Origin of the sequence: Enterobacter sp. BWH64 (assembly GCF_001037645.1) — a bacterium.
Taxonomy (GTDB): domain Bacteria; phylum Pseudomonadota; class Gammaproteobacteria; order Enterobacterales; family Enterobacteriaceae; genus Enterobacter; species Enterobacter hormaechei_C.
Window position 1 is genome coordinate 348,826 of sequence record NZ_KQ089922.1, and the last position, 115,343, is coordinate 464,168.

The 115,343-nt window shown below is 56.2% G+C and carries 100 protein-coding genes, 1 tRNA gene and 3 rRNA genes (1 of these 104 running past the window's edge); 52 read left to right on the forward strand and 52 right to left on the reverse strand.

Annotation, left to right across the window (positions count from 1 at the left end; translation table 11 throughout):
• From SK50_RS24075 to rrf, 4 genes are all read left to right on the forward strand, one after another.
• Positions 1-1,159: ribosomal RNA gene (locus SK50_RS24075) — 16S ribosomal RNA — on the forward strand; it begins 1,027 nt to the left of the window's first position.
• An 84-nt stretch (positions 1,160-1,243) separates the two neighbouring features.
• Positions 1,244-1,319 (forward strand) — tRNA-Glu (locus SK50_RS01685).
• 182 nt (positions 1,320-1,501) lie between these two features.
• A 23S ribosomal RNA gene (locus SK50_RS01690) occupies positions 1,502-4,406 on the forward strand.
• Positions 4,407-4,479: 73 nt separating this feature from the next.
• Positions 4,480-4,595, forward strand: a 5S ribosomal RNA gene (gene rrf / locus SK50_RS01695).
• The 16S, 23S and 5S rRNA genes sit together here with 1 tRNA gene alongside, the layout of an rRNA operon.
• A 99-nt stretch (positions 4,596-4,694) precedes the next feature.
• On the opposite strand, the gene mobB is transcribed toward rrf, so the two are convergent.
• Positions 4,695-5,198, reverse strand: a complete 504-nt coding sequence (gene mobB / locus SK50_RS01700; RefSeq protein WP_017694039.1) for a molybdopterin-guanine dinucleotide biosynthesis protein MobB — start codon at positions 5,196-5,198, stop codon at positions 4,695-4,697.
• Positions 5,195-5,779 (reverse strand): molybdenum cofactor guanylyltransferase MobA, encoded by a 585-nt coding sequence (mobA, locus tag SK50_RS01705; protein WP_032672242.1) that lies wholly within the window; start codon positions 5,777-5,779, stop codon positions 5,195-5,197. Before mobA ends, mobB begins: the two co-directional genes overlap by 4 nt.
• A gap of 68 nt (positions 5,780-5,847) precedes the next feature.
• Between mobA and SK50_RS01710 the strand changes: the two genes are divergently transcribed.
• From SK50_RS01710 to dsbA, 3 genes are all read left to right on the forward strand, one after another.
• On the forward strand, positions 5,848-6,117 hold the full coding sequence (locus SK50_RS01710) for a YihD family protein (protein WP_003861904.1): 270 nt from the start codon (positions 5,848-5,850) through the stop codon (positions 6,115-6,117).
• Between the two features lie 75 nt (positions 6,118-6,192).
• The gene (locus SK50_RS01715; protein ID WP_023295647.1) at positions 6,193-7,179 is read left to right on the forward strand and encodes a serine/threonine protein kinase; all 987 of its coding nucleotides are present in this window, start codon (positions 6,193-6,195) and stop codon (positions 7,177-7,179) included.
• A 27-nt stretch (positions 7,180-7,206) separates the two neighbouring features.
• Positions 7,207-7,830, forward strand: coding sequence for a thiol:disulfide interchange protein DsbA (gene dsbA, locus SK50_RS01720; RefSeq protein WP_003861908.1), 624 nt, complete (start codon positions 7,207-7,209; stop codon positions 7,828-7,830).
• A 22-nt stretch (positions 7,831-7,852) separates the two neighbouring features.
• On the opposite strand, the gene SK50_RS01725 is transcribed toward dsbA, so the two are convergent.
• A complete protein-coding gene (locus SK50_RS01725; RefSeq protein WP_032620765.1) occupies positions 7,853-8,761 on the reverse strand; it encodes an acyltransferase in 909 nt (302 codons plus the stop codon).
• Between the two features lie 439 nt (positions 8,762-9,200).
• Here SK50_RS01725 and polA point away from each other — a divergent pair, with 439 nt between their 5' ends.
• Complete coding sequence (gene polA / locus SK50_RS01730; RefSeq protein WP_017694041.1) at positions 9,201-11,993, forward strand: DNA polymerase I; 2,793 nt, start codon at positions 9,201-9,203, stop codon at positions 11,991-11,993.
• Positions 11,994-12,305: 312 nt separating this feature from the next.
• Here polA and yihA read toward each other — a convergent pair whose 3' ends face one another.
• Positions 12,306-12,935: a ribosome biogenesis GTP-binding protein YihA/YsxC gene (yihA, locus tag SK50_RS01735; protein WP_003861913.1), complete on the reverse strand. Its 630-nt coding sequence runs from the start codon at positions 12,933-12,935 to the stop codon at positions 12,306-12,308.
• Between the two features lie 579 nt (positions 12,936-13,514).
• On the opposite strand from yihA, the gene yihI reads away from it, so the two are divergent.
• Together yihI and hemN are read left to right on the forward strand one after the other, a co-directional pair.
• Positions 13,515-14,030, forward strand: coding sequence for a Der GTPase-activating protein YihI (gene yihI / locus SK50_RS01740; RefSeq protein WP_015569898.1), 516 nt, complete (start codon positions 13,515-13,517; stop codon positions 14,028-14,030).
• 188 nt (positions 14,031-14,218) lie between these two features.
• Complete coding sequence (gene hemN / locus SK50_RS01745; RefSeq protein WP_017694042.1) at positions 14,219-15,592, forward strand: oxygen-independent coproporphyrinogen III oxidase; 1,374 nt, start codon at positions 14,219-14,221, stop codon at positions 15,590-15,592.
• A 100-nt stretch (positions 15,593-15,692) separates the two neighbouring features.
• Here the strand turns inward: hemN and SK50_RS23775 are convergent, their stop codons facing one another.
• The 4 genes from SK50_RS23775 to glnA form a co-directional block, all read right to left on the reverse strand.
• Positions 15,693-15,803 (reverse strand): YshB family small membrane protein, encoded by a 111-nt coding sequence (locus SK50_RS23775; protein ID WP_017382667.1) that lies wholly within the window; start codon positions 15,801-15,803, stop codon positions 15,693-15,695.
• 110 nt (positions 15,804-15,913) lie between these two features.
• On the reverse strand, positions 15,914-17,326 hold the full coding sequence (gene glnG / locus SK50_RS01755; protein ID WP_003861919.1) for a nitrogen regulation protein NR(I): 1,413 nt from the start codon (positions 17,324-17,326) through the stop codon (positions 15,914-15,916).
• 11 nt (positions 17,327-17,337) lie between these two features.
• A complete protein-coding gene (gene glnL / locus SK50_RS01760) occupies positions 17,338-18,387 on the reverse strand; it encodes a nitrogen regulation protein NR(II) (protein WP_003861923.1) in 1,050 nt (349 codons plus the stop codon).
• A gap of 167 nt (positions 18,388-18,554) precedes the next feature.
• Positions 18,555-19,964 carry a glutamate--ammonia ligase gene (glnA, locus tag SK50_RS01765; RefSeq protein ID WP_003861925.1) on the reverse strand — a complete coding sequence of 470 codons (1,410 nt, stop codon included), beginning with the start codon at positions 19,962-19,964 and terminating at the stop codon, positions 18,555-18,557.
• Positions 19,965-20,341: 377 nt separating this feature from the next.
• On the opposite strand from glnA, the gene typA reads away from it, so the two are divergent.
• Positions 20,342-22,165, forward strand: a complete 1,824-nt coding sequence (typA, locus tag SK50_RS01770) for a ribosome-dependent GTPase TypA (protein WP_006808726.1) — start codon at positions 20,342-20,344, stop codon at positions 22,163-22,165.
• 80 nt (positions 22,166-22,245) lie between these two features.
• Here typA and ompL read toward each other — a convergent pair whose 3' ends face one another.
• The 7 genes from ompL to yihU form a co-directional block, all read right to left on the reverse strand.
• Positions 22,246-22,932 carry a porin OmpL gene (gene ompL / locus SK50_RS01775; RefSeq protein WP_003861929.1) on the reverse strand — a complete coding sequence of 229 codons (687 nt, stop codon included), beginning with the start codon at positions 22,930-22,932 and terminating at the stop codon, positions 22,246-22,248.
• Positions 22,933-23,006: 74 nt separating this feature from the next.
• The gene (locus tag SK50_RS01780) at positions 23,007-24,431 is read right to left on the reverse strand and encodes an MFS transporter (RefSeq protein ID WP_017382668.1); all 1,425 of its coding nucleotides are present in this window, start codon (positions 24,429-24,431) and stop codon (positions 23,007-23,009) included.
• Positions 24,432-24,474: 43 nt separating this feature from the next.
• Positions 24,475-25,857, reverse strand: a complete 1,383-nt coding sequence (locus tag SK50_RS01785) for an MFS transporter (RefSeq protein ID WP_045344662.1) — start codon at positions 25,855-25,857, stop codon at positions 24,475-24,477.
• 45 nt (positions 25,858-25,902) lie between these two features.
• Complete coding sequence (locus SK50_RS01790) at positions 25,903-27,927, reverse strand: alpha-glucosidase (RefSeq protein ID WP_045344663.1); 2,025 nt, start codon at positions 27,925-27,927, stop codon at positions 25,903-25,905.
• 16 nt (positions 27,928-27,943) lie between these two features.
• Positions 27,944-29,185: a sulfoquinovose isomerase gene (gene yihS, locus SK50_RS01795; RefSeq protein WP_017382670.1), complete on the reverse strand. Its 1,242-nt coding sequence runs from the start codon at positions 29,183-29,185 to the stop codon at positions 27,944-27,946.
• A gap of 14 nt (positions 29,186-29,199) precedes the next feature.
• On the reverse strand, positions 29,200-30,075 hold the full coding sequence (gene yihT / locus SK50_RS01800; RefSeq protein WP_045344664.1) for a sulfofructosephosphate aldolase: 876 nt from the start codon (positions 30,073-30,075) through the stop codon (positions 29,200-29,202).
• A gap of 17 nt (positions 30,076-30,092) precedes the next feature.
• Complete coding sequence (gene yihU, locus SK50_RS01805) at positions 30,093-30,983, reverse strand: sulfolactaldehyde 3-reductase (RefSeq protein WP_023295641.1); 891 nt, start codon at positions 30,981-30,983, stop codon at positions 30,093-30,095.
• A 155-nt stretch (positions 30,984-31,138) separates the two neighbouring features.
• Here yihU and SK50_RS01810 point away from each other — a divergent pair, with 155 nt between their 5' ends.
• The 6 genes from SK50_RS01810 (at position 31,139) to fabY (ending at position 35,883) form a co-directional block, all read left to right on the forward strand.
• Positions 31,139-32,035, forward strand: coding sequence for a sugar kinase (locus tag SK50_RS01810; protein WP_045344665.1), 897 nt, complete (start codon positions 31,139-31,141; stop codon positions 32,033-32,035).
• A 34-nt stretch (positions 32,036-32,069) separates the two neighbouring features.
• Complete coding sequence (locus SK50_RS01815; protein ID WP_045344666.1) at positions 32,070-32,870, forward strand: DeoR/GlpR family DNA-binding transcription regulator; 801 nt, start codon at positions 32,070-32,072, stop codon at positions 32,868-32,870.
• A gap of 118 nt (positions 32,871-32,988) precedes the next feature.
• On the forward strand, positions 32,989-33,588 hold the full coding sequence (yihX, locus tag SK50_RS01820; RefSeq protein WP_017694048.1) for a glucose-1-phosphatase: 600 nt from the start codon (positions 32,989-32,991) through the stop codon (positions 33,586-33,588).
• Complete coding sequence (locus SK50_RS01825; RefSeq protein WP_003861949.1) at positions 33,582-34,463, forward strand: virulence factor BrkB family protein; 882 nt, start codon at positions 33,582-33,584, stop codon at positions 34,461-34,463. The genes yihX and SK50_RS01825 overlap by 7 nt, the downstream gene beginning before the upstream one ends.
• A complete protein-coding gene (dtd, locus tag SK50_RS01830; protein ID WP_015569909.1) occupies positions 34,460-34,897 on the forward strand; it encodes a D-aminoacyl-tRNA deacylase in 438 nt (145 codons plus the stop codon). The genes SK50_RS01825 and dtd overlap by 4 nt, the downstream gene beginning before the upstream one ends.
• A 44-nt stretch (positions 34,898-34,941) precedes the next feature.
• The gene (gene fabY / locus SK50_RS01835) at positions 34,942-35,883 is read left to right on the forward strand and encodes a fatty acid biosynthesis protein FabY (RefSeq protein ID WP_015569910.1); all 942 of its coding nucleotides are present in this window, start codon (positions 34,942-34,944) and stop codon (positions 35,881-35,883) included.
• A gap of 8 nt (positions 35,884-35,891) precedes the next feature.
• Here the strand turns inward: fabY and SK50_RS01840 are convergent, their stop codons facing one another.
• Complete coding sequence (locus SK50_RS01840; protein WP_015569911.1) at positions 35,892-36,812, reverse strand: alpha/beta hydrolase; 921 nt, start codon at positions 36,810-36,812, stop codon at positions 35,892-35,894.
• A 198-nt stretch (positions 36,813-37,010) separates the two neighbouring features.
• Here SK50_RS01840 and SK50_RS01845 point away from each other — a divergent pair, with 198 nt between their 5' ends.
• Both SK50_RS01845 and SK50_RS01850 read left to right on the forward strand, forming a co-directional pair.
• Positions 37,011-37,253, forward strand: coding sequence for a ribbon-helix-helix domain-containing protein (locus tag SK50_RS01845; protein ID WP_015569912.1), 243 nt, complete (start codon positions 37,011-37,013; stop codon positions 37,251-37,253).
• 2 nt (positions 37,254-37,255) lie between these two features.
• Positions 37,256-37,627 (forward strand): PIN domain-containing protein, encoded by a 372-nt coding sequence (locus SK50_RS01850; RefSeq protein WP_015569913.1) that lies wholly within the window; start codon positions 37,256-37,258, stop codon positions 37,625-37,627.
• 39 nt (positions 37,628-37,666) lie between these two features.
• On the opposite strand, the gene fdhE is transcribed toward SK50_RS01850, so the two are convergent.
• Genes fdhE through fdnG form a run of 4 tightly spaced genes read right to left on the reverse strand, consistent with a single transcriptional unit; the run spans position 37,667 to position 43,190 of the window.
• Positions 37,667-38,596, reverse strand: coding sequence for a formate dehydrogenase accessory protein FdhE (gene fdhE, locus SK50_RS01855; RefSeq protein ID WP_003861956.1), 930 nt, complete (start codon positions 38,594-38,596; stop codon positions 37,667-37,669).
• Positions 38,593-39,228: a formate dehydrogenase cytochrome b556 subunit gene (fdoI, locus tag SK50_RS01860; RefSeq protein ID WP_048229047.1), complete on the reverse strand. Its 636-nt coding sequence runs from the start codon at positions 39,226-39,228 to the stop codon at positions 38,593-38,595. Before fdoI ends, fdhE begins: the two co-directional genes overlap by 4 nt.
• Positions 39,225-40,127, reverse strand: coding sequence for a formate dehydrogenase subunit beta (fdxH, locus tag SK50_RS01865; RefSeq protein WP_014072386.1), 903 nt, complete (start codon positions 40,125-40,127; stop codon positions 39,225-39,227). Before fdxH ends, fdoI begins: the two co-directional genes overlap by 4 nt.
• A gap of 12 nt (positions 40,128-40,139) precedes the next feature.
• The gene (gene fdnG / locus SK50_RS01870) at positions 40,140-43,190 is read right to left on the reverse strand and encodes a formate dehydrogenase-N subunit alpha (RefSeq protein ID WP_085929672.1); all 3,051 of its coding nucleotides are present in this window, start codon (positions 43,188-43,190) and stop codon (positions 40,140-40,142) included.
• Between the two features lie 371 nt (positions 43,191-43,561).
• On the opposite strand from fdnG, the gene fdhD reads away from it, so the two are divergent.
• The 6 genes from fdhD (at position 43,562) to SK50_RS01905 (ending at position 49,729) form a co-directional block, all read left to right on the forward strand.
• Entirely contained in the window at positions 43,562-44,398 is an 837-nt protein-coding gene (gene fdhD / locus SK50_RS01880) for a formate dehydrogenase accessory sulfurtransferase FdhD (protein ID WP_048229049.1), read from the forward strand.
• Positions 44,399-44,512: 114 nt separating this feature from the next.
• The gene (locus SK50_RS01885) at positions 44,513-44,725 is read left to right on the forward strand and encodes a YdgH/BhsA/McbA family protein (protein ID WP_015569916.1); all 213 of its coding nucleotides are present in this window, start codon (positions 44,513-44,515) and stop codon (positions 44,723-44,725) included.
• Positions 44,726-45,211: 486 nt separating this feature from the next.
• Positions 45,212-45,925 (forward strand): DUF1120 domain-containing protein, encoded by a 714-nt coding sequence (locus tag SK50_RS01890; RefSeq protein ID WP_015569917.1) that lies wholly within the window; start codon positions 45,212-45,214, stop codon positions 45,923-45,925.
• A gap of 77 nt (positions 45,926-46,002) precedes the next feature.
• The gene (locus tag SK50_RS01895; protein WP_017382678.1) at positions 46,003-46,689 is read left to right on the forward strand and encodes a fimbria/pilus chaperone family protein; all 687 of its coding nucleotides are present in this window, start codon (positions 46,003-46,005) and stop codon (positions 46,687-46,689) included.
• A 26-nt stretch (positions 46,690-46,715) separates the two neighbouring features.
• Positions 46,716-49,139: a fimbrial biogenesis usher protein gene (locus SK50_RS01900; protein ID WP_048229052.1), complete on the forward strand. Its 2,424-nt coding sequence runs from the start codon at positions 46,716-46,718 to the stop codon at positions 49,137-49,139.
• Positions 49,130-49,729 (forward strand): DUF1120 domain-containing protein, encoded by a 600-nt coding sequence (locus SK50_RS01905; RefSeq protein WP_032649890.1) that lies wholly within the window; start codon positions 49,130-49,132, stop codon positions 49,727-49,729. Before SK50_RS01900 ends, SK50_RS01905 begins: the two co-directional genes overlap by 10 nt.
• Before the next feature lie 42 nt (positions 49,730-49,771).
• Here the strand turns inward: SK50_RS01905 and SK50_RS01910 are convergent, their stop codons facing one another.
• Both SK50_RS01910 and SK50_RS01915 read right to left on the reverse strand, forming a co-directional pair.
• Positions 49,772-50,095: an AzlD domain-containing protein gene (locus tag SK50_RS01910; protein ID WP_015569921.1), complete on the reverse strand. Its 324-nt coding sequence runs from the start codon at positions 50,093-50,095 to the stop codon at positions 49,772-49,774.
• On the reverse strand, positions 50,095-50,754 hold the full coding sequence (locus SK50_RS01915; protein ID WP_015569922.1) for an AzlC family ABC transporter permease: 660 nt from the start codon (positions 50,752-50,754) through the stop codon (positions 50,095-50,097). Before SK50_RS01915 ends, SK50_RS01910 begins: the two co-directional genes overlap by 1 nt.
• A 103-nt stretch (positions 50,755-50,857) precedes the next feature.
• Here SK50_RS01915 and SK50_RS01920 point away from each other — a divergent pair, with 103 nt between their 5' ends.
• The 4 genes from SK50_RS01920 (at position 50,858) to SK50_RS01935 (ending at position 55,970) form a co-directional block, all read left to right on the forward strand.
• The gene (locus SK50_RS01920; protein WP_003861973.1) at positions 50,858-51,406 is read left to right on the forward strand and encodes a helix-turn-helix domain-containing protein; all 549 of its coding nucleotides are present in this window, start codon (positions 50,858-50,860) and stop codon (positions 51,404-51,406) included.
• A 17-nt stretch (positions 51,407-51,423) separates the two neighbouring features.
• Positions 51,424-52,419, forward strand: a complete 996-nt coding sequence (locus tag SK50_RS01925; RefSeq protein WP_003861974.1) for a LacI family DNA-binding transcriptional regulator — start codon at positions 51,424-51,426, stop codon at positions 52,417-52,419.
• 105 nt (positions 52,420-52,524) lie between these two features.
• Complete coding sequence (locus tag SK50_RS01930) at positions 52,525-54,648, forward strand: alpha-galactosidase (protein ID WP_045344667.1); 2,124 nt, start codon at positions 52,525-52,527, stop codon at positions 54,646-54,648.
• A gap of 44 nt (positions 54,649-54,692) precedes the next feature.
• On the forward strand, positions 54,693-55,970 hold the full coding sequence (locus tag SK50_RS01935; RefSeq protein WP_015569924.1) for an MFS transporter: 1,278 nt from the start codon (positions 54,693-54,695) through the stop codon (positions 55,968-55,970).
• Here the strand turns inward: SK50_RS01935 and rhaM are convergent.
• From rhaM to rhaB, 9 genes are all read right to left on the reverse strand, one after another.
• Positions 55,958-56,272, reverse strand: a complete 315-nt coding sequence (gene rhaM / locus SK50_RS01940) for an L-rhamnose mutarotase (protein ID WP_045344668.1) — start codon at positions 56,270-56,272, stop codon at positions 55,958-55,960. The two genes, SK50_RS01935 and rhaM, sit on opposite strands and share 13 nt — an antisense overlap.
• A complete protein-coding gene (gene fucO / locus SK50_RS01945) occupies positions 56,269-57,417 on the reverse strand; it encodes a lactaldehyde reductase (RefSeq protein ID WP_003861980.1) in 1,149 nt (382 codons plus the stop codon). Before fucO ends, rhaM begins: the two co-directional genes overlap by 4 nt.
• A gap of 97 nt (positions 57,418-57,514) precedes the next feature.
• Complete coding sequence (locus tag SK50_RS01950; protein WP_015569926.1) at positions 57,515-58,519, reverse strand: ABC transporter permease; 1,005 nt, start codon at positions 58,517-58,519, stop codon at positions 57,515-57,517.
• Positions 58,516-59,520 carry an ABC transporter permease gene (locus tag SK50_RS01955; protein ID WP_045344669.1) on the reverse strand — a complete coding sequence of 335 codons (1,005 nt, stop codon included), beginning with the start codon at positions 59,518-59,520 and terminating at the stop codon, positions 58,516-58,518. Before SK50_RS01955 ends, SK50_RS01950 begins: the two co-directional genes overlap by 4 nt.
• Positions 59,520-61,022 (reverse strand): sugar ABC transporter ATP-binding protein, encoded by a 1,503-nt coding sequence (locus tag SK50_RS01960; RefSeq protein ID WP_032649877.1) that lies wholly within the window; start codon positions 61,020-61,022, stop codon positions 59,520-59,522. Before SK50_RS01960 ends, SK50_RS01955 begins: the two co-directional genes overlap by 1 nt.
• Before the next feature lie 99 nt (positions 61,023-61,121).
• Positions 61,122-62,108 carry a rhamnose ABC transporter substrate-binding protein gene (gene rhaS / locus SK50_RS01965; RefSeq protein ID WP_017694056.1) on the reverse strand — a complete coding sequence of 329 codons (987 nt, stop codon included), beginning with the start codon at positions 62,106-62,108 and terminating at the stop codon, positions 61,122-61,124.
• 82 nt (positions 62,109-62,190) lie between these two features.
• Positions 62,191-63,021 (reverse strand): rhamnulose-1-phosphate aldolase, encoded by an 831-nt coding sequence (rhaD, locus tag SK50_RS01970; RefSeq protein ID WP_015569930.1) that lies wholly within the window; start codon positions 63,019-63,021, stop codon positions 62,191-62,193.
• 96 nt (positions 63,022-63,117) lie between these two features.
• A complete protein-coding gene (rhaA, locus tag SK50_RS01975) occupies positions 63,118-64,377 on the reverse strand; it encodes an L-rhamnose isomerase (RefSeq protein ID WP_048229055.1) in 1,260 nt (419 codons plus the stop codon).
• The gene (rhaB, locus tag SK50_RS01980) at positions 64,374-65,843 is read right to left on the reverse strand and encodes a rhamnulokinase (RefSeq protein ID WP_017694057.1); all 1,470 of its coding nucleotides are present in this window, start codon (positions 65,841-65,843) and stop codon (positions 64,374-64,376) included. The genes rhaA and rhaB overlap by 4 nt, the downstream gene beginning before the upstream one ends.
• Before the next feature lie 301 nt (positions 65,844-66,144).
• On the opposite strand from rhaB, the gene rhaS (SK50_RS01990) reads away from it, so the two are divergent.
• A complete protein-coding gene (rhaS, locus tag SK50_RS01990; protein WP_015569934.1) occupies positions 66,145-66,981 on the forward strand; it encodes an HTH-type transcriptional activator RhaS in 837 nt (278 codons plus the stop codon).
• Between the two features lie 73 nt (positions 66,982-67,054).
• Complete coding sequence (gene rhaR, locus SK50_RS01995; protein ID WP_017382695.1) at positions 67,055-67,903, forward strand: HTH-type transcriptional activator RhaR; 849 nt, start codon at positions 67,055-67,057, stop codon at positions 67,901-67,903.
• On the opposite strand, the gene rhaT is transcribed toward rhaR, so the two are convergent.
• Entirely contained in the window at positions 67,904-68,938 is a 1,035-nt protein-coding gene (rhaT, locus tag SK50_RS02000; protein WP_017694058.1) for an L-rhamnose/proton symporter RhaT, read from the reverse strand. It lies immediately after the preceding gene.
• Between the two features lie 288 nt (positions 68,939-69,226).
• Here rhaT and sodA point away from each other — a divergent pair, with 288 nt between their 5' ends.
• Together sodA and yiiM are read left to right on the forward strand one after the other, a co-directional pair.
• Positions 69,227-69,847: a superoxide dismutase [Mn] gene (sodA, locus tag SK50_RS02005; RefSeq protein ID WP_003861999.1), complete on the forward strand. Its 621-nt coding sequence runs from the start codon at positions 69,227-69,229 to the stop codon at positions 69,845-69,847.
• Between the two features lie 66 nt (positions 69,848-69,913).
• A complete protein-coding gene (gene yiiM / locus SK50_RS02010; RefSeq protein WP_017382697.1) occupies positions 69,914-70,597 on the forward strand; it encodes a 6-hydroxyaminopurine reductase in 684 nt (227 codons plus the stop codon).
• 43 nt (positions 70,598-70,640) lie between these two features.
• Here the strand turns inward: yiiM and cpxA are convergent, their stop codons facing one another.
• The gene (gene cpxA, locus SK50_RS02015) at positions 70,641-72,014 is read right to left on the reverse strand and encodes an envelope stress sensor histidine kinase CpxA (protein ID WP_015569937.1); all 1,374 of its coding nucleotides are present in this window, start codon (positions 72,012-72,014) and stop codon (positions 70,641-70,643) included.
• The gene (gene cpxR, locus SK50_RS02020) at positions 72,011-72,709 is read right to left on the reverse strand and encodes an envelope stress response regulator transcription factor CpxR (RefSeq protein ID WP_003862004.1); all 699 of its coding nucleotides are present in this window, start codon (positions 72,707-72,709) and stop codon (positions 72,011-72,013) included. Before cpxR ends, cpxA begins: the two co-directional genes overlap by 4 nt.
• Positions 72,710-72,859: 150 nt before the next feature.
• Here cpxR and cpxP point away from each other — a divergent pair, with 150 nt between their 5' ends.
• The 6 genes from cpxP (at position 72,860) to SK50_RS02050 (ending at position 78,989) form a co-directional block, all read left to right on the forward strand.
• A complete protein-coding gene (cpxP, locus tag SK50_RS02025; RefSeq protein WP_003862006.1) occupies positions 72,860-73,366 on the forward strand; it encodes a cell-envelope stress modulator CpxP in 507 nt (168 codons plus the stop codon).
• A 153-nt stretch (positions 73,367-73,519) separates the two neighbouring features.
• Positions 73,520-74,404, forward strand: a complete 885-nt coding sequence (gene fieF, locus SK50_RS02030; protein WP_017382698.1) for a CDF family cation-efflux transporter FieF — start codon at positions 73,520-73,522, stop codon at positions 74,402-74,404.
• Between the two features lie 184 nt (positions 74,405-74,588).
• Positions 74,589-75,551, forward strand: a complete 963-nt coding sequence (pfkA, locus tag SK50_RS02035; RefSeq protein ID WP_003862009.1) for a 6-phosphofructokinase — start codon at positions 74,589-74,591, stop codon at positions 75,549-75,551.
• Between the two features lie 215 nt (positions 75,552-75,766).
• The gene (locus SK50_RS02040; protein ID WP_045344670.1) at positions 75,767-76,756 is read left to right on the forward strand and encodes a sulfate ABC transporter substrate-binding protein; all 990 of its coding nucleotides are present in this window, start codon (positions 75,767-75,769) and stop codon (positions 76,754-76,756) included.
• A gap of 111 nt (positions 76,757-76,867) precedes the next feature.
• Positions 76,868-77,611, forward strand: a complete 744-nt coding sequence (locus tag SK50_RS02045) for a CDP-diacylglycerol diphosphatase (RefSeq protein WP_048229942.1) — start codon at positions 76,868-76,870, stop codon at positions 77,609-77,611.
• Between the two features lie 73 nt (positions 77,612-77,684).
• On the forward strand, positions 77,685-78,989 hold the full coding sequence (locus SK50_RS02050) for an SLC13 family permease (protein WP_023304636.1): 1,305 nt from the start codon (positions 77,685-77,687) through the stop codon (positions 78,987-78,989).
• Between the two features lie 36 nt (positions 78,990-79,025).
• On the opposite strand, the gene tpiA is transcribed toward SK50_RS02050, so the two are convergent.
• Together tpiA and SK50_RS02060 are read right to left on the reverse strand one after the other, a co-directional pair.
• Complete coding sequence (tpiA, locus tag SK50_RS02055) at positions 79,026-79,793, reverse strand: triose-phosphate isomerase (protein WP_003862019.1); 768 nt, start codon at positions 79,791-79,793, stop codon at positions 79,026-79,028.
• Between the two features lie 111 nt (positions 79,794-79,904).
• On the reverse strand, positions 79,905-80,501 hold the full coding sequence (locus tag SK50_RS02060) for a DUF1454 family protein (protein ID WP_017383094.1): 597 nt from the start codon (positions 80,499-80,501) through the stop codon (positions 79,905-79,907).
• A 112-nt stretch (positions 80,502-80,613) separates the two neighbouring features.
• On the opposite strand from SK50_RS02060, the gene SK50_RS02065 reads away from it, so the two are divergent.
• Positions 80,614-81,033 (forward strand): DUF805 domain-containing protein, encoded by a 420-nt coding sequence (locus tag SK50_RS02065; RefSeq protein WP_006808672.1) that lies wholly within the window; start codon positions 80,614-80,616, stop codon positions 81,031-81,033.
• Here SK50_RS02065 and fpr read toward each other — a convergent pair whose 3' ends face one another.
• From fpr to SK50_RS02085, 4 genes are all read right to left on the reverse strand, one after another.
• The gene (gene fpr, locus SK50_RS02070; RefSeq protein WP_003862024.1) at positions 81,034-81,780 is read right to left on the reverse strand and encodes a ferredoxin--NADP(+) reductase; all 747 of its coding nucleotides are present in this window, start codon (positions 81,778-81,780) and stop codon (positions 81,034-81,036) included.
• Positions 81,781-81,876: 96 nt separating this feature from the next.
• Complete coding sequence (gene glpX, locus SK50_RS02075) at positions 81,877-82,887, reverse strand: class II fructose-bisphosphatase (protein WP_017383096.1); 1,011 nt, start codon at positions 82,885-82,887, stop codon at positions 81,877-81,879.
• A 122-nt stretch (positions 82,888-83,009) separates the two neighbouring features.
• A complete protein-coding gene (glpK, locus tag SK50_RS02080) occupies positions 83,010-84,518 on the reverse strand; it encodes a glycerol kinase GlpK (RefSeq protein ID WP_006808669.1) in 1,509 nt (502 codons plus the stop codon).
• A 21-nt stretch (positions 84,519-84,539) separates the two neighbouring features.
• The gene (locus tag SK50_RS02085; RefSeq protein WP_015569943.1) at positions 84,540-85,385 is read right to left on the reverse strand and encodes an MIP/aquaporin family protein; all 846 of its coding nucleotides are present in this window, start codon (positions 85,383-85,385) and stop codon (positions 84,540-84,542) included.
• Between the two features lie 399 nt (positions 85,386-85,784).
• On the opposite strand from SK50_RS02085, the gene zapB reads away from it, so the two are divergent.
• The gene (zapB, locus tag SK50_RS02090) at positions 85,785-86,024 is read left to right on the forward strand and encodes a septal ring assembly protein ZapB (RefSeq protein ID WP_003862031.1); all 240 of its coding nucleotides are present in this window, start codon (positions 85,785-85,787) and stop codon (positions 86,022-86,024) included.
• 585 nt (positions 86,025-86,609) lie between these two features.
• On the opposite strand, the gene rraA is transcribed toward zapB, so the two are convergent.
• The 7 genes from rraA to priA form a co-directional block, all read right to left on the reverse strand.
• The gene (gene rraA, locus SK50_RS02100) at positions 86,610-87,095 is read right to left on the reverse strand and encodes a ribonuclease E activity regulator RraA (protein WP_015569946.1); all 486 of its coding nucleotides are present in this window, start codon (positions 87,093-87,095) and stop codon (positions 86,610-86,612) included.
• 92 nt (positions 87,096-87,187) lie between these two features.
• Positions 87,188-88,114: a 1,4-dihydroxy-2-naphthoate polyprenyltransferase gene (gene menA / locus SK50_RS02105; protein ID WP_101731550.1), complete on the reverse strand. Its 927-nt coding sequence runs from the start codon at positions 88,112-88,114 to the stop codon at positions 87,188-87,190.
• 62 nt (positions 88,115-88,176) lie between these two features.
• Entirely contained in the window at positions 88,177-89,508 is a 1,332-nt protein-coding gene (gene hslU / locus SK50_RS02110) for an HslU--HslV peptidase ATPase subunit (protein WP_045344672.1), read from the reverse strand.
• Positions 89,509-89,517: 9 nt separating this feature from the next.
• Positions 89,518-90,048 (reverse strand): ATP-dependent protease subunit HslV, encoded by a 531-nt coding sequence (gene hslV / locus SK50_RS02115; RefSeq protein ID WP_003862036.1) that lies wholly within the window; start codon positions 90,046-90,048, stop codon positions 89,518-89,520.
• A gap of 94 nt (positions 90,049-90,142) precedes the next feature.
• A complete protein-coding gene (gene ftsN / locus SK50_RS02120; protein WP_017383099.1) occupies positions 90,143-91,111 on the reverse strand; it encodes a cell division protein FtsN in 969 nt (322 codons plus the stop codon).
• Between the two features lie 92 nt (positions 91,112-91,203).
• Entirely contained in the window at positions 91,204-92,229 is a 1,026-nt protein-coding gene (gene cytR, locus SK50_RS02125) for a DNA-binding transcriptional regulator CytR (RefSeq protein ID WP_032651968.1), read from the reverse strand.
• A gap of 119 nt (positions 92,230-92,348) precedes the next feature.
• Positions 92,349-94,544: a primosomal protein N' gene (gene priA, locus SK50_RS02130; RefSeq protein WP_015569950.1), complete on the reverse strand. Its 2,196-nt coding sequence runs from the start codon at positions 94,542-94,544 to the stop codon at positions 92,349-92,351.
• A gap of 200 nt (positions 94,545-94,744) precedes the next feature.
• Here priA and rpmE point away from each other — a divergent pair, with 200 nt between their 5' ends.
• Positions 94,745-94,957 carry a 50S ribosomal protein L31 gene (gene rpmE / locus SK50_RS02135; RefSeq protein ID WP_003862040.1) on the forward strand — a complete coding sequence of 71 codons (213 nt, stop codon included), beginning with the start codon at positions 94,745-94,747 and terminating at the stop codon, positions 94,955-94,957.
• A 48-nt stretch (positions 94,958-95,005) separates the two neighbouring features.
• Here the strand turns inward: rpmE and metJ are convergent, their stop codons facing one another.
• Entirely contained in the window at positions 95,006-95,323 is a 318-nt protein-coding gene (gene metJ, locus SK50_RS02140; RefSeq protein WP_006179183.1) for a met regulon transcriptional regulator MetJ, read from the reverse strand.
• Between the two features lie 275 nt (positions 95,324-95,598).
• Here metJ and metB point away from each other — a divergent pair, with 275 nt between their 5' ends.
• The 4 genes from metB (at position 95,599) to katG (ending at position 102,636) form a co-directional block, all read left to right on the forward strand.
• The gene (gene metB / locus SK50_RS02145) at positions 95,599-96,759 is read left to right on the forward strand and encodes a cystathionine gamma-synthase (RefSeq protein ID WP_015569951.1); all 1,161 of its coding nucleotides are present in this window, start codon (positions 95,599-95,601) and stop codon (positions 96,757-96,759) included.
• A gap of 2 nt (positions 96,760-96,761) precedes the next feature.
• Complete coding sequence (locus SK50_RS02150; RefSeq protein ID WP_017383103.1) at positions 96,762-99,194, forward strand: bifunctional aspartate kinase/homoserine dehydrogenase II; 2,433 nt, start codon at positions 96,762-96,764, stop codon at positions 99,192-99,194.
• Between the two features lie 226 nt (positions 99,195-99,420).
• Complete coding sequence (metF, locus tag SK50_RS02155) at positions 99,421-100,311, forward strand: methylenetetrahydrofolate reductase (protein ID WP_003862045.1); 891 nt, start codon at positions 99,421-99,423, stop codon at positions 100,309-100,311.
• 144 nt (positions 100,312-100,455) lie between these two features.
• On the forward strand, positions 100,456-102,636 hold the full coding sequence (gene katG / locus SK50_RS02160) for a catalase/peroxidase HPI (RefSeq protein ID WP_045344673.1): 2,181 nt from the start codon (positions 100,456-100,458) through the stop codon (positions 102,634-102,636).
• A 91-nt stretch (positions 102,637-102,727) separates the two neighbouring features.
• Here katG and SK50_RS02165 read toward each other — a convergent pair whose 3' ends face one another.
• The 3 genes from SK50_RS02165 to argE form a co-directional block, all read right to left on the reverse strand.
• Positions 102,728-103,831, reverse strand: coding sequence for a bifunctional L-1,2-propanediol dehydrogenase/glycerol dehydrogenase (locus SK50_RS02165; protein WP_045344674.1), 1,104 nt, complete (start codon positions 103,829-103,831; stop codon positions 102,728-102,730).
• 206 nt (positions 103,832-104,037) lie between these two features.
• A complete protein-coding gene (gene ppc, locus SK50_RS02175) occupies positions 104,038-106,689 on the reverse strand; it encodes a phosphoenolpyruvate carboxylase (RefSeq protein ID WP_017383108.1) in 2,652 nt (883 codons plus the stop codon).
• Between the two features lie 271 nt (positions 106,690-106,960).
• A complete protein-coding gene (gene argE, locus SK50_RS02180) occupies positions 106,961-108,112 on the reverse strand; it encodes an acetylornithine deacetylase (RefSeq protein WP_048229058.1) in 1,152 nt (383 codons plus the stop codon).
• Between the two features lie 88 nt (positions 108,113-108,200).
• Between argE and argC the strand changes: the two genes are divergently transcribed.
• From argC to oxyR, 4 genes are all read left to right on the forward strand, one after another.
• On the forward strand, positions 108,201-109,205 hold the full coding sequence (gene argC / locus SK50_RS02185; protein ID WP_045344675.1) for an N-acetyl-gamma-glutamyl-phosphate reductase: 1,005 nt from the start codon (positions 108,201-108,203) through the stop codon (positions 109,203-109,205).
• A gap of 6 nt (positions 109,206-109,211) precedes the next feature.
• The gene (argB, locus tag SK50_RS02190) at positions 109,212-109,988 is read left to right on the forward strand and encodes an acetylglutamate kinase (protein WP_101731551.1); all 777 of its coding nucleotides are present in this window, start codon (positions 109,212-109,214) and stop codon (positions 109,986-109,988) included.
• Positions 109,989-110,093: 105 nt separating this feature from the next.
• Positions 110,094-111,467: an argininosuccinate lyase gene (gene argH, locus SK50_RS02195; RefSeq protein ID WP_045344677.1), complete on the forward strand. Its 1,374-nt coding sequence runs from the start codon at positions 110,094-110,096 to the stop codon at positions 111,465-111,467.
• 315 nt (positions 111,468-111,782) lie between these two features.
• Positions 111,783-112,700, forward strand: a complete 918-nt coding sequence (gene oxyR, locus SK50_RS02200) for a DNA-binding transcriptional regulator OxyR (RefSeq protein ID WP_003862055.1) — start codon at positions 111,783-111,785, stop codon at positions 112,698-112,700.
• Here the strand turns inward: oxyR and sthA are convergent.
• The gene (gene sthA, locus SK50_RS02205) at positions 112,683-114,083 is read right to left on the reverse strand and encodes a Si-specific NAD(P)(+) transhydrogenase (protein ID WP_003862057.1); all 1,401 of its coding nucleotides are present in this window, start codon (positions 114,081-114,083) and stop codon (positions 112,683-112,685) included. The genes oxyR and sthA overlap by 18 nt on opposite strands.
• Before the next feature lie 196 nt (positions 114,084-114,279).
• On the opposite strand from sthA, the gene fabR reads away from it, so the two are divergent.
• Positions 114,280-114,918 (forward strand): HTH-type transcriptional repressor FabR, encoded by a 639-nt coding sequence (fabR, locus tag SK50_RS02210; RefSeq protein ID WP_003862059.1) that lies wholly within the window; start codon positions 114,280-114,282, stop codon positions 114,916-114,918.
• Positions 114,919-114,927: 9 nt separating this feature from the next.
• Positions 114,928-115,287, forward strand: coding sequence for a YijD family membrane protein (locus tag SK50_RS02215; RefSeq protein ID WP_017383113.1), 360 nt, complete (start codon positions 114,928-114,930; stop codon positions 115,285-115,287).
• Positions 115,288-115,343 lie beyond the last annotated feature (56 nt).

The following is a 115,343-nucleotide window of genomic DNA, read 5'->3' on the forward strand; positions in this document are numbered from 1 at the left end:
GCCTGATGCAGCCATGCCGCGTGTATGAAGAAGGCCTTCGGGTTGTAAAGTACTTTCAGCGGGGAGGAAGGCGATAAGGTTAATAACCTTGTCGATTGACGTTACCCGCAGAAGAAGCACCGGCTAACTCCGTGCCAGCAGCCGCGGTAATACGGAGGGTGCAAGCGTTAATCGGAATTACTGGGCGTAAAGCGCACGCAGGCGGTCTGTCAAGTCGGATGTGAAATCCCCGGGCTCAACCTGGGAACTGCATTCGAAACTGGCAGGCTAGAGTCTTGTAGAGGGGGGTAGAATTCCAGGTGTAGCGGTGAAATGCGTAGAGATCTGGAGGAATACCGGTGGCGAAGGCGGCCCCCTGGACAAAGACTGACGCTCAGGTGCGAAAGCGTGGGGAGCAAACAGGATTAGATACCCTGGTAGTCCACGCCGTAAACGATGTCGACTTGGAGGTTGTGCCCTTGAGGCGTGGCTTCCGGAGCTAACGCGTTAAGTCGACCGCCTGGGGAGTACGGCCGCAAGGTTAAAACTCAAATGAATTGACGGGGGCCCGCACAAGCGGTGGAGCATGTGGTTTAATTCGATGCAACGCGAAGAACCTTACCTACTCTTGACATCCAGAGAACTTTCCAGAGATGGATTGGTGCCTTCGGGAACTCTGAGACAGGTGCTGCATGGCTGTCGTCAGCTCGTGTTGTGAAATGTTGGGTTAAGTCCCGCAACGAGCGCAACCCTTATCCTTTGTTGCCAGCGGTTAGGCCGGGAACTCAAAGGAGACTGCCAGTGATAAACTGGAGGAAGGTGGGGATGACGTCAAGTCATCATGGCCCTTACGAGTAGGGCTACACACGTGCTACAATGGCGCATACAAAGAGAAGCGACCTCGCGAGAGCAAGCGGACCTCATAAAGTGCGTCGTAGTCCGGATTGGAGTCTGCAACTCGACTCCATGAAGTCGGAATCGCTAGTAATCGTGGATCAGAATGCCACGGTGAATACGTTCCCGGGCCTTGTACACACCGCCCGTCACACCATGGGAGTGGGTTGCAAAAGAAGTAGGTAGCTTAACCTTCGGGAGGGCGCTTACCACTTTGTGATTCATGACTGGGGTGAAGTCGTAACAAGGTAACCGTAGGGGAACCTGCGGTTGGATCACCTCCTTACCTTAAAGAACCTGCCTTTGCAGTGCTCACACAGATTGTCTGATGAAAAGTAAATAGCAAGGCGTCTTGCGATTGAGACTGTACGTCCCCTTCGTCTAGAGGCCCAGGACACCGCCCTTTCACGGCGGTAACAGGGGTTCGAATCCCCTAGGGGACGCCACTTGCTGGTTCGTGAGTGAAAGTCACCTGCCGTCATATCTCAAAACTGACTTGCGAGTCATGTTTGAGATATTTGCTCTTTAAAAATCTGGATCAAGCTGAAAATTGAAACGACACACAGCTCATGTGTGTTCGAGTCTCTCAAATTTTCGCAATCAGAAGTGAAACATCTTCGGGTTGTGAGGTTAAGCGACTAAGCGTACACGGTGGATGCCCTGGCAGTCAGAGGCGATGAAGGACGTGCTAATCTGCGAAAAGCGCCGGCGAGGTGATATGAACCTTTGACCCGGCGATGTCCGAATGGGGAAACCCAGTGCAATTCGTTGCACTATCGTTAACTGAATACATAGGTTAACGAGGCGAACCGGGGGAACTGAAACATCTAAGTACCCCGAGGAAAAGAAATCAACCGAGATTCCCCCAGTAGCGGCGAGCGAACGGGGAGCAGCCCGGAGTCTGAATCAGCTTGTGTGTTAGTGGAACGGTCTGGAAAGTCCGACGGTACAGGGTGATAGTCCCGTACACGAAAGCACACATGCTGTGAACTCGAAGAGTAGGGCGGGACACGTGGTATCCTGTCTGAATATGGGGGGACCATCCTCCAAGGCTAAATACTCCTGACTGACCGATAGTGAACCAGTACCGTGAGGGAAAGGCGAAAAGAACCCCGGCGAGGGGAGTGAAAAAGAACCTGAAACCGTGTACGTACAAGCAGTGGGAGCCTCTTTATGGGGTGACTGCGTACCTTTTGTATAATGGGTCAGCGACTTATATTCTGTAGCAAGGTTAACCGTATAGGGGAGCCGAAGGGAAACCGAGTCTTAACTGGGCGTTAAGTTGCAGGGTATAGACCCGAAACCCGGTGATCTAGCCATGGGCAGGTTGAAGGTTGGGTAACACTAACTGGAGGACCGAACCGACTAATGTTGAAAAATTAGCGGATGACCTGTGGCTGGGGGTGAAAGGCCAATCAAACCGGGAGATAGCTGGTTCTCCCCGAAAGCTATTTAGGTAGCGCCTCGTGAACTCATCTTCGGGGGTAGAGCACTGTTTCGGCTAGGGGGCCATCCCGGCTTACCAACCCGATGCAAACTACGAATACCGAAGAATGTTATCACGGGAGACACACGGCGGGTGCTAACGTCCGTCGTGAAGAGGGAAACAACCCAGACCGCCAGCTAAGGTCCCAAAGTCATGGTTAAGTGGGAAACGATGTGGGAAGGCACAGACAGCCAGGATGTTGGCTTAGAAGCAGCCATCATTTAAAGAAAGCGTAATAGCTCACTGGTCGAGTCGGCCTGCGCGGAAGATGTAACGGGGCTAAACCATGCACCGAAGCTGCGGCAGCGACACTATGTGTTGTTGGGTAGGGGAGCGTTCTGTAAGCCGTTGAAGGTGTGCTGTGAGGCATGCTGGAGGTATCAGAAGTGCGAATGCTGACATAAGTAACGATAAAGCGGGTGAAAAGCCCGCTCGCCGGAAGACCAAGGGTTCCTGTCCAACGTTAATCGGGGCAGGGTGAGTCGACCCCTAAGGCGAGGCCGAAAGGCGTAGTCGATGGGAAACAGGTTAATATTCCTGTACTTGGTGTTACTGCGAAGGGGGGACGGAGAAGGCTATGTCAGCCGGGCGACGGTTGTCCCGGTTTAAGCATGTAGGCGGAGGTTCCAGGTAAATCCGGTACCTTGTTAACGCTGAGGTGTGATGACGAGGCACTACGGTGCTGAAGTGATAAATGCCCTGCTTCCAGGAAAAGCCTCTAAGCATCAGGTAACACGAAATCGTACCCCAAACCGACACAGGTGGTCAGGTAGAGAATACCAAGGCGCTTGAGAGAACTCGGGTGAAGGAACTAGGCAAAATGGTGCCGTAACTTCGGGAGAAGGCACGCTGATGTGTAGGTGAAGCCCCTGCGGGCGGAGCTGAAATCAGTCGAAGATACCAGCTGGCTGCAACTGTTTATTAAAAACACAGCACTGTGCAAACACGAAAGTGGACGTATACGGTGTGACGCCTGCCCGGTGCCGGAAGGTTAATTGATGGGGTTAGCGGCAACGCGAAGCTCTTGATCGAAGCCCCGGTAAACGGCGGCCGTAACTATAACGGTCCTAAGGTAGCGAAATTCCTTGTCGGGTAAGTTCCGACCTGCACGAATGGCGTAATGATGGCCAGGCTGTCTCCACCCGAGACTCAGTGAAATTGAACTCGCTGTGAAGATGCAGTGTACCCGCGGCAAGACGGAAAGACCCCGTGAACCTTTACTATAGCTTGACACTGAACACTGGTCCTTGATGTGTAGGATAGGTGGGAGGCTTTGAAGCGTGGACGCCAGTCTGCGTGGAGCCAACCTTGAAATACCACCCTTTAATGGCTGGTGTTCTAACGTAGACCCGTAATCCGGGTTGCGGACAGTGTCTGGTGGGTAGTTTGACTGGGGCGGTCTCCTCCCAAAGAGTAACGGAGGAGCACGAAGGTTGGCTAATCCTGGTCGGACATCAGGAGGTTAGTGCAATGGCATAAGCCAGCTTGACTGCGAGCGTGACGGCGCGAGCAGGTGCGAAAGCAGGTCATAGTGATCCGGTGGTTCTGAATGGAAGGGCCATCGCTCAACGGATAAAAGGTACTCCGGGGATAACAGGCTGATACCGCCCAAGAGTTCATATCGACGGCGGTGTTTGGCACCTCGATGTCGGCTCATCACATCCTGGGGCTGAAGTAGGTCCCAAGGGTATGGCTGTTCGCCATTTAAAGTGGTACGCGAGCTGGGTTTAGAACGTCGTGAGACAGTTCGGTCCCTATCTGCCGTGGGCGCTGGAGAATTGAGGGGGGCTGCTCCTAGTACGAGAGGACCGGAGTGGACGCATCACTGGTGTTCGGGTTGTCATGCCAATGGCACTGCCCGGTAGCTAAATGCGGAAGAGATAAGTGCTGAAAGCATCTAAGCACGAAACTTGCCCCGAGATGAGTTCTCCCTGAGACTTTAAGTCTCCTGAAGGAACGTTGAAGACGACGACGTTGATAGGTCGGGTGTGTAAGCGCAGCGATGCGTTGAGCTAACCGATACTAATGAACCGTGAGGCTTAACCTTACAACGCCGAAGGTGTTTTGGCGAAGAGACAGACAATCAAATTTCAGCTTTGATACAGATTAAACAGAATTTGCCTGGCGGCTGTAGCGCGGTGGTCCCACCTGACCCCATGCCGAACTCAGAAGTGAAACGCCGTAGCGCCGATGGTAGTGTGGGGTCTCCCCATGTGAGAGTAGGGAACTGCCAGGCATCAAACAAGTGAAGAGGCCATCCGGAAGGATGGCCTTTTTGCGTTTGTTTGCTGAAAAACGGCAGGCCGGGCAAGGCGAAGCCGCCACCCGGCAGATCTCAGACTGCACACCACGCCAAAATAAACGCTGCAATCCCCTCCACATTATTCAAATCCAGAACCGGTACTTCCAGCGACAACGCAACGTCACTGGCCACGGCAATCACATGCTCATCCAGCATTAGTTCGCTAACATCATGCCCGGCGCCGTTTCTGAACAGCAAGATCTTAGGCACGGCCTCATGCTTAAACCCCTCAACCAGCACCAGATCCAGCGTGGAGTGATCCATCCGGCTGACAAGATAAGCGAGATCCAGCGGTGCTTCATCCGGTGTTTCTGTCATTAACGCCCAGCGCTGGTTACTCGCCACCATCGTTTGTGCAGCGCCAGCCTTACGCAGCTCATAGCTATCTTTCCCCGGCTTATCGACATCCATGTTATGGTGCGTATGCTTAATCAATCCGGGACGAATGCCTTTGGCGCAAAGTGCAGGTATTAGTTTTTTTAGCAGCGTAGTCTTCCCGGTGCCACTCCAGGCAGAGATCGCTAATACGGGTATCATTTCTTCTCCTGCATTATCTGCAAATCTTCCGTCGTGTTTACATTCACAAACGCCGATTTCATGTCGCTGAAATCAACGGAATGCCCTCCGGACTGACGCATAAATACCATAACGCGTCGCTCTCCTGCGGCCAGGTAATCTTCCAGCGCGGATATTAACGAGCGATTAATCAATGCGATCGCTGGATGGTCGCGTTCACCGTCGTGTACCCAGACGACGGGAGCACCACCGCGCCGCTGCACCAGACGTTCAACCAGGCAGGACGGGATGAAGGGCGTATCACATGAACAAAAGAGAAACCACTCTCCATGCGACTGCTGCATAACGGAAAGCATTCCCGCCAGCGGACCGGGGTAGTCCACCAGGTTATCCTGATAAACCGGATACCCGCTGCGCTGATAAATATCAACATGTCGGTTAGCGCTGATCGCCATCGAGGACACCTGATCTGCAAGCGTATCAGCAACATGCTGCCATAATGGTGTGTTGTTCAGGAGCTGAAGCCCCTTATCCTTTCCGCCCATTCGCGTTGCCCTGCCCCCGGCCAGAACAACTCCGATGATTTCCTGGCATTGATTCACGAATATCGCCTCTTTTATTGTGGGATTGACCCTGCTAACGTGTCTCTCTAAATGAAAGGAGCACTACCATGAAATGTAAACGTCTTAATGAAGTCATTGAGCTTCTCCAGCCGGCCTGGCAAAAAGAGCCAGAGCTGAATCTGATGCAATTTTTACAGAAACTGGCGAAAGAGTCAGGTTTTGATGGCGAACTGGCAGACCTTTCTGACGACATCCTGATCTACCACCTGAAAATGCGTGACTCGGCTAAAGATGCTGTTATTCCTGGCATTCAGAAAGATTATGAAGAGGATTTTAAAACCGCATTACTGCGTGCCCGAGGCGTAATTAAAGAGTAAAAGCTTGTAAGCGGAGCCACCGAAATCGCCACAAGATGATATCCTGAATCATTCGTATAATTTCCGGATGATCGGATGAACGACCAGGCTTTTACTTTCCAGACACTACACCCGGATACCATTATGGATGCGCTGTTCGAACAGGGTATTCGGGTGGATTCCGGGTTAACCCCTTTAAACAGCTACGAAAACCGTGTCTACCAATTTCAGGACGAAGAGCGCCAGCGCTTTGTCGTAAAGTTTTACCGTCCACAGCGCTGGTCCGCAGAACAAATTCAGGAAGAGCATCAGTTTGCCCACGATCTGCTGGATGACGATGTTCCCGTTGCGGCACCCATTAAATTCAATAACCAAACGCTGCTGACCCATCAGGGCTTTTACTACGCGGTATTTCCGAGCCTGGGCGGAAGACAGTTTGAGGCAGATAATATCGATCAGATGGAATGGGTTGCCCGCTATCTGGGGCGCATTCATCAGACGGGACGTAAAAAACCGTTTGTTGCCCGTCCGACGATTGGTGTTCAGGAATATCTTATTGAGCCGCGACAGGTATTCGAAACATCGGCGCTGATCCCGAATGCGCTAAAGGATAATTTCCTCACGGCGACCGATAAGCTTATTGATGCTGTAAAAGCCTGCTGGCGGGATGATATTACTACTCTGCGCCTGCACGGTGACTGCCACGCCGGGAATATTCTCTGGCGCGATGGCCCACTATTTGTCGATCTTGATGACGCACGTATGGGACCCGCGGTGCAGGATCTGTGGATGCTGCTCAACGGTGATAAAGCCGAGCAGCGCATGCAGCTTGAGACCATAATTGAAGCTTATGAAGAATTTAGCCCCTTTAATTCAGACGAAATTGCCTTGATAGAACCTTTACGTGCGATGCGATTTGTTTATTATCTCGCGTGGTTAATCAGGCGTTGGGAAGACCCGGCTTTTCCCCGAAATTTCCCCTGGCTTACCGGGGAGGATTACTGGCGCAACCAGATATCCACATTTACCGCGCAGGTTAAGGTTCTACAGGAACCCCCTTTGCAATTAACGCCGATGTATTAATTGGACACACCCAGGAGAGAGTTAATCATGAAAAAAATTTGGCTGGCGCTGGCTGGTATGATTCTGGCATTTAGCGCAACTGCTGCGCAGTTTACCGACGGCAAGCAGTACATTACGCTGGACAAGCCTGTTGCTGGCGAGCCTCAGGTGTTGGAGTTCTTCTCCTTCTACTGCCCGCACTGCTACGAGTTTGAGCAGGTACTTCATGTTTCTGACAACGTGAAGAAAAAGCTGCCGGAAGGCACCAAAATGACGAAATACCACGTTGAGTTCCTTGGCCCACTGGGTAAAGATCTGACTCAGGCATGGGCGGTCGCGATTGCGCTGGGTGTGGAAGATAAGATCACCGCGCCTATGTTTGAAGCCGTACAGAAAACCCAGACCGTACAAACTACGGCAGATATCCGTAAAGTGTTCGTGGATGCCGGTGTTAAAGGTGAAGACTACGACGCTGCCTGGAACAGTTTCGTGGTGAAATCTCTCGTGGCACAGCAGGAAAAAGCTGCCGCTGACTTCCAGTTGCAGGGCGTGCCGGCGATGTATGTTAACGGCAAATACCAGGTGAATATGCGTGGTATGGACACGACCAGCATGGATATCTTCGTACAACAGTACGCTGATACCGTGAAATACCTGGTTGAGAAAAAGTAACAAACATAAAGAAAAACGCCGGTCACTGACCGGCGTTTTTGTATGAAGATTTAATCTTAGCTATCTGCTCGTCTTTCTCTTTCCAGAGTGTATTAAGCCAAAGCTGGAAACGACGTTTGAAGTTTTTATCGTTGACATAATCCCCGTGCAGTTCAGTGTTGACGGGCATCAGATCAACGCGGACAACGATACGCGTCAGCCTGCCGCTGAGCATATCGTAGAACGGCGTCCTGTCATTTTCCGGATAGCAGAGCGTTACGTTCAACAATTTATCGAACTGCTCACCCAGCACGTTGAGCGCCATTGCGATGCCCGCAGCCTTTGGCGGCAACAGGTTCTGATAAGGAGAACGAGTCTGCTGGCGCTTCTCTTCGGTAAAGCGTGATCCTTCGACGAAGTTAACAATGGTGGTGGGATGCGCGCGAAACTTCTCGCAAGAACGGCGCGTGGTTTCCACGTCCTTACCGCGGCGTTCCGGATGACGAATTAAATAGCTGCGTGAATAGCGTTTCATAAACGGCATATCCAGCGCCCAGCAGGCCAGTCCAATGAAAGGCACCCAGGCCAGCTGCTGTTTCAGAAAGTATTTGTTCATCGGAATGTGTTTGCGAAACAGTACGCACAATACAACGATGTCGGCCCAGCTGTGGTGATTGCAGATCAGCAGATACCAGTTCTTTTTGTTCAGCTTCTCCAGCCCCTGAACATCCCACTTCAGCCAGGGGTTCAGATGCAGCAGGATCGCCAGCCCTTCACACCAGCAGTACATCATAAAATTACAAAAAGCAGACACCGCGCGCCATACCGGAGGGACAGGCAGCAGAAGTTTAATTATTCCGGCAACGATGATTGGCACAGAACAGGCGATGGTAACCAGAATAGTTAAAATGACGCTTAACCATAATGTTATCGCTGCGAGTATTCTCGACATAATGAATTTATTCAGATAGTTAGCTGTAATTGAGCAGCCGGCTATCCGGTGCTGGGCGCCGATCTTATCAGAAATTCGCTCAGACCAGGGCGGTTTCACACCAGGAGGCTGCGGCTTTTCCTGCCAGGCAGCGAATTTTTGCATATAGACAGAGTGCTTAAGTCTTATATCCACATAGACTAAATAAACATCAGTGAAGCGCAATCTTAAGTGATCTTATGGCAATGCTTTGATTTTATTAGATAAATAAGTTTTCAGTATCACTTTTATAAAGCTGTTATTCACCTGTATTAAAAATATGCACAAACTTATCCACAGTTTTGTTTTGCGAGCGATCTTCCCGATCGCAAAATCTTTTTCTGTATAAAGCGCTAAAACCTGATGTTTTCATCCTTCTGTGGCATCCTTTACCCATAAATTCATAAAAGGCACGGACATTATGGTTCAGATCCCAGAAAACCCACTTATACTCGTCGATGGCTCTTCTTACCTGTATCGGGCGTATCATGCGTTTCCTCCTCTGACCAACAGCGCAGGGGAACCTACCGGCGCAATGTACGGCGTGCTGAATATGCTTCGCAGCCTGATTCTGCAATACCACCCAACCCATGCGGCCGTGGTGTTTGATGCAAAGGGTAAAACCTTCCGCGATGAATTATTTGAGCACTACAAATCTCACCGTCCCCCCATGCCTGACGATCTGCGTGCGCAAATTGAACCGTTGCACGCTATGGTGAAAGCGATGGGGCTGCCACTGCTGGCGGTCTCAGGCGTTGAAGCTGATGACGTAATTGGTACCCTGGCGCGCGAAGCGGAAAAAGCAGGCCGCCCGGTTCTGATCAGTACCGGTGATAAAGACATGGCGCAGCTGGTAACGCCCGGGATCACGCTGATCAACACCATGACAAACACCATTCTTGGCCCGGAAGAAGTGGTCGCCAAATATGGCGTGCCGCCAGAGCTCATTATTGATTTCCTCGCCCTGATGGGCGATTCCTCGGATAACATTCCTGGCGTACCGGGCGTAGGCGAAAAAACAGCTCAGGCGCTGCTGCAAGGGCTGGGCGGGCTGGATACGCTGTATGCAGAACCCGACAAAATTGCCGGTCTTACCTTCCGTGGCGCAAAAACCATGGCCGGAAAGCTCGCCGATAACAAAGAGGTGGCTTATCTCTCCTATCAGTTGGCCACCATCAAAACTGACGTAGAGCTGGAGCTTACCTGCGAGCAGCTGGAAGTGCAGGAACCCGCCGCCGACGAACTGCTTGGCCTGTTCAGAAAATACGAATTTAAACGCTGGACCGCGGATGTTGAAGCCGGGAAATGGCTTCAGGCGAAAGGGGCTAAACCTGCGGCGAAGCCGAAAGAGACCATCGTTGTCAATGCCGAAGAGCAGGCAGAAGAAGAGGCGGTAGCGCTCTCCTTCGACAACTATGAAACCATCCTTGAAGAGTCACGGCTCATCGCCTGGATTGAAAAGCTGAAAAAAGCGCCAGTATTTGCTTTCGATACCGAAACGGACAGCCTTGATAACATTACGGCTAATATGGTGGGCCTGTCATTCGCAACGGAGCCGGGGATTGCAGCCTATGTTCCGGTGGCTCACGACTATCTGGATGCGCCGGAGCAAATCTCCCGCGAGCGCGCCTTAGAACTGCTGAAGCCGATTCTGGAAGACGAGAAAGTGCTGAAGGTTGGGCAAAACCTGAAGTACGACCGCGGTATTCTGCAAAACTACGGCATTGAGCTGCGTGGTATCGCTTTTGACACCATGCTGGAATCTTACATTCTGGACAGCGTGGCGGGCCGCCATGATATGGATTCCTTATCCGATCGTTGGCTGAAACACAAAACCATCACCTTTGAAGAAATTGCCGGTAAGGGCAAAAATCAGCTGACCTTTAACCAGATCGCGCTGGAAGAAGCAGGCCGCTACGCCGCGGAAGACGCTGACGTCACGCTACAGCTGCATCTCAAAATGTGGCCGAAATTGCAGAAGCACGAAGGGCCGCTGAATGTGTTCCAGAACATTGAGATGCCGCTGGTGCCTGTGCTGTCCCGTATTGAGCGCAATGGCGTTAAAATCGACCCAACGGTGCTGCATAACCACTCTGGTGAGCTGGCGCAGCGCCTGACCGAGCTTGAACAGAAAGCGCATGAGCTTGCTGGCGAGGCATTTAACCTGTCTTCACCGAAACAGCTGCAAACCATCCTGTTTGAAAAACAGGGTATCAAGCCGCTGAAGAAAACCCCGGGTGGCGCCCCTTCAACGTCTGAAGAGGTGCTGGAAGAGCTGGCGCTGGACTATCCGCTGCCAAAAGTTATTCTGCAATACCGTGGTCTGGCTAAGCTGAAATCGACCTATACCGACAAACTGCCGTTGATGATCAACCCGAAAACGGGCCGCGTGCACACCTCCTATCACCAGGCTGTGGCGGCGACCGGGCGACTTTCGTCAACCGATCCTAACCTTCAGAACATTCCGGTGCGTAATGAAGAGGGCCGCCGTATTCGCCAGGCTTTCATTGCGCCAGAGGATTATCTGATTGTCTCCGCGGACTACTCGCAAATCGAACTGCGTATTATGGCGCACCTGTCACGCGACAAAGGCCTGCTGACGGCCTTTGCCGAAGGGAAGGACATCCACCGGGCAACCGCTGCCGAAGTGTTTGGGCTGCCGCTGGAGAGCGTGACAAACGAGCAGCGTCGTAGTGCAAAAGCGATCAACTTCGGTCTGATTTACGGCATGAGTGCCTTTGGTCTTTCACGCCAGCTCAATATCCCGCGTAAAGAGTCGCAGAAGTATATGGATCTCTACTTCGAGCGGTATCCGGGCGTGCTGGAATATATGGAACGTACCCGCGCACAGGCGAAAGAGAAAGGCTACGTTGAAACGCTGGATGGCCGTCGTCTCTACCTTCCGGACATCAAATCCAGCAACGCCGCGCGCCGGGCTGGTGCTGAACGTGCTGCGATCAACGCCCCCATGCAGGGCACTGCGGCGGACATCATTAAACGCGCGATGATCGCCGTCGATGCCTGGCTCGAAAAAGAGAAACCGCGCGTGAAAATGATCATGCAGGTACACGATGAACTGGTCTTTGAAGTTCATAAAGACGATCTGGAGATGGTCTCTCAGAAGATCCATGAACTGATGGAAAACAGCATGAAGCTGGACGTTCCGTTGCTGGTGGAAGTGGGTAGCGGCGAAAACTGGGATCAGGCTCACTAAGGGTTATCGGTATAACGCGCGTTTTATGTAAGTAAGCAACATAAGTACGCGCGTTTTGTGACGATCATTAGAATTCCCTATGTAAAGAATGAAAAAAAACTACAAAAAGTGCTTTGTCCAGCGATAAAAAAAGAGTAGAGTTAACGACGTAGGGTACAGAGGTAAGATGTTCTATCTTTCAGACCTTTTACTTCACGTAATCGGATTTGGCTGAATATTTTAGCCGCCCCAGTCAGTAATGACTGGGGCGTTTTTTATTGCGGCAAAGAAAGTTTCAGGCGAAAAAAAGCGCGGTCATCGCCGCGCCTGTTGTTACTCTGCTTCCGCTTCAGTCGCCGGTTCCAGATCGTTAAACCAGCTGTCGAGCTTCTGTCGCAGTTTATCCACGCCCTGCTTTTTCAGCGAGGAGAACGGTTCAACCTGTACATCGCCGTTGAATGCCAGCACCGCTTCACGAACCTTGTTCACCTGCGCCTTGCGCGCGCCGCTCGCCAGCTTATCTGCTTTTGTCAGCAGCACCAGCACCGCAATATCGCTTGCCACCGCCCAGTCAATCATCTGCTGGTCGAGATCTTTTAGCGGATGACGAATATCCATCAGCACCACCAGACCTTTCAGACACATGCGTTTTTCCAGGTATTCACCCAGCGCACGCTGCCATTTGATCTTCATCTCTTCCGGTACCTGCGCGTAACCGTAGCCCGGTAAATCGACCAGGCGTTTGCCTTCAGCCACTTCAAACAGGTTAATCAGCTGAGTACGGCCAGGTGTTTTTGAGGTACGCGCCAGGTTTTTCTGATTGGTGAGCGTATTCAGGGCACTGGATTTTCCCGCATTGGAGCGGCCAGCAAATGCCACTTCAATCCCTGTGTCTGAGGGCAGGTGGCGAATATCGGGCGCACTGGTGACAAAATGCGTCTGTTGGTAGTTCCAGGTAGTCACGTGGTCGTCTCCAAAAATCGTAATCTGCGGGGATTATACCTGAATGCGGGCAAAAGGCTTTTCCCTTCGTCATTGACATGTAAGTGAAAGCCCTACGGAATGTAAGAGATCTGCCCTTAAGCGTATGAGAAATTTAAGAGAAATCGCAGGCGCTAAAAAACTCAAAATATTAAAATTCAAAGAGTTATTAATGAGTAATTATCTGAAAATCCGGTTTTGTACCTTTTCATAGCTTGTTAGTTTAAGGGAACAAGGTAAAGTGTGTGCCAGGGCGAGGATGCCAACAGGATAACGACTTAAGGATAAGGGTCAGGAGCGCCAGGAGGCGAAGACTCAGGATTGTCAGGACGACCGGCGCCTGGAGGCGTTTTTAACAGGAAACGGAACCGTATCACGGACGGTAGTAGCCAAGGGATAAACAGGGTTTGTTGCAGGCAAACAGGGAATGTCTGACCCGTTAAGGGTTGTGAGTCAGGAAAAAAGGCGACAGATTGCTCTGTCGCCTTTTTTCTTTGCTTGCTTTCTGCTAGATTTCGCCGCAATTCTATACTGAAGAAAACGACTTAAAGATAAAACATCATGAAAAAACCGACCTCCGCTGCGGGCGTGAAACGCCCTGCAAAAGCACGCCGCAAAACGCGCGAAGAACTGAATCAGGAAGCGCGCGATCGCAAACGCGATAAAAAACATCGTGGCCATGCTGCGGGTAGCCGTGCTAACGGTGGCGGTGCCGCAGGCGCTTCTGCAAAAGGCAAACAGCAGAAAGATCCTCGTATCGGCAGTAAAACTCCCATTCCACTGGGCGTGACAGACACGCCGGTCACTAAGCAGCACAAACCAAAGAGCGAGAAACCTATGCTTTCACCGCAGGCTGAGCTGGATATGCTGGAGAACGATGAGCGCCTGGATGCGCTGCTGGAACGTCTTGAAGAGGGTGAAACCCTGACCGCTGAAGAGCAGTCCTGGGTGGACGCCAAACTGGACCGCATTGATGAACTGATGCAGAAGCTGGGTCTGTCCTACGATGATGAAGAAGACGAAGAGGAAGACGAAAAGCAGGAAGATATGATGCGTCTGCTGAAAGGTGGAAACTAACATTTGCACCCGGCAGGTACACTCGTCCTGCTTATAACCCTTCCGGTTATATGTTATCTGGTGTGGTTATTCGTTAAACTACGGCGGTTGTCGCGGCGACAGAAGTGGCTGCGCACCCGAATGATGTCCCGCAACGGGACCAGAACGGGCCGCCGTATACGAACGCGACACCAACGGAAGGAGTGAGCATGTCTGTACCATCTATCGACTGGGATTTGGCCCTGATCCAGAAATATAACTATTCCGGGCCGCGTTATACCTCATACCCCACCGCGCTGGAGTTTTCTGACGCTTTCGGCGAGGCGGATTTTCAGCAAGCTGTGGCGCGCTATCCCGAGCGCCCGCTGTCGCTCTACGTCCATATTCCGTTCTGCCATAAGCTCTGCTACTTCTGCGGCTGCAATAAAATCGTTACCCGCCAGCAGCACAAAGCCGATCAATACCTCGATGCGCTCGAACAGGAAATTCTGCACCGCGCACCGCTGTTTAAAGGGCGTCACGTCAGCCAGCTTCACTGGGGCGGTGGTACGCCAACTTATCTGAATAAAGCGCAGATCAGCCGCCTGATGGCGCTGCTGCGCGGCAATTTTAGTTTTAACGACGACGCCGAAATTTCGATCGAGGTCGATCCGCGTGAAATCGAGCTGGATGTGCTGGATCATTTACGCGCCGAAGGTTTCAACCGCCTGAGTATGGGCGTACAGGACTTCAACAAAGAAGTACAGCGCCTGGTAAACCGCGAGCAGGACGAAGCGTTTATCTTTGCCTTACTCAACCATGCGCGTGAAATCGGCTTTACCTCAACGAATATAGACCTGATTTACGGCCTGCCGAAGCAGACGCCGGAGAGCTTCGCCTACACGCTTAAACGCGTGGCTGAGCTTAACCCGGACCGTCTGAGCGTCTTTAACTATGCGCACCTGCCGACGCTGTTCGCCGCTCAGCGCAAAATCAAAGATGCGGATCTGCCTTCCGCCCAGCAGAAGCTGGACATTTTGCAGGAGACCATCGCCTCGCTGACCGAAACCGGCTATCAGTTTATCGGAATGGATCACTTTGCCCGCCCTGACGATGAACTGGCGATTGCCCAGCGCGAAGGTGTTCTCCACCGTAACTTCCAGGGCTACACCACCCAGGGCGATACCGATCTGCTCGGAATGGGCGTCTCCGCCATCAGCATGATTGGCGACTGCTACGCCCAGAATCAGAAAGAGCTGAAGCTGTACTATCAGCAGATAGACGAAACCGGCAACGCGCTGTGGCGCGGCATTGCGCTAACGCGCGACGACTGCATCCGTCGGGACGTGATTAAGGCGCTTATCTGCAACTTCCGTCTCGAATTTCGCGAGGTGGAGTCGCAATGGGATCTGCAATTCAGCGATTACTTTGCCGAAGACCTGAAGCTTCTGGCGCCGCTGGCGAAAGACGGGCTGGTGAATGTGTCGGAGAGTGCGGTTGTCGTCACGCCGAAAGGACGTCTGTTGATTCGTAATATCTGCATGTGCTTCGATGCCTATCTGCGTCAGAAGGCGCGTTTACAGCAGTTCTCGCGGGTGATTTGAGCTGTAATGCCGGGTGGCGGCTTTGCCTTACCCGGCCTACTTAAGTGCGAGATGTAGGCCGGGTAAGCGAAGCGCCACCCGGCTTTTCATCGACAGCGCGTTAGCTAAACAGCCCAACCAGTGCCGCACACAATACCGCCGCAACGGCAGTTTGTGGCGTGTGGCTTTCTGCTGCTCCGCTCGAAAGCAAAGTCACTAATGATTCCAGCATGATGCTCCCCCCTGTTTCCGGGCACGATCATACAAAACTCATCGGAACAGTAAAGCGCAAAATAACGGCACTTTGCGCTCAATTAGTAACCTTTACACAGCGGAGTAAGATCACTCCATTCCCAGCTCTTTCAGCTTGCGCGTCAGGGTGTTTCGACCCCATCCCAACAGGCGAGCCGCTTCCTGTTTGTGGCCCTGGGTATGACGAAGCGCGGTAGTCAACAGCGTGCGCTCCATCTCAGGCTGCGCTTCGGAGAGCAGATTTTGATGACCGGAACGCAGCGCGCGATCTGCCCACTGCGCCAGCAGCGTCGCCCAGCTGTCCGGCAGCGCATGTCCGGCGGTGCTTTCGGGCACGGTGGCTTCAAACAGCTCGGCGGGGAGATCCTGAATCAACACTTCCTGTCCGGCGGCCATTACGGTCAGCCAGCGACAGGTGTTTTCCAGCTGACGCACGTTGCCCGGCCACGCCAGACGGGTGAGGGCGGCATCCGTTTCCGGATGAAGCTGCTTGGCTTCCACGCCCAGCTCGCGGGCCGCCACTTGCAGGAAATGGCGCGCCAGACGCGGGATATCTTCCCGACGCTCGCGCAGCGGCGGCAGATGGACGCGGATCACGTTCAGACGATGGAATAAATCCTCACGGAATTTCCCCTCCTGCACGCGCAGCTCCAGGTTCTGGTGCGTCGCGGCAATAATACGCACGTCCACCTTCACCGGCGCATACCCGCCCACGCGGTAAAACTGACCATCTGCCAGCACGCGCAGCAGTCGGGTCTGCACATCCAGCGGCATATCGCCGATTTCATCCAGGAATAGCGTTCCGCCGTCAGCCTGTTCAAAGCGTCCCTGACGAATGGTATTTGCCCCGGTAAACGCCCCTTTTTCGTGGCCGAACAGCTCAGATTCAATCAAATCCTTGGGGATCGCCGCCATGTTCAGGGCGATAAAGGGGGCTTTCGCCCGCGGGCTGTGGCGATGCAGGGCGTGCGCAACCAGCTCTTTACCGGTCCCTGATTCACCGTTAATCAAGACGCTGATAGACGAGCGCGACAGACGCCCGATGATGCGAAACACGTCCTGCATGGCCGGCGCTTCACCGATGATGTCCGTCGTAGGCCCAAAATCCGGCGCGTGACGGGGCTGCTGTTGCTCCTGATAGTGGCTGATGGCGCGTTCGACCAGGGCAACGGCTTCGTCGATATCAAACGGTTTTGGCAGGTAATCAAACGCCCCCTGCTGGTAGGCGCTAACGGCGGCATCCAGGTCGGAGTGGGCGGTCATTATGATGACCGGAAGCATGGGGTGGCGCTGTTTGATCTGCTTTAAGAGCGCCAGTCCGTCCATGCCCGGCATGCGAATATCCGAGAGCAGAACGTCCGGCGTTTTGGTGGTGAGTGCGTCGAGCACTTCGCTGCCGCTCTCAAACGTCGTGCAGCTTAATCCCGCTCCTGTGAGCGCGCGTTCAAGCACCCAACGGATGGAGCTATCGTCATCGACTACCCAGACTATCCCTCGTTGCATAAACGTCACCTTTATTTTTTAATCGGCAGGAAAACCGAAAACTCGGTATGTCCCGGCCAACTGGTAAATTCAATTTTGCCGGAGTGTTGGTCAATCAAATTACGGGCTATGGATAACCCCAGCCCGGTGCCGCCTTCGCGACCGCTGACCATCGGGTAGAACAGGGTGTCCTGGAGATGCGGCGGGATCCCCGGCCCGTTATCTTCCACATCAATACGTGCCGCCAGACGATAACGCACGCCGTGCAGCGTCAGCTGGAACGCGGTGCGGGTACGCAGAATAATTTCGCCACCCTCCGGGCCCAGCGCCTGCAACGCGTTACGCACAATGTTCAACAGCACCTGTTCAATCTGGTCCGGATCGTGCGCCAGCTCCGGCAGGCTTGGGTCGTAATCACGCACCAGCGTGACGTTATCCGGCAGCTCCATAGAGACGAGTTTCACCACCCGCTCCGCGACCTTGTGAATGCTTTCTGAAACATGCATCCCCGGCTGCTGCGGCCCGAGCAGGCGATCGACCAGATTACGCAGACGGTCCGCCTGCTCGATAATGACGTTGGTATACTCCGCCAGGGCAGGGTCAGGCAGCGCTTTGGTCAAAAGCTGTGCCGCACCGCGTAAGCCGCCCAGCGGGTTTTTAATTTCATGAGCCAGCCCGCGTACCAGGTCGCGCGCCGCAATCTGCTGAGCATGCTGTAGCTGCTCCTGGCTGAGACGACGCTGGTTATCCATCGGCGCCATTTCCAGCAGAATCATGCCATCTGGCAGGCGCTGTGCGGTGAGGGACAAAATATGCGAGCGTCCGTCAATCACCAGCGTCACTTCGTTATCGGTGAAGCCCTGACCCGCCTGCAAACTCTCCTGCATCAGGCCAATATTCAGCGAGAAATAGCTCAGCAGTTCCGGCAGCGGCGTGCCAAACAGTTTACGGGCGCTTTGAGCGAGCAGCTGCTGCGCCGCCGGGTTGGCGTAATGCACCGCCAGCTCGTCGTCGACCAGCAAAATACTGTTAATCAAAGAATTGAGGATCTGCCCAGCATCGGGCAGCGTGCCAGTTGCCATTCAGCAGTCTCCTGGAGTCGTTGCACTATTTTAGTGCAGTATAGCGTTTTAGAGGTAAAAAGCGCGTGAGATCAGGTTGTTGGTGGAGAAAAAAGCCCATCCGAAGATGGGCTAAAGTTTCCACGGCAACTACTCCCGACGCGTATGCGCCGGGTAAAACAAATCAATTAAACGCTGTAGTACAGTTCGAACTCAACCGGGTGCGGCGTCATGCGAACGCGGTCGTTTTCTTCGGTACGCAGCGCGATGTAAGCGTCGATAGCTTCATCGGTGAACACGCCGCCAGCGGTCAGGAACTCACGGTCTGCGTCCAGCGCTTGCAGGGCTTCTTCCAGAGAGCCGGCAACCTGTGGGATCTCTTTCGCTTCTTCTGGCGGCAGGTCGTACAGGTTTTTGTCCATGGCTTCGCCCGGGTGGATCTTGTTCTTGATACCGTCCAGACCGGCCATCAGCAGTGCTGCGAAGCACAGGTATGGGTTAGCCGCCGGGTCCGGGAAGCGCACTTCGATACGACGCGCTTTCGGAGACGCCACCACCGGGATACGGATAGACGCAGAACGGTTACGGGCAGAGTAAGCCAGCATCACCGGTGCTTCGTAACCTGGGACCAGACGCTTGTAGGAGTTGGTGGTCGGGTTCGCCAGGGCGTTGATCGCTTTAGCGTGCTTGATAACACCGCCGATGTAGTGCAGCGCCTGCTCAGACAGACCCGCATATTTGTCGCCAGAGAACAGGTTGGTGCCGTTCTTGGACAGGGACATGTGGCAGTGCATACCGGAACCGTTGTCGCCGAACATGGGTTTTGGCATGAAGGTCGCGGTTTTACCGAAACGGTGCGCAACGTTGTGCACAACGTATTTGTAGATCTGAATCTCATCCGCTTTCTTGGTCATGGTGTTGAAGCGGGTTGCGATTTCGTTCTGGCCAGCCGTTGCCACTTCGTGGTGGTGCGCTTCAACAACCAGACCCATCTCTTCCATGATCAGACACATGGTAGAACGGATGTCCTGTGAAGAATCGACCGGAGGAACCGGGAAGTAACCGCCTTTCACGCCCGGACGGTGACCTTTGTTACCACCTTCGTATTTGGTGGAAGAGTTCCATGCGCCTTCGATGTCATCGATAGCGACGTGGGAACCAGAAATGGAAGCACCAAAACGGATGTCATCGAACAGGAAGAACTCTGGCTCTGGCCCGAACAGAACGGTGTCTGCGATACCGGTAGAACGCAGGTACTCTTCAGCGCGTTTTGCGATGGAGCGTGGGTCACGGTCATAGCCTTGCAGCGTGCCAGGTTCCAGGATATCGCAGCGGATGATCAGCGTAGGTTCTTCGTAGAACGGGTCAATGAGCGCAGTGGTTGCATCTGGCATCAGAACCATGTCGGATTCGTTAATGCCTTTCCAGCCGCCAATGGAGGAGCCGTCAAACATTTTGCCTTCTTCAAAGAATTCGGCGTTCACCTGATGAGCAGGGATCGTGACGTGCTGTTCTTTACCTTTGGTATCGGTGAAGCGCAGATCAACAAACTTCACTTCATGTTCGTTCAGCATCGTCAAAACGTGTTCAGCGGACATACTTAACTCTCCAGATTGGTCATTGTCGTCGTGGTAACGAGGTCTTCAAATCGGCTGGGCTGCCATATTTTTACTGTATTTCTGTAAAGCGAAATCTGTGCCAACTTTTAAAACACCCCAAAAAGGCGTTATCATGCGCACCATAGTGCAGAAGGGCTGCACCACATTGGATTTGTTGCACCATTATAGTGCTTCTGTGTGAACATCGAGCACCATATTGGTGCAATTTACGTTAAAGTGCCCTTTTACCGCTCCGTGAAAGCGATCACAAAGCATCTCTGCAATACTTGTTTGCGGGGGATGTTTGTGATCCTGTTTTGTAGTGCGATTAATCCGTGTACAATAACGCGCTATTTCTAAATGCCTGAGGCAAAGTTGTGATCGAAAAATTGCGTAATATCGCCATCATCGCGCACGTCGACCATGGTAAAACTACCCTGGTTGATAAGCTGCTACAGCAGTCCGGTACGTTTGATGCTCGTGCCGAAACTCAAGAGCGTGTGATGGACTCCAACGATTTGGAGAAAGAGCGTGGGATTACCATCCTCGCCAAAAACACCGCTATCAAATGGAATGACTACCGTATCAACATCGTTGATACCCCAGGGCACGCCGACTTCGGTGGTGAAGTTGAGCGCGTGATGTCCATGGTGGATTCCGTGCTGCTGGTGGTTGACGCATTTGATGGCCCTATGCCGCAAACGCGCTTCGTGACCAAAAAAGCATTTGCCCACGGCCTGAAACCTATCGTTGTGATCAACAAGGTTGACCGTCCTGGCGCGCGTCCTGACTGGGTTGTTGACCAGGTCTTCGACCTGTTCGTTAACCTCGACGCGACCGACGAACAGCTGGACTTCCCTATCGTTTATGCGTCTGCGCTGAACGGTATCGCCGGTCTGGATCACGAAGACATGGCGGAAGACATGACTCCGCTGTACCAGACGATTGTTGACCGCGTTCCTGCGCCAAACGTTGACCTGGAAGGCACCCTGCAAATGCAGATCTCTCAGCTCGACTACAACAACTACGTTGGCGTAATCGGCATTGGTCGTATCAAGCGCGGTAAAGTGAAGCCTAACCAGCAGGTCACTATCATCGATAGCGAAGGCAAAACCCGTAACGGTAAAGTCGGTAAAGTTCTGACTCACCTGGGTCTTGAGCGTATCGAGAGCGACATCGCTGAAGCGGGCGACATCATCGCCATCACCGGTCTGGGTGAACTGAACATCTCCGACACCATCTGCGATCCGCAGAACGTCGAAGCGCTGCCAGCCCTGTCCGTTGATGAACCAACCGTATCCATGTTCTTCAACGTCAACACCTCTCCGTTCTGTGGTAAAGAAGGTAAGTTTGTTACCTCTCGTCAGATCCTTGACCGCCTGAACAAAGAGCTGGTGCACAACGTTGCGCTGCGCGTTGAAGAAACCGAAGACGCTGATGCATTCCGCGTTTCGGGTCGTGGTGAGCTGCACCTGTCTGTTCTGATCGAGAACATGCGTCGTGAAGGTTTCGAGATGGCGGTTTCCCGTCCGAAAGTTATCTTCCGCGAAATCGATGGCCGTAAACAAGAGCCATTCGAAAACGTAACGCTGGACGTTGAAGAGCAGCACCAGGGTTCTGTGATGCAGGCACTGGGTGAGCGTAAAGGCGACCTGAAAAACATGAATCCAGATGGCAAAGGCCGCGTACGTCTCGACTACGTGATCCCAAGCCGTGGCCTGATCGGCTTCCGTTCTGAGTTCATGACCATGACTTCCGGTACTGGTCTGCTGTACTCCACCTTCAGCCACTACGACGACGTTCGTCCGGGCGAAGTGGGCCAGCGTAACAACGGCGTGCTGATCTCCAACGGTCAGGGTAAAGCGGTTGCGTTTGCGCTGTTCGGTTTGCAGGATCGCGGTAAGCTGTTCCTGGGTCACGGTGCTGAAGTTTACGAAGGCCAGATCATCGGTATTCACAGCCGTTCTAACGACCTGACGGTAAACTGCCTGACCGGTAAGAAACTGACCAACATGCGTGCGTCCGGTACTGACGAAGCAACGGTTCTGGTTCCACCGATCAAGATGACCCTGGAGCAGGCTCTGGAATTCATCGATGATGACGAACTGGTCGAAGTGACGCCTCAGTCAATTCGTATCCGTAAACGTCACCTGACCGAGAACGATCGTAAACGTGCAATGCGCGGTGCGAAAGAAGAGTAATTCGGTTATGCCGTAGGCCGGGTAAGCGCATGCGCCACCCGGCAACGAAAAAGCCGCTGAGCGATCAGCGGCTTTTTTTATTAGAACGAATACCGCAACCCTAAACGGATCCGGTACTGCTCGCGGTTGTAATCATTCCATCGGTCCAGCCACTGTAGCTCAAGATACGGCAGCCAGTTTCTGTCGATCTTATAGCTGAATTTATTGGTAATTTCCCAGTGATGGTCTTTGCCATTTTTGCTGTGGTAATCATTCACCCGCTGGAAAAAGTGCGGCTCAAAGGTGTAGAAAAACGCATCCGTCACTTTGAAATTCCAGTAGTTGGCAAATTCATGTGTGTCGTTCTTATCCATCTGCCCGTTATAGTCCGGCGTATCGTAATTGTTATGGTTATAGCGATAGCGGAACGTCAGATTAAACCAGTCCGTAAATTTATAGTTAGTATCTAAATAAACCGCGCCACCTGATCCTGCGCTGCTGTCATTAATCAAGCCGCCGGGCTGGAAGGTCAGTTTGTCGGTCGGTTTGAAGAGTGGATACCACCCCTCAATTTCGTTATAGCTGTGCTTCAGTTCGTCCCATTTCCCCACGTTATAAGCGTTGGTGAACATCAGTCCCGCGCCCATATCGAAGTTATAGCCCGCACGCAGGATCACTTCGTGCAGCTCAGAGGCGGTGTTGTAGGCTTCGCGCGTTTCGACATAGGCCCCGGCAAAAACCGGGCAGGACACAGACGACACGATCAGTACGGTGATGATTCTTTTCATAATTTGTCCATGTATCAGGTACAGAAAGGCCTCCCTCCTGATAAACAGGAAGGACATACTGGCCGGATTTATTGTTATAAAGTGACTGCTGACGCTTTATTGTTGGTGGTTATCTCAGGGGTATTTGCTGTCTGTTTTTTCCGTTTTCCAATCTCCTCGATAATAAAGGCGAAGCGCGCTTCGTTGAGTTTATAAAACAGCCCCATGGTCACGGCGGCAACGATCGCCAGGCCGCACGGCCAGAGGAAAATAAGCTGGCGCAACCCAAGCAGCGTGCCTGCGCTCTGTACGGCATGGGGAACATAGCCAATCTGGGTCAGCATGATACCGGGCAGAAAACCGGCCAGCGCCGCGGAGATTTTGCGCGAGAAGGTATAGCCGGTATACACCGACCCTTCGGCGCGGATCCCGGTTTTCCACTCGCCGTAATCAACCGTATCCGGCACCAGCGCCCAGTTCAGGCTGTTCACAAACGCGGTGCCGAAAAAGGCCATGCAGGAAAAGAGCACGAACAGCAGGGAACTGGTTCCCCAGACGAAGTTCAGCACGTCGCCCACCGCCCACAGCGTCAGCCCGCCCAGATAGACCGGCTTCTTGCCAAAGCGCTTCACCGCGCCAGGCACCAGAAACACGCCAATCAGAATGCAACCCATGCTGAAAAAGCCCATCCATGACAGGAGATGCAGATCGTTCAGCACGTACTGGGTGTAATAGACCTGAATCGCCAGCTTGATGTTAAACGCGGCGAGGGTACACAGGTTGGCGATGCACAGCACCAGCAGCGGCGGATTGCGGAAAATCGCGCAGAACGATTTCAGAATGCCGGGCTTATGGTGATCGGGCGTAAGCTCGACGTAGCGCTCTTTCACCCCGCTGTAGCACCACCACATGCAGAACAGTCCCCCGGTGACGAACACCAGCGCGGCCACCAGATAGCCGAGTGAGGGCTGGCTGACGAACAGCGCCTGAATCGGCATAAAGCCGACAGTACAGAGCAACAGTCCTACCGTTGCGCCGCCCTGACGCCACGCCGCAAGCTGCGCGCGCTCGTTCGGGTTTTTGGTGATGGCCGGAACCATTGCACCGTAGGCACAGTTCATCAGGCTGTAGCAGAGGCCAAACATCATGAAGAGCACGGTGGCGAGAGCCGTTTTCACCGTCAGGCTAAAGTCGTTGGCCATAAACTGCGCCGTGGCCACCAGCGCCACCGGAACGGAGGCGTAGAGAATGAATGGCCGGAATTTGCCCCGCGCGCCGATATTACGCCGGGAGTCCAGCAGCACCCCGGTCAGCATGTCGGTAAACGCGGTAAAGAACTTGGCGACCAGAAAAATGATGCCGCCGTAGAACGCGGGCATGCCCAGCTCGTCCGTGTAAAACTTCAGCAGATACAGCGTGCCAATACACAGCATCAGGTTCGAGCCAAAATCACCCATCCCGTAGGCGCACTTCTCTCGCAGGCTCAATTTCAGGGTTAACGGATCAGTATTATGTGTCATGGTCGATCCTCAAAGCGCCCCGCAGGGCGCTCAATCACGTCATTTATGCCGTACGTTTGCGCAGCTCAATTTCTTCCACGATGCGCACATACATCTTCTCGTTAAGGTTGTAGAAGCAGCCCATCGCCACGATGGTGATGACTGCCAGCAGACTCGGATAGATAAATATCAGCTGCCGTAGCCCTTCAACCGTGCCGGCGGATTGCACCACGTTGGGCACATAGCCGATCTGCGTGAGCATGATCCCCGGGAAGAAGCCCGCCAGCGCCTGCGAGACCTTACGGAAGAAGGTAAAGCCGGTGTAGACCGTCCCCTCGGAGCGCACGCCGGTGCGCCACTCGCCGTACTCCACGGTATCGGACACCAGCGCCCAGTTCAGGCTGTTCACGAACGCGGAGCCGAAGAACGCCAGGCAGGAGAACGCCACGAAGCTCACCGAGCCGCCGCCGAAGAAGTAGTTAAGCAGATCGCCCGCCACCCAAATCATCAGCCCGCTGATGTATACCTTTTTCTTACCGAAGCGCCGCACCGCGCCGGGCATCATAAAGACGCCGATAAAAATACAGCCCATGCTGAAGAAGCCCATGTACGACAGCAGGATCGGGTCGTTCAGTACGTACTGCGTGTAGTAGACCTGAATGGCGAGCTTAACGTTAAAGGCGCCCAGCGTGCACAGGTTAGCGATGCACAGGATAAACAGCGGACGGTTCCCGGCGATGGCGCGAAACGACTGCAACAGCCCCGGTTTCTGCGCCGGGTTAGCAGGCTGCGTCTCGACGTAACGCTCGGTTACGCCCTTATAGCACCACCACATAAAGAACAACCCGAACAGCGAGAAGAGGGTGGCGGCAAAGATGTAGCCAAGCTGGTCGTTGCCTTCAATCAGGTTCATCACCGGGACAAAGCCCACCGTACAGAGCAGCAGGCCCAGCGTGGCCCCGCCCTGGCGCCAGGCGGCCAGCGAGGCGCGCTCGTCCGGGTTTTTGGTAATGGCGGGCACCATCGCGCCGTAGGAGCAGTTCATCATGCTGAAGAACAGGCCGTACAGCATGAACAGCACCGTCGCCATCACCGTTTTACCGGTAATTTCAAACGGTGTGCCGACGAAGTTAGCTATGGCCAGCAACGTTACCGGGAAGGCTGCATACAGCACGAACGGGCGGAATTTCCCTTTCGGGCCGATCTTGCGCCGGGAATCGAGCATGATCCCGGTGCCCATGTCGGTGAAGGCGGTAAAAAACTTCGCAATCAGGAAGATAACCCCGCCGTAGGTGCCAGGCAGCCCCAGCACGTCGGTGTAGAACTTCAGCAGATACAGCGTGCCGATATCAAGCAGGATGTTAGAGCCGAGATCGCCCATCCCGTAGGCGAGTTTTTCTTTAAACGGCAGGCGCAGGGTTGCCGGATCAGAAGTATGTTGACTCATTATTGTTCTCCGTCTGCCCGCAGGTTTCCCCGCGGGCGAGCCTTATCAGATATGACGTAAGGTGCTAAACAGATCTGCCCATTCGCTGTGCTGGCGATAGAAGACCGGCGGTTTGCCGAGCGGGGCATCAACGGTGATGTCACCGCCCTGGCAGGTTTCCCCGGTCCACGCATTGACCCAGGTGTCCTGCGGCAGATAGAGCGACCAGTCGCGGCGTCCCTCTTCATGAACCGGCGCCACCAGCAGATCGCGGCCAAACAGGTACTGGTATTTCAGCGTGTAGGCGCGCGCGTCGTCCTCGTAGTGCAGGAACAGCGGGCGCATCACCGGTAGGCCGCTCTTCGCGTTCTGCGCTACCGCAGCTTTGATGTACGGCTTCAGAGTGGTGAAGACGGTGGTCATGCGCGCGAAGTGGGCGATAGTTTCCGCGTCGCCATCGAACTGCCAGTTATCGCCAGGGCGGTTGCCCTCGTGGGTACGCATCATCGGCGTAAAGGCGCTGAAGTCGCACCAGCGCAGCAGCAGCTCTTTGCTGCGCTTCATCTCGAAGAGGGTCGTATAGCCGCCAATGTCGCTGTGGTGCAGCCCGTGCCCGGTCATCGCCAGCGACAGCGCCGCCGGTACGACGGACGCCAGACCATCGTCCAGGCTCCAGTCGACGTTCTGATCCCCCGCCCACATCATCACAGAGTGCTTCTGGCTGCCGGTGTAGCCCGCGCGCATGAAGAACAGGATCTCCTCGAGCTTGCCGGTCTCCTCCAGCGCTTCGTAGTTACATTTCGCCCACAGGGCAGGCCAGGCGTTATGCATGATCTCCGCGCTCACGCCGTTGTGCAGGAAGGTATCGGTCGGCAGATATTCCCCGAAATCGGCCATCCAGCCGCCGCAGCCCAGTTCGATCAGGTTCTTTTTGATCACCTCTTTGTACCAGCTGTAGGCTTCCGGGTTAGTCAGGTCGATAACGCCCGCGTAGAACTCGCCGAACTCAACGTGGTAATCCTTGCCGTCGGCATCTTTGGTCAGATAGCCGCGCTTCGACGCCTCTTCGCAGAGATCTTTATCGCTGGCGACGTACGGGTTGATATAGGAGAGGAACTGCACGCCTTCCTTTTTCCACTGCGCAATCCGCTCATCAAGCTGCGGATAGAGCGTGCTGTTCCACTTCCAGTTCCACATTACGCGTTTGCCAAAGGAGGTCATCCGGATGCCGGACCAGTCCTGCGCCCAGATGCCGTTTACCTTCACGCCGCCCTCGCGCATGGCGTCGAGCTTCTGCTGACACACCTCGGTGCCGCCCTGAATACCCAGCGTCACGCCGTCGTAAACCCAGTCCGGCAGTTCAGGCTGACGCCCCAGCAGGCCGGTCAGTTTTTCCAGCAGATCGACGTAGGTTTCTGCGCATTCGAAGCGCAGCGTGGCGTTATCTTCCCAGAATGCCAGCTCGTGGAAGTCCGGCGCGCTGAAGTCGAAGTTCATATAACAGCTGTTATCCACGTGGCAGTAGTACTTCTGAGTGCTCACGAAGGTAGGCTGCGGGAAGAAGGTCCAGTAGTAATCGCCGCCCGCGTTCTCTTTGCAGTCGGCCTGCCAGGTGACGTAGGTCTGCTTGTTGCGGCCCACGCCCTGCTCGCTGGTCCACAGCGGGAACGGCTTGCCGCGCAGATCGAAATACGAGAACTGCTCGCCGCAGCCGTAGATATGATCGTCAGGCTGAGCCGCCAGCCGCAGCCAGATGCGGTTATGGCTGGCGGCGTCATTTTTCAGCTTCAGCTCAAGACGGCCTTCCGCATCGACGCCCACCAGCAGCGTGGCGCTCACCGCGTCGCCGCGGGTAAAGCGGATCGCCCAGCCCGCGCTTTGCTGCGTGACGGTCGCGTCCGTCAGGGCAATCTTTTCGTTGAGCTTGTCTTTGATGCTGAAGTTGCCGCGAAACATCTCGATATCCGCCTCGCCTGCGCCGATCCACAGGCAAGGGGCATCCGCGGTGTGGGATAAAATCAGACGGTCCTGCCAGCGCAGAGTAAAACTACTTTCGTTATTTTTCAGGTCAATATTGTGTAGGGTACGCATAAAAACTCCGTCTTTATTATTTGGCCAGGCTATCCAGTAATCCGGCGGCTACGGCAGGGGCTAAGCCCGGCGCCAGCGGCAGGCGGGGGATCACCAGGCAGTGCAGCAGGTGGTAAATATCCTGCTTGCCGTCCCAGACTTTGGTGGTCACTTCGTTATTGGTGTCCAGCTCCTGCCACCATGAACCGTTTTCGTAATCCATCAGGTACTTGATGCAGTAATCCCACCATTTCTGATACCAGGCTTCGTACTGCGCCTCGCCGGTGACGGTGTAGAGCGCGTAAGCCGTGCCCATCGCCTCGACGATTGGCCAGCGCACGCGTTCGCGCACGATAGGCTTGCCGTCCCAGCCCACGGAGTAGACAAAGCCGTCCGCCCCGTCGGGTGCCCAGGCGTCGCGAATAGTGGCGTGAAACAGGCCTTTCGCATCTTCCAGCAGCCACTCCGGCGGGGTTTCAAAGCGGGCTTCCAGCGCGGCACGCAGGTGCAGCATCAGGCGGCCCCACTCGATCCAGTGCCCCGGCGTGCCGCCGTAGGCGCGGAAGCGGTGGGCAGGGTTATCGATGTTGTAATCGCGGATCGGGTTCCAGCTGGTGTCGAAATGCTCGTTAACGCGGTACTCCCCTTTGCGCGCCACGTCGTGAATAATCACCGAGGCGATACGCAAGGCGCGGTCGAGCCATTTCCGGTCGTGGGTCACGTCATAGACGATGAGGAAGGCTTCCACGGCGTGCATATTGGCGTTACCGCCGCGATAGTCTTCCGTTTTGCTGAAGGCTTCGTCCCAGGACTCCAGGCACATCTGCTCCTGTTCGCTCCAGAAGTAGCGCTCAATCACCTCGATGGCATTGTCCAGCAGCTTGCGTGCCTGCGGGTGGCCGGTGGTGACGGCGCTCGCCGCGCCCAGCAGGACGAAGAAGTGCTGATAGCCCTGCTTGGACGCATCAATCACGCCTTCATCGTTTACGCAGGCGTACCAGCCGCCGTGCTGTTTGTCGCGCAGCGGACCGTTCAGGGCATTAATGCCGTGCTCAACCAGCGCGTACGCGCCGGGGCGCCCCATGTTCGCCGCCACCGCGTAAACGTGCAGCATGCGGGCGGTGATCCACAGATGGGTGCCCATATCGCTGCGCACCTGCCCGTTATTGCCCAGCCAGCCAAAGCCGGTCGGTACGGCGGCGTTTTTACCGAAATCGAGAATGCGGTCGGTCTCTTGTTCGAGCCAGCGGTTATGGCTCAGGGTGTTAAACCATTTCATGTTCGGGTCCTTTCTTAACGGCGAGCCATCATTTCGTCGACGATCTCACCCAGACGCTGAAGTTTTGGCACGGAAATATCACGCAGCATCAGCTCGGTGTCCGGCAGGCCAATCACCGATGACCAGACGGCGCGCCCGGCTAAAAAGCCCGATGCCCCCGCCTGCATGGCGACGCTTACGGCACGCGGGAATAACTTATCGTCCACGCCGGAGGAGAGGATCACCCACGGCATGGCGATGTTCTCGTTCAGCTTCTGCGAGGCCGTCAGTAGCTCGTGCTGTGTGCCCTTACCAAACAGTGGCATTTCCACTTTGTAGAGGTCGGCGCCGCTGTCGCCCAGCTCTTTGGCCGCATCGATGATCGCCTGCTCGCGGTCAAACGCGGCGCCGCGGCGCGGGGGACGCACCACCGGCTCGATAATGCTCAGCAGCCCGTTGTCGTGGCACAGCGTATTGAACGCTTTCACCATTTCCAGGCGCTGCTGCGGATCTTCATCGCTGCGCCACAGCACCAGCAGCTTCAGCGCCTTACCGCCATCGCGTTTGACCGCCTGCGCGTCGACGTTCTTGTCGATCACCACGCTGTCGACCGGAATGCCGTTCCCCGGGATAAACTCGTCGGCGGCGACAATCATTGCGCAGCTTTTGGCTACGGCCTGCTGCTCGACAATCTGGTGGTAGCAGAACTGCTGGTCGACGAGGATCGCAGAGGCGTACGGCGACAGAATTTTCGCCGCATTGACCTTGAAATCCGTCAGGTGCTGGTCGGTTACCGGCACCGGCGCGCCTGCGGCAGCAAACATCAGGCGCATCGCTTCGCGCTGATCCACGGCCAGCATCGCAAAACCGCCGGAAGGTCGGGTGATATCTTTCAGGGTGTACATCGTCATTCCTCAGTCCTTTCGTATCAGTGTGATTTTTTCAGCCCGGCAGATGCGCGAACCTGTTCAAGAATGGCTGTCCAGTCTTCGCGCCCGCGCCCGGCGGCGCGTGCCTGGTTGTAAACTTCGCGGGAAGCTGCGCCCAGCGGCATCGGAACGTGGAGCTGGTTGGCCACGTCGAGGGCGATCCCCAGATCCTTATGCGCAAGATCGATCATGAAGGCGGGTGAAAGATCCCCTTTCAGCACCTTGTTCGGCCAGGATGTCGTGAAGTGGCCTTTACCCGCCGGCGTGCCGCTCATCACCTTGAGCGCCACGTCAAAGGAGAGGCCAAGCGCTTCGCACAGTACGGCGGCTTCGGCGGAAAGGGCGTTCAGGGCGATGCTCATGTAGTTATTGATGAGCTTCACGCGGATGCCCATGCCCGGCCCGCCGGCGTTAATCAGTTCATTGCCCATCGCCATTAAGACGGGGGTGGCGCGCTCAACCTGCTGCGCCGTACCGCCCGCCAGCAGGAGCAGCGTACCGGCGATGGCATGATCAGAGGTGCGTCCGACGGGCACGTCCATCAGGCTGAAGCCTTGCTCAGCCATGTCGCGGATCAGTGCGTCGGTTTGCAGCGGGTGAATGGTGGACATATCAATGACCAGCGCGTCGCGGGATAACCCTTCGCATACGCCGTGCTCGCCGAACAGCACGCTGCGCACCAGGTCGCCGTTTGGCAGCATGGTAATGACGAATTCGGCCTCCGTTACGGCCTGCGCTGGCGTTCCCGCCGCCCGGGCGCCGCTCTCTACCAGCGCCTGAACCGCCTGCGGGTTCACATCAAAAACGTTAAGCTGGTGGCCCTGTTTCAACAGATTCTTCGCCATGGGCGCGCCCATCTGTCCTAAGCCGATAAATGCGATTGCTGACATGCCTCTCTCCTGTCACATCGTGTCAATTTTTGCGCGTTTGTGGTGTCTGTTTTTGATCGTATTTGTAATTTATAGTCAAAAAATTGACACGGGTCACTTTTTAAACATTTGGTGAAATTAAAATGAAGGCATCAGAAATCGCAGAAGGAATCACCATGACTCGCATCGTTTGTGTCGGCATTACCGTGCTGGATCGCATCTGGTATCTCGATGATTTACCGAAAGAAGGTGGGAAATATGTCGCAAAAGACTATACGGAAGTGGGCGGCGGCCCGGCGGCAACGGCGGCAGTGGCAGCCGCGAAACTGGGGGCGGAAGTGGATTTTATTGGTCGGGTGGGAGACGACGATACCGGCAGACGGCTGCTCGCGGAGCTGGAATCCCTGGGGGTGAATACCCGCTACACGCGCGTGTGTAAGGGTGCCCGATCGTCGCAATCGGCGGTGCTGGTGGACGCAGGTGGGGAAAGAGTGATTGCCAACTACCCCAGCTCCGATCTCCCTGCGTCGGCAGACTGGCTGCAAGAAATCGACTTCTCTCAGTGGGACATTGTCTTAGCCGACGTGCGCTGGCATGACGGGGCAAAACAGGCATTTACCCTGGCCCGCCAGCAGGACGTACCGACGCTGCTGGATGCGGATGTCACCCCGCAGGATATCGCGGATCTGATTGCCTTAAGCGACCACGCGGCCTTCTCCGCGCCAGGACTGCGGCGTTTAACGCAGCTGGATGAAACCGAAAACGCGCTGAAGAAAGCACAAACGCTCACAAATGGACATGTGTATGTTACGCAGGGGCGAGACGGCTGTTTCTGGCTGGAAAACGACACGCTATGTCATCAGCCTGGTTTTGAAGTGAACGTCATTGATACCACCGGGGCGGGCGACGTGTTCCACGGTGCGCTGGCGGTCAGCCTGGGGCAGAAATTACCCGCCGCAGACGCCGTGCGTTTTGCCAGCGCCGTCGCAGCACTGAAATGTACAAAGCCCGGCGGGCGCGCGGGTATACCCGACTGTGATCAAACCCGCTCTTTTTTGTCACTTTTTGTATAAAATGCGGGGCGTGATGGTTTTCAGAGGACAGCCCATGAGCCTTACCGAACTGACCGGCAACCCGCGTCACGATCAGCTGCTGACGCTGATTGCCGAACGCGGCTATATGAACATTGATGAACTGGCGCAGCTGCTGGATGTCTCCACGCAAACCGTGCGCCGGGATATCCGTAAGCTCAGCGAGCAAGGGCTGATCACCCGTCATCACGGCGGCGCGGGCAGGGCATCCAGCGTGGTCAACACGGCGTTCGAACAGCGTGAAGTTTCGCTTACCGAAGAGAAACGGGCGATTGCCGAAGCGATTGCGGACTATATTCCCGACGGTTCGACCATTTTTATCACCATCGGGACGACCGTGGAGCACGTTGCCCGGGCACTGCTTAACCATAATCATCTGCGCATCATCACTAACAGCCTGCGGGTGGCGCACATTCTTTATAAGAATCCGCGCTTTGAGGTGATGGTGCCCGGCGGTACGCTGCGCCCGCATAACGGCGGCATTATCGGTCCTGCGGCAACGGCGTTCGTGTCAGGATTTCGCGCGGATTACCTGGTCACCAGCGTCGGGGCGATAGAGCAAGACGGCGCGATGATGGAATTTGACGTTAACGAAGCCAGCGTGGTGAAAACCATGATCGCTCACTCCCGTCACATTTTACTGGCGGCCGATCATACGAAATACCACGCCTCCGCGGCGGTTGAAATTGGCAACGTGGCGCAGGCGACGGCGCTGTTCACCGATGAGCTGCCCGGCCCGGCGCTGCAAAATCACCTCAAATCCAGCAAGGTTGAGGTTGTCGAAGTCAATTCCGGAGAAGAGCAGCAGGCTGGCTGAAAATCCTATGGCCCGATATTGCGATTCGGGCCTTTCCTTTCTCTAAGCTGAATCTGGCGCATAGCTAAAGTTTCTCTTTCCCGCTACAGTTACTTTTCCACGGCGAAAGGAGATAAACATGCTTTATATCTTTGACTTAGGAAATGTAATCGTCGATATCGATTTTAACCGGGTGCTGGGCGCATGGAGCGATTTTAGCCGTGTTCCGCTGGCGACGTTAAAGCAGAATTTCGCGATGGGTGAGACTTTCCATCTGCACGAGCGCGGTGAGATCAGCGATGAAGCGTTCGCAGAGCGTTTCTGTCAGGAAATGGGTCTCTCGTTAAGCTACGAGCAGTTTTCCCACGGCTGGCAGGCCATATTTGTCGCGATCCGCCCCGAAGTGATCGACATCATGCACAAGCTGCGCGAGCAGGGGCATCGTGTCGTCGTCCTGTCGAATACCAACCGCCTGCATACCACCTTCTGGCCGGATGAATACCCGGAAATCCACGCGGCGGCAGATAAGGTGTATCTCTCCCAGGAGATGGGGATGCGTAAACCTGAGGCGCGCATCTATCAGGCGGTATTGCAGGAAGAAGGATCCACGGCGGCGGATGCGGTCTTTTTTGACGACAACGCCGATAATATAGAAGGGGCTAATCAGTTAGGTATCACCTCCATTCTGGTGACCGGAAAAGAGACGATACCGAACTACTTTGCGAAGCAGTTATGCTAAAAACCGTTCATCAAAAAGCCAATCACCACACGCGCCCGCTGAGGGCGTGGCTGAAACTCCTCTGGCATCGCATTGACGAGGACAACATGACCACGCTGGCGGGCAATCTCGCTTACGTGTCCTTGCTCTCGCTGGTGCCGCTGGTGGCGGTGATTTTTGCGCTTTTTTCGGCGTTTCCGATGTTTGCCGATGTGAGCATGCAGCTTCGCCATTTTGTTTTCGCGAACTTTATTCCTGCCACCGGCGATGTGATCCAGAACTACATTGAACAGTTTGTCGCTAACTCCAGCAAGATGACGGCGGTGGGGGCATGTGGGCTTATTGTTACCGCGCTGCTGCTGATGTACTCCATCGACAGTGCGCTCAACACCATCTGGCGGAGCAAAAAAGTCCGCCCGAAGGTTTACTCCTTTGCCGTCTACTGGATGATTTTAACCCTTGGCCCATTGCTGGCGGGGGCAAGCCTGGCGATCAGTTCCTACCTTCTTTCGCTGCGCTGGGCGACCGACTTAAACAGCGTGATCGATAACGTGCTGCGTATCTTCCCGCTGATTTTATCGTGGCTTTCGTTCTGGCTGCTCTACAGCGTGGTACCAACCACGCGCGTACCCAACCGGGATGCCGTGGTGGGTGCGCTGGTCGCGGCGTTGCTCTTTGAGCTGGGCAAGAAAGGATTCGCGCTTTATATCACCATGTTCCCCTCTTATCAGCTGATTTACGGCGTGCTGGCGGTGATCCCCATTTTGTTTGTCTGGGTCTACTGGACGTGGTGTATCGTCTTGCTTGGCGCCGAAATAACTGTCACTCTCGGGGTCTACCGCGAACTCAAAAAAGCAGCAGAAGCTGAAAAACAACAAGAAGCAGACCAACCATGATTGCATTGATTCAGCGCGTAACCCGTGCCAGCGTCACCGTGGCGGATGAGGTGACGGGTGAAATTGGCCCAGGACTTTTGGTGCTCCTGGGTGTCGAAAAGGATGACGACGAACAAAAAGCCAACCGCTTGTGTGAGCGCGTACTGGGCTACCGCATTTTCAGCGATGCGGAAGGCAAGATGAACCTGAACGTTCAGCAGGCGGGCGGCAGCGTGCTGGTGGTCTCCCAGTTTACGCTGGCCGCGGATACCGAACGCGGCATGCGCCCGAGTTTTTCGAAGGGCGCGGCACCGGATCGCGCAGAAGCTCTTTACGAGTACTTTGTTGAGCGCTGTCGCCAACAGGACATGAATACACAAACCGGACGATTCGCTGCGGATATGCAGGTTTCGCTGGTGAACGATGGCCCCGTCACATTCTGGCTCCAGGTATGAGCCAACTGGCGGCATGGCCGCGGGTAACAAGAGAGAGTACAGCTATGTATCACCTTCGAGTACCGCAAACGGAAGAAGAATTAGACGCTTATTACCATTTCCGCTGGGAAATGCTGCGCAAGCCCCTGCATCAACCTAAAGGCTCTGAACGCGACGCCTGGGACGCGATGGCGCACCACCAGATGGTGGTTGATGAAGAGGGCAACCTCGTTGCCGTGGGACGTCTGTATATCAATGCCGACAACGAAGCTTCAATCCGCTTTATGGCCGTTCATCCCTCCGTGCAGGACAAAGGCCTTGGAACGCTGATGGCTATGACGCTGGAATCCGTTGCCCGTCAGGAAGGGGTCAAGCGTGTCACCTGTAGCGCCCGCGAAGATGCCGTTGAGTTCTTTGCCAAGCTTGGTTTCGTGAATCAGGGGGAAATCACCGCCCCGCAAACTACGCCGATTCGTCACTTTTTGATGATCAAACCCATCGCCACGCTGGACGATATTCTCCATCGCGCCGACTGGTGCGGGCAGCTCCAGCAGGCGTGGTATCAGCACATTCCGCTCAGTGAAAAAATGGGTGTGCGTATTCAGCAATATACCGGGCAAAAATTTATTACCACCATGCCGGAAACCGGCAACCAGAACCCGCACCATACCCTGTTTGCCGGCAGCCTGTTTTCACTCGCCACGCTCACCGGCTGGGGACTGATCTGGCTGATGCTGCGCGAACGTCATCTCGGCGGCACCATTATTCTGGCCGATGCCCATATCCGCTACAGCGCCCCGATCAGCGGCAAGCCGAGCGCGGTTGCTGACCTGGGCGCACTGGGCGGCGATCTCGACCGTCTGGCGCGTGGACGTAAAGCACGCGTACAGATGCAGGTGGAGCTGTTCGGCGATGAAACGCCAGGCGCGGTGTTTGAAGGCACCTATATCGTTCTGCCAGCGAAGCCGTATGGCGCGTATGAAGAGGGCGGGAACGAGGAGGAATAGTCTCCTTCTCACTCTCGCCCGGCATGGTTAATGCGCCAGGCAATATCTCGCATAACGTCTCGCGCTGACTGGCTAATTCCACCCAACTGGAAGAAGCCGTGTATTACACCCCACCATCGTTGAGCGGTACACTTCACGCCTTGCTCCGTGAGGCGCTGATAAAGCGCCTCGCCTTCGTCGCGTAACGGATCATATTCCGCGGTAACAATATGGACCTTCGGCAGACCGCTAAAGTCGTTGCGCCACAGTGGGCTGACTTCAGGATGTTGACGGTCGGCTCCAGCCAGATACATTTCATAGCCGCTCAAAAGGGTATCGCGAGTAATCACGTAATCCATGCCATTGAGGGTATAGCTTTCAAAACTGGCCGTAGCGTCGAGCATGGGGTAGATAAGAATGAGCTGCGCGGGATCCCAGAGACCTTTGGCCTTAAGCCGCAATGACGTTACCAGCGCAAGATGACCTCCCGCGCTGTCTCCACAAAGTGTAATCCGGTTTTTATCCACACCTAATTGTTCTGCATTTTGCCAGACAAGATCTGCCGCTCTCTCTGCATCGTCATGCGCAGCGGGGAAAGTATGCTCGGGTGCGAGTCTGTACTGAACCGCAATGACCCGGCAGTTACCGTAAAACGCCAGTTGGCGAAGCTGATTATCATGGGTTTCAAACCCACCGCTGACAAAACAACCGCCATGATAGTAGAGGGCACAAGATAACGTTTCAGGGGCATTGAAAGGCGAAAATACCCGAAAGGTCATATCCTCAAGAACAAGCGTTTCAACCTGGACACGCGTTTCTGTTTCCCCGGCTAGCGCTGTGCTGGCGACATATCCGCTTCTCCGGTCATCAATACTCTGCTTTCGCGAGGAAGGTCGTCCTGTGGCAATAAACTCCTGTACCAGCTTATCAATACCCTTTTCCAGTGCCATGATTACGTCCTTTTACTGTGTTTTTATACAGTTTATGGCCTGGTTTACAGCAGATGAAAACAGAGAAATGTTGAGAGGTGCATATTGTGGAAAGCGGCTCGCAAAATCGATCATTCCCTAAAAAACGTCCTTTCACCCTAAATTGATAAAGAGTATTTTGCCTGAAAATTAACCAAAGATGATATACTAAGGTGATATATGAGCGTTTTGGCGGAACTTGATATGGGCAGAATACTTATCGATTTGTCTGATGACGTGATTCAACGTTTGGATAATCTCAAGCAATTGCGAAATCAACCACGTGCTGAACTGCTTCGGGAAGCGATAGAGCTGTATCTCGACCAGCAGAGTTCTTCTGTTATCCGAAATGCGCTTGGTCTGTGGGGAGACAGAAAAGAGGACGGGCTTGAGTATGAACGCAAGCTGCGTGAGGAGTGGTAATCATGGAGCACATGGCAGTGTTTGATACCAATATTCTCATTGATCTCTTCAACAACCGTATTGAAGCTGCGGATGCGATTGAGCATACCGCGTCGCATCGTGCCATCAGCTTAATTACCTGGATGGAAGTAATGGTGAGCGCTCGCAGGCATGGTCATGAAGCGAAAACGGCAGCCGTTATGGGCGCTTTTGAAATTATTGATGTGTCTCGGGATATTGCGGAAAGAAGCGTTTTACTACGTGAGAAGCATGGAATGAAACTGCCTGATGCTATCATTCTGGCCACAGCGCAGAGCAGAAAATGTCCGTTGATTTCTCGCAACACGAAAGATTTTGCGGGTATTGACGAGGTCCTTACGCCTTACCAGGTGTAGGCCGGGCAAGCTCGCGCCGCCCGGCACTCTCACAGGAGATTACTCCCCTTCACCCGGGAACAGGAACGGGTTGATCGAGCTGCGGGCAAAGCCCTCCTGCTCCATCTTCGCGTCCAGAATCAGCGAGGCGAGATCGTCGGCCACGGCTTCGACTTTCGGGTCTTTTTCCTGATACAGAATCTTCAGGTAGGTCCCGCAGTCGCCGCAGCTCTCCGCTTTCACCGCCGCGTCTTCATTTTCCAGCGACCAGTAGTTCAGATCGCGGGTCTGTTCGCAGTTGCTGCACTTGATGCGCACCACGTGCCACTCGGTTTCACACAGGTTGCAGTGCAGGTAGCGCAGCCCCTGAGTGGTGCCGATTTGCACCATGCTGGAGACCGGCATTGAACCACACACCGGGCAGAACTGGCGCGCTTCGCCGTATTCGGCGCGGGCTTTACCTGGAATCAGGCTCGCCATTTGCGCCCAGTAGAGCGACAGCGCAGCCCAGATGAACGGCGCTTTATCGCTGCTCACCAGTGAGAAGTCGGAAGCAAACAGCGCGCTCGCCATCTCTTCCAGCTCCTGATCGGAGGCTTTTTCCAGGTTCTCAATGACTGCCAGCGCCGTGCCGCTCATCTCGGGCTTCAGCTCGGCGATCAGGGAATGCAGCAGCTTATGCCAGTGCTTGTCGCGCGGCAGGACGTGAATATCCAGCGGCGGTTTGCCCTGCTCGTTGGCTTCTTTGATGCGTGCGGTCAGGTCCATTTGCAGCGGATGGTCGTACAGCACCACTTCCTGCGCATGGGCGACCAGCGCGGCAAAACGCAGAAAATCGCCCAGCGGGTTGTTCTCTGCTAGCTCGCGCAGACGCTCTGCGCGGCGGTTGTAGAGGTTCTTGAGTCTGGGGAATAACAACGGCGGAATATACTCCGCCGTACGTTTCTCGCTCGACCCCAGCTCATCTTGCGGGATTATGCGAATACTCATTCAGATGACTTTTCCTGTTTCTGGCGGACTTCTCGGTACCAGCGCGGGTGATGTTTCTTCGCCCACGTTTTGGTGACCCAGCCTTCCACCATCGCGGTAATGGTGCCTTTCACCCAGAGGGCGGCGTAAATATGCACCATGATAACCACAATTAACGCCACTGCGGCAAATGAATGCAGCATCAGCGCGAATCGGATCACCGGGATTGAGAAAGCAGGCGCAAAGTACGGACGCCAGATGATCACGCCGCTCACCAGCAACAGGACCAGGAAGATAATCGCCGCCCAGAATACGCATTTCTGGCCGAAGTTATAACGCCCGGTATCACCCACTTCCTCGTTGACGACGATCTTACGAATATTCTTCACCCAAAAGATATCATCCCGATTGATTAGGTTATGGTGCCAGTAGCGGAAAAACATGATGATGAACGAGGCAAACATCACCACACCCACGAACGGGTGAAGGATGCGCGCCAGCTGCGGCGTGCCCAGTATCTGCATCAGCCAGTTGAAGGACGGGAAGAAGAACCCCAGCCCGCTTATCGCCGCCAGCATGAAGCAGAAGGCGGTGACCCAGTGGTTGATGCGTTCCGGCGCGGTGTAGCGCACGATGGTGTCACGTTTTCTCATTTGCGCACCTCGTCTTTCTCTTCATGCAGGTTGTCGTCTTCCTCTTCCGCACGGTTCGGACCAACGCCGACGTAGTGGAAGATGCTCGCTGCGAAGGTGGCCGCAAAACCGACCGCGGCCAGCGGTTTCCAGATACCTTTCCAGAACTTCACGGTCGCGCTGATTTCCGGGTTCTCCGGCAGGCCGTGATACAGGTTCGGCTTGTCGGCGTGGTGCAGCACGTACATCACGTGCGTACCGCCAACCCCGGCCGGATCGTACAGGCCTGCGTTATCGTAACCACGGGTTTTCAGCTCGCCCACGCGCTCTGCCGCCAGCGTTTTCATATCCTCTTTGGAGCCAAAGTGGATAGCGCCAGTTGGACAGGTCTTCACGCACGCTGGCTCCTGGCCGACATTTACGCGGTCAACGCACAGCGTACATTTGTAGACGCGGTTGTCTTCCGGGTTCAGGCGCGGCACGTCAAACGGACAACCCGCGATGCAATAGCCGCAGCCAATACACTGCTCGGACTGGAAGTCGACGATGCCGTTGGCATACTGAATGATAGCCCCTTCTGACGGACACGCCTTCAGGCAGCCCGGATCCGCACAGTGCATACAGCCATCTTTGCGGATAAGCCATTCCAGTTTGTCGTTCTGCTCCACTTCCGAGAAACGCATTACCGTCCAGGACTTGGCGGTCAGGTCCGCCGGGTTGTCGTACACCCCGACGTTGTGACCCACTTCGTCACGGATGTCGTTCCACTCTGAACAGGCCACCTGACAGGCTTTACAGCCGATACAGGTGGTCACGTCGATAAGCTTCGCCACTTCCTGCTGGTGGTCCCGCGCCTGAGGCGCGGGCGTGAAACCGTTAGTCGCGGAACGACGGATAATGTCTTGAGATTGATAAGCCATAAGTCGTCTCCGTTACACCTTTTCCACGTTCACGAGGAAGGCCTTAAACTCCGGCGTCTGCGTGTTCGCATCACCGACGAACGGCGTCAGGGTGTTCGCAATGAACCCTTTCTTCGCCACGCCCTCATAACCCCAGTGAATTGGGATGCCGATGGTATCCACCTGCTGACCGTGAACGTTCAGCGTGCGAATACGCTTGGTCACCACCGCCTTGGCTTTGATGTAGCCGCGGTTAGAGGAGACCTTCACGGTATCGCCATGGGCAATGCCGAGTTTGTTCGCCAGCTTCTCGCCGATCTCCACAAACTGCTCCGGCTGCGCGATGGCATTCAGCAACGCGTGCTTGGTCCAGTAGTGGAAGTGCTCGGTCAGACGGTAAGTGGTGCCGACATACGGGAACTTGTCCTTTTTACCCAGCGCTTCAAAATCGCCCTTGAAGATGCGGGCTGCCGGGTTAGAGACCACGTTCGGGTGCAGCGGGTTGGTACCCAGCGGCGTCTCAAACGGCTCGTAGTGTTCTGGGAACGGACCTTCCGCCATCTTATCGATAGCAAACAGGCGCCCCATCCCTTCAGGCTGCATGATAAACGGCCCGACATCGCTGCCTGGTGCGGCAGTGCTGTAGTCCGGAATATCCACGCCGCCCCATTTCGCGCCGTCCCACTTCAGCAGCTGACGCTTCGGATCCCACGGGTTGCCCTGCGGGTCAGCTGAGGCGCGGTTATAGAGGATGCGGCGGTTAAGCGGCCATGCCCATGCCCAGCCCAGCGTATTGCCGAGGCCCGACGGGTCGGCGTTATCGCGGTTGGCCATCTGGTTGCCTTTCGGCGTCCAGCTACCGGCAAAGATCCAGCAGCCGCTGGAGGTCGTACCGTCATCGCGCAGGTGCGCAAAGGTGCTGAGCTGATCGCCTTTCTTCGCCAGCACCGCACCGGTCGCCGGGTCGATAACGTCCGCCAGCGCCTTACCGTTGCTCTCCATCGCCACTTCTTCCGGAGACGGATTCTCTGGCGTCGAGTAGTTCCAGGTCATGTTCAGCACCGGCTCAGGCGTTGCGCCGCCTTCAGCCGCGTACATTTTACGCAGACGTAAGAAGATACCGGCCAGGATCTCGCCGTCGTTCAAGGCGATGCCCGGGGCATCCGCGCCTTTCCAGTGCCACTGCAACCAGCGGCCGGAGTTGACGATAGACCCGTTCTCTTCCGCGAAGCAGGTAGACGGCAGACGGAACACTTCGGTCTGAATCTTCGACGGATCGACATCGTTCGACTCACCGTGGTTCTGCCAGAACGTCGACGTTTCGGTATTGAGCGGGTCAATCGTCACCAGGAACTTCAGCTTCGACAGAGACTCGACAACCTTGTTCTTGTTCGGGAACGACGCCACCGGGTTAAAGCCCTGGCAGATATAGCCGTTGACCTGGCCCTGGTGCATCATTTCGAAGTACTGAAGTACGTCGTAACCTTTGTCCCACTTCGGCAGCCAGTCAAAGCCCCAGCTGTTTTCCGCCGTCGCCTTGTCGCCGTAGAAGGCTTTCATCAGCGAGACGAAGAACTTCGGATAGTTGCCCCAGTAGTTCACCTGGCCTTCGAGCAGCGGTTTTGGCGTGCTGGCCGTCAGGTAGGTTTGCAGGTCGGTCTGTTTCTCGCTCGGCAGGTTCATGTAACCCGTCAGGCTCTGAGACAGCAGGCCGAGGTCGGTCAGACCCTGAATGTTGGAGTGACCGCGCAGGGCGTTCACGCCGCCGCCTGCCATCCCCATGTTGCCGAGGAGCAGCTGAACCATCGCCATGGTGCGGATGTTCTGCGCGCCGATGGAGTGCTGCGTCCAGCCGAGCGCATACAGGAACGACGCGGTTTTATCTTTCGCGCTGGTTTCCGCTATCAGCTCGCACACCTTCAGGAAGTCCGCCTTCGGCGTCCCACAGATGTTTTCGACAACCTCCGGCGTATAGCGGGACACGTGCTCTTTCAGCAGGTTCCACACGCAGCGCGGGTGTTGCAGGGTGGTGTCGCGCTTCGCAAAGCCGTTTTCGTCCAGCTCGTAGTTCCAGCTGGTTTTGTCATATTTGCGTTTTTCGGCGTCATAACCGCTGAACAGGCCATCTTCGAAGTGGTAATCCTCACGCACGATCAGGCTGGCGTTGGTATAAGCTTCGGTGTACTCGCGGTTATATTTTTCGTTGGTCATCAGGTACAGCAATACGCCTGACAGGAAAGTGATGTCAGTACCTGAACGAATTGGGGTGTAGAAATCCGCCACTGACGCTGTACGCGTAAAGCGGGGATCGATCACAATCAGCTTCGCGCCGTTGTGGATTTTGGCTTCCATCGCCCAGCGGAACCCGACAGGGTGCGCTTCAGCGGCGTTACCGCCCATCACCACAATGAGGTTGGCGTTTTTGATGTCGACCCAGTGGTTGGTCATCGCACCGCGACCAAATGTTGGAGCAAGACTTGCTACCGTTGGTCCGTGTCAGACACGCGCCTGGTTGTCGACCGCGAGCATACCGAGTGCGCGCGTAAATTTCTGGGTTAAATAGCCGGTTTCGTTACTCGACGCTGAAGCACACAGCATGCCGGTGGAGAGCCAGCGGTTAACGGTGGTGCCTTCGGCATTCTTCGCGATAAAGTTGGCATCGCGGTCTTCTTTCATCAGCTTAGCGATGCGATCGAACGCTTCCTCCCAGCTGATTTGCTGCCATTTGTCAGAGCCGGGAGCGCGATACTCAGGAAACTTCAGGCGGCTTTCGGAGTGGATAAAATCTACCAGACCGGCCCCTTTCGGACACAGCGCACCACGGTTGACCGGGTGATCCGGATCGCCTTCGATGTGGAAAATGGATGCTTTGGCGTTTTTCGCACCGTCGCCGAGGCTATACATTAACAGCCCACAGCCGACGGAGCAGTACGTACAGGTGTTACGGGTTTCGCGGGTGCGCAGCAGTTTATACTGCCGTGTTTCCGCCAGCGCTACACCGGGCGCAAAGCCCAGTGCCGCCGCCGTGGTGCCTGCCATACCGCCAGCGCAGATCTTAAAGAACTGCCTTCTGCTGACCTGCATGGGTCACTCCTTGGTTCATTACGACATTGCTATGTAGTTTTACTTTGCGGTTGAGAATTAACCGCAAAGGAGAAAAATTTGCATTAATCCCTCATTTCTCCGAGGGATAAGCCCAGAATACCACAATGTCGGTACGCCTGTTCTAACGGGGTTAAAACAAAGTGAACGTATTATCACGGCATTGATTATAAAATGTGATATCAATCACATTTTATCCTGTGCATGTTAAAGAGGTGTAGCAGCTGATCGGTTGCACCCCTCCGTATTGAGTAGGAGAATGGTTGCTGAAAAGTTGATCCATACTATGCGTAAGGCCTGCCGTTTGTGTTGCAATAGCAGGCTCACTTCCGTGGTTGTTCAGGAATACCGTTGTGTCTAAACAAAACCGTGCTGCCCACGTGTCGCCACTGCCTGCGGGCATTGTGAAACTGTCGGTACACAGACCGCCTCACATTTCACATGCCACGCCGGATTTTCTGGCGGAAGAGGTCCCCGTTGCCCTGGTTTACAACGGGATTTCGCATGTGGTGATGATGGCTTCGCCGAAAGATCTGGAACTGTTCGCCATAGGTTTTTCCCTCTCGGAAGGCATCATTGCGCATCCGCAGGAGATCTACGGTATGGATGTGGTTCAGGCCTGTAATGGTCTTGAAGTACAAATCGAACTCTCCAGTCGTCGCTTTATGGGGCTGAAAGAGCGCCGCCGGGCGCTGGCCGGACGTACCGGCTGCGGCGTGTGCGGCGTTGAACAGCTTAACGATATCGGTAAGCCCGTCGCGCCGCTGCCGTTTACCCAGACCTTCAACCTCGGTAACCTCGACAAAGCCCTGGAGCACCTCAATGATGTCCAGCCCATAGGTCAGCTGAGCGGCTGTACACATGCTGCGGCGTGGGTGCTCCCGTCGGGCGAGATCGTCGGAGGTCATGAAGATGTGGGCCGCCATGTGGCGCTGGATAAGCTGCTGGGCCGTCGCGCGCGTGAAGATGCCGTCTGGCAGCAAGGGGCCGCGCTCGTTTCCAGCCGCGCCAGCTATGAAATGGTGCAGAAAGCGGCCATGTGCGGCGTGGAGATCCTGTTTGCGGTGTCGGCTGCGACAACGCTGGCGGTCGAAGTGGCAGAGCGCTGCAACCTGACGCTGGTGGGGTTCTGCAAGCCGGGCAGGGCGACAATTTACACCCATCCGCAGCGATTAATTGTTAATCAGTAATTTTGAATGAGTATAGCAAAACCTTCCGCTTTTAGTTGTTCATGATGAGGGCTAGTATTTATCTCATCAAGGCACGGTGCCTTATCTAAACAACTTAACGAAAAGGTTTATCTCATGAAAAGCATCAAAACTTTTGTCGCTGTAATCGCTCTGGCTGCTTCTTTCGGTTCTTTCGCTGCGCAGACTGTGACTGCATCCGCCTCTACCCTCGATGGCGCAGAAGCCAAAATCGCCGCACAGGCTCAGGAAGCGGGCGCGTCATCCTACAAAATTACCCAGGCATTCACCGGTAACCGCGTACACATGACCGCTGAACTGAACAAATAAGTCATATAGCCGCTGTCCCTTGCTCTTCGGAGCAGGGACAGGTTTCATTCTGCTCCCCTGTTTTAACCCGCCTTCCTGTACAAACCGCCTGTATTTTCAACCTGACAGAAGATAGCCATATCCTCCGGGATATTTCTTATTGGTTGAATAATAACTATAATGTGCCGTCCGGTTGAGTTACCCTTACTTAAAAATCAGCAATCTCATACATGATCTAAATACAAGGTCTGACCAGTTCTTTTAATTCATTTCAATAATGTATGATTTCATGTCTTTCAGACTGTATTTCGGGGTTTATTATATAAATAATCAATAATTGATCCCAAATAATAAGGAAATCCTCAGGCTTTAATCCTAAAGAGATTCGGAGTCATTGACCCCGGTTATTCATGATGATAGTTTCAAAAACAATATTAAATCTTTACCCCTAAAACCAAATATTTCTCTTTTGGTTTATTTTGTATTTAACTCATATAAGGAAATTAAATGAACGCGATGTTTAAAAAAGGAGTGCTGGCATCTGTACTGGCAGTAGCGGCGTCTTCAGCAATGGCGGCTTCCAGTGTTGATATTCAGGTTACGGGGAAAATTGTTCCGTCTTCCTGTACACCGGCATTTATTAGCGGTGGCGGTATTGCTGATTTTGGTACCATGAAGGTGGCTAGTCTGAATTCCACCACCCCAACCCCTCTGGCGGATGTTAAAATTATCCCTATTTCTATTACCTGTGAAGAAGCGACCCGCGTTGGCGTGACCTTTAACGATTCGCATGTGGATTCTGCGCCTACGGAGAATATGCCGGTGAACTTTATTGATTCGGATTTCATTACCAGTGCGGGTTTTACGGCTGGCCTGGGGATGTATGGCGATAAGAAGATTGGCGCTTATTCAATGGGTATCCAAAAGACCGACGGGGCGACGACTAACGGAGACGGTGTAAACCTTTATCCAATCTTCACCAGCGATAACGGCGCATCATGGGGAGTTAAAAGCGGGTTTCGCTACTTACAGGTGAAACCTGATAAGAGTGAGATTTATTCCTTCACAGATCAAGCGACCGGTACAGTGGCACCTGTTGCACAAACTAAAATTAACTTCAACGTGGGCATTGCCGCGATGATTAACCCAACCAACGATTTAAATATCACGGATGAAGCCACCCTGGACGGCTTAACCAACGTTGAGCTGGTTTATCTGTAATCACCCCCACGTATCATGAAATACCTGACACCTCACTTCGGTGGGGTGTCCTATACCAATATTAATGGACTAATATTATGCTGCTTTTAAAGAGAACGCTGATCTGTGCCTGCCTGCTGGCCTCATTCAACGGTATGGCTGCCGGGATGGTGCCGGATACCTCGCTGCTTATTGTCAATGAAGACAAGCAGGGGGCCAGCATGGATGTTAAAAACACCGATGCTGAAGCACAGCTGCTGTACACCAAAATTATTGATCTCCCGGACGACCCCAAACCGGGTCTGATTGCCACGCAGCCGGTTGTGCGCGTAGATGCGGGTAAAACCCAGCGCGTGCGTTTTGTGCTGAAAAACAGTAATGAGCCGCTGAAGGTGGAACATTTTAAGCGTGTCATTTTTACCGCTATCCCTCAGCGTGAAAAAAATAAAGTTAAAGTGGTGTTTAGCCAGAACCTTCCCGTCATTATTCACCCGGCTGGCCTGGCGGTAAATATTGAACCCTGGAAGGCACTCACCTGGCAGATAAAAAATGGCAATGTCACGGTTGAGAATAATACGCCTTATGTCGTCCGACTGGAGCAAAAGGTGAAATTAATGGCCTCGGGTACGATCGCGACATTAGCTAAGACTTACATTCTTCCTGGCGAAAAAATGACGGCCAGCGCCCCAGCCAAAATATCAGCATCCGAAAAACAAATCGAAATCTATCCGGCAACGCGTTATGGCTATAAGGCAGGGAAATATATCGCCGACCTTCAGCAATAAAATCACTTAACAAACATGGAGTAGTTATGTTAAACGGTTCCTGTAAAAAGGGAATGCTCGTGTTTTGCCTTAGCGTGCTGGGATTTAATATTCGGGCTGAGATTTCCTCTAATGCGAATGAATCTCTGGAACTGGCGCGAGCCATATTTGACAGCGATGCTTTAAAAAATAACGGGCTTGATCCGGCCATTGCGGATTACTATTCCCTCACTCCCCGTTTTACCCCTGGCTACCATAATGTGACGGTTAATATTAATGGTAAGCAGCGCAATATTATGCCCGTGAAATTTGATGAGGAAGGAACGCCCTGTATTGATAAAGCGTTTCTGGAAAACGCGGGCCTGATTAAACAGACGAAAAGAGGCACCTGCCCGAAGATTTATCACTACTGGTCCGGATCAACGATTCAGACTTCGCCGGATATTGATGAAATATCGGTTGTTGTACCGCCTGAAGCGATCGACCCTGATTATGACCGACAGTTCGCCGAGGTGCGTGGCGGACGTGCAGCCATGCTGAATTACTCCATGTTTGGCACCCATAATCACTATGATGATGAGAACGCTGACCGTTTCCAGTCGACCTTTGAAATGGGCTTTAATGCCGGAGACTGGATTGTGCGCAGCACGCAGTTCATTAGCGACGGCAGCGATCAGGATTTTGATGTCGACTCCCTCTACACCTATGCCCAGCGTACCTTTACCGATTATGGCGTGATGGTGCAGGGTGGCCAGATTAACATCGCCAACAGCCGCTTCAGTATTCCGGGAATTTACGGGGTCCAGATGATGCCGGATACCGCACTCACTCCTCAGGTGGGGACGGGCGTCGAAGTCAGCGGTATTGCCCGTAATCCGCAGGCGCGCGTCGATATCCGCCAGGGCGGACAGCTTATTTACTCAACGCTGGTTCCTGCCGGTCCGTTCAACCTGGATGACGTGCCGCTGGCGAACCTCAACACCGACCTGAACGTAACGGTCACCGAGACTGACGGCAGCGAAAACCGATTCACTGTCTCGGCAAGTACGTTCCGCAGCAATCATATAGGCCGTGCCCCGGGCTTTACGCTGGCTATGGGCCGCGTTGAAGACATGGACTCACGCTTTGAAAATCCGTGGGTGGTGTCCGCCAACGACGGCTGGTCTGTCAATAAGCGTGTCAATTTCCTGGCCGGTATGGTGATGGCGGATAACCACTATTATGGCTTCTCCGGCAACCTCGATACCATACCGATGCAGAACCTGTATGCCTCGTTGGGTTTTCTGGCGTCAATAGACAACCAGACGCAAACCGACGGCAACAAAACGACGCTGGATCTGGGTTACTCCCTGCCGTGGGGCATTGGGCTTTCGCTGGGCGGTAGCTATGGCACACCGGACTATCGCGAGATGGCGGAACTTTACGGCGACGATGACGATATGTCGCAAACCAAATACGACACCAGCGTCGGTATCAACTGGTCGAGTACCACGCTGGGCCGCTTTTCCCTCAGCTATTATCGCAACGAGAGCTGGAACAGCGACTATGACAGTCGCCGGTTTATCTCGTCGTGGTCACAGACTTTTAAATACTTCAACGTGAGCGTGAACTGGGAGTCGGATGTCAGCCGGCACGACAGCAGCGACAACGATCAGTTTTACGTAAACGTGTCGATCCCGCTGGGACGCTCAGGCGTGACAACCAGCTCCTGGTATCGCGAGAGCGAAGGTAAGCGTTCTTACGGCACGCGGGCAATGGGCTCGCTCAACGCTGAGAACCAGTACACGGTGGGGGTCACTCAGGACCAGGAAGAGAACACCACCAGCTGGGACAGCTCGCTGAACAGTAATCTGCATTACACCAACCTGGCGCTGGCGGCAGGAGGAGATAACGACAGCAATACCAACTACTCAGCAGCATTAAGCGGCGGGATTGTCGCCCACAGCGACGGGGTGACCTTCTCGCCTTACCGCGTGACCGATACGTACGCCATTGCCAGACTGGATAAACCGGTGGCTGGTATCGAGATAGGTACCCCGCGCGGCGCGGTATGGACCGATAAATGGGGCCAGGCGATTATTCCTGCGCTGTCGCCGTTCCGTGAAAGCACGATTGAGATCAACACGGAAAGCCTGCCAGGCAATCTGGACGTAAGAAATGGCAGAACAGCGATCAAAGCGTCTCACGGCGCTGTGGCGAAGTGGGAGTTTGCGACGTTAAGCCAGCGCCGCGTGCTGCTCAGTATACGCCGTGCGGACGGTACGCCGCTGCCGGAAGGTGTCTCGATTGTGGACGCGGCAGGGGAGTATGTGACGAGTGCGCCAGAAGACGGCGTGATCTTCCTGAACGATATCTCTGCCAGCCAGCAGCTGTATGCGAAGCTGGATGAAGGGCGTTGCAGGCTGACGTACACCCTGCCGGAGGCAGAACCGAATAAATTCTATGAAGAGGTGACAGGGAAATGTCTCTGAATAACGTTCGTCAATACGCGCTGATGCTTATGCTGCTCTGCGGCGCAGCGGGACTTTCGGGAATGGCGCAGGCTGATGACGGCGCCTGTGAAATGATGTCGGCGGTGAAGAAAGTCGATTACGGGCGCTACCGTAAAGAGGATATGCGGCAAACGTCCGCTGAACATATTGGCAAAGTGTACAACGGTTATGCTTCTGTGATGCGTGAAGTTCAGGTTTCGGTGCTGTGTCCGGATGTGCGCAAAATGCGCATCTCCGTAGACGGGATTGCCCGACAGAACCTGGCGTATCGTTTTACGGACAGCGGCGCGATGAAAATCGAATTCAAAGATGGGCGGGTGGACGGGAACCCCGTGCAGCTGGCCGCGGTCGATATTGGCGCGGTAGCCGTTCAGGGAGGCGCTTCTCAGGTGACGCTAAAGCCGGAAAAAGCGCTGGCTGCCGTAAACGGTACAGAAGTGGCGGGCGAGCAGTTTGTCGCCACCATGATGATCACGACCTATCTCTCTGACAAGGCGTTTAGCGTTACTAACACAACGGATTTTGAAGAAACGCTGACGCTTAACGTCGATACGCTTCCTGCGCATTAACCCCTCAGATGCCCGGCAGCGCTGTTCTGTCGGGCATTTTTCTTAGTGGATCCCCGCCAGACGCAGCAGCGCCGTCACCACCGCCGCCGCGACGATCACCACAATTAACGGCATTTTGCGCCAGGCCAGAAACACCGCGAACCCCACCCCCAGTACGCGCGCCATCCCGGCAAAATGGTCCCCTTCATAAAACGTTGTTGCCAGCGCGACGGAGAACAACAAAACGGTTGCCGCGTCTGAAAGCAGCGCCTGCGACCGTTCAGAAAGCGCCAGCCGGCTACCGAGTTTCGCCCCGCCGAGACGCATCAGATAGGTTCCGGCAGAAAGAATGGCGATGCCGAGAATAAAGACCGTCATGTTTTCCATTATTTTTTCCTCGCAGCAAGGCCGAGCAAAGAGAGCAGCACCGGCAGGCCAACCGGCGCAAACGGTACGGCGGCCAGCGACAACACTGCGCCGCTACAGGCGCGGATCAGCGTGGTACGGTTTTTAAATGCCGGCACCACTAACGCCAGCAGGATTGCCGGGAACACCGCGTCCAGCCCGATGGTTTCCGGGTCCGGCAGCAGCTTGCCGACCATCGCGCCCAGCACCGCCCCCAGCGGCCAGATGATTGCCACGCCCAGGCCGCACAGCCAGTAGGCCGCTTTACGCTGCTCGGCGGTTTTTTGCGACAGGCCGAACACCACACTTTCATCATTCATGATATGACAGCCCAGAAAGCTCAGGCCGCGCTTGCCCACCAGTTCACGCACCGTAACGCCGAACGGCACATGGCGCGCGTTAACCAGTAAACCGGCCGCTGCCGCTGCCAGCGGATTGCCGCCGCTCGCCACGATGCCGATAAACATAAACTCGGATGCGCCTGCCAGCACCGTGAGGGAGAGGACAAACGGCACCCACAGCGGGAAACCGTAGGCCATCGCCAGTGAGCCATAAGACATGCCGACCACGCCCACCGCGAGGCAGACCAGGACGATCGCTTTTATCGTGTCGCCTTTCAGGCAAGAGAGGTGATTCTTCATACCATTTTAGCCATATCGAACGTATTTCCATTATAATGAACGCATCAGAAACGTTTTACAAGACGAACGATTCGTTCGTTATAGAGAGAAAGAGGCCGTTATTATGACGCAGCCAATCAGCGTGATCGCCAAAAGTCTGGTGCGAGAGCGCCTGCGAACCGGGCTCTCACTGGCGGAAATTGCCCGCCGTGCCGGGATCGCCAAATCCACGCTTTCTCAACTGGAGTCTGGCAACGGCAATCCTAGCCTGGAAACGCTGTGGTCGCTTTGCGTGGCGCTGGATATTCCGTTTGCCCGGTTACTGGAGCCGCAGCAACCCGTCACGCAGGTGATCCGCCGCGGCGAGGGCACAAAAGTCGTCGCCGGGCAGGCGAACTACGAGGCGATTTTGCTCGCGGCGTGTCCGCCTGGCGCGCGTCGTGATATCTATCTGCTGCTGACTCAGCCGGGGGCAGACCGTATTTCCCAGCCCCATCCACCTGGTTCGGTTGAGCATATTATCGTGACCCAGGGGCGGGCGATGGTCGGTCTGATCGACGCGGCGGAAGAGCTCGGCCCGGGAGATTACATTTGCTACCCCGCTGACCAGCCGCATATCTTTAAGGCGCTGGAGCCAGATACGCACGCGCTGCTGGTGGCGGAACAAAACTAACAAAGATACGGAAAATCATGTCGCTCAAAGCCATTGCCAAAGAACTGGGGCTGTCTGTTACCACCGTCAGCCGCGCCCTCAACGGGTATGACGACGTTTCTGCTGAGACGCGCGCCCGCGTGGAAGCGGAGGCCCAGCGCCGTGGCTACCGACCAAATACCTTTGCCCGTCGCCTGAAGATGGGCAAAATCGACGCCGTCGGGCTGGTGTTTCCGGTGCATCCTGTTCCGCTCAATAACAGCGTTTTTATGGACATGGTCGGCGAAATTAGCCACGAACTGGCGCGACATGAGATTGACCTGCTGCTCATCGCTGACGACGATCTGGCGGACAAACACAGCTATATGCGCATGGTGCAGAGCCGACGCGTGGATGCGCTGATTGTGGCGCATACGCTGGATCACGATCCGCGTCTTGAGCAGCTACAGGCCGCCGGGTTCCCGTTCCTGGCGCTCGGCCGCAGCCAGCTCCCGCAGCCGTACGCGTGGTTCGATTTCGACAACTATGCCGGCACATATCAGGCCACCCGCTGGCTGATCGAGAAAGGCCATCAGCGCATTGCGCTGCTGGGCGAAAGCAACAACCAGGCATTCATCACCCAGCGCCGCCAGGGCTACCTGGACGCGCTGCGGGAAGCCGGACTTTCCAGCGAATGGCTGCGCGCCATGCCCCCTTCGCGTCGCGTGGGGTATGCCACCACGCAAGAACTTCTCTCCCTGCCGCAGCCGCCCACGGCCATCATTACTGACTGCAACACCCACGGCGACGGCGCAGCGATGGCCCTGGCGCAGATGGGGCGCTTAACCGGTGAAAATGCCGTTTCGCTGGTGGTCTATGACGGCTTACCGCAGGACAGCATTGTCGATATCGACGTCGCGGCGGTGATCCAGTCTACCCGTCAGGGCGTCGGGAAACAGATTGCCGATATGGTGCGCCAGCTGATTAACGGCGACGACATCGACACCCTTCAGGTGCTCTGGCAGCCGGAATTTTCCCCAGGCCAGACGGCCTGATTACACCAAAAATTCAAAACCCGATCACAGATCCGAAACGTTTTGGTTTGTATCCGAAACGTTTCGGATCAACACTCAGGACATCCCGATGACAGGAGATGTCCGATGCAAGATGCCATTTTTCGACTTGAAAGCAATACGGTTGACGTGGTGCTAAAAACCCACCCGTTCGCCGAAATTCTCTACTGGGGGCCGCACCTTCAGCACTTTACGCCGCAGGATGTGCTGAGTATTGCGCGCCCGGTTGCTAATGGCAGGCTGGACGTCGACTCCCCCGTCACGCTGATGGCAGAGCTGGGGCATGGGCTGTTTGGCTCGCCGGGCATCGAGGGGCACCGCCAGGGGCTGGACGGATCGCCGGTATTTAAAACCACGCAGGTGCAGCAGGCGTTAAACGCCCTGACAATCACTGCTGAAGACGAGCATGCAGGCCTGCGCCTGACCAGTGAAATAACGCTGGATGCCAGCGGCGTACTGGTGGTGCGTCATGGGTTAACCAACCTGAAAATGCAGGCGTGGCAGGTGGATCGATTTGCCGTGACGCTGCCGGTGGCCGAACGCGCGCAGGAGGTGATGGCCTTCCACGGACGCTGGATCAGGGAGTTTCAGCCGCACCGCGTGATGCTTGAACATGACAGCTTTGTGATTGAAAACCGTCGGGGTAAAACCTCCCATGAACATTTCCCGGCGCTGATTTCAGGTACGCCGTCATTCAGTGAAATGCACGGCAACGTCTGGGGTATACATCTGGGCTGGAGTGGTAACCACCGCCTGCGCGCAGAGGCGAAAACCGATGGCCGCCGCTATATGCAGGCCGAAGCGCTCTACCTGCCGGGTGAAATGGCGATTGAAGAGGGGGAAACGCTCTGGACGCCGCGCCTGTATGCCAGTCACTCCCCGCACGGGCTGAACGGCATGAGCCAGCAGTTCCACCGCTACCTGCGCGACAATGTTATCCGCTTCCCGGAAGATAAACCGCGCCCGGTGCACCTCAACACCTGGGAGGGGATCTACTTCAACCACGATCCGGACTACATCATGCGCATGGCCGACGAGGCCGCTGCGCTGGGCGTGGAGCGCTTTATTATCGACGACGGCTGGTTTAAAGGCCGCAACGACGACCACGCCGCGCTGGGCGACTGGTATCTGGACAAGAAAAAATACCCGAACGGCCTAAAGCCGGTAATCGATCACGTTAAACAGCTCAGCATGGAGTTTGGTATCTGGGTTGAGCCGGAGATGATTAACCCCGATTCCGATCTGTATCGCGCGCACCCTGACTGGGTGCTGGCGCTGCCGGGCTACGCCCAGGCGACCGGGCGACACCAGCTGGTGCTCAATCTCAATATTCCGCAGGCCTTTGAATATCTGGTCGAACGCATGAGCTGGCTGCTGGGCGAACACGCGGTCGACTACGTGAAATGGGATATGAACCGCGAGCTGGTGCAGCCAGGGCACAAGGGCAAAGCCGCCGCCGTCGCCCAGACGCGCCAGTTTTATCGCCTGCTGGACGTGCTGGGCGAGCGCTTCCCGCACATTGAGTTTGAATCCTGCTCCTCCGGCGGCGGGCGAATCGATTATGAAGTGCTGACCCGCTGCCACCGCTTCTGGGCGTCCGACAACAACGACGCGCTGGAGCGCAACACTATCCAGCGCGGCATGAGCTACTTCTTCCCGCCGGAGGTGATGGGCGCGCATATCGGTCATCATAAATGTCACGCCACCTTCCGCCAGCACAGCATTCAGTTCCGCGGGCTAACAGCGCTGTTTGGTCACATGGGGCTGGAGCTGGATCCGCTCACCGTCGATGCGCAGGAACGTGAAGGCTATCGCCATTACGCCGCGCTGCACAAGCGGTGGCGAGAGGTCATTCATCACGGCACCCAGTGGCGCGTGGATATGCCGGACGCCACCACCCTGGCGCAGGGTATAGTGAGCGAAGATAAGACGCAGGGGCTGTTTTTGGTCAGCCAGCTCGCGATGCCGGATTACACCCTGATGATGCCGCTGCGCATGCCGGGGTTAGACGCCAGCGCGCTGTACCGCATCACGCTGCTCGATCACCCGAACATCCAGATTACGGGCGAGGGCGGGCACACCATGCGTAAGCTGCCGGCGTGGATGAACGCGCCGCAAACGGTAAGCGGTGAGTGGCTGATGCAGGCGGGTATTGCACTGCCGATTCTGGATCCGGAAACCGCCATTCTGATTGGTGTGGAACGCGTGTAAGGGTGACGGGCCGGGCAACCGGCCCTCCGTTGAGGATAAAAATAATGAACACAACAACCTGTACCCACAAAGACAACCCTAATTTCTGGATCTTCGGGCTGTTCTTCTTTCTCTACTTCTTCATCATGGCCACCTGCTTTCCGTTCCTGCCGATCTGGCTGTCGGACATCATCGGCCTGAACAAAACCCATACCGGGATTGTTTTCTCCTGCATCTCGCTGTCGGCCATTGCCTTCCAGCCGGTGCTGGGGGTCATTTCGGACAAGCTGGGGCTGAAAAAACACCTGCTTTGGATCATCTCGGTGCTGCTGTTCCTGTTCGCGCCGTTCTTCCTGTACGTCTTCGCCCCGCTGCTGAAAACCAATATCTGGCTGGGGGCGCTGAGCGGTGGGTTGTATATCGGCTTTGTCTTCTCAGCGGGGTCGGGGGCGATTGAGGCCTATATTGAGCGCGTAAGCCGCAACAGCTTTTTTGAGTACGGCAAGGCGCGTATGTTCGGCTGTCTCGGCTGGGGGCTGTGCGCCTCAACGGGCGGCATCCTGTTCGGCATCGATCCGTCGTACGTCTTCTGGATGGGGTCGGCCGCGGCGCTGTTGCTGATGCTGCTGCTGGTGGTCGCGAAACCGAAGCCTAACCAGACGGCGCAGGTGATGAACGCCCTGGGCGCGAATCAGCCGCAGATCACCGCTAAAACCGTCTTTACCCTGTTCCGCCAGCGCAGAATGTGGATGTTCATCCTGTACGTGATTGGCGTGGCCTGCGTGTATGACGTCTTCGACCAGCAGTTTGCCACCTTCTTCAAAACCTTCTTCGCCACGCCGCAGGAGGGGACCCGTGCCTTTGGTTTCGCCACCACGGCGGGGGAAATCTGTAACGCGATCATTATGTTCTGCTCGCCGTGGATCATTAACCGCATCGGCGCGAAAAACACGCTGCTGATTGCCGGGGTGATCATGGCGACGCGCATTATCGGCTCGTCGTTTGCCACCACTGCCGTGGAGGTGATTGCCCTGAAGATGCTGCACGCGCTGGAAGTCCCGTTCCTGCTGGTGGGGGCATTCAAGTACATCACCGGGGTGTTTGATACGCGCCTGTCGGCCACCATCTACCTGATTGGCTTCCAGTTTGCCAAACAGTCGGCGGCGATCTTCCTCTCCGCCTTTGCCGGAAATATGTATGACCGGGTCGGCTTCCAGGAGACGTATCTGATACTGGGCTGCTTCGTGCTGGCGATCACGGTGGTGTCGGCGTTTACGCTGAGTGGCAGGCGGGAGATTGCTGCCGCCTCGGGGGCAGCAGCGTTAACACATCAGTCCAGGTAAAACACCTCTTTCAGCGCCGAACTCACCGGGCTGTTATCCGGGTTCGACGGCATAACGTCACCCATATAGTTCCACCAGCGCTGGCAGACATCGGTGTTTGCCACCGCGTTCCAGCGCTCTTCCGATTCAATCTCCACCGTCGCAAACAGCAGGTTGCGAGCTTTGTCGAGATAGATGGCGTAGTGGTGCGCGCCGTGGGCTTTCAGCACCGCTTCCAGCTCGGGCCAGATCGGGTTGTGGCGACGTGCGTACTCCTCGTGCGCGTCCGGGTTTACCTGCATCACAAACGCTTTGCGGATCATAATGCCTCCAGGTACAGCTCGCGGACCTCATCGCGGCTGGCGGTGCGCGGGTTGCACGGCGCGCACGGGTCGGCGAGGGCTTTATCCAGCCAGCCTTCAATATCGGCTTTGGTGACGCCGAGCTGGCTAAATCCGGACGGAATGCCGACGCGAGCGCTCAGGTCGCGAATCGCCTGAATGGCCGACATGCTGGCGGCTTCGTCGCTCATGCCGCGCGTGTCAACGCCCATCGCCTGCGCCACGCGGGCGAAACGTGCGACCGCGTTCGGGCGGTTAAAGTTTTCGATGATCGGCAGCAGAATGGCGTTGCACACACCGTGCGGCAGGTTGTGCGTCGCGCCCGGCTGGTGCGCCAGGGCGTGCACCAGCCCCAGACCGGCGCTATTAAACGCCATGCCCGCCAGATACTGACCAAAGGCCATCTGCTCGCGCGCTTCCAGGTTGTGACCGTCGTCGACCGCTTTCGGCAGCCACAGGTTGATCAGGCGAATCGCTTCCAGCGCGTTGGCATCAGTCAGCGGGTGCGCGCCGACGGACACGTAGGCTTCAATCGCATGAGTCAACGCATCCATGCCGGTTGCGGCGGTCACGGAGGCGGGAATATCGAGCATCACGCTGGCATCGTCCACGGCGATATCCGGGATGATGTTCGGGTCGATAATCACCTCTTTCACCTGCCGCGCGGCGTCAATGATCACCGCGTTGCTGGTCATCTCCGCCGCCGTGCCTGCGGTGGTGTTGATCGCCACCAGCGGCACGCCCGCGTTTTTCACCTTGCCGACGCCGGAGTAATCGGTTGACGGACCAGGGTTGGCGGTGAGGATTTTGATCGCCTTGGCAGTATCAATCGGGCTGCCGCCGCCAAAGGCAATCAGGTAATCACACTCCGCATCCTGATATGCCGCATAGCCTTTTTGCACCAGCGCTTCCGTCGGATTCGGGAATACCTCATCGAACAGGTGATACGACATCTGATGGGCGTCGAGCGCGGAAAACAAACTGTCGAGCAGGCCAAGTTTCACCAGCTGGCCGTCGGTGACAATCAGCGCTTTTCCCCACTGTTTGTTTGCCACCAGATTGACCATATCGCCGATCGCGCCCGCGCCGTGCAGGCTGATTTTGGGGAGTGCCAACATAAAGCTCATGATAATTCTCCTTAATTACTGTGATTTTTATGCCCGGCGGCGCTGCGCTTGCGCGGGCCTACGGTTAAGTAGGCCGGGTAAACGCAGTACCACCCGGCTATGAGATCCGTCTTCGCTGCATCACCCGGCGGGTAATAATCGGCAGCGAAATCACCACGATCAGCATCGCGCCGATAATCACCGACATCACGATGCCGGGCACGTTAAGCAGGCTCAGGCCAAAGGTCACCAGCCCCATCAGGAAGGCGGCGATAATCACGCCCACCATGCTGCCGGACCCACCGAGAATATTGACGCCGCCGAGCACCGCCATCGTCACCACCGCCAGCTCCCAGCCCATCGCGATGGTCGGGCGGGTACTGCCCAGACGCGAGGTGAGCAGCACCGACGCCAGGCCGGACATCAGTCCTACCAGCGCAAACAGGATCAGGTTGTGGCGCTTCACGTTGATGCCGGAGTACCACGCGCCGGTCGGGTTGTTGCCGATGGCGTAGGTGCGGCGGCCAAAATTGGTGCGGTGCAGCACAAAGGCAAACAGAGCGGCCAGCACGATAAACAGCGCGAACTCAAACGACAGCGCGCCCCAGACGTAGCCCTGGCCGAACCAGGCGAAGCTCTCCGGGTAGCTGTTCAGCGCCTGGTCCCCGAGCAGGATGTAGGTGATCCCGCGGTACAGGCTCATGGTGCCGATGGTGATGACGATGGACGACAGGTTAAAGCGCGTCACCAGAATACCGTTGAACAGCCCGCACAGTAGCCCGACGCCTAATCCCACGCACACCAGCAGTGGCGTATCGACGCCCGCTGCCGCGCAAAAGCCCATCACCGTGGAGCTGAGCGCGATGGTGGAGGCCACAGACAGGTCAATTTCCCGGGCGATAATCAGCATCGCCATCGGCAACACAATGATCGCTTTTTCCGTGAAGTTGAACGTCGCGTCGGAGAGGTTCCAGATATTGAGGAAGTAGGGCGAGGCGAGCGCGTTCACCACAAACACCGCCAGCGTCACCGCCAGCAGGAAGCCCTCCCAGCACAGCAGGCGCTGGAAGATGCCCGGCGCAGAAGTGGGTTTGAACTCTTCAGATGTCATCATTTTGCTCATGGTTTCACCGCCAGTTTCTGACGTGCCAGCGCCGCGTCGTGCAGGATCAGCCTGCCTTTGCGCCTGTTGCCGCGCTCGTTCAGCAGCACAGCGATGACAATGACCGAGCCGGAAATCGCCATCTGCCAGAACGGGGAGACGCCGATCACCGGCAGGGCGTTGTTGATGACGCCAAGGAACAGCGCCCCGAACAGACAGCCGAGCACGCGGCCGGTGCCGCCCATGGTGCTGATCCCGCCAATCACACAGGCTGCCACCACCTGCAATTCAAAACCGTTAGCGACGTCAACATACGCAACGGCAAAGCGTGATATCCACAGGTAGCCGCAGAACCCGGCCAGCAGACCGGAAAGGCAGAAGCTGATGAACTGCATTTTCCCGGCGTTGATCCCGGTGTAGTACGCTGCCGTGGCGTTCCCGCCTGCGGTGTAGAGCGCCCGTCCGGTGCGACTGTAGCGCAGGAAGTAGCCCACCAGCAGCAGTACGGCGATGGCGCACCAGCTCAGCACCGGCAGGCCCAGCACTGACGCACGCGGCAGGCCGAGGAAGTCTGCACCCATCTGGTTGGAGTTCACCCAGCCGCCGCCGGAGAGCAAAAAGATCATTCCGCGGTAGATGCTCATGGTGCCGAGCGTCACCACAATCGCCGGAATGCCCAGTTTCCACACCAGCAGGCCGTTTATTGCGCCCATCAGCAGCCCAAGCGCGCTGGCAAGGATCAGCAGCGCCCAGACGGGCACGTCCGGGTAATGGAAATTAATCAGGGCGACAATCATCCCGGTCAGGGCCAGATTAGCCGCCATCGACAGGTCGATGCCTTTAGTGAGCAGCACCATCATCTGCCCGAGCGCGAGGACGATCAGAATGGCGGTGTCGTTAAACATCTCCACCAGGTTGCCCGGTGCGATAAACGATGGCACGCGGCTGCCAATGGCGACGACCATCAGGACAATCACCGCGCCAAGCAGCGCCTCGCGGTGTTTTAACAGTGAGGTAAGCATTATGCCGCCTCCTGTTTTGCACCGCTGGCGGCGCTGACGATGGTTTCCGCCGTCGCGTCTCCCGCCTGGTATTCGGCCACCATCAGCCCCTCGTGCATGACGATAATGCGATCCGCCATGCCCATCACTTCCGGCAGTTCGGACGAGACCATAATCACCGCCAGCCCCTGACTGACCAGCTCGGACATAAACTGATGCACGGCTGCCTTTGAGCCGATATCGATGCCTTTTGTTGGCTCATCGAGGATGATCACGTCAGGGTGCGTCGCCAGCCATTTGCCGATCACCACCTTTTGCTGGTTGCCGCCAGAGAGGGTCTCCACCGCCTGCTTCCAGCTGAAGGCTTTCACTTGCAGGCGTTTGGCGTACTCGTCCGCCAGCTTCCATTCGCGGTCGTCATGCAGCACGCCGTTCGGATTGAGCCTGCTGAGCTGAGGCAGGCTGATGTTCTGGGCAATCGGCAGGGCGATAATCGCCCCCTGTTTCTGCCTTTCTTCTGGCACACAGACGATACCGGCTTTGATCGCATCCGCAGGCTGGCGGAAGCGCCGGGGCTGTCCGTTGAGGATAATTTCCCCGGACGATGGCCGCGTGACGCCGGAAAGCGCCTGCATCAGCTCGGTACGCCCGGCACCCACCAGCCCGTAAAAGCCGAGGATCTCCCCTTTACGCAGGGAGAACGAGATATGCGCAAACTCGGTCGGATGGCAGAGGTTTTTCACCTCCAGCACCGTCTCGCCTTTTTCGCAGTCGATTTTCGGGAAGGTTTGGGTAATGGCGCGCCCGACCATCATCGACACCATCCGCTCCTCGGTGATCTCATTTATTGCCCCTGCACCGACGAACACGCCGTCGCGCAAAATGGTGTAGTGATCGGCCAGCTCAAAAATCTCGTCGAACTTGTGGGAGATAAACAGGATGGCTTTTCCCTCCTGCTTTAAGCGCTCCACAATCTGGTAAAACTCGAGGATTTCATGCTGTGACAGCGCCGCCGTGGGTTCATCGAGGATCACCACCTGCGCCTCAAACGACAGCGCGCGGGCAATCGCCACCATGTGACGCTGGGCGATGCTCAGGGTTTTCAGCGTTGCGCGCGGGTCGATTTGCACCTCAAGGCGGGCGAGAATAGCCTGCGCCCGGCGGTGCATTTCCGGCCAGTCGAGCTTTTTCAGGAAGCCTTTGTGAAGGTACTGACCGACAAAGATATTTTCGGTGACCGAGAGTTCATCGAACAGGACGGTTTCCTGGTGAATGGCGGTGATGCCCATTTTATGCGCCGACTCCGGCGTCGGAAGGTGAACGGGGATCGCCTTGTAGAGAATTTCGCCCTCGTCGGGCTGGTATATGCCGGTCATCACTTTGACCAGCGTCGACTTGCCCGCGCCGTTTTCGCCGATAAGCGCCGTCACTTTGCCGGGCCACAGCGCAAGCTGCACGTTCTCAAGAGCACGCACGCCGGGGAACACCTTGGTGATGCCAGAAAGCTGTAGCAATGGGGTCATGATAGTTCTCCTGGACAGGGGAATTTGTAGGGCGGGTAAGCGGCAGCGCCACCCGCCTTTTGCCGGATGGCGCTACGCTTATCCGGCCTACAAATCGCATCAAAAGATTTTTGAGAACTTATCAATATTGCTGGCATCGTAAACGAACGGCTCGGCCATCGCGCCGTTGCCGTCGGCATCCAGCTTCACTTTGCCCAGTTTGCCCATGCTGGCCTCGCCTTTCGTGGCGTTGCCTTTCACCAGGTCATCCGCCAGGTAGGTTGCGGCATAGCCCAGGTCAATCGGGTTCCAGATGGCAAAGCTCTTGCTTGCGCCGGACTTCACCGCGCCCGCCATCTCAGACGGCAGGCCTAAACCGGTGACGTACACTTTGCCAATCTTGCCCTGGTCCTTCACCGCCTGCGCCGCAGCGACAATGCCGACGGACGACGGTGAAACGATCACTTTCAGATCAGGATAGGTTTTCAGCAGGCCGACCGCTTCGCGGTAGCTCTTGTCAGAGAGATCGTCCCCGTAGGCCACGGTCACCAGATTGACGGACGGGTACTTCGGCAGCACCTTTTTCATCTCCGCAATCCAGGTGTTCTGGTTGGTGGAGGTTGGCGTGGCGCTCAGCACCGCCACATCGCCTTTCTCCACGTTCAGCGCTTTCAGGGCATCGGCGGCGAGCTTGACGTTAGTTTCGCCAATCAGGGCGTTATTGGACGGGTTGAGGTGGATCTGACGCCCGGCTTTCGCCACGCCGGAATCCCACGACACAACCTTGATGCCGCGCTGCATCGCTTTTTTCAGCACCGGCACGACGGCGTCCGGATCGTTCGCGGAAATCGCGATCGCATCAACGCCCTGGGCGATCAGCCCGTTCAGCACCTCGATCTGCGCTTCCGCCGTGGTGGTGGTCGGGCCGGTATAAATCACTTTTACATCGCCTAACTCTTTGGCCGCCTCCTGCGCGCCGACGTTCGCTGCCTCGAAGAATCCATTCCCTAAGGACTTCGCCACCAGGGCGATTTTCACTTCTGCTAAAGCGGAACCGGACAACGCCAGAGCGGCAACGGTGAGGATCAAGCTTGCTTTTATTTTCATTGCTTTTACTCCACTGACTTGAGTTAGTTGTAGGGATTGCAGGTGGTTTTCGCCCCGTCTCGGTGAGCGGGGCGCGATGTTGTTATTGGTACAAATCTAACGCCGACTGCATGGGGGTGACGCCAAAGCGTTTACCCAGGGCGATCAGTTCTTCCCGGGTGATGGTCTGCTTCATGCCGCCCATGGAATAGACCTTTACCAGCACTTCCGCGGATTTCTCGGCGGTGTCGATCAGGCCGAAGGTTTCATCCAGCGTCGGGCCGCTGCCGAAGACGCCGTGGAACGGCCACAGCACCAGTGAATGTTTCTGCATGTCCGTCGCGGTTGCCTGGCCGATTTCGTCGGTGCCCGGCACCATCCACGGCAGAATGCCGACGCCGTCCGGGAACACCACCAGACACTCGGTGCTGCCTTCCCACAATTTGCGGGTGAAGAAATCAGAATTGTTTTCCAGCACGTAGGTCAGGGCGATCAGGTTGGTGGCGTGGCAGTGCATGATCACGCGGTCCTTGCCATTGGTCGCCTTGATGCGCTCGCAGTGGGAGAGGAAGTGCGCCGGCAGTTCTGAGGTGGGCACCGCCTCATCCGTCAGCCCCCACAGAATGTGGTAGCCCGCGCCGTCGCTATCCACTTTCACTACGCCGAGGTTGGCCTGCGGGTCGAGCTGGACGTTGCGGAAGAACTTCCCGGAACCGGTGACGATAAACGGCGTGTTGGCGAGCAGCGGCATCGGCTGGCTCAGGGCGATATAGCGCGGCTTCTGGTGGAAATCGGCGGCAAATGGCTCGATATCCGCATCGTCCAGGCGTAGCGTCAGGTTGCCGCCGTTGCGCTCGTCCCAGCCCTTCAGCCAGGCGTCGGAGGTGGCTTTGATCATGCCCTGGACGAACCAGGAGGTGGTGATGGTCTGCATACTGTGTTTCCTTTGAAAATGCCGGGTGGCGCGTTGCTTACCCGGCCTACTTTTACCTGTAGGCCCGGCAAGCAACGCGCCGCCGGGCAATGTTTTTTACTGACGAGCGGCAAGAACGTCTTTCTCATATGCCCGCACGTTGTCCAGCCACTGGCTGCCCGCAGGCGCATCGTGACGCTGGCAGTACATCTCCCACACCGCCTGCCACGGCAGGGATTTCTGCTCTTCCAGCAGCGCCAGGCGCGCGGTGTAGTCGCCGTTTTCTTCCAGCTGTTTCAGGGCGGCGACAGGCTCCAGCAGCGCGCGCAGCAGGGCTTTCTTCATGTTGCGGGTGCCGATAACCCACGCCGCGATGCGGTTGATGGAGGCGTCGAAAAAGTCGAGGCCAATGTGTACGCGGTCAAAGAGGTTGTGGCGGATGATTTCGCTGGCAATGGCCTGGGTTTCGTCATCCAGCAGCACCACGTGGTCGCTGTCCCAGCGCACCGGACGGCTGACGTGCAGCAGCAGGCGTGGCACGTAGAGCATGGCGGCGGAGATCTTGTCGGAGATCACCTCGGTTGGGTGGAAGTGGCCGGCATCCAGGCACAGCGCGGTCTGGCGGCTGGTGGCGTACCCCATGTAGAACTCGTTTGAGCCCACGGTGTAGCTCTCTGCGCCAATGCCGAACAGCTTGCTCTCGACGGCATCGATGTGGTGCGCCGGGTCCAGCTTCTCGCTGATGGCTTCATCCAGCGCGGCCAGCAGGCGCTGGCGCGGGGCCAGTCGGTCTACGGTGATATCCTTCATGCCGTCCGGGATCCAGATGTTCATCACCGACGGCGTGCCAAGCTGCTCGCCGAAATACGCAGAAACGCGGCGGCTGGCTTTGACATGGTCGATCCAGAACTGGCGGATTTCGTCGTTGGCGTGCGCAAGGGTAAAGCCGTCCGCGCTCAGCGGGTGCGAGAAGCAGGAGGGGTTAAAGTCCAGGCCCAGCTTGTCGGCTTTCGCCCACGCCACCCAGTTCGTAAAGTGCTCCGGTTTGATTTCATTACGCGCCACCGGCTCGTCGGATTCGAGATAAATGGCGTGCAGATTCAGGCGCTTTGGCCCGGGGATCAGGCTCAGCGCCAGCTCCAGATCCGCACGCAGTTCGGTGGCGTTGCGCGCTTTGCCCGGATAGTTACCCGTGGCCTGAATACCCCCCGTCAGGGAACCGCCCGGGTTCTCGAAGCCAGCAACGTCATCACCCTGCCAGCAGTGCATGGAGACGGGCAGACGGTCGAGCTGGCGCAGCGCCTCTTCGACATCCACGCCGACGGCGGCGAAACGCTGTTTAGCCAGGTCCCAGGCTTGTTCAAGTTGAGTGGTCATGCGCAAAGCTCCTTAGTCAGTCGTTTTTGCTGAAACTGCGCCCGGTAGCGGGCAATTTCATGGCAGGGATGGGGGGTGAAGGTGGTCAGGCTGTTATTCGCCGTCACCACCGAACGGAAATCGTCGACGTTTGAAAGTTCGTCCAGGGTCATCAGCTGAATGCCGATATTGCCGAGGGTGGAGGCTTCAATCGGACCTGCCACCACGGTAATGCCGCAGGCATCCGCGCAGAGCTGGTTCAGCAGCTGGTTCTGGCAGCCGCCGCCCACGATATGCAGCTGCGTGAACGGTTTGCCGCGAAGGTCAGCCAGCTCGCTCAGGATGTCGGCATAGAGCAGGGCGAGACTGTCAAAAATGCAGCGCGCCAGCTCGGCGGGGCGGGAAGGTACCGGCTGCCCCGCTTCAAAACAGGCGGCCTGGATTTCAGCGCTCATGTGCGCCGGATTGATAAAGCGGTCGTCGTTCGGGTTAATCAGGAAGGTGCAGGCCTTCAGCGTTTCGGTTTCCGCGATAAGCGCGGGCAGGTCGTTGATGTTCTGCTCTTTCAGCACCCGCTGGAGAAGCCACAGGCCCATGATGTTCTTCAGCACCCGGTAGCGCCCTTCGGCGCCACCTTCGTTAGTGATGTTCGCCGCCAGTGCGGCATCGCTGGTGTAGGGTGTTTTGCTCTCAAAGCCCATCAGCGACCAGGTGCCGGAAGAGAGGTACGCCGCATCTTTGCCGGCGAGCGGCGAGGCAATGACCGCGCTGGCGGTGTCGTGACTGGCAACGGCGACAACAGGGATCTCATTCCCCTGCGGGCAAAGCCAGTGGCCGATCACATTGCCCGGATGGGTTGGCGCGCCGAACCAGGACGGCGAGGCGCCCGTCCAGGCCAGCAGATGTTCATCCCAGTTATCGGTGTTGATGTTAACCAGCTGCGTGGTGGTGGCGTTGGTGTATTCCCAGTTCATGTTGCCTGTCAGACGGTAGCTTAAGTAGTCCGGGATCAGCAGCGCATGCGCCACCTTTTCGACCAGCTCTGGCTGTTGCTCAACCAGCGCGCGCAGCTGATACAGCGTGTTAAACGGCAGAAACTGAATGCCGCTGCGACCATAGATGTTCTCCTTGCCAAGCTGGGCGATGGCGTGCGCCATTAGCCCATCGGTGCGGCTGTCGCGGTAGGAGACGGGCAGGCCGACGCGTTCGCCGTGACTGTCCAGCAGTACGTAATCCACACCCCAGGTATCAATGCCGATACTGTCGATGCGAATACCGTCTTCGCAGACGTTGTGAAGTCCGGTGCGGATCTCTGCTTCCAGGGCGTCGATATCCCAGGTAACAAAACCGTCCTGTTTTTGCAGACAATTGGCGAAACGGTGCATTTCGCGAAGCGTAAGGGTGTGCAGGTCGCAGTCCCAGGTGGCGAGCATTACACGGCCGCTGGATGCGCCTAAATCGACAGCCACACAATGGCGAAAAGTCATGGTCGGGTCCTTTCTTAAGTCATTAGCGAGGAGTGTAAGAAAGGGAAGAAATAGCCACCTTCTCGCCACTGACAGCCCAAATCTCGCGCTGGCAAGAAAGCAAAGATGAACGTGAGGGAGTTCACAGTTTCCAGTAATGGCGGGGTTTGCAGGCAGTGTGACGCTGACCGCATTTCCTGATTTTTCCGCCTGTTTCTTGAAAAACCGACAGCTTTTGCGCGGTTTGCTGTCAAAAATTTAAGGTGAGCGTGGAAGGCCTTAATTACTATTTTGAGAACTTTTCTCATTGGTGGGGGCCGTTATGACCGTACTGCACAGCGTCGATTTTTTTCCTTCGGGGGCTTCGCCGGTCGCGATTGAGCCACGGCTGCCTCAGGCTGCGTTCCCGGAGCATCATCATGATTTTCATGAAATTGTGATTGTTGAGCACGGAACGGGCATCCACGTGTTTAACGGTCAGCCGTATACCATCAGCGGCGGTACGGTGTGCTTCGTGCGCGATCACGACAGGCACCTGTATGAACATACCGACAACCTTTGCCTGACCAATGTGCTCTATCGTTCTCCGGATGCGTTCCAGTTTCTCTCCGGGCTGAATCAGCTGTTGCCGCAGGAGAAGGACGGTCACTACCCCTCGCACTGGCGGGTGAATCAGTCCACGTTGCAGCAGGTGCGTCAGCTGGTGAGCCAGATGGAGCAGAGCGAGGATGGACAGGAGACGCACGCCATTGCTACCCGCGAGCTGCTGTTTATGCAGCTGCTGGTGCTGCTGCGGCGCAGCAGCCTGGTGGAAGGGCTGGAAAATAACGACGCGCGCCTGAATCAGCTGATGGCCTGGCTGGAAGATCATTTTGCCGAAGATGTCTGCTGGGAAACGCTGGCGGATGACTTTTCGCTCTCGCTGCGCACGCTGCATCGTCAGCTCAAGCAGCATACCGGGCTGACGCCGCAGCGCTACCTCAACCGTCTGCGCCTGATCAAAGCGCGGCACCTTTTACGTCATACCGACGAAAGCGTCACCGATATCGCCTATCGCTGCGGATTCGGCGACAGTAACCACTTTTCGACGCTTTTTCGCCGGGAGTTTAACTGGTCGCCGCGCGATATTCGTCAGGGGAAAGACGCGTTGCTTCAGTAACGCGAGGGCAGTCACCGTTTTTTTGCTGCAAAAAGGCTAATAATGTCCGGTTATTCGCCGTAGAGGTTGTGGTGTGGCTGCTCAGCTCATTCTTCGCAAAGATGATTTTTTTGCCTCCGCGAGTCAGGCCGTCGCGGTGGCCGACCGCTACCCGCAAAACGTCTTTGCCGAGCACACCCACGAGTTTTGCGAGCTGGTGCTGGTATGGCGAGGCAACGGCCTGCACGTCCTCAACGACCGCCCCTACCGCATCACGCGCGGAGACCTGTTCTACATCCGCGCTGAAGACAAACACTCCTACGCCTCGGTTAACGATCTGGTGTTGCAGAACGTCATCTACTGCCCCGACAGACTTAAACTGAATGTCGACTGGGCGGGCAATATCCCCGGTTTTCATGATGCCAGAGGCGAACCGCACTGGCGCTTAAGCAGCAACGGCATGGCTCAGGTGCGCCAGACGATTTCCCAGCTGGAGCAGGAGAGCCAGAAGAGCGATCCGGTGGCAAACCAGATGTCGGAGCTGCTTTTTGCCCAGCTGGTGATGACCCTGAAGCGGCATCGTTACGCTACGGATAATCCCTCTGCTACCACACAGGAAGCGCTGCTGGATAAGCTCATCACCCGGCTTGCGGGCAGTCTGAACAAGAGTTTCGTGCTGGAAAAATTCTGCGAGCAGGAGCAGTGCAGCGAGCGCGCGCTGCGCCAGCAGTTCCGCACCCAGACGGGGATGACGGTCAACCACTATCTGCGCCAGCTGCGCATCTGCCACGCCCAGTACCTGTTACAGCATACGGAGCTGATGGTGAGTGAAGTGGCGATGCGCTGCGGCTTTGAGGACAGTAACTACTTTTCGGTGGTGTTTAACCGTGAGGTGGGGATGACGCCGGTTCAGTGGCGTCATCGCAGTCGAAAGGCAGCGTAATCAGTTCGCCATGCCGAGGCCGACGATATTGGCCGCAATGATAATCACCACACAGCCCAGGCTCAGCACGCCAACCGGACGACGCCCGGCGTTGTTCCACTCTTTCAGCACCAGCCCAACCAGCCCGCCGCACAGCACGTAGAAGCTCATGTGCAGCATCCAGCTCATGTAGTCATACTGCGCCGGAATACTGGCGTGACCCCAGGCGTAGAAGAAGAATTGCAGATACCACATCAGACCGCCGAGGGCGGAGAGCAGGACGTTGGTGACGATCAGCGGTTTTGCCAGCGAGAAGTCGGCTTTTACCGACAGGTTCTTCACCTTTGCCAGACGAATGAAGCAGAAGCCGAGGTTTACCAGCGCGCCGCCGCCCATGATCACCACGTAGCTTGGCAGGGCAGCGTACAGCGGATCGACGCCCAGCGCCGCAGCGGCGTCGTGCATCGGTTTGGCGGCGTTCATGGCGAACGACATGCCCGCCGAGAAGACGCCGCACATCACCGCCAGCAGCAGCCCTTTCTTCAGGTTGAACTCTTCGGCTTTGATGCCCATCTTGCGTTCTTTCAGCTGGCCTGCGCGGGTGACGATGCCCACGCCGATCACCGCCACCAGCACGCCCAGCAGCGTCATTCGCCCGCCCTGAGTGTTGATCAGCACGTCGAAGTGGCCGTTGAGGATTGGCGTCATCAGGGTGCCAACAATCAGCGTAATGCCAATCGCGATGCCAATCCCCATCGACATGCCTAGGTAGCGCATGGTGAGGCCGTAGTTGATATTACCGATGCCCCACATCGCGCCGAACAGGAATACCGGCAGCAGGGTGGAGGCGTTGAAGGAGGAGAAGTAGCCCCAGAAATCGGGCAGCAGCATGGCGCTGATTGTCCACGGCAAAATCAGCCAGGACACGGTGCCGCCAACGGACCACATGGTTTCCCATGACCAGCCTTTCACCTTTTTAAACGGGGCATAGAAACAGGCTGCACTGGCCGCGCCTATCAAATGCCAGAAAATACCCATCGTAATCGCATGATTCATTTTTACATCCTCATCGTTTTTATAGCCGGAGGCTTCCCGCCGACTTGATGAGTGTAAAAATGAGGCGGTTTGGGAACCTTCAGAAGGTTGCCGCACTTTTGTTCAGGATGGCAATCAGCACGTTAAGCACGTGAGCAGACTCACAATTTTGTCATTTATCAAAAATCTAATAACCTTATAAAAACTACGGCATTGATAATCATTTTCAATATCATTTAATTAACTATAATGAACCAACTGCTTACGCGGCATTAACAGCTGTGCCGCCCGACAATAATGGAGAGGATTATGAGTTATACACTGCCATCCCTGCCGTATGCCTACGACGCACTGGAACCGCATTTCGACAAGCAGACGATGGAAATCCATCACACTAAACACCACCAGACCTATGTGAACAACGCGAATGCTGCGCTGGAAAGCCTGCCAGAGTTCGCTAATCTGCCTGTTGAAGAGCTGATCACCAAACTGGACCAGCTGCCGGCAGACAAGAAAACCGTGCTGCGCAACAACGCGGGCGGTCACGCTAACCACAGCCTGTTCTGGAAAGGCCTGAAAACCGGCACCACCCTTCAGGGCGACCTGAAAGCGGCTATCGAGCGTGACTTCGGTTCCGTTGACAACTTCAAAGCGGAATTCGAAAAAGCCGCTGCAACCCGTTTCGGCTCTGGCTGGGCGTGGCTGGTCCTGAAAGGTGACAAACTGGCGGTCGTTTCTACCGCTAACCAGGACTCCCCGCTGATGGGTGAAGCTATCTCTGGCGCATCCGGCTTCCCAATTCTGGGTCTGGACGTGTGGGAACACGCTTACTACCTGAAGTTCCAAAACCGTCGCCCTGACTACATCAAAGCCTTCTGGGATGTAGTGAACTGGGACGAAGCAGCAGCGCGTTTCGCCGCTAAAAAATAAGGTTGCATTGACGCCTGTGAGAAGCGAGTCTGATGACTCGCTTTTTTTGTATCTGAAGGAGTGGAGATGCATTACCCGGTGAATGTGTTTACAGGCAAGGTAAGGGAGTACGAAGGCAGCCGCCCGAGCGCCATCGCCAAAGTGCAGGTCGACGGTGAGCTGACGTTGACCGATCTCGGGCTTGCGGGTGACCAGCAGGCTGAAAAGAAAATCCACGGCGGGCCCGATCGCGCGCTGTGCCACTATCCGCGCGAGCACTATCAGCACTGGAAAGCCGAATTTCCTGAACAGGCGGACCTCTTCGTTGCCCCCGCGTTTGGCGAAAATCTCTCAACGGAGGGGCTGACGGAGAAGAACGTCTTTATCGGCGATATTTACCGCTGGGGCGATGCTTTGATTCAGGTCACCCAGCCGCGCTCACCGTGCTTTAAGCTTAATTACCATTTCGGCATTCAGGATATGTCGGCCCAGCTGCAAAACGCGGGTAAAACCGGCTGGCTGTACCGCGTTGTGCAGGCGGGACAGGTTTCGGCGGATGCGCCGCTTGAGCTGGCTTCGCGCTTGAGTGAGGTGTCGGTATACGAGGCCTGCGCAATTGCCTGGCATATGCCATTTGATGACGAGCAGTATCACCGCCTGCTGTCAGCGGCGGGATTATCCACCAGCTGGACCAGAACGATGCAGAAGCGGCGGTTAAGCGGCAAGATCGAGAGCAGTTCGCGGAGATTGTGGGGGAAAGAGGTTCCGTAGAAAGTAGGCCGGGTAAGGCGAAGCCGCCACCCGGCACATACGGTTACGAACGCTTATACAGCGGCAGCCACAGCGTTAACCTCAGCCCGCCCAGCGGGCTGTCATCGGCTTTCACCCAGCCACGGTGCTGTTGCATGGCGGTTTCAACAATCGCCAGACCTAGCCCCGTACCACCAGATTCACGGTCGCGCGCCTCGTCGGTGCGGTAGAACGGACGGAAAATCTGCTCGCGATCTTCCGGGCTGACGCCAGGACCATCGTCATCGACAATGACGGTAATCCCGTCTTTATCCACCGAAAACGCCACTTCAATCTTCGTGTGCGAATAGCGCAGGGCGTTACGCACGATATTCTCCAGCGCGCTTTCCAGCGTGTTGGGGTTACCGTAGAGCGGCCACGGGCCCGGCGGGAAGTTGACGGTGAACGATTTGCCCATCTGCTCCGCTTCGAACGCCGCGTTGTCCAGCACCTCATGCCAGAGGTGATTGGCTTTCACCGTTTCGCTCACCAGCGCGTTTTTCTGCTGATTGCGAGACATCACCAGCAGATCGTTGATCATGCTGTCCAGGCGATGCGCTTCCGTCTCAATACGCTCCAGCTCTTTACTCTCACCGCTGCGGCGGCGCAGCAGGGCGGTACCCAGCTGTAAGCGCGTGAGCGGCGTCCGCAGCTCGTGGGAGATATCCGACAGCAGGCGTTGCTGCGCGGTCATCATGCGGTCAAGAGCAGAGACCATCTGGTTAAAACTGGTTCCGGCGGCCAGGAACTCCTGCGGCCCGGATTCCAGCTCCGGATGCTGCCTCAGGTTGCCCTGCGCCACTTCGTCCGCCGCATTTTTCAGCTTACGCGCCGGTTTCGCCAGGCTCCACGCCAGCCATAACAGCAGCGGGGAACTGACCAGCATCGTGACAATCAACAGCAAAAGCGGACGGTCAAACAGCAGGTTGATAAAGTCGGACTGGGAACTGCTCGCAGGGCGAATCAGATAGAGCTGGTAATTGTCTTCCCCATCCCGCACCGAGAAAGGACCGACCATCTCTACCCGACCATATTTCTTTTTCTGTGGGTGATCGGCATTATCCGCCTGGCCAATAAAGTTGCGGATAATCTGCATTTCATTGCGATCGGCCCCAATCACGCGGCCTTCACTGGTGACCAGTAAAAGACGCTGTCCGGGGGGCGCCCACTTGTCGATAGCGCGAAACAACCTGCGCCACCACATTAAATCGTTCGGCGGATCGTTTGCCAGCTCCGCTTCCACGTGCTGCTCGATCATCACGCCCTGACGTTGCTCGCTGTCGAGTAGCTCCGTCATCTGGCGTGAGTCGAGTTTTGGCAACATCAAAACGAGCATTAAAACCAGTGCCAACGTCAGCCAGAAGATGGCGAAGATGCGGGCGGTTAAGCTGCCTATCATGAAGCGGAAACCATCAGATAACCGCGACCACGCAGGGTTTTAAACCAGGGATGACCGTCTTTACGCTCCGGCAGCTTACGGCGCAGGTTCGAGATATGCATATCGATGGCGCGGTCAAACGGGGTGAGGCGTTTGCCGAGCACTTCCTGGCTTAAGTGTTCACGCGACACCACCTGGCCGAGATGCTGCGCCAGCAGATACAGCAGGGTGAACTCGGTGCCGGTTAGCTCCAGCGTTTCACCGTCGAAGCTCGCTTCCTGGCGGCCCGGGTTCAGGCTCAGGGAGTCCACTTCCAGCGTAGGTGAGCTGTTGTCGGTATTCTGCTGCTGCTCGCTCCAGTGAGAGCGGCGCAGGATCGCGCGAATACGGGCCACCAGTTCACGGTCGTTGAACGGCTTAGGTAAATAGTCATCCGCACCCAGCTCAAGGCCGAGTACGCGGTCAAGCTCGCTGCCGCGTGCGGTCAGCATAATGACGGGGGTCTGGTGTGTCTGGCGAAGCTCTTTCAACGTATCAATACCGTTTTTCTTCGGCATCATGACGTCGAGCAAAAGTAAATCGATGCTGTCGTCAAGGAGACTCAGCGCCTGTTCCCCATCATGGGCAACCAGGACGTTGAAACCTTCCATGTCGAGCAACTCCTTTAAAAGAGATGTGAGCTCTCGGTCATCATCAACTAACAGGATTTTATTCATTGTTTAAATACCTCCGAGGCAGAAATTACGACATCAAGGCTATCTAATCCATGACTTTACGTTGTTTTACACCCCCTGACGCATGTTTGCAGCCTGAATCGTAGACTGTCTCTCGTTGAATCGCGACACGAAAGATTTTGGGAGCAAGTGATGCGCAAAGTTACCGCTGCCGTCATGGCCTCAACGCTGGCCTTCAGTGCGTTTAGCCAGGCTGCTGTAGCTATCATCAGCGATAACGGTTCCTCAGCAGAGGGCGCAACGCAGCACAGCAGCCAAAGCCATATGTTTGACGGCATAAGTTTAACCGAACATCAGCGTCAACAGATGCGAGATCTGATGCAGAGGGCAAGACACGACCAGCCCCCTGTTAATGTTAGCGAAATGGAGACAATGCATCGCCTTGTCACCGCAGAAAATTTTGACGAAAGCGCTGTACGCGCTCAGGCCGAAAAAATGGCGCAGGAACAGGTTGCCCGTCAGGTAGAGATGGCGAAGGTTCGCAACCAGATGTTCCACCTGCTAACGCCCGAGCAGCAAGCGGTTTTGAATACCAAACATCAGCAACGTATGAATCAGTTGCGTGAGGTTGCACGGATGCAGCGAAGCTCAGATATGACGCTTTTCAGTAGCAATAGCAGTACCCGTAGTAACCAGTAAACCCTGTTTTCCTTGCCATAGACACCATCCCTGTCTTCCCCCACATGATGTGGGGGTTTTTTTTGCCCATTGTTCAGGTTTGTTAACGCTTTATTCATCCTTTCACTCCACCACCATCCGTTATACTAGCGCCATGGCATGACAGGAGTGTTTATGAATCAATCCTATGGACGGCTGGTAAGCCGGGCCGCAATAGCCGCGACGGTGATGGCGTCGTGTTTGCTGATCATTAAAATTTTCGCGTGGTGGTACACCGGGTCGGTCAGTATTCTGGCGGCACTGGTGGATTCACTGGTGGATATTGCCGCCTCGCTGACCAACCTGCTGGTGGTGCGCTACTCGCTGCAACCGGCGGATGAAGAGCATACGTTTGGCCACGGCAAAGCGGAATCGCTGGCCGCGCTGGCACAAAGCATGTTTATTTCGGGCTCTGCGCTTTTCCTGTTTTTGACCGGTATTCAGCATCTTATTTCGCCTTCTCCGATGAACGATCCGGGCGTTGGCGTGGTCGTAACGGTAGTTGCACTTATAAGCACACTTGTTCTTGTAACGTTCCAGCGCTGGGTTGTACGCAAAACACAAAGCCAGGCTGTACGGGCCGATATGCTTCATTATCAGTCTGATGTTATGATGAATGGGGCTATTCTTATTGCGCTTGGTCTGGCCTGGTATGGCTGGCATCGGGCCGATGCGTTGTTTGCGTTAGGGATAGGGATCTATATTTTATACAGCGCCTTGCGGATGGGATATGAAGCGGTACAGTCGCTTCTTGACCGTGCGCTTCCGGATGCAGAACGTGATGAAATTTATGCCATCGTGACCAACTGGCCTGGCGTCAGTGGTGCTCACGATCTTCGTACGCGGCAGTCAGGGCCGACCCGCTTTATTCAGATTCATTTGGAAATGGAAGACAACCTGCCACTGGTTCAGGCGCATATGGTCGCTGAACAGGTGGAGCAGGCGATTTTGCAGCGTTTCCCTGGGTCAGACGTCATTATTCATCAGGATCCGTGCTCTGTCGTACCCAGGGCGTTTTGAGCTTTCGTAATTCGTTGTAAAAAAGTGAGCCAGAGCAGCATTTTGTGGATAAATTACCACCATATGGCCTGACCTGAATCAATTCAGCTGGAAGGGATTGATATACTATTTGCAGTATTCGACGGTTGAACAGTTTCTTCCGGCAGCAGATTTCAATTTTGCATTCCTAAGTTCAGAGGTAGTCATGATTAAGAAAATCGGTGTGTTGACAAGCGGCGGTGATGCGCCGGGCATGAACGCGGCAATCCGTGGGGTTGTCCGTGCAGCGCTGACGGAAGGTCTGGAAGTTTTTGGTATCTATGACGGTTACCTGGGTCTGTATGAAGACCGCATGGTTCAGCTCGACCGCTACAGCGTGTCTGACATGATCAACCGTGGCGGTACTTTCCTCGGTTCTGCACGCTTCCCGGAATTCCGTGACGAACACATCCGTGAAGTGGCTATCGAAAACATGAAAAAACGGGGTCTGGATGCGCTGGTGGTTATCGGCGGCGACGGCTCCTACATGGGTGCAAAACGTCTGACTGAAATGGGCTTCCCGTGCATCGGTCTGCCTGGCACCATCGACAATGACATCAAAGGCACCGACTACACCATCGGTTACTTCACCGCGCTGGGTACCGTTGTGGAAGCGATTGACCGCCTGCGTGACACCTCTTCCTCTCACCAGCGTATTTCTATTGTTGAAGTGATGGGCCGTTACTGCGGTGACCTGACTCTGGCGGCGGCAATTGCCGGTGGCTGTGAGTTCGTGGTGGTGCCGGAAGTGGAATTTAGCCGTGAAGATCTGGTCGCTGAAATCAAAGCCGGTATCGCGAAAGGTAAGAAACACGCCATCGTTGCTATCACCGAGCACATCTGTGACGTTGACGAGCTGGCGAAGTACATCGAAACCGAAACCAAACGCGAAACCCGCGCGACCGTTCTGGGTCACATTCAGCGTGGTGGTTCCCCAGGCCCGTACGACCGTATCCTGGCGTCCCGCATGGGCGCGTACGCGATCGAGCTACTGCTTCAGGGTCACGGCGGCCGCTGCGTCGGTATCCAGAACGAGAAACTGGTTCACCATGACATCATCGATGCCATTGAAAACATGAAGCGTCCGTTCAAAGGTGACTGGCTGGACTGCGCGAAAAAACTGTACTGATTGGCGTCTGTATTGCGCCGGGTGGCGGCTACGCCTTACCCGGCCTACAAAAGCACGGTCCGTAGGCCGGGTAAGGCGTAGCCGCCACCCGGCTTTTTTGTGCCCACGGATTTTTTATTCCTCCACGTTATAGCCAATCTTTTTTTATTCTTTAATCATCGGTTAGCTTTCTGGCACGCTGCATTCATCAAAACACTACACAAGAGAGCTGGGCGATGAATAAATGGGGCGTGGGGTTAACATTATTGCTGGCATCAACCAGCGTTCTGGCAAAGGACATTCAGTTACTGAACGTGTCGTACGATCCGACGCGTGAACTGTACGACCAGTACAACAAAGCTTTCGCGGCGCACTGGAAACAGGAAACCGGCGATAACGTGGTGGTTCGCCAGTCTCACGGCGGTTCCGGTAAGCAGGCGACATCGGTGATCAACGGTATTGAAGCCGACGTGGTGACCCTGGCGCTGGCTTATGACGTGGACGCGATCGCGGAGCGTGGCCGTATCGACAAAAACTGGATCAAGCGTCTGCCGGACAACTCTGCGCCATACACCTCGACCATTGTCTTCCTGGTGCGTAAAGGCAACCCGAAACAGATTAAGGACTGGAACGACCTGATTAAGCCAGGCGTGTCTGTCATTACCCCGAACCCAAAAAGCTCCGGCGGCGCACGCTGGAACTATCTGGCAGCCTGGGGCTACGCGCTGCACCACAACAACGGCGATCAGGCCAAAGCACAGGACTTCGTCAAGGCACTGTTTAAAAACGTCGAAGTGCTGGACTCCGGCGCGCGCGGTGCAACCAACACCTTCGTCGAACGCGGCATTGGCGACGTACTGATCGCCTGGGAAAACGAAGCCCTGCTGGCGACCAACGAGCTGGGTAAAGACAAGTTCGAGATCGTCACCCCGAGCGAATCCATCCTCGCTGAGCCGACCGTCTCCGTCGTCGATAAGGTTGTTGATAAGAAGGGCACCAAAGCGGTGGCGGAAGCCTACCTGAAGTACCTCTATTCACCGGAAGGGCAGGAAATTGCGGCGAAAAACTTCTACCGCCCGCGCGATGAGACCGTCGCGAAGAAATACGAAAACGCCTTCCCGAAACTGAAGCTGTTCACTATTGATGAGGTTTTTGGCGGCTGGACCAAAGCGCAGAAAGAGCACTTCTCTAACGGCGGCACCTTCGACCAGATCAGCAAGCGCTAAGCGTTTTACAAAGAACGACACGGTAACCCGGTGTGAGAAATCCGCCGGGTTTTTTATTTGGTCATCATTTTGCGTTACTCTTTTGCCTCTATTGAAAACAGGGAACGCGTTGTGAAAAAAATTATCTTACTGATTCTGATCGTTATCGCCCTTGCCGCAGGCGGCGTGTACTGGATGAAAGCGGGTAATCCGAATGCGTTGCGTCATATCGTTCTCGACCAGTGTGTGCCCAACCAGCTGCATAACCGTAACCCGGCACCGTGTGCGCAGGTGAAGCCAGATGCGGGCTACGTGGTGTTCAAGGACCGCAACGGGCCGCTGCAATACCTGCTGATGCCCACGTACCGTATCAACGGCACCGAAAGCCCGCTGCTGACTGAGCCGCAGACACCGAATTTCTTCTGGCTGGCATGGCAGTCTCGCCATTTTATGAGTATGAAACGGGGGGCCGACGTGCCTGACAGCGCCGTTTCGCTGACCATCAACTCCCCGACCGGGCGCAAGCAAAACCATTTTCATATCCACATCTCCTGTCTGCGCCCAGACGTGCGCGAGAAGCTGAACGCGTCGCAGGGGCAAATCAGCACCCAGTGGTTACCGCTTCCGGGCGGGCTAGAAGGGCATGAATACCTTGCCCGTCGGGTGACGGAGAACGAACTGGTGCAGCGCAGCCCGTTTATGATGCTGGCGGAAGAGCTGCCGGAAGCCCGCGATCATATGGGACGCTTCGCGCTGGCGATGGCGCAGCAGTCGGACGGCTCGTTTGTATTGCTGGCGACAGAGCGTAACCTGCTTACCTTTAACCGCGCGTCGGCTGAGGAATTGCAGGATCATCAATGCGATATCCTGAAGTGACCCCACCATAAATAGCGTTTACTCGCCCTGCCTGTCGCCGTAGACTTGCTGAAAAATTCTACAGGAGACAGGTATGTCGCTCTGGTTAACGCATCCTCTGCTGCTTCCCTCGCTGATCGTCGGCGTCACCATCGTGCTGTGGGCGACGTCGCTGTTGCCGGAATTTATCACCGCGTTGTTGTTTTTCACGGCGGCGATGACCGCCAGAATCGCCCCGCCGGAAGTGATCTTCGGCGGCTTCGCCTCGTCTGCCTTCTGGCTGGTGTTCAGCGGCTTTGTGCTGGGCGTGGCGATTCGGAAAACCGGCCTGGCGGACAGGGCCGCCCGGGCGCTGTCGGCAAAGCTTACCGACTCCTGGGTGCTGATGGTGGCGAGCGTTGTGCTGCTGAGCTATGCCCTGGCATTCGTGATGCCGTCGAACATGGGACGTATTGCGCTGCTGATGCCGATTGTCGCCGCGATGGCGAAGCGGGCCGGCATTCCTGATGGCTCGCGGGCCTGGTTTGGCCTGGCGCTGGCGGTCGGGTTTGGCACCTTCCAGCTCTCGGCCACTATTTTGCCCGCCAACGTGCCCAACCTGGTGATGAGCGGCGCGGCGGAAGGCTCATACGGTATCCACCTCAACTATGTCCCGTATCTGCTGCTGCACACCCCGGTGCTGGGTATTCTCAAAGGCCTGATTCTGATTGGCCTGATCTGCTGGCTGTTCCCCGGCAACCCGAAACCGGCGAAGGATCTCACGCCATCGGAACCGATGGGGCGTGACGAAAAACGACTCGCCTGGCTGCTGGCGGTGGTGTTGACGATGTGGGTGACGGAGAGCTGGCACGGCGTTGGGCCAGCGTGGACGGGGCTGGCGGCCTCGGTCATCGTTATGCTGCCGCGCATCGGTTTTATCACCGGGGAGGAGTTCTCGGCGGGGGTGAATATGCGCACCTGTATTTACGTCGCGGGTATACTCGGGCTGGCCATTACGGTGACGCAGACCGGTATCGGTGCGGCCGTAGGCGAGGCGTTGCTCCATATCATGCCGCTGGATGCAGACCGCCCGTTTACCAGCTTCCTGGCGCTGACGGGGATCACCACGGCGCTCAACTTCATTATGACCGCCAACGGCGTTCCTGCGCTGTACACCACGCTGGCGCAGAGCTTCTCGGACGCGACCGGCTTCCCGCTGCTGTCGGTGATCATGATTCAGGTGCTGGGGTATTCCACGCCGCTGCTGCCGTATCAGGCGTCGCCGATTGTAGTGGCGATGGGCTTAGGGAAAGTGCCTGCGAAGGCGGGGATGCTGCTTTGTCTGGCGCTGGCGATTGCGACGTATCTGGTGCTGCTGCCGCTGGATTATTTGTGGTTTAGCGTGTTAGGTCGTTTGTAGGGCGGGTTAGCGAAGCGCCACCCGCCACAAAGGCAATTACGCCTGCTTAGCCGCTTCTGCCGCTTTAACGATCACCGCGAAAGCGTCTGCTTTCAGGGATGCGCCACCAACCAGTGCGCCATCGATGTCTGGCTGGGTGAACAGCTCAGCTGCGTTTGATGCGTTAACGGAACCGCCGTACTGGATGATGACCTGCTCAGCCACTTTCGCGTCTGCTTTTGCAATGTGGTCACGGATGAACTTGTGCACCGCCTGAGCCTGCGCAGGAGTTGCAGATTTGCCGGTACCGATCGCCCAGACTGGCTCGTAAGCGATAACCGCGCCTTCGAACGCTGCCGCGCCCTGGGTTTTCAGCACAGCGTCGATCTGACGTGCGCACACTTCTTCGGTTTTGCCTGCTTCGTTTTCTGCTTCGGTTTCACCGATGCACAGAACCGGGATCAGACCCTGCTCTTTCAGCACAGCGAATTTCTTCGCGATGAACTCATCGGATTCTTTGTGATAGGTGCGACGCTCGGAGTGGCCGATGATGATGTATTTCGCGCCGATATCTTTCAGCATTTCAGCGGAGGTTTCACCGGTGAACGCGCCAGACAGGTTAACGTCAACGTTCTGCGCGCCCAGAATGATGTGGCTGCCGTCAGCGGCACGTTTAGCCAGATCCAGGTACATATCCGGCGGAGCGATAGCAACCGCGCAGCCGGTCACGCCAGCCAGCTCTTTACGCAGGTTAGCAACCAGTTCGTTTACCATATGGCGGCTGCCGTTCAGTTTCCAGTTACCCATCACTAAAGGATGTCGCATTTCAATTCTCCACGCTCAATAAGCGAATTAAGGAATATGGCCGCCCTGTCGGGCAGCATGGTCTGTGAATCAGTATAGAGATTTTCCCTCGAAAGGCTTTGCTTTTTGTCATTAATTCGCCCCCTCGAGTGCGTCTGATAGGGCCAGCTTAATCGGTTCAACCGCGAAGGTCAGCCCCTTTTCGCCGTTATCTGCGACGACATAGCGAACGGCACCTTCCGTATCGGCGTAATAGCGTTTGTTTTTCCCGGCGGTAAGCAGTTTTTGCAGCTTTTGCTGGCTTTGCGCTTTCGTGAAGGTGGGGGTAAAGGCGCGCAGAATAGCGCTCATGTACTCCAGCGCTTTCGCTTTCGCCGCTTTCTGCTCTGGCCCCTGAATCGGCAGCCAGGTGATCTGCATACTTTTGATTTTTAACGTTCCGCGCTCAAGGGCGGTAGAGGCATACAGATTCTCGTTAATTTTGCTGGCCGCGCGGGTCAGGGTCGGCGTATCGCGGGCGCTGTCAATCGCACGGAACTCTCCCAGCGGAAGTGAGGGGTTTTCTTTGTTGAAGGCTTCGCGGAACTGGCTGATAGATTGATCGAAAGAGGGGGCGCCCGCCAGAAGATAGGGGGCGGTGACCGGGGAAGCCGTTTCCGCGGCATACAGGGAAAAACTGGCGCTCAGCATCGCTAAACACAAATAAAGAGAGTGTGCCGAACTTTTCATCAACATTGCCCCTGGCCGTCATTGCCCATGATTAAAACGATATCTGGTCGGCTTGTCAAAAGGTCACAACTCCAGGGTAAAATGCGGGCTAAACAATAATAAGGAACCTTACATGACCATACAGCAGTGGCTGTTTTCATTCAAAGGGCGTATTGGACGCCGTGACTTCTGGATCTGGATTGCAACGTGGGTTGTCGCCATGCTGCTTCTGTTTTTTGTTGCCTACAACGCATGGCTGAGCACGCAAACGGCGGCATTTGCGCTGGTCTGTTTACTGTGGCCAACCGCCGCCGTAGTGGTGAAACGTCTGCACGATCGTGGCCGCTCCGGCGCATGGGCTTTCCTGATTATTCTGGCGTGGATGCTGGTGGCGGGGAACTGGTCAATGCTGCCCTCAATCCTCCCATGGGTGGTGGGCAGACTGCTGCCGACGGTTATCTTTGTAATGATGGTTGTCGAACTGGGCGCGTTTATCGGCACCCAGAGCGAGAACAAATATGGAAAAGATACCCTTGAGGTGAAGTACCGCTGATCACCAGTAGTGTTCGGCGGTCATGTGGCCCGGCCGGCGGCGAAGGTGCTTCGTCATCTGCCGGGTATCCTTCAGCAACTGCTGCGTATCGCGTACCATCTGCGGGTTACCGCACAGCATCACATGGCTGGTTTCGGTATTCATCGGTAAACCCACCGCTTCTTCCAGCGCGCCGCTTTCAATCAACGCCGGAACGCGACCGGTTAACGAGCCGGCTGCGGTTTCGCGGCTGACCACCGTCTGAATTTTTAACTTCCCGCCATATCGCTGTTCCAGCGCCTGCATCTGCGGCAAATAGCTCAGGTCTGCGGCGTAGCGCGCGGCGTGAACCAGCACGATATTTTTAAAGCGCTCCAGATCTTTGCCGTATTGCAGAATGGAAAGATACGGGCCAATGGCCGTGCCGGTCGCCAGCATCCAGAGCGTGTCACAGTCGGGGATTTCATCCAGCACGAAGAACCCCGCCGCGTCGGAGACAATCTGCACTTCATCGCCAGGTTTCAGCGCGGCGAGGCGCGGGCTGAGCTTACCGTCCGGGACGGTGACCAGATAGAACTCAAGGTCCGGGTTATCAGGCGCATTAACGTAAGAGTAGGCGCGCTGTACGCGTTCACCGTCGATATCCAACCCGAGCTTGGCAAACTGCCCGGCAGTAAACGGATGAACGGGAGCGTGCAGCGTGAGGCTAAATAGCGCATCGGTCCAGAACTGTACCTTTGTGACTTTACCTGTTACCCAGTCCGCCATGATCTTCTCCTGTGCTGTTTCTCTCTTCTATCTTCCGTACTTGCGGGAAACATTTCCAGCCCATTCGGGCCGGAAAGCTCTATCGATCAAACGGTTTTACAGAATGTGCGTCTGTACGTCCGGATCTTTACGATCGAGATAATGAATGGACTTAATGCGGCGAATGGTGCGGGATTTACCGCGGATCAGCAGGGTTTCAGTGGTGGCCATGTTGCCCTTGCGGGTGATGCCGTCCAGCAGATCGCCTTTGGTGATGCCGGTTGCAGAGAAGACGACGTTATCGCTGCGCGCCATGTCGTTCAGCGCCAGTACTTTATTGGCTTCGATGCCCATCGCTGCGCAGCGCGCCAGTTCGTCTGCACCAATGCGAAGGTTCTCGTCGCTGTCGCCTTTGACCTCATGGCGTGGCAGCAGACGCGCCTGCATATCGCCGTCCAGCGCGCGGATCACTGCCGCAGAGACCACACCCTCCGGCGCGCCGCCGATGCCGTAAAGCACGTCGACTTCGCTGTCCGGCATGCAGGTCAGAATAGAGGCGGCAACGTCGCCATCCGGAATAGCAAACACGCGTACGCCGAGCGCTTGCAGGTACGCGATGGTGGCGTCGTGGCGCGGTTTCGCCAGAATGGTCACGGTGAGTTCGCTGAGCGCTTTACCCAGCGCCGCGGCGATATTGCGCAGGTTGGCGTCCAGCGGCAGGCTAAGGTCGATAGCGCCTTTAGCGCCAGGACCGACGATCAGTTTTTCCATGTACATATCGGGCGCGTTGAGGAAGCAGCCCTTATCGCCCACCGCCAGTACCGCCAGCGCGTTGGCCTGGCCCATCGCCGTCATGCGCGTGCCTTCAATCGGGTCGACCGCGATATCCACCGCATCGCCTTTGCCCGTCCCGACTTTTTCACCTATATAGAGCATCGGCGCTTCGTCGATTTCGCCTTCGCCAATGACGATAGTGCCATCGATATTGACCTGATTAAGCACAATGCGCATGGCGTGGACGGCAGCGCCGTCTGCGGTATTTTTGTCGCCACGGCCCAGCCACTTGTAGCCTGCGAGGGCGGCAGCTTCGGTGACGCGGGAAAACTCGATAGCAAGTTCACGTTTCATGAGGTACTCGTACAATCAAAAGGAATTGCACGAAGTTTATCACAGAGTGGGGAGGGGCGAGGGGACCGGTGCGGTCGGAGCCCCTCACCCTAACCCTCTCCCAGGGGAGAGGGAATATAGGTTTACTCGTCGTGCTCTTCCCACGCCAGGGCACGTTTCACCGCTTTCTTCCAGCCGCTGTAGCGGTAGTTGCGCTCGGTGGTTTCGATGCCAGGACGGAATTCGCGTTCGATAACCGCTTTTTCCTGAAGCTCGTCGAGGTTTTGCCAGAAGCCAACCGCCAGACCTGCCAGATACGCCGCGCCCAGCGCCGTCACTTCTCGCACCTCAGGACGTTCAACGCGGGTGCCCAGAATGTCGGACTGGAACTGCATCAGGAAGTTGTTCGCGACCGCACCGCCGTCCACGCGCAGGGCGTGCAGACGAATGCCGGAGTCAGCCTGCATCGCTTCCAGCACGTCGCGCGTCTGATAGGCGATAGATTCCAGCGTCGCGCGAATAATGTGGTTTGAGTTCACGCCGCGCGTCAGGCCGAAAATCGCGCCGCGGGCATACGGGTCCCAGTACGGTGCGCCCAGACCGGTGAACGCTGGCACCACGTACACGCCGTTGGTGTCTTTCACTTTGGTCGCGAAGTATTCGGAGTCAAACGCGTCGCTGATCAGCTTCATCTCGTCGCGCAGCCACTGAATGGAAGCACCCGCCATGAATACCGCGCCTTCCAGGGCATAGTTCACTTCGCCGCGCGGGCCGCAGGCGATGGTGGTCAGCAGACCGTTTTCTGATTTCACCGCTTTCTCGCCGGTGTTCATCAGCATAAAACAACCGGTGCCGTAGGTGTTCTTCGCCATCCCTTCCTTGACGCACAGCTGGCCGAACAGGGCCGCCTGCTGGTCACCGGCGATACCGGCGATAGGAATACGGGTGCCACCTTTACCGCCAATGTTGGTCTGGCCATACACCTCTGAAGACTTACGGACTTCTGGCAGCATCGCGCGCGGAATGTCCAGCGCGTCCAGCATCTTGTCATCCCACTCCAGGGTGTTGATGTTGAACAGCATGGTGCGCGAGGCGTTGGTGTAGTCGGTAACGTGAACGCGTCCCTGAGTCATCTTCCAGATAAGCCAGGTATCGACGGTGCCGAACAGTAGCTCGCCACGTCGTGCGCGCTCGCGTGAACCTTCCACGTGGTCGAGGATCCACTTCACTTTGGTGCCGGAGAAATAGGGGTCAACCACCAGGCCGGTGGCGCTGCGCACGTACTCTTCCATTCCTTCGCGCTTCAGCTGTTCGCAGATCTCTGACGTACGACGGCACTGCCAGACAATGGCGTTGTAGATGGGCTTACCGGTTTCGCGCTCCCAGACCACAGTCGTTTCACGCTGGTTGGTGATACCGATAGCGGCAATCTGGTCAGAACTGATGTCGGCTTTAGCCAGCACTTCCACCAGCGTGGAGCTTTGCGACGCCCAGATCTCCATCGGGTCGTGTTCTACCCAGCCTGGACGCGGATAAATTTGCTCAAATTCGCGTTGAGACACGCTGACAATGTTCGCGTCATGATCCATTACGACAGCGCGGGAGCTGGTGGTGCCCTGGTCGAGCGCAACGATATATTTTTTTTCGGTCATGGTATGTGTCCCGTAGTCAGATTACAGCGAAGCTTTTTGTTGTGTGGTGGAAGCCGTCTCTTTCTCCTCTTCCACACAGGTGTCGCACGGTAAGTGGCGACCAATTAATTTGCGATAGCCGAATGCGCCCAGCGCCGCCCCTACGATTGGCCCGAACAGCGGAACCAGGAAGTAAGGAATGTCTTTGCCGCCCGTGAAGGCGACATCGCCCCATCCCGCAAAGAAGGCGAAGGTTTTTGGACCCAGGTCACGCGCCGGATTCATCGCAAAGCCGGTCAGCGGACCCATGGATGCGCCAATTACCGCAATCAGAAGGCCAATCAAAAGTGGCGCCAGCGGGCCGCGCGGAATGCCGTTTCCATCGTCGCCCAGCGCCATGATGACGCCCATCAGAATAGCGGTAATCACCATCTCAACCGCGAACGCCTGCACAAAATTGATATGCGGATTCGGATACGTTGAGAAAATGCCTGCCAGATCCAGACTTTCGACACTGCCACGCACCATATGATGCGTCTGTTCGAAGTCGATGAAAAGATTGTAATAAAGCCCGTAAACTAACGCCGCTGCGCAAAAGGCGCCGGCAAATTGCGAAATGATAAAAGGAACAACTTTGCGTCCGTCAAAACACGCGAATAGCCACAACGCGATGGTCACCGCCGGGTTAAGATGTGCACCGGAAACCCCTGCGGTCAGGTAGATGGCCATCGCCACGCCCAGACCCCAGATAATACTGATTTCCCACTGACCAAAACTGGCACCCGCCACTTTCAGTGCTGCGACACAGCCTACTCCGAAGAATATCAACAACCCGGTACCCAGGAACTCGGCAATACACTGGCCTTTTAAGGTTGATGTCTGACTCATAATCGGAATCCTGCAAAAGAGTAATGTTTATTGTTTGCGTGACCGCCCGTGACAGTCACGATGCCCTGTAGACATAGTGTTAATTTATCGTTAACGAGCACAAACGAGAAATATCGAAATCTAAATGTGTGGTCTGCGTCAATAAAATGAGCGTTTTCGCGCCATAAAGCGCGTTTTTGCATCAGATAATGATTATGGGCTGAATCATTTCTTTAACTTATGGGTTAACAACTTAGGGGTATATGCGGCGAACGCACCAGGACGAGGCCGAAAAGTGTTGCAAACCGCGATCTGCGTGGCATGCCGCTGGACAGGGGCGACGGCGCTCCATACAATCGGAACATATGTTGTGCGCGTTTACGTTAAAGCGTCGCCTTGCAATTCAGGAGAGGTAGGATCATGTCTTTAGAAGTGTTTGAGAAACTGGAATCGAAAGTACAGCAGGCGATTGACACCATCACGCTGCTGCAAATGGAAATTGAAGAGCTGAAAGAAAAGAACAACTCCCTGTCACAGGAAGTTCAGAATGCTCAGCACAGCCGTGAAGAACTGGAGCGCGAAAACAACCAGCTGCGCGAACAGCAGAACGGCTGGCAGGAACGCTTGCAGGCGCTGCTGGGACGTATGGAAGAAGTTTGATTTCCTTAGGGAATGCATTGAACAGGCCGGGTAAGGCGAAGCCGCCACCCGGCTTTTTTATGGTTTCCCTAACCGATATCAAACCATAAAAAAGGCCGCCCTGGGCGGCCTTAACGCTACTTGTCCTGCGCTGTCGTAGCAAAAGCAACAAACCCAACAGGTTCATCGCTCTTTACAACGAGTACGCTGGCGACAATGAACGCGATACATAAATAGCGTTTCATTATGCGGTCCCTGCTGCTTACCGCTCCACCGTTCACCACCGGTGATAAGTCGGTGGACACAAGCCCGGTTAAAGGTTGCTTTACGGTTGTGAATACACCTTTCCCTGGACCGATGCCCATTTGCGAGATGGCGGAAAGGGACACAGCATCATAATGAGCAACAGCTGCGGAGTTAAGGTTTCCACACATAATTAGGAATTTATAAAGGGTCGACAGGGGTTACCTGAGGAATGAACCAGGGTAAGATAAAAATCCTGGTTAAAGGTTGCAATATCACCCAACGGACCGCGAATCCCGAGGGACAAAAAAAACCGCCACATTGCTGTTGGCGGTTTTTTTATGCATCTCGCTTACCGATTAACTACTCAATATCCAGCGCATCCTCAGAAAGGATAATGCCGGTATTGTCAGCATAAAGGTGGTCGCCCGAGAAGAAGGTCACGCCGCCGAAATTGACGCGCACGTCGCTTTCGCCGATGCCGTCGCCCGCTGCGCCTACCGGTATGGCCGCGATGGCCTGAATCCCGATATCCAGGTCTTCGAGATCGTCCACCTGACGCACGGAACCGTACACCACAATGCCTTCCCACTCGTTCTGGACGGCAATTCCCGCCAGTTCAGCATCAATCAATGCACGGCGCACGGAACCGCCGCCGTCGACCACCAGAACGCGGCCACGGCCGTTCTCTTCGAGCAGATCGTACAGCAACCCGTTGTCCTCGAAACATTTCACCGTGATGATTTGTCCGCCAAACGACGACCGTCCACCAAAGTTGGAGAACAGGGGTTCAACGACGTTGACATCTTCCTGGTAGATGTCACAAAGCTCGGAGGTATCGTATTTCATAGGTTTAACGCTCTGTTGCTGCGAATGTGTTCAGTATATCGTGCGAAATGCGTTGTTGGCAAAATCATCAATTGTTAATTGATATTTGTCAGCTAACTCAGCGTCTGGCTTAAGACAATCCCGATGACGAACAGCAGGTTAGTCAGCAACGCGCCTTTTACCGTACGTTCCAGCATCGGTGGCATGGCGGCCGGGCTGAGTTCACGCATGACGTAGCGGGCCTGCTTAATCAGCAGCGGTGCGGCGAGCACAAACAGCCAGCCCCAGAGGCTGTGCAGCGAAATCAGATTGAACAGCGCCAGGCAGACCAGCGCGCCGATGAGCAGGCAGGCGTGATAGCGGCGTGCATTCCCCGGACCCAGACGCACGGCCAGCGTGTTTTTACCGTTCTCGCGGTCGCTGTCGATGTCGCGCAGATTATTGATATTCAGCACCGCCGTCGCCAGCAGACCACAGGCGGTCGCCGGCAGGAACAGGGCAGGGATCACCGTGTGCGCCTGTAAGTACCAGCTTCCCATCACGCTCAGCCAGCCGAAGAACACCAGCACGGAGATGTCGCCCAGACCAATATACCCGTAAGGACGCGTCCCGACGGTATAGGTAATGGCTGCAATAATGGCGAGCAAGCCCAGCACCAGGAAGCCAATGAAATCACTGGTGGTTTTCGAGGCGACCGTCACCAGCGCCAGCCCGGACAGGCAAATCAACACCACGGTGATAATCAGCGCCCGCTTCATCTGTGCCTGGGTAATCACCCCTTTTTGCATCCCGCGCAGCGGCCCGATGCGGTCAGGCTTGTCGCTGCCTTTTACCGCATCGCCGTAATCATTGGCGAGATTAGAGAGGATTTGCAGCAGCCCGGCGGTGACAAGCGCCAGACCTGCTACCAGCGGATCGAAATGACCCTGCCACCAGGCAAGCGTGGTACCGACGATAATGGCGGCAAAAGCCAGAGGAAGCGTTTTAGGGCGCAGACTTTCGAGCCACGCCTGTGTACGGCTGATATCAGTCATAGTTATTTAGCCAATAAAAATGGGGGCCATAGCCCCCATCAACAGTGATGAAAATGCATTGAACGCGATTATAGAATAAAACGGCTCAGATCTTCATCTGCCACTAACGCATCCAGGTGTTTGCCCACATAGTCTGCGTCAATGGTAATGCTTTGACCGTTAAGGTCGCTCGCATCATAAGAGATGTCTTCCATCAGGCGTTCCAGCACGGTGTGCAGACGACGCGCACCGATGTTCTCGGTGGTTTCGTTGACCTGCCACGCGGCCTGGGCGATGCGCTTGATACCGTCATCGGTAAATTCAATGTTCACGCCTTCGGTCGCCATCAGCGCTTTATACTGTACGGTCACAGAAGCGTTTGGCTCAGTCAGGATACGTTCGAAATCTTCGGTGGTCAGCGCCTGCAACTCGACGCGGATTGGCAGACGTCCCTGAAGTTCCGGGATCAGGTCAGACGGGCTGGCAATCTGGAACGCACCGGAGGCGATAAACAGAATGTGGTCAGTTTTAACCATGCCGTGCTTGGTGGAGACGGTGCAACCTTCCACCAGCGGCAGCAGGTCGCGCTGAACGCCTTCGCGGGAGACATCCGGGCCGGACGCGTTGCTGCGCTTACAGATCTTGTCGATTTCGTCGATAAACACGATACCGTGCTGCTCAACCGCGTCGATAGCATCCTGTTTCAGCTCTTCCGGGTTAACCAGCTTCGCGGCTTCTTCTTCAATCAGCAGCTTCATCGCGTCTTTGATTTTCAGCTTACGCGCTTTCTGCTTCTGCCCGCCCAGGTTCTGGAACATGGACTGCAACTGGCTGGTCATCTCTTCCATGCCCGGAGGTGCCATAATTTCCACGCCCATTGGCGCGGCAGCGAGATCGATCTCAATCTCTTTGTCGTCCAGCTCGCCTTCGCGCAGTTTTTTGCGGAATGCCTGACGCGCAGCAGAAGGTTCAGGCTGCTGTTCAGCCTGTCCCCAGTTGTTTTTTGCCGGTGGGATCAGCACGTCGAGAATACGCTCTTCGGCCATCTCTTCGGCGCGATAGCGGTTTTTCTCAATTGCCTGGACACGCACCATCTTAATCGCCGAGTCGGTCAGGTCGCGGATGATGGAGTCCACTTCTTTACCCACATAGCCCACTTCGGTGAACTTGGTGGCTTCAACTTTGATGAACGGCGCGTTAGCCAGTTTGGCCAGACGACGGGCGATTTCGGTTTTACCCACACCGGTCGGGCCGATCATCAGAATATTTTTTGGCGTTACTTCGTGGCGAAGCTCTTCGTCGAGCTGCATGCGACGCCAGCGGTTACGCAGTGCGATAGCCACGGAGCGCTTGGCGTCGTCCTGGCCGATAATGTGTTTGTTCAGTTCGCTGACAATTTCGCGTGGGGTCATTTCAGACATGGGCGATCCTTACGCTTTAGACGGTAATTCTTCGATGGTGTGATTGTGGTTGGTATAGATGCAGATATCACCTGCAATATCCAACGCTTTCACCGCGATATCGCGCGCATTCATGTCGGTATTTTCCAACAGCGCACGGGCTGCGGCCTGGGCGTACGGGCCGCCAGAGCCGATGGCAATCAGGTCGTTTTCAGGCTGAACCACGTCGCCGTTACCGGTGATGATCAGCGAGGCGTTTTCGTCAGCCACGGCCAGCAGCGCTTCGAGCTTGCGCAGCATGCGGTCGGTACGCCAGTCTTTTGCCAGCTCAACGGCGGCTTTCACCAGATGACCCTGATGCATTTCCAGTTTGCGTTCAAACAGTTCAAACAGCGTGAAGGCATCAGCCGTGCCGCCTGCGAAACCGGCGATCACTTTGTCGTTATAAAGACGACGTACTTTCTTCACGTTGCCTTTCATGACGGTATTACCCAGCGTGGCCTGGCCATCACCGGCAATTACCACCTGGCCGTTACGGCGTACACTTACTATTGTTGTCACGAGCAGACCCCCTGGTTACAGATTCGGGAAACAGAAGCCCTGAGCCTGTGCTCAGGGCTGAATTAAATGATAGATGGGGGGGATTTTGGGGGTTTCAACCCCCGGAGGCGAGTCGAATGCAGTTTGTGTGGCCAGCCACTTTCAAACGGGAAATGGTGCCGTCTGCGTTTTCTTTGCCTTTGACCGGTCCAATTACTACGCGATTCCAGCCGTTGTTGGTGGTAATGCGTGAGTCAAATCCTTCAAATGCCAGCTGAGCACGCACCGTTTCTGCCTGTTCGGCGCCTTTAAACGAACCGCACTGAACCATCCAGCGGCGTTCATCTTTTTTCTCAGCCGTCTGCTTCGGTGCCTCGGTCTCTTTGGTGACCGGCGCAGCCTGCTGCGTTTTTGGCTGTTGCGCAGTGGTATGCGCAGGCGTCTGCAACAGATCCTGATACGGCTGTGCCGTTTGCTTCTGCGGCTGCGCCTTCGGTTGCTGCTGGACAGGCTGAGTTTGTACGGTACGCGTCTGCTGCTGCGGTTGTGTACGCGGCTGCTGTACCGGCTGCGTCTGCGTCCACTGCTGCTGTTGCGTTTGCTGCTGAGCCTGACGCTGGCGCTGCAACGTTTGCTGACGCTGCGCCGGGGTTTGTTCGTTCCACGGTACTTCGTTCAGCTGCGTAGGCTGCTGGCGCATGTCCGCCTGCATCTGAGCGAGCAATTGACGCTGTTCGTCCGTCAGCTGATCGGCATTCTTTACTTCACCCCCGGCAGAAGGCTCGGTAGGCGCACGTACGCCAGGCTGGCGGCTTTCCAGCTCTTTAATGTAGCGCCAGCGCTCTTCAGGCTTCGGCGGCAGGCCGTTGCCAACGACCTTGTTACCCTGAAGGGCTTCAGACTCTTCTTTTTTATGATGCGTAATGAAGTAGAGGCCGCCAATAAAGGCCACCAGCACAGCCGCAGCAATGGCGACCATAGCTGGGGAGACAGCAGACAGGCTGCGTTGCTTGCTTTTTGAACTACTCTTTTTGCGTCGCGAAGGTGCCGGCTGGCCGCGACGTACATAATCTCGTTGTGCCACTATCGTTTCGCTGTATTTATTCGTTCGTCAGCCCGCCATGTTACTTAAGCGACGGGGCTTTGACCAGATAAGGGTGTCGAAAGGTATTTACTTTAAGTTAATGCCTGGGTAGAGCCGCGCACAATCAGCTCACAATCCAGTAGTCGTGACCCACTGCTAACTGATTGACCGTGCAGCTGATCCAGCAAAAGCAGCATCGCTTCACGGCCGATGTCATACCGCGGCTGTGCAACGGTCGAAAGCGGCGGATCGCAAAACTCCGAAAGTGAAATATTATCAAAACCGATTATCGACAGGTCCTGCGGCACGCGCAGGCCGTGACGTTTGGCGTAGGATAACGCCCCCAGCGCCATCACGTCGCTGTGGCAGAAGACCGCGGTGGGCGGTTCTGGCAAGGACAGCAATTTTTCCAGCGCCTGCCCGCCCGCTTCAAAGGTGAAATCACCGCGCGCAATGTAGTGCGGATCGACGATAGCCCCGGTACGGCGCAGCGCCTGAACGTAGCCCTGCAAGCGGTAATGACACAGCGGCATCTCTTCTGGTCCGGCGATACAGCCGATACGCTTATGCCCCAGTTCCTGAAGATAGTTCACGGCGTTGAATGCGGCGGTGAGGTTATCGATATGAACGGTTGGCAGCTCCAGCTCCGGCGCGAATTCATTTGCCATGACCATCGGCGGTAAATTGCGCTGTTCTTCAATGCTGGCATCAAACGGCAGGCGTGAGCCAAGCAGCAGCATGCCATCAATCTGCTTGGTGATGATCAGGTCGATGAACGTTTTTTCCTGCTGGTTCTGGTGAGCACAATCGCCAATCAGCACCAGATAGCCCTGGGCGGCGGCCGTGACCTCAATGCCGCGGATGATTTCGCTGAAGAAGGGATCGCAGATGTCCGGCACGATCACCAGGATGGTGCGGGATTCGTTGCGTTTAACGTTGCGCCCCATGGCTTGCGGGAAATAACCGACCTCAAGCGCCGCCTTTTCAACCCGGTTTCGGGTCGCCTGGGAGACTTTGTCAGGGTTCATCAATGCGCGGGACACGGTTGCTGTTGAGACTTGTGCTTTCTCGGCAACGTCTTTCATGGTCGCCGAGGCAACCTCTTTCCTGGACTTCAACGTCTTCTCCTCGCCTGAACACCAAACTGCGGACAGCACCATTTTTACAGATAGTTAATGGAATCGGTTACAGAATTTTCATAAAAAGTGTGAGGCGCATTAAATTTTTCGATCCGTCTTCAGCCTTCAATCGGATCGACGTCAAGAACCCACTTCACTTTTCGCGCTTCCGGCAGGGTATTGATCAGCGCCAGCGTGCCGCTGACGATCTGCTGTAAACGGATACGTGAGGGGTGCTGAAGTAAGAGTTGCCAGCGGAAACGGCCGCCGCGTTTCGGGGCGAGCGCGGGTACCGGGCCTAAAATCCACAGCTGATTATCCACCAGCGGGCTGGCTTGCAGGAGGTTTCTCAGCTGTTGCAGGAACAGCGGCGCCTGCTGGTTATTATGATCTTCCGCACGGATGATAACGTGGCTGGTCCACGGGGGAAGCTGCATCGTCTGACGTTCGGCCAGCGCCTGGTCCGCGAAGGCGTCATAGCCTTTGTGCAGCAGAGTTTGCAGCAGCGGATGTTCAGGGTGGTGCGTTTGCAGCACCACCTCGCCCTGCTTACCCGCTCGACCAGCGCGACCGGCAACCTGGGTATAAAGCTGGGCGAAACGCTCGGCGGAGCGAAAATCCGCGGAGAACAGCGCGCCGTCGACGTCCAGCAGGGCGACCAGCGTCACGTCCGGGAAGTGGTGCCCTTTCGCCAGCATCTGAGTACCAATCAGGATGCGCGCGCCGCCGCGATGCACTTCCGCCAGCTGCTGCTCCAGCGCCCCTTTACGGCTGGTGGTATCCCTGTCGATACGGGAGATGGGTACGTCCGGGAAGAAGGGCGCGAGCGCCTGTTCAAGCTGTTCCGTTCCCAGACCGACCGGCACGATGTGCGTTGAGCCGCAGGACGGGCATTGACGGGGGACCGGACGCTGGCTGTCGCAGTGGTGGCAGCGTAAATGGCGCTGAGCCTGGTGGAAGGTGTAGTAGTGATCGCAGCGCGGGCACTCCGCGATCCAGCCGCAGTCGTGGCACAGCAGCGCAGGCGCGAAGCCGCGGCGGTTCAGGAACAGGATCACCTGGTTGCCCGCCTGCAAATGCTGGCGCATGCGGCTAATCAGCGCAGGCGCTAACCCGGCCTGCACCTGCTGGCCTTTCAAATCCAGCACATGCTGAATGGCCGGGCGGGCATTCCCCGCACGGCGCGTCAGGCGCAGCATGTGGTATTTACGCTGGCGAACGTTGTGCAGCGTTTCAAGCGCGGGGGTGGCGGACCCGAGAATAATGGGGATTTGCTCGCTGTGGGCGCGGTACACGGCTAAGTCGCGGGCGTGATAGCGCCAGCCTTCCTGCTGTTTATAGGAGCTGTCATGCTCTTCATCGATTACGATAACGCCGAGATTTTTAAAGGGCGTAAACAGCGATGAACGGGTGCCGATCACAATTGCTGCTTCGCCGTTTTTCGCTTTCAGCCAGGCGCTGAGGCGCTCGCTGTCGTTCAGGCCGGAGTGCAGGACCTCAACGGGCGCATTAAAGCGTTCACGAAAACGCGCGATGGTTTGCGGCGTCAGGCCGATTTCCGGCACCATCACCAGCGCCTGTTTGCCCTGCGCGAGCACGTTTTCCAGCACGCTCAGATATACTTCGGTTTTACCGGAGCCGGTGACGCCCGCCAGCAGCCAGGCGGAAAAACGATCGGCGGCGCTGTGAATCGCGCCCACGGCGGTGGCCTGCTCGGTATTCAGACGCAGGCGATCGCCCGAGACGGAAAAGCCGTCGCGCCAGTCGTGAAGGGCAGGTGCTTCACTGGCCAGCTCGCTCAACCCTTTCTTCCTTAATGCCTGCAACGCGGTTTCGCTTACCTCAAGCTCGTCGACCTGATGGCGCCAGATTTTTCCCTGGCGCAGCGCGGCCAGCGCCTGCTGCTGTTTCTGCGAGCGCTTCAGGCTGTTAATGTCCACAGCCTGGCCCTGCTCGGTGGCAAACCAGTACCACATTGGCGCGTGGCTGGCGCTCTTGCCCTGGCGCAGCATAATGGGCAGGGCATGGAACAGCACGTCGCCAATCGGATGATGATAATAATCTGCCGCCCACAGCAGCAGTCGCCAGGTGCTGGTGGAGTAAACCGGCTCGCTGTCCAGCACCTCAACAACCGATTTCAGCTCGTTAAGCGGCAGTTCGCTGTGTTCGCTGACGGACACCACGATCCCCACGCGCTGCTGTTTGCCAAACGGCACGGTCACGCGACAGCCCGCTTTGGCGCTCATGCTGTCGGGCAGCAGGTAGTCAAAGGTGCGGGGAAGCGGAACGGGCAGGGCAACGTGAGCGACGGGCATCGAATCTTCCTGACTTGAAAAGTGGCGCGTTAGTATACACATTAGTGAAAGCGGCGTGCGGATCAGTTTGCATACGTTGGTCAAATTCTGTATGATTCGCCGCCTTTGGTGTATTTTACGCCAAAGAACTTACATTCAACATCGCGTGGTGTCTGGCGTTAGGGCTGGAAGAGCGACGCGGCCTTAACTGAGGTTCTCCCATGAAAAAAGATATTCACCCGAAATACGAAATGATTACTGCAAACTGCTCTTGCGGTAACTCTATCCAGATCCGCTCTACCGTGGGTCACGATCTGAACCTGGACGTGTGCGGCAAATGCCACCCGTTCTACACTGGTAAGCAGCGTGATGTTGCAACCGGTGGCCGTGTTGACCGCTTCAACAAGCGTTTCAGCATCCCGGGCGCTAAATAAGTTTCCCGAAAAAAAGGCACCGCAAGGTGCCTTTTTTGTATCCGCTTATCAGTATTCCCACGTATCCGGGTCGATACCCAGTTCACGCATGATCACCTTCGCCTCTTCTGGAATTTCGTCACTGCGCTCTTTGCGCAGATCGTCATCGTTCGGCAACGGTTGGCCGGTAAACGCATGCAGGAACGCTTCGCACAGCAGTTCGCTGTTGGTGGCGTGACGCAGGTTGTTCACCTGACGACGCGTACGTTCATCGGTGAGGATCTTCAACACCTTCAGAGGAATGGACACCGTGATTTTCTTGACTTGCTCACTCTTCTTACCGTGCTCAGCGTATGGGCTGATATATTCGCCGCTCCATTCAGCCATGAGATACCTTTAATCCTCTCAGTCATTAATCTAAAGGTGCAAAACCGGTAACCATCAGTTTTGAACCGTAATCTTGCGTAGTTTACCGTAGAGACGATACCGAGGCACGGATATTGCCGCTGTAGCGTGTCCTAAAGCATATAATTTTAACGGCTATTTGCACATTGCTCAATCTATACGCAAAGAAGTTTAGATGTCCAGATGTATTGACGTCCATACTTTCAATGTTTACTCTGGTGCCTGACTTTTCACCTCATTCGCCAGGAAGCCTCACCATGACGCGTAAACAGGCCACCATCGCAGTGCGTAGCGGATTGAATGATGACGAGCAGTACGGCTGCGTTGTCCCGCCAATTCATCTCTCCAGCACCTATAATTTCACCGGATTTAATGAACCCCGCGCGCATGACTACTCGCGTCGCGGCAATCCTACGCGTGACGTCACGCAGCGCGCGCTGGCGGAACTGGAAGGCGGCGCGGGTGCGGTATTAACCAATACCGGCATGTCTGCCATTCACCTGGTGACTACGGTGTTCCTGAAACCTGGCGATCTGCTGGTGGCGCCGCACGACTGTTATGGCGGCAGCTATCGTCTGTTTGATAGCCTGGCGAAACGTGGCTGCTACCGTGTGCTGTTTGTCGATCAAAACGACGAACAGGCGCTGAAACAGGCGCTTGCCGAGCAGCCGAAGCTGGTGCTGGTGGAAAGTCCAAGCAATCCATTGTTGCGCGTAGTCGATATTGCGAAAATTTGTCAGCTCGCAAGGGATGCGGGAGCGATAAGTGTAGTGGATAATACGTTCCTCAGTCCGGCCCTTCAGAACCCACTGGCACTGGGTGCCGATCTGGTGTTGCATTCATGCACTAAATATCTGAACGGCCATTCAGACGTAGTAGCAGGTGTGGTGATTGCCAAAGATCCTGAGGTAGTCACCGAACTGGCATGGTGGGCCAATAACATTGGCGTCACCGCGGGCGCGTTCGACAGCTATTTGCTGTTGCGCGGCATCCGTACGCTGTCGCCGCGTATGGACGTGGCGCAGCGTAATGCCCAGGCGATCGTGGATTTCCTGAAAACCCAGCCGCTGGTGAAGAAGCTTTATCACCCGTCGCTGCCGGAAAATCAGGGGCACGAGATTGCCGCGCGCCAACAGAAAGGATTTGGCGCGATGTTAAGTTTTGAACTGGACGGTGACGAGCAAACGCTGCGTCGCTTCCTGAGCGGGTTGTCATTGTTTACGCTGGCGGAATCCTTAGGGGGAGTAGAAAGCTTGATCTCCCACGCCGCAACCATGACGCACGCAGGTATGGCACCCGAAGCACGTGCCGCCGCCGGGATTTCCGAGACGCTGCTGCGTATCTCGACCGGTATTGAAGATTCTGAAGATTTAATTGCCGATCTGGAAAATGGCTTCCGGGTCGCAGCCAAGGGGTAATCATGAGTGTGATAGCGCAGGCAGGGACGAAGGGTCGTCAGCTGCACAAGTTTGGTGGTAGTAGTCTTGCTGATGTGAAATGTTACCTGCGTGTCGCAGGGATCATGACCGAGTATTCACAGCCGGGGGACATGATGGTTGTCTCTGCGGCGGGCAGCACCACCAACCAGTTGATTAGCTGGCTGAAACTGAGCCAGACCGATCGCCTCTCTGCGCATCAGGTGCAACAGTCCTTACGTCGTTACCAGAGTGAACTGATTGCCGGTTTGCTGCCTGCGGACGTGGCGGACGGGCTGATTAGCGCTTTTACGCACGACCTTGAGCGTCTGGCCGCTCTGCTGGACAGCGGCATTACCGATGCAGTGTATGCGGAAGTGGTTGGCCACGGTGAAGTGTGGTCTGCGCGCCTGATGGCCGCCGTGCTGCAACATCTTGGTGTGGAAGCCGCCTGGCTCGACGCGCGTGATTTCCTGCGTGCCGAACGTGCCGCACAGCCGCAGGTGGACGAAGGGTTGTCTTACCCGCTGCTGCAACAGCTGCTGGTGCAACATCCTGGTAAACGTATTGTCGTCACCGGTTTTATCAGCCGCAGCAATGCTGGCGAAACCGTTCTGCTGGGCCGCAACGGCTCTGACTACTCGGCAACGCAGATTGGCGCCCTGGCGGGCGTGTCCCGCGTCACCATCTGGAGCGACGTGGCCGGTGTCTACAGCGCGGACCCGCGCAAAGTAAAAGATGCCTGCCTGCTGCCGCTGCTGCGTCTCGACGAAGCGAGCGAACTGGCGCGTCTGGCGGCCCCGGTGCTGCACGCGCGCACGCTACAGCCGGTTTCCGGCAGCGACATCGACCTGCAACTACGCTGTAGCTACACGCCGGATCAGGGTTCCACCCGCATTGAACGCGTGCTGGCATCCGGTACGGGCGCGCGCATTGTCACCAGCCATGATGACATCTGCCTGATTGAGTTCCAGGTGCCTGCGGGCCAGGATTTCAAACTGGCACACAAAGATATCGACACCATCCTGAAACGTGCCCAGGTGCGTCCGCTGGCCGTTGGCGTACATAACGATCGTCAGCTGTTGCAGTTCTGCTATACCGCTGAAGTGGTGGACAGCGCCCTGAAAATTCTGGATGAAGCGGGCCTGCCGGGCGAGCTTCGCCTGCGTCAGGGGCTGGCGCTGGTGGCGATGGTGGGCGCGGGCGTCACCCGTAACCCGCTCCACTGCCACCGCTTCTGGCAGCAACTGAAAGGTCAGCCGGTGGAGTTCACCTGGCAGTCGGAAGAGGGCATCAGTCTGGTTGCCGTGCTGCGTAAAGGGCCAACCGAAAGCCTGATTCAGGGTCTGCACACCTCCCTGTTCCGCGCGGAAAAACGCATCGGCCTGGTACTGTTCGGGAAAGGGAACATCGGTTCCCGCTGGCTGGAGCTGTTCGCCCGCGAGCAGGTAACGCTTTCGGCGCGTACCGGGTTTGAATTTATTCTGGCAGGGGTGGTGGACAGCCGCCGCAGCCTGCTGAACTACGAAGGGCTGGACGCCAGCCGGGCGCTGGCCTTCTTTAACGATGAAGCGGTTGAGCAGGATGAAGAGTCGCTGTTCCTGTGGATGCGCGCGCACCCGTACGACGATCTGGTGGTGCTGGATGTGACCGCCAGCGAACAGCTGGCCGATCAGTATCTGGATTTCGCCAGCCACGGTTTCCACGTCATCAGCGCCAACAAACTGGCGGGCGCGAGCAGCACTGATAAATACCGTCAGATCCATGACGCATTCGAAAAAACGGGCCGTCACTGGCTGTATAACGCCACCGTTGGCGCGGGCCTGCCAGTGAACCATACCGTGCGCGACCTGATTGAAAGCGGCGACAGCATTCTGGCGCTGAGCGGGATCTTCTCCGGCACGCTCTCCTGGCTGTTTTTGCAGTTTGATGGCACCGTTCCGTTCACCGACCTGGTGGATCAGGCGTGGCAGCAGGGCTTAACCGAGCCGGATCCCCGCGTTGACCTTGCCGGTAAAGATGTGATGCGTAAGCTGGTGATCCTGGCGCGTGAAGCCGGCTACGACATTGAGCCGGGTCAGGTACGCGTTGAGTCGCTGGTGCCTGCGGGCTGCGAGGAAGGGTCCGTCGATCACTTCTTCGAGAACGGCGACGAGCTGAACGAGCAGATGGTGCAACGTCTGGAAGCGGCTAACGAGATGGGCCTGGTGCTGCGTTACGTGGCGCGCTTCGAGGCGAACGGTAAAGCGCGCGTGGGCGTGGAGGCGGTGCGTCCTGAACATCCGCTGGCGGCGCTCCTGCCGTGCGATAACGTCTTCGCCATCGAAAGCCGCTGGTATCGCGATAACCCGCTGGTGATCCGTGGCCCGGGCGCGGGACGCGATGTCACCGCCGGGGCAATCCAGTCTGACATCAACCGTCTGGCTAAGCTGCTGTAATTTCGCTTGTTCCCTCTCCCCGTGGGAGAGGGTTAGGGTGAGGGCAGCAGACCGCACTCACCCCCATCATGAACGCCCTTCATCTTCCCTGAACAAACCTCACCGTTAATGTTGATTATTTCTGTTGACGTCATCTCGCTTTTCCGTCATTTTTACATCTGGACGTCTAAACGTATAGAAGTTCACAACACAACAAACAACGACACGCGAAAGATAGAGGTAAGGTATGAGCTTTTTTCACGCCAACCAGCGGGAAGCCCTGAATCAGAGCCTGGCCGAAGTAAACGGCCAGATTAACGTCTCTTTTGAATTTTTCCCGCCGCGCACCAGTGAAATGGAGCAAACCCTGTGGAGCTCTATCGATCGCCTGAGCAGCCTGAAGCCGAAGTTCGTCTCCGTAACCTACGGCGCCAACTCCGGTGAGCGTGACCGCACGCACAGCATCATTAAGGGCATTAAAGATCGAACCGGTCTGGAAGCGGCACCGCACCTGACCTGTATCGACGCCACCCGTGATGAACTGCGCGCCATTGCCCAGGACTACTGGAATAACGGCATTCGCCACATTGTGGCCCTGCGCGGCGACCTCCCGCCAGGCAGCGGCAAGCCGGAGATGTTTGCCGCCGATCTGGTCGGGCTGCTGAAAGACGTTGCCGACTTTGATATCTCCGTGGCTGCCTACCCTGAAGTTCACCCGGAAGCCAAAAGCGCCCAGGCGGATCTGCTCAACCTGAAGCGTAAAGTGGAGGCCGGTGCTAACCGCGCGATTACTCAGTTCTTCTTTGACGTGGAAAGCTACCTGCGCTTTCGCGACCGCTGCGTCTCGGCGGGTATTGATGTCGAAATCATTCCTGGCATTCTGCCGGTCTCGAACTTCAAACAGGCGAAGAAATTCGCAGATATGACCAACGTGCGCATTCCGCTGTGGATGTCCAAAATGTACGAAGGGCTGGACGACGATCCGGAAACCCGTAAGCTGGTGGGGGCCAATATCGCGATGGACATGGTGAAGATTTTAAGTCGCGAAGGGGTGAAAGATTTCCATTTCTATACCCTGAACCGCGCGGAAATGAGCTACGCCATTTGCCATACGCTCGGTGTTCGCCCGGCGCTGTAAAGTAAAAAACCCTCATAAAATGAGGGTTTTTTAATCGAGCAGAGAGTTAAAAGGTATTAGCTATCGAATCTGTGGATTAATTCAACTATCTCTTATCGCTAGTGGTGTATATCGTAACGGTAACACTGTAAAGGGAGCATAGCGATGAGCATGTCAGACGAGACCAATAACGCGGCATCCGCCGGCAAATGTCCGTTCCACCAGGGCGGCGTCGATCATAGCGCGGGTGCAGGTACCGGCAGCAAAGAATGGTGGCCTAAACAACTTCGCATCGATCTACTTAATCAACACTCCAGCCGTTCTAACCCTCTGGGTGAAGACTTCGACTACCGCAAAGAATTCAGCAAGCTCGACTATTCCGCCCTTAAGGGCGATCTCAAAGCACTGTTAACCGACTCACAACCGTGGTGGCCTGCCGACTGGGGCAGCTATGCGGGCCTGTTTATCCGTATGGCCTGGCACGGTGCGGGTACCTATCGCTCCGTTGACGGTCGCGGCGGCGCCGGACGCGGTCAGCAACGCTTTGCACCGCTGAACTCCTGGCCGGATAACGTCAGCCTGGATAAGGCTCGCCGCCTGCTGTGGCCAATTAAGCAAAAATACGGACAAAAAATCTCCTGGGCTGACCTCTTTATCCTCGCGGGTAACGTGGCGCTGGAGAACTCCGGCTTCCGCACCTTTGGTTTCGGTGCCGGGCGTGAAGACGTCTGGGAACCGGATCTGGACGTGAACTGGGGCGATGAAAAAGCCTGGCTGACCCACCGTGACCCGGAAGCGCTGGCGAAGCGCCCGCTGGCGGCCACCGAAATGGGTCTGATTTATGTGAACCCGGAAGGGCCAAACGCCAGCGGTGAACCGCTGTCTGCGGCGGCGGCGATCCGCGCTACCTTTGGCAACATGGGCATGAATGACGAAGAGACCGTCGCGCTGATTGCGGGCGGCCATACGCTCGGTAAAACGCACGGCGCAGGTGAAGCCACGCACGTGGGCACTGACCCGGAAGCGTCGCCGATTGAAGCGCAGGGCCTGGGCTGGGCCAGCACGCACGGCACCGGTATTGGCGCTGACGCCATCACCTCCGGGCTGGAAGTTATCTGGTCTCAAACCCCGACCCAGTGGAGCAATTACTTCTTCGAGAACCTGTTCAAATACGAATGGGTGCAGACGCGTAGCCCGGCGGGCGCCATTCAGTTCGAAGCCGTGGATGCGCCGGAAATTATGCCTGACCCGTTCGACCCGTCGAAAAAACGCAAGCCAACCATGCTGGTCACCGATCTGACGCTGCGTTTTGACCCGGAATTCGAGAAAATTTCCCGCCGCTTCCTGAACGATCCGCAGGCCTTCAATGAAGCCTTCGCGCGTGCCTGGTTCAAGCTGACCCACCGCGATATGGGGCCAAAAGCGCGTTACATCGGCCCGGAAGTGCCGAAAGAAGATCTGATTTGGCAGGATCCGCTGCCTCAACCGGTGTTCCATCCGACGCAGGAAGATATTGAAAGCCTGAAAGCGGAAATCGCGGCCTCTGGTCTCTCCGTGAGCGAGCTGGTTTCCGTGGCCTGGGCGTCGGCATCGACCTTCCGCGGCGGCGACAAGCGTGGCGGCGCTAACGGCGCGCGTCTGGCGCTGGCGCCTCAGCGCGACTGGGATGTGAACGCCGCGGCGGTGCGGGCGTTACCGGCTCTGGAAGCCATCCAGCGCACCACTAATAAAGCCTCACTGGCCGATATCATCGTGCTGGCGGGTGTTGTGGGCGTTGAGCAGGCGGCGAAAGCCGCGGGCGTTTACGTCAACGTACCGTTCACCCCGGGCCGCGTGGATGCGCGTCAGGACCAGACGGACATCGAGATGTTTAACCTGCTCGAACCGGTTGCTGACGGTTTCCGCAACTACCGTGCGCAGGTGGATGTATCCACCACGGAGTCGCTGCTGATCGACAAAGCCCAGCAGCTGACCCTGACTGCGCCGGAACTGACGGTGTTGATCGGCGGTTTGCGCGTACTGGGTGCAAACTTCGATGGCAGCAAGAATGGCGTGTTTACCAACCGCGAGGGCGTGCTGAGCAACGACTTCTTCGTTAATCTGCTGGATATGAACACCCAGTGGAAGGCGACCGACGACTCAAACGAGCTGTTTGCCGGTAGCGATCGCGCCAGCGGGGAAGTGAAATACACCGCGACCCGCGCCGATCTGGTCTTCGGTTCAAACGCCGTCCTGCGTGCGCTGGCCGAAGTTTACGCCAGCAGTGATGCACACGAGAAGTTCGTTCGTAATTTTGTTGCCGCATGGGCACGAGTGATGGATTTGGACCGGTTTGACGTGAAGTAGCCATTGTGCCGGGTGGCGGCTACGCCTTACCCGGCCTACAAATTAAAGTGCCATGTAGGCCGGGTAAGCGCAGCGCCACCCGGCTTTTTTATTACTCCCACTCCTGAAGGAAACGCTGTCCGTACTGGTCCGCCACCAGCAGCGCCGCATAGACCTGATCCGGCGTTACGCCGCCAGGCATGTTGTGAATGGTTTCCCCTTCGGCACAGGACGCCTCCGCGATCAGCCGCATTTTGGCCGGAATATCCTCTTTGATATTCAGCTGCGCCAGCGTGATCGGCAGCCCAACACTGTGGCAAAGCGCGGCGACGGTCTCAATTTCTTCAACCGGCGCGTTCTCCAGTACCAGTTGCGTCAGCGTGCCGAACGCGACCTTTTCACCATGGTAGAAATGATGCGCATCCGGCACCGCCGTCATGCCGTTGTGAATGGCATGCGCCGCCGCCAGCCCGCCGCTTTCAAAGCCCACGCCGCTGAGATAGGTGTTGGCTTCGATAATGCGTTCCAGCGCCGGTGTGACCACGTGCTGTTCCGCCGCCAGCATCGCTTTCTCGCACTCTTCAACCAGCGTGTTGTAGCACAGCTCTGCCAGCGCTAACGCTGCCTGCGTGCACTTGCCGCCCGCCATGGTCGTCGCGCCGCTACGTGAGCAGGCACGCGCTTCAAACCAGGTTGCGAGGGCATCGCCAATCCCGGCGGCCAGCAGGCGTGCAGGTGCGCCTGCCACCACTTTGGTATCGACAATCACCATGTTCGGGTTGTGCGGCAGCATCAGGTAGCGATCGAACTCGCCGCTGTCGGTATAAATCACGGAAAGGGCGCTGCACGGCGCATCGGTGGAGGCAATGGTCGGGGCAATGGCCACCGGCACGTCCATAAAGTGGGCCAGCGCTTTGGCAGTATCCAGCGTTTTTCCGCCGCCGATACCCAGCACCGCCAGACAGTCAGTGCTGTCGGCCAGCTTTTTCAGGCGATCGATTTCATTTTGCGAACATTCGCCACCAAATGGTGCAATTTCGGCATGGAGTCCGGCTTTTTTAAAACTCTGGCGCAGGGTTTCTTCAGCAAAACCCAGCACAAATTTATCGCCCACCACCAGCCAGCGATTTGCCAGCGGCTTCAGGTAGTCGCCGAGGCGAGTGAGAACATCTGCGCCCTGGATGTATTTTCCCGGGGATTGAATGACACGGTCCATAACATTACTCCCTTAGTGTTTGAGGTAAATTCTGTCCTGTTCGAACTGCACTAAGAGTGACTCTACTCCCGGCGTGCCGGTCATTTGTTGCGCTACGTCTAAGGGAAACGTGATTGCCTTACCGGTGGCAAAGATTGAGGAGGAGATCAGGGAAGGGGGAAGATCGAGAAGTGCCCGGCAAGCGTAGCGCTGCCGGGCACTGAGCATTAACCGGTGTTGCGCATACCTGCCGCAACGCCTGCTATCGTTACCATCAGCGCCTGTTCAACGCGCGGATCCGGCTCTTTACCTTCCTCCTCCGCCAGACGCGAACGGTGCAGCAGTTCAGCCTGTAAAACGTTCAGCGGGTCGGTGTAGATGTTACGCAGCTGGATAGACTCGGCGATCCACGGCAGGTCTTCCATCAGGTGGGAGTCATTAGCGATATCCAGCACCACTTTAATATCGCCTTCAAGCAGCTCGCGCAGCTCTTTACCCAGCGCCCACAGCTCTGGTTTCACCAGACGCTGATCGTAGTATTCCGCCAGCCACAGGTCGGCTTTCGAGAAGACCATCTCCAGCATGCCCAGACGGGTAGAGAAGAATGGCCAGTCGCGGCACATGGTTTCCAGTTCGCTCTGCTTTCCGTCTTCCACCACTTTTTGCAGCGCCGCACCGGCACCCAGCCAGGCCGGCAGCATCAGACGGTTTTGCGTCCAGGCGAAGATCCACGGAATGGCGCGCAGGGATTCAACGCCGCCGGTCGGGCGACGCTTGGCCGGGCGCGAACCCAGAGGCAGTTTACCCAGCTCCTGCTCAGGCGTGGCTGAGCGGAAGTAAGGCACAAAGTCTTTGTTTTCACGCACGTAGCCGCGATAGAGGTCGCAGGAGATGTCAGACAGCTCGTCCATAATCCGGCACCAGGACTCTTTTGGCTCCGGCGGCGGCAGCAGGTTGGCTTCCAGGATCGCACTGGTATAGAGCGACAGGCTGCTGATGGTCACTTCCGGCAGGCCGTACTTGAAGCGGATCATCTCGCCCTGCTCGGTCACGCGCAGGCCGCCTTTCAGGCTTCCTGGTGGTTGAGAGAGCAGCGCTGCGTGTGCAGGCGCACCGCCACGACCAATGGAGCCGCCGCGTCCGTGGAACAGGGTCAGTTCAATACCGGCTTTTTCGCAGGTTTTGATTAGCGCATCCTGCGCCTGATACTGCGCCCAGGAGGCTGCCATCACGCCCGCATCTTTCGCGGAGTCGGAATAGCCAATCATCACCATCTGTTTGCCCTGAATAAAGCCGCGATACCAGTCGATGTTCAGCAACTGGGTCATCACGTCGTTAGCGTTGTTCAGGTCGTCGAGGGTCTCAAACAGCGGGGCCACTGGCAGAGCATAGTCAATGCCCGCTTCTTTCAGCAGAAGGTGAACGCCCAGCACGTCGGACGGGGTCTTCGCCATGGAGATCACATAGGCGGCCACCGATCCTTTCGGCGCATCCACGATCGCTTTACAGGTGTTGAGTACTTCGCGGGTGTCGTTGCTTGGCTCCCAGTTGCGCGGCAGCAGCGGGCGCTTGGAGTTCAGCTCGCGGATCAGGAACGCCTGTTTGTCGGCTTCTGACCAGCTTTCATAGTCGCCGATGCCGAGGTAGCGGGTCAGCTCGCCCAGTGCTTCGGTATGACGGGTACTTTCCTGACGAACGTCGATACGCACCAGCGGCACGCCGAAACACTTCACGCGGCGCAGGGTGTCGAGCAGTTCGCCGTTGGCAATGATGCCCATCCCACAGGCCTGGAGCGATTTATAGCAGGCGTAAAGAGGCTCCCAGAGCTGTTCGTTCTGGCTCAGCAGACCTTCCGGCTTCGGCAGGCGCTGGCCTTTCAGACGCGCTTCCAGCCAGGCCTGAGTGGCCATCAGCTGACCGCGCAGTTTTTTCATCAGGAAACGGTACGGTTCGCTGGCGCCTTCTTCACCGGCCAGCGCGCGCAGTTCCGGCGTCGCTTCCACCATCGACAGCTCGGAGATCAGCACCTGAATATCTTTCAGGAACAGGTCGGTCGCTTTCCAGCGGCTCAGCAGCAGGACGTGACGGGTGATTTCCGCCGTCACGTTCGGGTTGCCGTCGCGGTCGCCGCCCATCCAGGAGGTGAAGCGAACCGGCACAAAGTCGACCGGCAGGCGGTAGCCCAGGTTCTCTTCAAGCTGTTCGTTCAGCTCGCGCAGGTAGTTGGGGACCCCTTCCCACAGGCTGTTTTCCACCACCGCAAAGCCCCATTTGGCTTCGTCGACCGGGCTTGGGCGATGCTTACGAATTTCATCCGTGTGCCAGGACTGGGCAATCAGCTGGCGCAGACGGCGCATAAGCTGGTTACGTTCGTAGTCGGCAATGTCTTTGTTATCCAGTTGCTTCAGACAGTTGTTCACTTCCACCATTTTGTGGATCAGCGTACGACGGGTGATTTCGGTTGGGTGTGCGGTCAGCACCAGCTCCAGCGAAAGGGATTCCACCGCTTTTTTGATGGTCGCTTCGTTGAGGTCGGGCTGGTCTTTGAGTTTACGAAGGGTGCGGGCAATGACTTCCGGGTTGCTGGCCGCTTCGCCTTTTGGCGAAATGCTGTGGTATTGCTCAGCGGTGTTTGCCAGGTTCAGGAACTGGCTGAAGGCGCGGGCAACGGGCAGCAGCTCATCGTTAGAGAGGTTCTGCAAGGTGGTGAGCAGCTCCTGACGATTGGCCTCGTTACCGGCGCGGGAAGATTTGGACAGCTTGCGGATGGTTTCAACGCGGTCGAGGATGTTCTCCCCCAGTGCGTCTTTGATGGTATCTCCAAGCACTTTGCCGAGCATACTGACATTACTACGCAACGCGGAATATTGTTCGTTCATAAAAACCCAGTCACCCCATCATTTTTGTTTATGCCCATGCGAAAATCTTCTGGACATTATTTTGTCATCTCCCTTTATAAAGCCACGTAAAACCCCCGTCGTCAATTGCTGCGAAAACGGTTCAGCAAACGAATAAATGTGGGCAATTTACGAAATTTAATTCGTATTGCGTCAGATAAGAGATGCTTATGGGAATGTGACGAAGATCATGCGATTTGTTGCCCTCACCCTAACCCTCTCCCACAGGGAGAGGGGACTGTTCGGTGCGTTTTTAATGCCAGCAGAAGTGATGCACAATTTGGGTAATGAGTTCGCGAGTGGGCTTGATGAAGCGGGTTTCGAGATATTCGTCCGGCTGGTGGGCCTGGTTGATGGAGCCAGGGCCCAGAACCAGCGTCGGGCACAGCGTCTGAATAAACGGCGCTTCGGTGCAGTAGTTCACCACGTCGGTTTTCTCGCCGAGCAGTTTTTCCACCACCTGAACCAGCTGATGGTCAGGCGGACATTCGTAGCCTGGAATCGGCGGATGCAGTTCGGAGACCGTCAGACGGCCCGGCCAGCGCTCGCTGACCGGTGCCAGCGCTTCGTTCAGTAAGCCATCCAGATCGCTCAGCGTCATGCCCGGCAGAGGACGGATATCCATATGCAGTTCGCAGCAGGCGCAGATACGGTTGGACGCATCACCGCCGTGCAGGCTGCCGAGGTTTAGCGTCGGATACGGCACGGTGAACGCCTCGTAGTGATAGCGCTCTTTCAGATCGTCGCGCAGGGTCATGATGCGGCCAATCGCGTCATGCATCAGCTCGATGGCGTTCACGCCGCGCGCCGGATCGCTGGAGTGGCCGGACTGTCCGAGCACGCGCACCGCGGTAGAAATATGGCCTTTGTGCGCCCGAATCGGTTGCAGAGAGGTCGGTTCGCCGATGATCGCGCAGTCAGGACGAATCGATGTATTTTCAGAGAAATAACGTGCGCCCGCCATGCTGGTCTCTTCATCGGCGGTCGCCAGAATGTAGAGCGGCTTTTTCAGGGTTGTCACGTCCACGTCACGCAGCGCGTCGAGGATAAAGGCGAAAAAGCCTTTCATGTCGGCGGTGCCCAAACCGTAGAGTTTGTTGTCATGTTCGGTCAGCGTGAACGGATCGCGCGTCCAGCGGCCATCATCAAACGGCACGGTGTCAGTGTGGCCAGCCAGCAGCAGGCCGCCCGCGCCATGTCCGGTACTGGCGAGCAGGTTAAATTTGTGGCGTGTTCCGGGGACGGGCTGAACCTCAACGTTAAACCCAAGATCGCTAAACCAACCCGCCAGCAGATTGATTAAAGACTCATTGCTCTGATCCAGGGCTTCTTCCGTCGCGCTGATGGAGGGTGTGGCAATCAGGGCGCGGTAAATCTCGATAAATGGCGGTAAGTTCATTTTCATTGTTGACACACCTTAGGTCGTGATAGTATCAATATTCATGCAATAAATGTGAATAAAAATACATTATCGTTGAGCGTAAAGGAACCCGATGTTGAATACGCTGATTGTAGGCGCTAGCGGTTATGCGGGCGCAGAGCTTGTAAGCTACGTAAATCGCCACCCTCATATGACCATAACCGCTTTGACCGTGTCAGCGCAAAGCAATGATGCCGGAAAGTTAATTTCCGATTTGCATCCACAGCTTAAGGGCGTGGTTGATTTGCCTTTGCAGCCCATGTCTGACATCAGCGAGTTCACCGACGGCGTTGACGTTGTGTTTTTAGCCACGGCGCATGAAGTTAGCCACGACCTGGCACCGCAATTTTTAGCGGCCGGCTGCGTGGTCTTTGATCTCTCCGGCGCGTTTCGCGTTAACGACAGCGCGTTCTACGAAAAATATTACGGTTTCACCCATCAGCACCCGGATCTGCTCGAAAAAGCGGTGTATGGCCTGGCGGAGTGGAGCGCTGACAAACTGAAAGAAGCGAACCTGATTGCCGTGCCGGGCTGCTATCCGACGGCGGCGCAGCTTTCCCTGAAGCCACTGATCGACGCCGGTTTGCTGGATCTGAACCAGTGGCCGGTGATCAACGCCACCAGTGGCGTGAGCGGCGCCGGGCGCAAAGCGGCGATCTCCAACAGCTTCTGCGAAGTGAGCCTTCAGCCGTATGGCGTGTTTAATCACCGCCATCACCCTGAAATCACCACCCATCTGGGCGCGGACGTGATTTTCACCCCGCACCTCGGCAGCTTCCCGCGTGGGATCCTCGAAACCATTACCTGCCGCCTGAAGCCGGGTGTGACCAAAGAACAGGTGAGCGAGGTCTTCACGCAGGCGTATGCGGATAAACCGCTGGTGCGCCTGTATGACAAAGGCGTGCCGGCGTTGAAAAACGTGGTTGGCCTGCCGTTCTGCGACATCGGCTTTGCCGTGCAGGGCGAGCATCTGATTGTGGTCGCCGCAGAAGATAACTTACTCAAAGGCGCTGCCGCACAGGCAATGCAGTGTGCAAATATTCGTTTCGGCTTCCCTGAAACGCAGGCTCTTATTTAAGGTGTGATGATGAATCCATTAATTATCAAACTCGGTGGTGTACTGCTGGACAGCGAAGAAGCGCTGGAGCGCCTGTTTACCGCACTGGTGAACTATCGCGAATCACACCAACGTCCGCTGGTGATTGTGCACGGCGGCGGCTGCGTGGTGGATGAGCTGATGAAAGGGCTCAACCTGCCGGTGAAAAAGAAAAATGGCCTGCGCGTGACGCCAGCGGATCAGATTGACATCATTACCGGCGCGCTGGCGGGAACGGCGAACAAAACGCTGCTGGCGTGGGCGAAGAAACACCATATCGCCTCCGTTGGCCTCTGTCTGGGCGATGGAGATAGCGTAAAAGTGACCCAGCTCGACGAAGAGCTTGGCCATGTTGGACTGGCGCAGCCAGGTTCGCCTGAGCTGATTAACACCCTACTGGAAGGCGGTTTCCTGCCGGTGGTGAGCTCAATCGGCGTGACCGAAGAGGGCGAACTGATGAACGTCAATGCGGACCAGGCGGCGACGGCGCTGGCGGCAACGCTGGGCGCAGACCTGATCCTGCTCTCCGACGTGAGCGGCATTCTGGACGGCAAAGGCCAGCGCATTGCGGAAATGTCCGCCGCAAAAGCCGAGCAGCTGATCGATCAGGGCATTATCACCGATGGCATGATCGTTAAAGTTAACGCCGCGCTGGATGCGGCCCGCACGCTGGGCCGCCCGGTGGATATCGCCTCCTGGCGTCACGCAGAGCAGCTTCCGGCGCTGTTTAACGGCACGCCGATTGGCACGCGTATTCTGGCTTAAGATTCTGTGCCGGATGGCGCTTCGCTTATCCGGCCTACGTGAATTTTGTAGGCCCGGTAAGCGCAGCGCCACCGGGCAAAAATATCATCATTAAGGAAATTCGTTATGGCACTTTGGGGTGGGCGTTTTACACAGGCAGCGGATCAGCGGTTCAAACAGTTCAACGACTCTTTGCGCTTCGACTACCGCCTGGCCGAACAGGATATTGTCGGCTCTGTGGCCTGGTCCAAAGCGCTGGTGACCGTTGGCGTGCTGACCGCAGACGAACAGCAGCAGCTGGAAGAGGCGCTGAACAACCTGCTGGAAGAGGTGCGTCTGGATCCGGAGCAAATCCTCCAGAGCGATGCCGAAGATATTCACAGCTGGGTGGAAGGCAAACTGATCGACAAAGTCGGCCAGTTGGGTAAAAAGCTCCATACCGGGCGTAGCCGTAATGACCAGGTGGCGACCGACCTGAAGCTGTGGTGCAAAGAGACCGTCGGCGAACTGCTGGCGGCGAATCGTCAGTTGCAGAGCGCGCTGGTGGACACCGCGCAGCGCAATCAGGATGCGGTGATGCCGGGTTATACCCACCTGCAACGCGCGCAACCAGTGACGTTCGCGCACTGGTGTCTGGCCTACGTTGAGATGCTGGCGCGTGATGAGAGCCGTTTACAGGATACCTTAAAGCGTCTGGACGTCAGCCCGCTGGGCAGCGGCGCGCTGGCTGGTACGGCGTATGAAATCGACCGTGAGCAGCTGGCAGGCTGGCTGGGCTTTGCCTCCGCCACCCGCAACAGCCTGGACAGCGTCTCTGACCGTGACCACGTGCTGGAGCTGCTCTCGAATGCCTCTATCGGGATGGTGCACCTGTCGCGCTTTGCCGAAGACCTGATCTTCTTTAACTCTGGCGAAGCCGGGTTTGTGGAGCTGTCCGACCGCGTGACGTCCGGCTCCTCCCTGATGCCGCAGAAGAAAAACCCGGATGCGCTGGAGCTGATCCGCGGTAAGTGTGGCCGTGTGCAGGGCGCGCTGACCGGTATGATGATGACCCTGAAAGGGCTGCCGCTGGCATACAACAAAGACATGCAGGAAGACAAAGAGGGGCTGTTCGACGCGCTCGACACCTGGCTGGACTGTCTGCATATGGGCGCGCTGGTGCTGGACGGCATTCAGGTGAAACGTCCGCGCTGCCAGGAAGCGGCGCAGCAGGGGTATGCTAACTCTACCGAGCTGGCGGACTACCTGGTGGCGAAAGGCGTACCGTTCCGCGAGGCGCACCATATTGTGGGTGAAGCGGTGGTGGAAGCGATTCGTCAGGGTAAAGCCCTTGAAGAGCTGGCGCTTGCCGACCTGCAAAAATTCAGCGCGGTTATCGGGGAGGATGTCTACCCGATTCTGGCCCTGCAATCCTGCCTGGATAAGCGTGCAGCGAAAGGCGGCGTGTCGCCGAAGCAGGTAGCGCAGGCGATTGCGGATGCGAAAAACCGGTTGGTTTGAATTGGTTTGAATAGTGCGGGCTGGTGCCCTCACCCCGGCCCTCTCCCACAGGGAGAGGGAGAAAAACGGAGCCTGGCTTAGTGCTGGGCTTTTTTTTACGCAAAAAAAAGCGGACCACGGGGTCCGCAAAAGTTCACGTTGGCTTTAGTTTTTCGAGTTTTGAGAGAAACTCGCTGACGGTGCGGGGACGTCAAGGGTCAAACACGTGCCGCCTCGTCTATGTGATGTATTATTCAACAGAATGCTTGATAGGGATAATCGTTCGTTGCTATGCTATCTATCGCCATGAACTATCGTGGCGACGGAGGATGAATAATGAATATTCGTGATCTTGAATACCTGGTAGCGTTAGCTGAGCATCGCCATTTTCGCCGCGCGGCAGACTCCTGCCACGTCAGCCAGCCCACGCTGAGCGGTCAGATCCGCAAGCTGGAAGATGAGCTGGGCGTGATGCTGCTGGAGCGCACCAGTCGTAAGGTACTGTTCACGCAGGCAGGTCTGCTGCTGGTGGATCAGGCGCGCACCGTACTGCGCGAGGTCAAAGTGCTCAAGGAAATGGCAAGCCAGCAGGGGGAAGCGATGTCCGGCCCGCTGCATATTGGCCTGATCCCAACCGTTGGCCCGTACCTGTTGCCGCAAATCATTCCGATGCTGCACCAGACGTTCCCGAAACTCGAAATGTACCTGCATGAAGCGCAAACCCATCAGCTGCTGGCGCAGTTAGACAGCGGCAAGCTCGACTGCGCGATCCTGGCGCTGGTCAAAGAGAGTGAAGCGTTTATTGAAGTACCGCTGTTCGATGAGCCGATGATGCTGGCGATCTATGAAGATCACCCGTGGGCGAACCGCGATCGCGTGCCGATGGCCGATCTGGCCGGTGAGAAACTGCTGATGCTGGAAGACGGCCACTGTCTGCGCGATCAGGCGATGGGCTTCTGCTTCGAAGCGGGTGCCGATGAAGATACCCATTTCCGCGCAACCAGCCTGGAAACGCTGCGTAATATGGTGGCGGCGGGAAGCGGTATTACGCTGCTGCCTGCGCTGGCGGTGCCGCACGAGCGTAAACGTGATGGCGTGGTCTATCTGCCGTGTATTAAGCCGGAGCCGCGTCGCACCATTGGTCTGGTTTATCGTCCGGGGTCACCGCTGCGCAGCCGCTATGAGCAGCTGGCAGAGGCCATCCGGGGTGCGATGGATGGCCATTTCGACAGCGCGTTAAAACAGGCGGTTTAAGCCGTTTAGCGCAGCTACCCGATAGGCTTCCGCCATGGTCGGGTAGTTAAAGGTGGTGTTAACGAAGTACTCAATGGTGTTGCCACCACCTTTTTGCTCCATGATCGCCTGGCCGATATGAATGATTTCCGCCGCGCGTTCACCGAAGCAGTGAATACCGAGGATCTCTTTCGTCTCGCGATGGAACAGGATCTTAAGCGTACCTACGCTCATCCCCACGATTTGCGCCCGCGCCAGATGTTTAAACTGGGCACGACCCACCTCGTAAGGCACCTTCATGGCCGTCAGCTGCTGCTCGGTTTTGCCGACAGAACTGATTTCCGGAATGGTGTAGATGCCCGTCGGGATATCTTCAATCAGATGCGCCGTCGCTTCACCTTTCACCAGCGCCTGTGCGGCGATGCGGCCCTGATCGTAAGCGGCGGAGGCCAGGCTTGGGTAACCAATCACGTCGCCCACCGCGTAAACGTGCGGCAGCGCAGTCTGGTACATGCTGTTGACCTTGAGCTGACCGCGGCTGTCGGTTTCAAGCCCGATATTCTCCAGCTGCAATGAATCCGTGTTGCCGGTACGGCCGTTGGCGTACAGCAGGCAGTCCGCCTTCAGCTTCTTACCGGATTTCAGGTGCATGATCACACCGTCGTCGCAGCCTTCGATTTTCTCGTACTCTTCGTTGTGGCGAATCACCACGCCGCTGTTCCAGAAGTGGTAGGAGAGGGAATCTGACATCTCCTGATCGAGGAACGCCAGCAGCCGGTCGCGGGTGTTGATCAGATCAACTTTGACCTCCATTCCCCGGAAGATCGACGCATATTCACAGCCAATCACGCCCGCGCCGTAGATGATCACATGGCGTGGCTCGTGGTGCAGGCTGAGGATGGAGTCGCTGTCGTAAATGCGCGGGTGCGAGAAATCCACGTCTGCCGGATGGTAAGGACGGGAACCGCAGGCGATCACAAATTTTTCAGCGGTGAGCGTCTCAACCGAACCGTCGTGGCACTCCAGCGCCAGGGTGTGTTCATCCACAAAATGCGCGTTCCCTTGCAGAATTTCACAGTGGTTGCGCTCATAGAAACCCTGACGCATGCGCGTCTGCTGGTTAATGACCGTGTCTGCGTGATTCAGGATATCGGCAAAGGAGGAGCGAAGAAGTCGGGAGTGGTCGCTGTAAAGAGGGTTCTGGTTAAATTCGATAATGCGGCTAACGGCGTGGCGGAGGGCTTTCGAAGGGATGGTGCCCCAGTGGGTGCAACCGCCGCCGACGTTATGGTAGCGCTCAATAACCGCTACTCTGGCTCCCTGTTTTACCAGACCCATAGCAGCACCTTCGCCGCCGGGGCCGGAACCAATAACTATTGCGTCGTAATCGTAGGAATGTGGCATGGCAAGGCTTACCTATTCTTATACATAAAAGCAACAGAATCATAACATCATTGCCAGGGTAACCCAATTATCGTTGTGCTTTTTTCGGGCAGTGGAGCACAAACCGCCCGTAAACAATCATTCACAAAGCCAGGTAAACAGATTAATTTTATTCTCTGGTATAGTGCCAACGGGCCTTTGGAAGGATTCAACTATCGTGATGGGCGTAAGAGCACAACAAAAAGAGAAAACCCGGCGTTCGCTGGTGGAAGCCGCATTCAGTCAACTGAGTGCTGAGCGGAGTTTTGCCAGTTTGAGCCTGCGTGAAGTGGCGCGCGAGGCCGGGATTGCGCCAACGTCCTTCTATCGTCATTTCCGTGATGTGGATGAACTGGGCCTGACCATGGTCGACGAGAGCGGTTTGATGCTGCGCCAGCTTATGCGTCAGGCGCGTCAGCGTATCGCCAAAGGCGGCAGCGTGATCCGCACCTCCGTGTCGACATTTATGGAATTTATCGGCAATAACCCTAACGCGTTTCGCCTGCTGTTGCGTGAGCGTTCCGGAACGTCAGCCGCGTTTCGTGCCGCCGTCGCGCGTGAAATTCAGCATTTCATCGCGGAACTTGCCGACTATCTTGAACTCGAAAACCATATGCCGCGTGCGTTTACTGAAGCACAGGCCGAGGCGATGGTGACGATTGTTTTCAGCGCGGGTGCCGAAGCGCTGGATGTCAGCATTGAACAACGTAAGCAACTCGAAGAGCGACTGGTATTGCAGCTGCGGATGATTTCTAAAGGTGCGTACTACTGGTATCGCCGTGAACAAGAGAAGTTGGCACATCAAAACGATGAGTGAAGGTGAGTAATGAAACAGTCAGGTCAGGATAAAGGAACGCTGTTGCTGGCATTGATCGCTGGCTTATCCATTAATGGTACGTTTGCGGCGGTTTTTAGCTCAATTGTACCGTTCTCGATTTTCCCGATTATCGCGCTGGTGCTGACGGTGTACTGCCTGCATCAACGTTATCTGAACCGCACCATGCCGGTTGGGTTACCGGGACTGGCCGCAGCCTGTTTTATTCTGGGTGTACTGTTGTACAGCACCGTGGTGCGCGCAGAGTATCCGGATATTGGCTCTAACTTCCTGCCTGCGGTACTGTCTGTGGCGCTGGTGTTCTGGATTGGCTCGCGCATGCGTAGCCGCAAGAGCCAGTTACCGGAGTAATTAATTATTTGTAGGGCAGGTAAGCGAAGCGCCATCTGCCAAAAAATGCCGGATGG

Bases quoted from the DNA above. Each gene is read 5' to 3' on its own strand.
- mobB (WP_017694039.1), bottom strand. From the start codon at position 5,198: ATGATACCCGTATTAGCGATCTCTGCCTGGAGTGGCACCGGGAAGACT.
- SK50_RS01710 (WP_003861904.1), top strand. From the start codon at position 5,848: ATGAAATGTAAACGTCTTAATGAAGTCATTGAGCTTCTCCAGCCGGCC.
- SK50_RS01715 (WP_023295647.1), top strand. From the start codon at position 6,193: ATGAACGACCAGGCTTTTACTTTCCAGACACTACACCCGGATACCATT.
- dsbA (WP_003861908.1), top strand. From the start codon at position 7,207: ATGAAAAAAATTTGGCTGGCGCTGGCTGGTATGATTCTGGCATTTAGC.
- SK50_RS01725 (WP_032620765.1), bottom strand. From the start codon at position 8,761: ATGTCGAGAATACTCGCAGCGATAACATTATGGTTAAGCGTCATTTTA.
- polA (WP_017694041.1), top strand. From the start codon at position 9,201: ATGGTTCAGATCCCAGAAAACCCACTTATACTCGTCGATGGCTCTTCT.
- yihI (WP_015569898.1), top strand. From the start codon at position 13,515: ATGAAAAAACCGACCTCCGCTGCGGGCGTGAAACGCCCTGCAAAAGCA.
- hemN (WP_017694042.1), top strand. From the start codon at position 14,219: ATGTCTGTACCATCTATCGACTGGGATTTGGCCCTGATCCAGAAATAT.
- SK50_RS23775 (WP_017382667.1), bottom strand. From the start codon at position 15,803: ATGCTGGAATCATTAGTGACTTTGCTTTCGAGCGGAGCAGCAGAAAGC.
- glnG (WP_003861919.1), bottom strand. From the start codon at position 17,326: ATGCAACGAGGGATAGTCTGGGTAGTCGATGACGATAGCTCCATCCGT.
- glnL (WP_003861923.1), bottom strand. From the start codon at position 18,387: ATGGCAACTGGCACGCTGCCCGATGCTGGGCAGATCCTCAATTCTTTG.
- glnA (WP_003861925.1), bottom strand. From the start codon at position 19,964: ATGTCCGCTGAACACGTTTTGACGATGCTGAACGAACATGAAGTGAAG.
- ompL (WP_003861929.1), bottom strand. From the start codon at position 22,932: ATGAAAAGAATCATCACCGTACTGATCGTGTCGTCTGTGTCCTGCCCG.
- SK50_RS01780 (WP_017382668.1), bottom strand. From the start codon at position 24,431: ATGACACATAATACTGATCCGTTAACCCTGAAATTGAGCCTGCGAGAG.
- SK50_RS01785 (WP_045344662.1), bottom strand. From the start codon at position 25,857: ATGAGTCAACATACTTCTGATCCGGCAACCCTGCGCCTGCCGTTTAAA.
- SK50_RS01790 (WP_045344663.1), bottom strand. From the start codon at position 27,927: ATGCGTACCCTACACAATATTGACCTGAAAAATAACGAAAGTAGTTTT.
- yihS (WP_017382670.1), bottom strand. From the start codon at position 29,185: ATGAAATGGTTTAACACCCTGAGCCATAACCGCTGGCTCGAACAAGAG.
- yihT (WP_045344664.1), bottom strand. From the start codon at position 30,075: ATGACGATGTACACCCTGAAAGATATCACCCGACCTTCCGGCGGTTTT.
- yihU (WP_023295641.1), bottom strand. From the start codon at position 30,983: ATGTCAGCAATCGCATTTATCGGCTTAGGACAGATGGGCGCGCCCATG.
- SK50_RS01810 (WP_045344665.1), top strand. From the start codon at position 31,139: ATGACTCGCATCGTTTGTGTCGGCATTACCGTGCTGGATCGCATCTGG.
- SK50_RS01815 (WP_045344666.1), top strand. From the start codon at position 32,070: ATGAGCCTTACCGAACTGACCGGCAACCCGCGTCACGATCAGCTGCTG.
- yihX (WP_017694048.1), top strand. From the start codon at position 32,989: ATGCTTTATATCTTTGACTTAGGAAATGTAATCGTCGATATCGATTTT.
- SK50_RS01825 (WP_003861949.1), top strand. From the start codon at position 33,582: ATGCTAAAAACCGTTCATCAAAAAGCCAATCACCACACGCGCCCGCTG.
- dtd (WP_015569909.1), top strand. From the start codon at position 34,460: ATGATTGCATTGATTCAGCGCGTAACCCGTGCCAGCGTCACCGTGGCG.
- fabY (WP_015569910.1), top strand. From the start codon at position 34,942: ATGTATCACCTTCGAGTACCGCAAACGGAAGAAGAATTAGACGCTTAT.
- SK50_RS01840 (WP_015569911.1), bottom strand. From the start codon at position 36,812: ATGGCACTGGAAAAGGGTATTGATAAGCTGGTACAGGAGTTTATTGCC.
- SK50_RS01845 (WP_015569912.1), top strand. From the start codon at position 37,011: ATGAGCGTTTTGGCGGAACTTGATATGGGCAGAATACTTATCGATTTG.
- SK50_RS01850 (WP_015569913.1), top strand. From the start codon at position 37,256: ATGGAGCACATGGCAGTGTTTGATACCAATATTCTCATTGATCTCTTC.
- fdhE (WP_003861956.1), bottom strand. From the start codon at position 38,596: ATGAGTATTCGCATAATCCCGCAAGATGAGCTGGGGTCGAGCGAGAAA.
- fdoI (WP_048229047.1), bottom strand. From the start codon at position 39,228: ATGAGAAAACGTGACACCATCGTGCGCTACACCGCGCCGGAACGCATC.
- fdxH (WP_014072386.1), bottom strand. From the start codon at position 40,127: ATGGCTTATCAATCTCAAGACATTATCCGTCGTTCCGCGACTAACGGT.
- SK50_RS01885 (WP_015569916.1), top strand. From the start codon at position 44,513: ATGAAAAGCATCAAAACTTTTGTCGCTGTAATCGCTCTGGCTGCTTCT.
- SK50_RS01890 (WP_015569917.1), top strand. From the start codon at position 45,212: ATGAACGCGATGTTTAAAAAAGGAGTGCTGGCATCTGTACTGGCAGTA.
- SK50_RS01895 (WP_017382678.1), top strand. From the start codon at position 46,003: ATGCTGCTTTTAAAGAGAACGCTGATCTGTGCCTGCCTGCTGGCCTCA.
- SK50_RS01900 (WP_048229052.1), top strand. From the start codon at position 46,716: ATGTTAAACGGTTCCTGTAAAAAGGGAATGCTCGTGTTTTGCCTTAGC.
- SK50_RS01905 (WP_032649890.1), top strand. From the start codon at position 49,130: ATGTCTCTGAATAACGTTCGTCAATACGCGCTGATGCTTATGCTGCTC.
- SK50_RS01910 (WP_015569921.1), bottom strand. From the start codon at position 50,095: ATGGAAAACATGACGGTCTTTATTCTCGGCATCGCCATTCTTTCTGCC.
- SK50_RS01915 (WP_015569922.1), bottom strand. From the start codon at position 50,754: ATGAAGAATCACCTCTCTTGCCTGAAAGGCGACACGATAAAAGCGATC.
- SK50_RS01920 (WP_003861973.1), top strand. From the start codon at position 50,858: ATGACGCAGCCAATCAGCGTGATCGCCAAAAGTCTGGTGCGAGAGCGC.
- SK50_RS01925 (WP_003861974.1), top strand. From the start codon at position 51,424: ATGTCGCTCAAAGCCATTGCCAAAGAACTGGGGCTGTCTGTTACCACC.
- SK50_RS01930 (WP_045344667.1), top strand. From the start codon at position 52,525: ATGCAAGATGCCATTTTTCGACTTGAAAGCAATACGGTTGACGTGGTG.
- SK50_RS01935 (WP_015569924.1), top strand. From the start codon at position 54,693: ATGAACACAACAACCTGTACCCACAAAGACAACCCTAATTTCTGGATC.
- rhaM (WP_045344668.1), bottom strand. From the start codon at position 56,272: ATGATCCGCAAAGCGTTTGTGATGCAGGTAAACCCGGACGCGCACGAG.
- fucO (WP_003861980.1), bottom strand. From the start codon at position 57,417: ATGAGCTTTATGTTGGCACTCCCCAAAATCAGCCTGCACGGCGCGGGC.
- SK50_RS01950 (WP_015569926.1), bottom strand. From the start codon at position 58,519: ATGAGCAAAATGATGACATCTGAAGAGTTCAAACCCACTTCTGCGCCG.
- SK50_RS01955 (WP_045344669.1), bottom strand. From the start codon at position 59,520: ATGCTTACCTCACTGTTAAAACACCGCGAGGCGCTGCTTGGCGCGGTG.
- SK50_RS01960 (WP_032649877.1), bottom strand. From the start codon at position 61,022: ATGACCCCATTGCTACAGCTTTCTGGCATCACCAAGGTGTTCCCCGGC.
- rhaS (WP_017694056.1), bottom strand. From the start codon at position 62,108: ATGAAAATAAAAGCAAGCTTGATCCTCACCGTTGCCGCTCTGGCGTTG.
- rhaD (WP_015569930.1), bottom strand. From the start codon at position 63,021: ATGCAGACCATCACCACCTCCTGGTTCGTCCAGGGCATGATCAAAGCC.
- rhaA (WP_048229055.1), bottom strand. From the start codon at position 64,377: ATGACCACTCAACTTGAACAAGCCTGGGACCTGGCTAAACAGCGTTTC.
- rhaB (WP_017694057.1), bottom strand. From the start codon at position 65,843: ATGACTTTTCGCCATTGTGTGGCTGTCGATTTAGGCGCATCCAGCGGC.
- rhaS (WP_015569934.1), top strand. From the start codon at position 66,145: ATGACCGTACTGCACAGCGTCGATTTTTTTCCTTCGGGGGCTTCGCCG.
- rhaT (WP_017694058.1), bottom strand. From the start codon at position 68,938: ATGAATCATGCGATTACGATGGGTATTTTCTGGCATTTGATAGGCGCG.
- sodA (WP_003861999.1), top strand. From the start codon at position 69,227: ATGAGTTATACACTGCCATCCCTGCCGTATGCCTACGACGCACTGGAA.
- yiiM (WP_017382697.1), top strand. From the start codon at position 69,914: ATGCATTACCCGGTGAATGTGTTTACAGGCAAGGTAAGGGAGTACGAA.
- cpxA (WP_015569937.1), bottom strand. From the start codon at position 72,014: ATGATAGGCAGCTTAACCGCCCGCATCTTCGCCATCTTCTGGCTGACG.
- cpxR (WP_003862004.1), bottom strand. From the start codon at position 72,709: ATGAATAAAATCCTGTTAGTTGATGATGACCGAGAGCTCACATCTCTT.
- cpxP (WP_003862006.1), top strand. From the start codon at position 72,860: ATGCGCAAAGTTACCGCTGCCGTCATGGCCTCAACGCTGGCCTTCAGT.
- fieF (WP_017382698.1), top strand. From the start codon at position 73,520: ATGAATCAATCCTATGGACGGCTGGTAAGCCGGGCCGCAATAGCCGCG.
- pfkA (WP_003862009.1), top strand. From the start codon at position 74,589: ATGATTAAGAAAATCGGTGTGTTGACAAGCGGCGGTGATGCGCCGGGC.
- SK50_RS02040 (WP_045344670.1), top strand. From the start codon at position 75,767: ATGAATAAATGGGGCGTGGGGTTAACATTATTGCTGGCATCAACCAGC.
- SK50_RS02050 (WP_023304636.1), top strand. From the start codon at position 77,685: ATGTCGCTCTGGTTAACGCATCCTCTGCTGCTTCCCTCGCTGATCGTC.
- tpiA (WP_003862019.1), bottom strand. From the start codon at position 79,793: ATGCGACATCCTTTAGTGATGGGTAACTGGAAACTGAACGGCAGCCGC.
- SK50_RS02060 (WP_017383094.1), bottom strand. From the start codon at position 80,501: ATGAAAAGTTCGGCACACTCTCTTTATTTGTGTTTAGCGATGCTGAGC.
- SK50_RS02065 (WP_006808672.1), top strand. From the start codon at position 80,614: ATGACCATACAGCAGTGGCTGTTTTCATTCAAAGGGCGTATTGGACGC.
- fpr (WP_003862024.1), bottom strand. From the start codon at position 81,780: ATGGCGGACTGGGTAACAGGTAAAGTCACAAAGGTACAGTTCTGGACC.
- glpX (WP_017383096.1), bottom strand. From the start codon at position 82,887: ATGAAACGTGAACTTGCTATCGAGTTTTCCCGCGTCACCGAAGCTGCC.
- glpK (WP_006808669.1), bottom strand. From the start codon at position 84,518: ATGACCGAAAAAAAATATATCGTTGCGCTCGACCAGGGCACCACCAGC.
- SK50_RS02085 (WP_015569943.1), bottom strand. From the start codon at position 85,385: ATGAGTCAGACATCAACCTTAAAAGGCCAGTGTATTGCCGAGTTCCTG.
- zapB (WP_003862031.1), top strand. From the start codon at position 85,785: ATGTCTTTAGAAGTGTTTGAGAAACTGGAATCGAAAGTACAGCAGGCG.
- rraA (WP_015569946.1), bottom strand. From the start codon at position 87,095: ATGAAATACGATACCTCCGAGCTTTGTGACATCTACCAGGAAGATGTC.
- hslU (WP_045344672.1), bottom strand. From the start codon at position 89,508: ATGTCTGAAATGACCCCACGCGAAATTGTCAGCGAACTGAACAAACAC.
- priA (WP_015569950.1), bottom strand. From the start codon at position 94,544: ATGCCCGTCGCTCACGTTGCCCTGCCCGTTCCGCTTCCCCGCACCTTT.
- rpmE (WP_003862040.1), top strand. From the start codon at position 94,745: ATGAAAAAAGATATTCACCCGAAATACGAAATGATTACTGCAAACTGC.
- metJ (WP_006179183.1), bottom strand. From the start codon at position 95,323: ATGGCTGAATGGAGCGGCGAATATATCAGCCCATACGCTGAGCACGGT.
- metB (WP_015569951.1), top strand. From the start codon at position 95,599: ATGACGCGTAAACAGGCCACCATCGCAGTGCGTAGCGGATTGAATGAT.
- SK50_RS02150 (WP_017383103.1), top strand. From the start codon at position 96,762: ATGAGTGTGATAGCGCAGGCAGGGACGAAGGGTCGTCAGCTGCACAAG.
- metF (WP_003862045.1), top strand. From the start codon at position 99,421: ATGAGCTTTTTTCACGCCAACCAGCGGGAAGCCCTGAATCAGAGCCTG.
- katG (WP_045344673.1), top strand. From the start codon at position 100,456: ATGAGCATGTCAGACGAGACCAATAACGCGGCATCCGCCGGCAAATGT.
- SK50_RS02165 (WP_045344674.1), bottom strand. From the start codon at position 103,831: ATGGACCGTGTCATTCAATCCCCGGGAAAATACATCCAGGGCGCAGAT.
- ppc (WP_017383108.1), bottom strand. From the start codon at position 106,689: ATGAACGAACAATATTCCGCGTTGCGTAGTAATGTCAGTATGCTCGGC.
- argE (WP_048229058.1), bottom strand. From the start codon at position 108,112: ATGAAAATGAACTTACCGCCATTTATCGAGATTTACCGCGCCCTGATT.
- argC (WP_045344675.1), top strand. From the start codon at position 108,201: ATGTTGAATACGCTGATTGTAGGCGCTAGCGGTTATGCGGGCGCAGAG.
- argB (WP_101731551.1), top strand. From the start codon at position 109,212: ATGATGAATCCATTAATTATCAAACTCGGTGGTGTACTGCTGGACAGC.
- argH (WP_045344677.1), top strand. From the start codon at position 110,094: ATGGCACTTTGGGGTGGGCGTTTTACACAGGCAGCGGATCAGCGGTTC.
- oxyR (WP_003862055.1), top strand. From the start codon at position 111,783: ATGAATATTCGTGATCTTGAATACCTGGTAGCGTTAGCTGAGCATCGC.
- sthA (WP_003862057.1), bottom strand. From the start codon at position 114,083: ATGCCACATTCCTACGATTACGACGCAATAGTTATTGGTTCCGGCCCC.
- SK50_RS02215 (WP_017383113.1), top strand. From the start codon at position 114,928: ATGAAACAGTCAGGTCAGGATAAAGGAACGCTGTTGCTGGCATTGATC.